Below are 113113 nucleotides of genomic sequence, written 5' to 3'. Positions count from 1 at the left end.
TCCGGGTCAGTTCAAGCGACCGGTCCAGCAACGCGACGATATGGCGCGCCACCGCCAGCCGCGCGGCGGTGGAGGCGGCATCGGCATAGGCGCGGGTGGTGTCTGCCACCACGGCAACGCGCACTGCCTCCGCATCCGCCTGCGCAGCGCCGACATCGCCCTTTGCCGCTTCCACGTCGCGGCGGACGCGGCCGAACAGATCGACCTCATAGGACACGCTGAGGCCGGTATCGATCGTCCAGTCCTCCCGCTTTGTGCCGGGAACCCGTTGATCGGAAGGAAGCCGGCCATAGGTCGCGCTTGCGCCCAGATCGGTTTGCGGCAGTTCATTGGCCCGCGCGCCCTTCAGACCGGCGCGTGCACGGGCGATCCGGGCGACCGCGACACGGATATCGGTATTGGCGGACAGGGCGTCGTGTACCATGCCGTTCAGGACGGGATCGTCGTAAAGTCGCCACCAGTTGGCATCGATGGATGCTGCCGATACCGCCGCATTGTCGGCGGCGATGAAGGGGCCGGATGTTGCCGCGGGAGGAACGGGTGCAACATAGTCCGGCCCCACCGCACAGGCGGCGAGCGCCAGTGCGGAAAGGGTCGTGGTCAGGGGACGAATCATTTTCATGGCTTGCATGTCCTATTCGGCCGGCTGCAGCGCAGGATCAGCGTCCGGGCGCGGCCTGCGCCGGGAAAGCCGGTCGCCCAGCGCGCGGCAAACGACATAGAAGGTTGGCGTGAAGATCAGGCCGAAGCCGGTGACGCCGATCATTCCGAAGAACACCGCCGTGCCCAGTGCCTGACGCAGTTCCGCGCCTGCACCTTTTGCGATCAGCAGCGGCACCGCACCCAGGATGAAGGCAAAGCTGGTCATCAGGATCGGACGCAGCCGGGTGCGCGCCGCCTGTACCGCTGCCTCGACCGGGGACAGACCGTCTTCATCCTCCGCCTGCTTGGCGAATTCCACGACCAGAATGGCGTTCTTTGCGGCCAGTGCGATCAGGACGATCAGCCCGATCTGTGTCAGGACGTTATTGTCCATGCCGCGCAGGTTGACGCCGATCATCGCCGCCAGCAGGCACATCGGCACGATCAGGATGATCGACAGCGGCAACACGATGCTTTCATATTGCGCCGCGAGCACCAGGAAGACAAACACCACCGCCAGTGCGAACACTGCACCCGCTGTATTGCCCGCTATCTTCTGCTGATAGGCGATGCCGGTCCATTCATGGCCATAGCCCTTGGGCAGCGTGTTGTCGGCGAGCTTTTCCATCGTCACCAGCGACTGGCCGGAGGAATAGCCCGGTGCCGTATCGCCATCGACCGCGACCGCGGGATGCAGGTTGTAGCGTACCACGCGATAGGGGCCGGTCTTGCTCTGGAAGGTGGCGACCGATCCGATCGGTACCATCGAACCGGAATCGGACCGCGTCTTCAGATTGGCGATATCGGCTTCGGTCTTGCGATAGGGCGAATCCGCCTGCGCCGTGACGTGATAGGTCCGGCCCAGCAGGTTGAAGTCATTGACATAAGCCGACCCCAGATAGACCTGCAGCGCTTCGAAAACCCGCTGCGGCGGCACCCCCAGCATATCGGCCTTGTCGCGGTCGATATCGGCGAAGATGCGCGGCGTGGCGGTGTTGAAGAAGGTATAGACCTGCTTCAGACCCTTGGTCTGATTGGCCTTGCCGATCAGGCCAAAGGCCTGTTTGCCGAGATCGTCATAGCCGTGATCGCCCAGATCCTCGACCATCATGCGATAGCCGCCGGCCGAACCGATTCCCTGAATCAGGGGCGGCGGTACGATCATCAGGCGCGCCTCATTGATGTCGGCAGTGCGCTTCTGCGCTTCGGCCATGATGCTTTGCAACGTGACACCCAGCTTTTCGCGCTTTTCGAAGGATTCGAGGGGGACATAGGCGGCAGCGGCATTAGGGGCGAGCGTCTGAGACGGCCCGTCGAACCCGGCCAGCATCACCGACCCCTTCACGCCCGGAATGGGCAGGATACGCTTGGCGACCTTCTGCATCACCGCGTCGGTGCGTTCGAGCGAGGAGCCGGGCGGCAGCTGGATGACGGTCAGGAAATAGCCCTGATCCTGCGCGGGAATGAACCCGGTCGGCGTGACCCAGAATACCGCGACGGTGGCTGCGATAAGCCCGCCATAGGTCAGCATCATCCGCACCGGGCGCAGCACCAGATAGCGGGTGAGGCGTCCATAGCCCTCGCTCAGCCGTTCGAACCCGCGATTGAAACGGTCCCCGGCATGATGGACGAAACGGATGATCGCATGACGCTCGCCGCGATGGTCGTGCGCGCGCAGCAGCAGGGCCGCAAGCGCAGGCGACAGGGTAAGCGACAGCACCAGCGAGATGACCGTCGCACTCGCGATGGTTACCGCGAACTGCTGGTAAAAGGCGCCCGACAGGCCGGTGAGGAACAGCGTGGGCACGAACACCGCGCACAGCACCAGTACGATTGCCACCAGCGCCGCCGAGACTTCGTCCATTGACGTCTTGGCCGCTTCGATGGGGCTCAGTCCGTGTTGCAGGTTGCGCTCGACATTTTCGACCACGACGATCGCGTCATCGACGACGATCCCGATGGCCAGCACCATGCCGAACAGCGACAATGTATTGAGCGAATAGCCGAAGGCGGCAAGCACCAGACAGCTACCGATCAGCGACACGGGGATCGCCACCACCGGAATAATTGCGGCGCGCCATTTCTGCAGGAAGACGAGGATCACCAGCACCACCAGCAGCACCGCCTCGAACAGCGTGTGCATCACGGCGTCAACGGATTGGGAGATGAACTCGGTCGGGTTGTAGATGACCTTGTACGCCAGCCCCTTGGGGAAGGATTTGGATACGGTCTCCATTTCCTTGTTCACGGCCTGTGCCGCGGCAAGGGCGTTGGTGCCGGGGCGCTGGAACACCGCCATGATGACGGTCGGCTTGCCCGACAGATAGGTGTTGGAGGAATAATCCGCCGCGCCCAGTTCGACACGCGCGACATCCGATACCTTCACCTGATGCCCGTCGGCATCCGTGCGGATGACGATATTGGAAAACTGCTTCGGGTCGGTGAACCGCCCCTGCGCCTCCACATTCACCTGAAAGGCGTCGCCCTTGCCATAGGGCGGCTGGCCCAGCGTACCGGCGGCAACCTGCACATTCTGCGCGCGCAGGGCATTGACGATATCGCCCGCCGTGAGGCCGAGCGCTGCGGCGCGGCCGGGATCGATCCACACCCGCATCGCGTAATCGCGGCTGCCGAACAGGCGCACGTCGCCGACACCGTCGATGCGGGTCAGCTTGTCGCGGATCTGCGTCAGCGCATAGTTGGAGATATAGCTGCGATCGAGCGAATTGTCGGGTGAGATCAGGTTGACGACCATCAGGAAGTCGGGGGACGTCTTCTGCGTCACCACGCCCAGCCGCTGCACCTCTTCGGGCAGCGTCGGTACGGCAATGGCGACGCGGTTCTGCACCAGCACCTGCGCGGCATCGAGATCGGTGCCGATCTTGAAGGTGACGGTAATGGTCAGCTTGCCGTCGCCGGTCGATTGCGACGACATGTAGAGCATGTTGTCGACGCCGTTGATCTGCTGCTCGATGGGGGCCGCTACCGTCTTCGCGACGGTCTGTGCGGTCGCACCGGGATAGTCCGCCGTCACCGTCACCGTGGGCGGCACGATGTCCGGATATTGCGATACCGGCAGCCCCAGATAGGCGATGGCGCCGACGATCGTGATGACGACCGCGATCACCGCGGCGAAGATCGGCCGCGTGATGAAAAAACGTGAGAGGCGCATGTGCCTGCTCCTGAAAAAAGAGGGGTTAGCTCGTGGCGAAGGTGGCCTGGCCGGGAACCGGGGCCTCAATCGCCTCTTGCGGTTGGCCGCTGTCGTCGGGCCGGATCTTGCCGGGCTTGGTCAGCACCTTGCTGCCGGGCATGGCGAGTTCGGGATCGCTGATGACGACACGATCCTGCGGGGTCAGCCCGCTGCGGATCACGCGCAACCCATGAACGACGGGACCGAGTTCGACCGGCTTTGCCGTTGCGGTGCCGTCCTTGCCGATGACGACCACCAGCTTGCGGGCCTGATCGGTTTCGATCGAGGCATCGGGGACTAGCAACGCGGTGGTCGTGCCACCGGTCGCCAGCCGCGCATTGCCGAACATGCCCGGTGTCAGGAACATCTTCGGATTGTCGAGGATCGCGCGACCGCGAATGGTGCCCGAACGCGGATCCAGCCCGTTGTCGGTGAAATCCAGCCGCCCGTGCCAGCGATAGCCGGTTTCGTCCTGCAGCTTGATTTCGATGGGGGAGGGGGCGTCGCCTTGTTCCTTTGCCCGCTTTGACTTCAGAAACAGGGCTTCGGAGGCATCGAAGCTGAAATAAATGGGATCGAGCTTGTTGATCGTGGTGAGCAGCGTCGCCGCACTGCCGTCGCCGCCCGCGACCAGGTTGCCCGCATCGACGCGGCGGTCGGAAATCCGGCCGCTGATCGGTGCGCGTACCTGCGTGAAGTTGAGGTCCAGTGCGCGGGCACGTACGGCAGCTTGCGCCCCGGCAAGGGCGGCCTGCGCCGCCTGCTGCTTCGCCTGCAACTGATCGACATCGCTTTGCGACACGGCGTCGACGTCAATCAGCTTGCGTGCGCGAGCGAGGTTGGCGCGTGCCAGTACCAGATCGCTTTGCGCGCTTGCCACACGTGCTTTCGCTTCGGCCAGTGCCGCAGCGAAGGGACGCGGGTCGATGGTGAACAGCAACTGTCCCTTATGAACGATCGCGCCGTCCTGAAAATGGATCGCGGTCACTTCGCCGGAGACGCGCGGACGCACATCAACGGTCTTACTGGCTTCGAAGCGACCGACATAGTCGTCCCATTCGCGAATGGGACGCTGAAGCGGAGTGGCAATGGTAACCGTGGGCGGCGGCGGAGCCGCGGCCGCAGGCGTGCCGCGATGGGCGATTTCATACCCGCCCCACAGGACGAGCGCCAGCGGGGCGGCAGTGATTGCCGCGCGCTTCCATCGGGCAGAGCGGGGGCGTGGCGCGGAAACGACTTCACCGCCGCGCGCGATACGACTGATCATGTTCATTAGTGAACTCGCTGATTAAGGGCGTTGCGGCCACGGCTGATGCTGCCGAGCACCAGCTCATACTGCTCGATAGTGAAACCTGCGGCCTTGAACGCATGAATTTCGGAAGGATGGATCGCATAGCCACGATGCCACGCAATCACTGACAGGCGGCGCAGCGCTTCCAGCCGGGGATCGGCCAGAACCGGGCTGGGGCGCTTGCCGAACAATACGCCCATTGCGATGGACACGCGGCCCGGCTGATGGATGCTCGATAGTCGGTCCTTTTGTGCCAGAGCGACTACCGACCATTCGAGCGGCGACAGCCGGGCCTTTGTTCCCGCGAGCGGTTTCGAAGCAACGGCCGGGGTGGAGGTTTCAAAAGCCTGCGCAAAATCGAAATAGGCCATCACACGTCTCCCTGATGGTGCCGGGTTCGCACACGGCTCCCCCGTTCCGAAAAAGCCGTAACGGCTTATCCGGTGATAAATTTGGACATACCGGCTGCGTTGCTGAAACACGGCAGCGGTGCGGGTATTCGAATGTCGACGAACCGTCCGGACGGCGATGCCGGACCGGATCAGTTTAGCGGATAGTCACTCGCGCTTAGGCGAAAGCGAAACCATCAGCCGATATTGTGGGACAGGTTGGAGCGAATGCACATCGCGCTTCCCCTTTATTGTTTAGTACTGATCGGTATATAAATCAGAGATGAACAACGTCAAGGGTGATTTATATACCGGTCGATATTTTTTGCGAGTGCGAAATTCAGCGGCCCGGCCACATCGCCAATGTTGTTTCGACAACCTGCTCCAAATCCTCGCGTTTTGCGCCGGCACCAGCCTGAATAGCCATGCCCTGCAACACCGCCATTAAATAGCTGGTCAGCGCGCCGGGATCGGTTTCCGGCGGCAAATCGCCCTCCGCCTTGCCCTTTTCGAAGCGATCGATAATCGCCTGTCGCGAGGACTGGCGCCGTGCGATGACTTCTTCGCGGATCGCTTCCGCTTCGGCGCCACAGGCTACCGACGTAATGACGCCCAGACAGCCATGCGGTTCATATTCGCTGCATTGGGCTGCCATTGCGCCATAGAGGAAACGCTCGGCGACGCCCTTTGCCGTCGGCGCATCCAGCGCACCGCGCGTATAGGCCAGCTTTTCGCGTTCGTAGAGGTCGAGCGCCTTGCGGAACAGTTCCTCCTTATTGCCATAGGCAGCGTAGAGGCTGGGACGGGTGATTCCCATCGCCTTGGTCAGTTCCGTGAGCGATGCACCTTCATAGCCTTTGCTCCAGAATACGCGGAGCGCGGCGGTAAGCGCTTCATCGAGATCGAATTCGCGCGGACGCCCCTTTGCCGGAGTACAGACATTCAGTTTCATAATGACTGGTATATAAGTATGTTTTGCCTCTCGTCCAGTGATCCTCAGGCGGCGCAATGTTCCTGAATGAATTGCGCCTGATCCGGCATGTGCTGTTCCGATGCGAGCACCGCGGAACGAATATGCGCCAGCCTGGCGCGCGTTTCCTCAAATGACAGCAGGTCGGCAACCGGGTCGTATCGCCGGGCTTGCAGCCCTTGCCCGACCATGACGGCAAACCAGCTTGTGTCATTGAATAATTCATCGTTTTCGCGGAAACAGCGCCCGGAATTTTCAAAGACCCGGATTTTCTCTGCCAGCCGGTCTGGCACCGGCATCGTCCGGCAATAATTCCAGAACGGTGTGTCGTCGCGTCGTGTCGCCTTGTAATGCAGCACGAGGAAATCGCGAATATACTCGCTCTCCTCAACCATCAGCCGATTGTAGCGATCACGATCGACGCTGGCGAAACTTCGGTCGGGGAAGTTGGACAGCAGCCGGGCGATGCCGGTCTGGATCATCCAGATGCTGGTCGATTCAAGCGGTTCCATGAACCCCGATGCCAGCCCTATCGATACGCAGTTCGCTTCCCAGAAGCGCTCCCGATGCCCGGTGGTGAAACGGATGAGACGCGGATCGCCCAATGCGGGTGTTTCCAGATTGTCGAGAAGCGTCTGCGTCGCCTCGTCATCGCTCATATAGTCGCTGCAATAGACCAAGCCGTTTCCGGTGCGGTGCTGTAACGGAATGCGCCATTGCCATCCCGCCTTGCGGGCGGTCGAACGTGTATAGGAGGGCAGGGCGTTGCCGCGCTCGCTCGGCGCGGTGACGGCGCGATTGCAGGGCAGATGCGCCGACCAGTCGCGATACGGCACCCCCAGCGTTTCGCCGATCAGCAATCCGCGAAAACCGGAACAGTCGATAAACAGGTCGGCTTCCAGCGCCTCACCGTTTTCGAGGCGGACCTGCCGGATATGACCCCCGTTGCCGTCGCGTTCGACGTTCGTGATTTTTCCTTCTACCCGGCGCACGCCGTTCGCTTCGGCCAGTTCGCGCAGATAAAGCGCATACAGGCCAGCGTCGAAATGAAACGCATAGGTGATATTCGAAAGCGGCGAATTTCCGGCATTGACCGGTCGCATGAACCGGTTGGACGCGGCCGCCCGGGCCATCAGCGAAAATTCCTCGATGTCGGGGAATATCCCTGCCTTCGCCATGCGCATCCAGTAAGCGTGGAACGATACCCCCTCCATATCGAGGCCGAAATTGCCGAAAGGATGGAAATAGCGTTCGCCCACCTGTCCCCAGTCGACAAATTCGATGCCGAGTTTGAAACTTCCCTTCGTGCGGCGGACGAATTCATTTTCGTCGATGCCCAGCATGCGATTGAAAGTTCCAAGTTGGGGTATGGTCGCTTCGCCGACACCGACGGTACCGATAGTATCGGATTCCACCAGGGTGATCTGGCAATAGTCCTGCCCCAGTACGCGTGACAGGGCAGCGGCGGTCATCCATCCGGCGGTCCCGCCACCGACGATAAGAATAGATCGAATGCGTTGGCTTTCCAAGGCAATCCCTTCCCATGGACACATAGTGTAGTCTGTTTGCAACAGATGCTACCAACTTTGTTCGCGATAACGCAATCCCGCTTGCGAACGGGAGCAATTCGACATAGACATAATGTTGTTAGCGTTATCTTTTTGTATGAGTTTAGAAAACAAGGCTCGTTTTAAGGCCTGTGTGTAAAACGGGGAGGATTTTTATATGTCGAATGGTGTTTTGTTGCGTTCGCTTGGCGCGCGCGCATATTTATACGGCGCCTCCATGGTGGCGTTGGGCGCTTCTCTTGGAATTTCTCCCGTTTATGCAAAGCCGTTGCAGCAACAGGAGGCTGGCGCACAATCGTCGCAGTCCGGAAAGGCCAAGGGCAAGAGGAAGCAGACCTCGACTGTTGGCACGACGCAACAGGCCGGAACGTCCGGGCAGGCGGCTGCGGATCAGGCGGCGGCAAGTGTCCCTCAATCGGGCGATATCGTCGTTACGGGGTTTCTTGAATCGTTGCGCAGCGCCCAGTCGATCAAGAAAAACAGTGCGGTTATCGTCGATTCGATTACGGCCGAAGATATCGGCGCGCTGCCCGACCGCTCGGTTACGGAAGCGCTGCAGCGTATTCCCGGTGTTTCGATCAACCGCTTTGCGGCAGGTGTCGACCCCGACCACTTCTCGGTCGAAGGATCGGGCGTTACCATTCGCGGCCTGACCTACACGCGCTCCGAAATCAACGGCAACGATGCCTTCAGCGCCGGCAATGGCAGCGGTATCAATTTTCAGGATATTCCGTCCGAGTTGCTGGCCGGTGTCGATGTGTTCAAGACGCCCACTGCGTCGATGATCGAAGGCGGTATCGGCGGCACGGTGAATTTGCGTACGCGTCTGCCGTTCGATCAGAAAAAGGCACTGCTCGCCGGATCGTTGCAGATGAATTACGGCGACTTTGCCAAAAAGGGATCGCCGGTCGTCTCCATGCTGGCGAGCAATCGCTGGGACACGCCGATCGGTGAAATCGGGATCCTGGGCAGTTTTTCCTATTCGCAGCTTTATTCGCGTGCCGACCGGCTGGGGATCAGCAGTTTCCGCCCGCGCACGGTCTATTCCGACGGCACCCGCAATGACGTAATTCCGTTCGACGGTGCTACCGAGGTCGGGTCGATCCTGTTCCCGCGCGGCGCCGTGGTGGGCAGTCAGAATTTCGATCGGCAGCGTTATGGCTTTTCGGGAGCCCTGCAATGGCGCAGCAATGACGGTTCGATGGAGGCGACCTTTCGCTTCCTGCGTTCAGACGCGCGTCAGGCCTGGAACGAGAACACGATCGAGATCGCGACGGATAACGTTGCAGCGAATTCGGATGCGAACGGCGTTCCCGACAGTCGTGCCCGCGCGGGCACGTCGATCAACTATGACGATAGCGGCATGTTCGAAAGCGGGTATATCACCGGGCCGACCGGTTGGCGTGCTGACCAGAACTCGGGCAATGCACGCACGCCCGCAGAAGGGCTGCAGTCCAACAATATCGCCCGTCAGCATACCGAGCGCAATGTCGTTAACGATTATACGGCGAATTTCCGCTGGGACATGACCGATCGTCTGAGCATGAAACTCGACTATCAGCATGTCGATTCCTTTGCGCAGGCAATGGACAATGGTTTGTGGATATCGAGCTATCAGGACGCCTATATCAAATTGAACGGCAACAGTCTGCCCGACGTCCAGTTCCTGCCGCCGCAGAATTGCGAGTCAGCCAATTTCAATACAGCGACCAATTCCTGCATGGGAACCCCGGGAACCGCAAACTATCCATCCTATTATACGGGGTCTCACCAGAGTTTTCTTGATCCGTATAACAGCTTCTATCGTTCAGCGATGGATCATTACGAATATTCGGACGGGAATGAGGACTCGATTCGGGCCGATTTCAACTACCGGTTCCCAGATAATGGCTTCCTGAAATCTGTACAGGTCGGTGGACGCTATGCGGATCGCGATCAGACTGCGCGTTACTCCGTCTATAACTGGGGCCGGTTGAGCGAGCAGTGGGGGAATAACGGTCCGGTATGGCTGGACGACCCCGTCAATGGTGCGCAACTAAACGGCTATGTGCCCAACCTGTTCGGGGACTATTTCAAGGGACAGGCCGCCTTCCCGGGTAGTCCGGGTCGCCTTTATTATTCGGGAAATCCGGCGACGGATTATCAGGATTATATCAACTACGCCACGGCGATTAACCGTCAATGGGAACCAACGACTACCTGTTCGGACGGTCGGGTAATCAACGGCGGCTGGAATCCGATCATCAGCCGTTGCGGCAACCTGCCTAATTCGCCGTTCCAGCCGGGTGAGGTCAATCCGCAGCACTGGCGCAACTGGGCGACCTATGTGATGGCAAACATCGATTCCACCTTCAGCAACGGGTGGGAACTGACCGGCAATGTCGGTGTTCGCTACACAAACACCCGGCGTAGTTCATTCGGTTATCAGCAGTTTGCCAACAATGCGAATTCGCTGCCGACGGAAGCGCAGTGTAACGAACCGATTGATCCGGGCCAACAGGCTTCACCCTTCTGTACTTTCTCGCCGGAAGTCAGGGCTCAGGCGCGCGCATTCTTGAACGGTGCGTTGAATGGTAACGACAAAATCGTCAATTACGATTATTGGCTTCCAAGCGCCAATTTCAAGCTGGCGGTTACTGACAAGCTCCAGTTTCGCTTAGGCTATTTCAAAGGAGTGTATGCGCCGCAATTCGGGTATACGCGGAATTACTTCAACATCACTGGTCTTTCGACTGTGGCGAATTACGATTCGAGCGGGAATGCTATTCCTAACAGCTATTCGATTCAGACCACGACAACGGCCGGCAATCCTTTGCTGCTTCCGACCAAATCGGACAATTATGACTTTACGGTCGGATGGTATTTCTCGAATGTGGGGCATTTGACGGGAGCGCTTTTCTATAAGCGTCTGACCGATGTGGTGACCAATTCGACTCAGCGGATTGATCTTACTAACAACGGTGCAACGTTCCCCGCCGTGGTCACGCAGCCGGTCAATTCGCCGGACGTAGGCCATGTGAAGGGGTTCGAACTTTCCTATTCACAGGTTTACTCCTTCCTGCCGGGCTTCCTGAAAGGGCTGGGGCTTCAAGCCACCTATACCTATGTTGACTCGTCCGGTGTGCCGCAAAGCACGCTGTCGGCAACCGATCCCGATGTTGCGGCAGGTCGTACCTCGTCGATCACCGGCACGGATTTCCCGCTTCAGGGGCTGTCCAAGCATACGATCAACGTCACGCCGTTCATCAATATCGGGCCGCTGGAACTGCGCGCAGCCTATAACTGGCGTTCGCGGTATCTGTTGACGATCCGCGATGTGATCACGCCGTTCGACCCGATTTTCCAGGAGGCTTATGGCCAGTTGGATGCGTCCGCGACCTTTACCGTCACGCCGCACTTCAAGATCGGAGTACAGGCGGTCAACCTGACCAACTCGATCACCAAGACACAGGCTGCGGTGCTCGATTCAGCCGGCAAGATCCAATATGTTCCGCGTCAATGGTACACGGCGGACAGCCGTTTCACGATCCTGACCCGCTTTACGTTCTAAAAGCGGGCTTCCTCCCTCAAGGGCCGTCTGCGCAATTGCGCGGACGGCCTTTTTTTGAAGGGTAGCGTCGGCATGGCGACGGACAGGGGGCCGACAGGTCAGGGAGACGTCGGCCGGTATCCGATAAAGATATTGGCGGTCAAACGTCCCCGCAGCGGGTCGGCAACCAGGGGCATATCTGTCGGGATCACCCCGCTGTGCAGCAGGTTGCTGCGATAGATCAGCATTCGATTGCGCCTCGCGCCGACGGTTGCGATCCGTTCGAAGTCGGGATCGTCATCGGCAATGTATCGCACGGGCAGCGCGGCCCGGCGTGGCTTTTCCTTTTCCAGAGCGGCATTCCAGATCGCCTCCCGATCGGGTGTGATCGTTTCGAATCCCGTTGTCCGATGCCGAAAGAACGCGGTGCCGCCGAAATGCGCATCGCACAGGAAATGCAGCACGGCGAAATGCCATGGACTGCTGGTGTCGATATGCGGATGCCGCTGCATCGGAAGAAGTTGTTTCGGCGCTTTGGTCACGATTGAATAAACGCAATCGACATGGGCCGGGCGAATGGGCCCCAGCTTCCAGCTCTGCGCGATCAGGGGCGTAGCGCGTGCCACCACCGCTTCGGCATAATCAAGCGGCAAGGGCGCGCGGGGGCCGGGGTACAGGCCGTTCAGCGTCTCATCGAACCGTTGTGTCGTGGCGAAACGGATCAATTCATCAGGGTGCTGCAGGGCGTCGTCGATGACGATGATCTGTTCCCCCTCGACGCCCACCGGCATGATTTGGATGCGTGCCTTCGAAGATAAGGCGAAGGCGGTTGCTCCGGACCGGGAACGGGAAGAGGGATCCTCGGAATTCATGCCTTGCGCATTGCAGTCCTTTTAAAACCATCGGTCAGGGTAAGCACCATGTCCTTCGGGCCGAACGAGGCATCATAGGGGCAGCCGCGCACCATCGTTCCGTCCTTGCGCGGGGCGAACCCCTGTAGCCAGCTATATTTATCGCACATTCCCCATGTCAGGACATCCTTCAACCGGGGGTATGACAGCATCAGGTCCATATAGCCCCCCAGATAGCCGGCAATCGCACGGTCGCGCACTACCGGGTTGGTGGGCAAGGCACCGTCGCGCACATCCATTTCGGTGATGACGAGATCGTAACCCATGCCGGTCACTTCATCGAGGAAATGGCGCCATTCGGGGCTGTAGCGCTTGACCAGTTGTTCAGGCGGTACGTCGTCGGTGTAGATCAGGTGCGACTGTACGCCCAGCGCGTTGACGGGAACGCCGCGTTTGCGAAATCCTTCGAGCAGTTTCAGCACGCCTTTGCGATGGGGAATGTTCTCGCCGCCTTCCCAGCTCATATAGTCGTTATAAACCAACTGCGTATCGGGCAGTTCTTCGCGCGCGGTATGAAAGGCGAGGTCGATGATCGAGGTGTCGTTACCGGTCGCGTTCGCCAGCGAGTTGCGGCGCAGCTCGCCGGTTTTCGGTTCGATTGCCTCATTCACGACGTCATAACTGATGATACGCCCGCGATATCGCCGGGTGATGGTGCGGATATGTTGTTCGACCAGTTCCGCAGCCTTTCGTGCGGGATGCGGGCCGAAATCGAAATCGGTCAGCCATTTGGGGAAATATTTCGGATCGTACCACAACAGCGTATGGCCGCGCATCGCAAAGCCGTGCGCTTCGGCAAAGGCAAGGATGGCGTCGAATTTGCGAAAGTCGAAATGCGTGGCGTCGGGACGGGTCGCCTGCCACTTCAGTTCGTTTTCGGGGACGAGGATGCTGCATTGCCCTTTTAACAGCGAGGCATAAGCGGGGTTGTTGCCGCTGGCCCGGTCGGCACCGGGCGGCCCCCAGGCGATATTCGAGCCGAAGCGCATTCCCTTGATCGCGGCATGCGCCCCGATTGCCAGCGCTTCGGGCGGAACAGGGCCGGGCGGCATCAGCGAGGTTGACCCGGTCGCGGCGGCAGCGGCACCCGGTACGTTCGCGGCCAGACCAAGCGCCAGTCCTGCCCCCATGGTTTCCCGGCGGCTCAGGCGCAATTTCCCGGTTGTTTCACTCATTCGATTCCTCTCCGTCGCAAAGGCGGTGGTTTATTTATGCTAGCGCTAACTTTCGGGTATAGGAGGCAAGTGTCAATGGGCTTCGACGGCCTGCTCCGGAAAATCGAGGCGCACTTTCCGGACGCGTTGTTGGAAATCCGGCATGTTTAATGCTCAAAGGGACGCATGACAGATATTTCCTCTCTGCAAGCCGTTCAGGAGATCAGCGGTGACACCGCGGGTGAAGAACTGCGCGCCAGTATAGAAAATTATCGACCGTTGGTGTTGCGCAAGCTGGTGCCGGACTGGCCGCTGGTCCGCGCGGCCGGGCAGGGAGAGGCGGCGGTGCAACGCTTGCTTGCGCCGCTCGATACCGGAATGCCGGTCGATACGATGGTGGCGAAGCTCGGTACCAGGAAACGGTTTTTCTATTCCGACGATATGCGCGGTTTCAATTATACCATTGAAAAACTGCCGTTGCGCGCCGTGCTGAACCGGATTGCGGCTACTGCGGCCGACGCCGATATGCCCGCGCTCTATGCCGGAGCGGCTCCGGTCGAGCGTCACGCGCCCGAATTTGCCGCTGCGCATCGCCTGCCTCTCGATACGCCGGGTGCGGTGCCGCGATTGTGGGTGGGAAGTGCGTCGCAGGTATCGACGCATTACGACCTCTCGGAAAACATTGCCGTCGTCGGCGCCGGACGCCGACGCTTTCTGCTGTTTCCGCCTGAGGCGACGCCGGACCTTTATGTCGGGCCGCTCAACTTCACGCCCGCGGGGCAGCCGGTGAGTATGGTCGATCCATTGCACCCCGATCCGGATCGCTATCCCCGGTTTGCAACCGCTATGGAAAAAGCACTGATCGCCGAACTGGAGCCCGGCGACGCCATCTATATTCCCACGCTCTGGTGGCATCATGTCGAGGCGCTTTCGCCCTTCAACGTGCTCGTCAATTACTGGTATAATGACCCTGTCCGGGGCGGCGCCTTCATCACCTTTATCCATGCGCTTCAGACTTTACGCGACCTGCCCGCGCCGCAGCGCGCCGCCTGGGCGGGCTGGTTCGACCATTTCGTATTTGCCGACGATGCGGATCGCGCCGCGGACCATCTGCCGCCCCATGCGCGCGGCATACAGGGAGCAGCCTCACCGCAACGCGATGAAGCGATCCGCAGCTTCGTGCTCAGGGCATTGTCCCAGCCTTAGGGGCCGGTGCAGCACAATGAGCTGCGATATAGTCGGCATGCGACGGAATGCGCGCGGCAGTGGCGGTAAGCGTGGCGCGCATGCGCTGCATCGTCTGTTGCACGCGCGCCGGGTCCATGGAGTCGACCAGCGGGTCATGGCCGTGGGGCAGGACATGCTGGCCCAGCATCACCGCGACCCAGCTCGGCACCCCGAAAAGGTCGTGATCGTAGCGTAGCACGCGCCCTTTTTCGCGGAACAGGTCGATCTTGTGCGCCAGGCTGTCGGGCACGTCCATGGTGCGCACATGGTTCCAGAATGGTGTGTCGTCGCGTGCCGTCGCCTTGTAATGCAGGACGATAAAGTCGCGGATATATTCATATTGCTCGGTCATCAGCCGGTTATATTCGCGCCGTTCGACCGCACTTGGCCGGCGGTCGGGAAACAGCCAGAACAGCTTGGAAATGCCCGTCTGTATCAGGTGAATGCTGGTCGATTCGAGCGGTTCGATGAACCCGCCCGACAGCCCCAGCGCGATCACATTCTTTTCCCAGAATCGTTCGCGAACCCCGGTCGTGAAGCCCAGGTGCCGGGCCTCCCCGGCGGGGGGTGTTTCCAGCCCGTCGCGCAGTGCCTGTTCGGCCATATTGGCATCCATATAGGCAGAGCTGTAGACATGGCCGTTGCCGGTGCGATGCTGCAACGGGATGCGCCAGCGCCAGCCTGCGCTGTCGGCGGTTGCACGGGTATAGGGCGGCAACGGCGACAGCCGCTCGCCGGGAAGCGCCACCGCCCGGTCGCACGGCAGCCAGCGCGACCAGTCGCGATAGGCAACGTCCAGCGTTTTGCCGAGCAACAGGCTGCGAAAGCCGGAGCAATCGAGGAACAGGTCGCCTTCGACACGGCGTCCATCCTCCAGCAGCAATGCGGTAACGAAGCCGCTTTCGCCATCCTGCTCGACATCGACGATGCGACCTTCGACGCGGGTGACACCCTGTACCTCCGACCGACGACGCAGATAGGCGGCGTACAGCGTGGCGTCGAAATGATAGGCGTGGGTCATCTGCCGCAGCGGCGAACGCGGGTCGCGCTCTGCAGGCGCATAGGCATTGGCGTAACAGGCGGCGGCCGTTATCGAATAGTCGGTGATTGCTCCGACATCCGCCTGATCGCGATAGGCCGACCAGAACTGGTGAAAGGCAACCCCTTCGAAATCATGCCCCAGTTCGCCGAAGGGGTGCAGATAGCGTTTGCCGCGCCGATACCAGTCGACGAACTCGATGCCCAGCTTGAATGTCGCCTGGGTGGCGCGCATGAAGTCGTTTTCCTCGATGCCGAGCATGCGGTTGAAATTAACGATCGGCGGGATAGTCGCCTCACCGACGCCGATCGTGCCGATGGTGTCGGATTCGACCAGCGTGAACTGGCGCTGTCCGTTATTCAGGAACCGCGACACTGCGGCCGCCGCCATCCACCCGGCGGTGCCCCCGCCGACGATGACGATGGAACGCACGGGATCATGCGGACTTGTCACGGCGATTCCAGCATGTGTTTCAGTGCTGCCGAATAGGGGTGACCGGCGGCGAGGGCCGCCGCGATACGCTGTTCGGCGGCATGGGCATTCTGTGCACGAACGGCGGGATCAATCGCGCGCACCCGTGCCGACAGGCCGGGACCGATGCCAAGCCCGGACAGCAATTGCACCCACATGTCTCGCGGAATGCTGTCCTCCTCGACCGGGGGCAGGCGTCCACGGCGGGCATAGTCGTTCAGCGTGCGGGCGAGTTGCGGGGAACGCTCCATGTCGTGCTTGCCGACATGATGCGCAGCCACAAAATCCCGTACCCGATCGGCGGCAAGCGCAAACCGCCGGTTGAATTCCTTCGCTTCCGCCGTGCCGTCGCCATGGCCCGGCAACAGATCGAGCATCAGCAGAATGCTGTGCCGGGCCAGATGCAGGTTCAGCCATTGCAGCGGCTCAAACGCGGCCGCCGCATCGCCGATGGCGATGCTGTTGTCCGACCAGGGGGATGCCAGCCTGCCGGGCGTCAATGCTGCGATCGGCCCGGCCGGAATTTCGAGCATGTGCCGCGCGGTTTCGGCATCCGGCAATGCGGTGGAGCTAGACGACCAGCAGGCAAAGACATGCGTGCGATCCCGGCTGGGTGCGACGATTCGATAGCCCCTGTCGAGTGCCTGTACCTCGTCCCGCGGCGATATGCTGGGGGGCAGCGGACGGTCCGGCCATGCCACGCGATTGACGGGCAGCATGGCGCTCCAGTCCTGCCATTCTTCGCCATCGTGCAGCATCCGTTCCGGGCCGGTGCAGTCGATATAGAGGTCCGCCGTCAACGGCGTGCCGTCCGCCAGTGTCAGCCGCGAAATCCTCCCTGTATCATCGCGCGATGCCGTCAGCGTCGGACTGGCGAGCAGGGTGACATTCAGGTGTCGGGCAAGCCCTGCCAGCAGGTTGGCATGCGCCGCCGGATCGAAGCGCAGCGCATAATCGAGATCGGCAAGCGGTGAACCGGGCGTGTCTTCGGGAAGCGCAAATTTTCCTTCGGCGGCCAGCGCAGCGGCGGGGCCGGCATGGGGTGTCGCCCCGGCATCGTTGAGTGCCTTGCCGGTCCAGCTTTCGGCGCCATCGTCGGCGGCGCCATAACCGATCAGGAACTGTCCCCCGTCCGGCCGCCAGCCATTGAATGATGTCGCCAGCCGGTGCGTGGCGCCCGCACGATGGAGCAACATGGCTTCATCGATCCCGATACGCTGATGCAGGCGGCGCAGCACGGGCAGTGCGCCGGGACTGAGATCAGCAAGCGCAGCGGGTGACAAGGTAGTGCGAACCAGCGTGATCTGCGCATTGGGCAGGGCACGGGCAAGCGCCGTCGCGGCCAGCAGCGCGACCTGCCCGCCGCCGACCACGGCGATGCGAGAGAGTGTGGAGGCCGTCATCAGCTGGCTACCGGTTGGGGCGATCGTGCGTTCAGAAATGCGCCATGACGGGGCAGAACCGCGACGCGGCGGTCGATTTCCTCTTTCAGGCTGGTCATGGCATCCGCCAGCCGGTCTTGCGGCACTGCATCGGCGCGCGGGTCATAGCTTGCGGGGATAAGCCCCTGTCCCAGACACACCGATATCCAGCTTGCATCGAGAAACAACCCGTACTGATGGTGATGAACACGCGCTCCATCGCGCCAAAGCCGCAATTTCTCCTTCAGGCTGTCGGGGACTTCCATGGTGCGGACATGGTTCCAGAATGGCGTATCGTCGCGCCGGGTGGCGTTGTAGTGGAGGATCAGAAAGTCTCGGATCAGGTCATATTCCATATCGACCTGTTCGTTGAAGGATGCGCGATCATCCTCGGTAATCGCACCCACCGGGAACAGCTCGACCAGCCGCGCGATTGCCATTTGCACCAGATAGATGCTGGTCGATTCCAGCGGCTCCAGAAACCCGCTGGAAAGGCCGATGCCGATGACATTTCGCTCCCAGCTTCGGGCACGGCGCCCGGCGCGGAAGCGCAGCACGCGCGGATCGGCCAGCGGCTCCCCCTCTACGGCTTCAAGGATTGTCGCGCAGGCCTCATCCTCCGACACATATGCGCTGGAGAAAACATAGCCGTTGCCGATGCGATGGCGCAGCGGAATGCGCCACCGCCATCCGGCAGGCATCGCAAGCGCTTGCGTAAACGGTTCGATTTCATCGTCCGCTGCGGCGCAGGGCAGGGCGGCGGCACCGTCGCAGGGCAGCCATTGCGACCAGTCTTCCCAGTCGACGGCCATTGTCTTGCCCAGCAACAGGCTGCGGAATCCTGAACAGTCGATAAACAGGTCGCCCTCGATCCGCCTTCCGTCGGCCAGATGCAGCGCCGCGACATCCCCCCCGGCGGTTCGCTCGACATCTTCTACCCGGCCTTCGATGCGGGTCACGCCGCGCCGGGTTGCATAGTCGCGCAGATAGGGGCCGAAACGCGTGGCATCGAACTGATAGGCATAGCCATAGGTGGTGCCGATGGTGCCGTCGTCATAAGGAATGGCGAAACGGCCCGCCCGCGCCAGTGCAACCGCCATCGAATAGGGCTCGATCGCGGTGCCGTCGACTGCGCCTGCTGCCGGTTGTTGTCGCAACCAATAGTGATGGAAGGGGACTCCGGCGACCTCCGTCCCATAAGCGCCGAACGGATGGATATAGCGTTCGCCGACGGCCCCGAAATCGCGAAAATCGATGCCGAGTTTGAAGGTCGCATGGGTGCGTTCCATGAACTCGACCTCATCCAGCCCAAGCTGCTCGACGAAGTTGCGGATATGCGGCAGGGTTGCTTCGCCCACGCCGACAATGCCGATTTCCTCTGATTCGACCAGCGTGACCTGCGCCACGCCGGGGAGGTGGCGTGCCAGCGCGGCAGCCGTCATCCAGCCGGCCGTGCCGCCACCCAGAATAACAACCCGGCACGGCGCAGCAGGTCCGTTCCCGAACGGGTCGGGGGTAATCATGGCGTGATGTCCGGGCAGATTGACGGAGGATCGAAGGGGGCAGGTGTCGACAGCGGCGTTATCCTCTCCTTTTTCGCCCGGACGATGCCGGGCAAATCGATCTTCGTCGGCGTAGCGCTACCATGCCGCAGGAACAGTGTCGCTTCAAGCTGGGACGCGGGCAGACTGTCCGGTACGCGGCACCCGATGTCAGCCAAGCGGATCGTTCAGTACCAGCATCGAATCGTTTCGCGCCAGCGCAACCAGTCCCAGACCGTGGGTACGGGCATGGTCGACAGCCATGCTCGTCGGGGCAGAGATACCCACCAGCAGCCCCATGCGCGCGACCAGCGCCTTGTCCGCCATTTCAAAGCTGATCCGCGAGGTGATGAGGCAGAAACCGTCTTTAGGCGCCATGCCGCCGATCATGCCGATCAGCTTGTCCAGCGCGTTGTGGCGTCCCACGTCTTCAGCGGAATGTTGAACGTCGCCGTTTGAATTGCACCAGAAGGCGGCATGTGTGGCCCCCGTCTCCTGATTGAGAGGCTGATATGCCCGTGTCTTTTCCAGTGCCGCGAAAATGGCATCACGGTCGATGGCTGTCGGTTCAGGCGGCGGGGGCAGGGGGCGAGTAAGGCTTTCCAGACTGGCGATGCCGCACAGACCGCAGCCCGTATCACTGGTGCGATGCCGCACGCGTTCGCCGATCCGCTTCGCCGCTTCGGGGGCGAGCTGAATGCGCAGGATCGTTCCTGCGGTGACTTTCGCGATGTCGATGTCGAGAATATCGGCGGCGTCGCGGGCGATCCGTTCGGTCAGTGCAAAGCCCAGCGCAAAGTTGTGTAAATGTGCGGGCGTCATCATCATCACGGCATAGCCGATGCCGTTAAATTCGATTGCCACGGGCGTTTCCACGGCAATGGAACGCGTTTCGTGGAGGCTATCGTCACGGGTCAGACGGACAAGCTGCTCTTCGCGACTGCCGGTCACTGCATCCGCTCCAGATCTTCGGGCGTGTCGACGTCCATCACCGGAACGCCGATGTGCACGGGAATCGCACCCATGGCTCGGGCAAAGCCGCGCACTGACCGTTCCCGGCCTTCGCGCAACCATTCTTCCAATTCCGGTAAAAGCGAGGTCGGCCAGTGGCCGAATACAGGATGATCCGCACACCAGCTTGGTGCGCGGTCAAGGGCGGTGAACAGGGCATCAGGCGGGGATGGCACATCGCAGGGTACGGTCAGCACGCTATCCGCACCGATTGCTGCGGCATGGCGCAAGGCACCTCCGATTCCGCCCAGAGGCCCCAGATCCGGCTGGGGATAGTCTGGCCTGTCGTCAAAACCCGGATAGTGGCCCCCGATTACCACCAGCGTATCGACATGATGACGAAGGGCCGCCGCAGCATGGTCGATCAGCGTCTCGCCCGACAACCGTGCAAGCGCCTTGTCGGTACCGAAGCGGCTGGAGCGGCCCCCCGCCAATATCGCCCCCAATCTAATCGTCACGCGGGCTTGCGTATCTTTACCGGAACGGACTTGCCCGCCGGTACATTGCTTTCCAGCGCATGGTGTTCGAGCGGGATGAGGATGTTCAACTCCGGGAAATAGCCGCCGATACAGCCTTTCGGGATATTGTAGGGCACGACGCGCAGCCCGTCCACGACACGCTCCACACCATCCTCGGCATCGCTTTCCAGCCCGACAATATCGCCGTCCTTCAGACCCAGCCGGGCGATATCGTCATGGTTCATCATCACGACCTCCCGCGTGCCGATAATCCCGCGAAAACGGTCGCGATAGCCATATACGGTGGTGTTGAACTGATCATTCGAACGTAGCGTAATCAGCGCGAAGCGATCCGGTTTGTCTTCGAACCCGCTAGCATTGAGCGCGCGCGGTACGTTGAATTCAGCCTTGCCGCTCTTGGTCTTCCATTGGCGATGCGCCGCCGGATTGCCCTTCCAGAATCCGCCCGGCTGAAACATGCGTTCGTTGAAATTGGTGAACATGTCGGGATAGGTGTTTTCGATCGCATCGCGAACCAGACCGTAATCGCCGACCCATTTGTCCCATGGCACATTGGGATTGGGTTCCAGCGTCGCCTTTGCGATGCCTGCGACGATTGCCGGTTCGGACAGCAGGTGGGGACTGGCCGGTTCCGCTTTTCCGACCGAACCATAGATATGGCTGAACGAATCCTCCATCGTCACGGCCTGTCGCCCGGTCGCCTGCATATCGCGCTCCATCCGGCCGAGGCAGGGAAGAAGATAGCTTTCTTCGCCGGGGTACAGATGCGACTTGTTGAGCTTGGTCGCGATATGCACCGCGATTGGCAGCTTCGCCCAGCCTTCGCACATCTTTTCGTGCTCGGGCGTGGCGCGCAGGAAGTTGCCGCCAAGCTGGATAAAGCCCTGTGCTTCACCCGAAATGATCGCGCGGCAGCTTTCAACCGTATCCCAGCCTTTCTCCATCGGCGGCTCGAACTCATAAAGCTGCCGCAGACGGTCATTGGGGGCCAGTTCGGGCTTTTCGGTGATGCCGACGGTGCGCTGTCCCTGCACATTGGAATGGCCGCGCACCGGCCCCGGACCCGCGCCGGGACGGCCGATATGGCCGCGCATCAGCAACAGGTTCAGGATCATGTAGAGCGCATCCATGCCATAGCGATGCTGGGTAATGCCCATGCCATAGACGGCGATCATCGCCCTGGATTTCAGATAGACGCGTGCGGCGTCCTCAATGGCTTCGCGAGTCAGGCCGCTTTCGCGAACGATATCGTCCCAGTCGGCGTCACGCGCGAACTGCGCCACCTCGTCAAAGCGGACCGTATGCTGTTCGATGAAATGATGGTCGAGAACCGCCGGTTCGCCCGCTGACTTTGCCTTGTCATCGGCTTCAACCGCGATCTTGATGATGCCGAGAATGGCCGAAATGTCGCCGCCTGCACGGACCTGATGATATTGAGTGGCGATCTGCGTCGAACTGTCGGTGGCCATCTGCACCGGGTTCTGCGGATCGGTAAAGCGCTCCCAGCCGCGTTCGCGCAAGGGGTTGAACACGACGATCTCCACCCCGCGCTTGCGCGCCGCTTTCAGCGTGTGGAGCATCCGCGGCGAATTGACGCCGACATTCTGGCCCCAGCAGAAGATCGCATCGCATTTTTCATAATCTTCCATCTGGATCGTCGCGACGGGCGATCCGGTGGCGTTTTTCATACCGACCGATGTGGTTTCATGGCACATGTTCGAGCTGTCGGGCAGGTTGTGACACCCCCACAGCCGCGCAAACAGCGAATACATATAGGAGGTTTCGAGGCTCGCCCGCCCGGACGCGTAACAAACGACCTTGGTGGGATCGAGCGTGCGCAGTTTCTTGCCGATGCCGTCAAACGCTTCGGCCCAGCTCACGGCCACATATTTGTCGGTCGCGGCATCATATTTCATCGGGTGAGTCAGGCGGCCCGCCTGTTCAAGATCGTGGTCGGGCCAGTCTTTCAGTTCGCTGACGGTATGTTCCTGAAAGAATTCAGGCGTGTTGCGCAGGCCGGTCAGCTCCCATGCGGTCGCCTTGACGCCGTTTTCACAGAATTCGGCCAGGTGAGGTTTTTCCGGTTTGCTCCACGCACAGCTTACGCACATCGCGCCTTCGGGCTTGTTCAGTCGCCGCAGCGTATCCAACGTGTCGGTTCCGGCCTTTTCTTCCGGGAGAATCCGGGCGACGCTTTTCATCGACCCCCAGCCACCGGCGGCACCTTCATATTCCTTGATCTTGATATCGCCGTGGTCCGCCATGTCCGTATCTCCCGAGCTTACCCTCGGAACAACTCTGCATCGTGACTATCGTTGCATCAAGAAAAGCTGTCATCTCACCCGGATTGGCATTGTCGCGGACGTCCCCATGTTGATGGCGACAGCGCGAGTGCGTATCGCAGTCGCCAGATCAAAAGAATCATCGAAGAGACGAGCATGAGCACCACCCATTCCACGCCGATGCTGATCCTGGGCTCCGGCCCGGCCGGTTTGTCCGCCGCCATTTATGGCGCACGCGCAGGCATGAAGCCGATCCTTGTGCAGGGCATCCAGCCCGGTGGCCAGTTGATGACGACCACCGATGTCGAAAATTACCCCGGTTTCGCGGACGTCATTCAGGGGCCTTGGCTGATGGAGCAGATGCAGAAACAGGCCGAGCATGTCGGTACGACGCTGATGTACGACACGATTGTCGAGGTCGATCTGTCGAAGCGTCCGTTCCGTCTGACCGGCGACAGCGGCGACGTATATGAAGGGCAGGTGCTGGTGATCGCGACCGGTGCGCAGGCGAAATGGCTGGGCCTCGACAGCGAAGAGGCGATGAAGGGCAAGGGCGTGTCCGCCTGTGCCACCTGCGACGGTTTTTTCTATCGCGGCAAGAAGGTGGCGGTGATCGGCGGCGGCAACACTGCGGTCGAAGAGGCGCTGTACCTGACCAACCACTCGCCCGACGTAACGCTGATCCATCGTCGCGATGAACTGCGCGCGGAAAAGATCCTTCAGGAACGCCTGTTCAAGAATGAACGCATCAGCGTGTTGTGGAACAAGACCATCGAACGCTTTGTCGGCGGCGGTGAGCCGGAAGGGCTTGTGGCGCTGGAACTGCGGGACACCGAAACCGGCGAAGTGTCGACGCTGGAGGTTGAGGGCGGGTTCGTCGCGATCGGCCATCACCCGGCAACCGAGCTGTTTCGCGGACATCTCGAACTGGACGACGACAGCTATATCAAGGTCGAAACCGGAAGCACGCGGACCAGTGTGCCGGGCGTCTTCGCGTGCGGTGACGTCATGGACAAGGTCTATCGCCAGGCCGTGACGGCGGCAGGCACCGGTTGCATGGCAGCACTGGATGCCGAACGCTTTCTTGCCGAAGCCGAGTTTGAAAACATCGTCGAAGCGGCGGAATAATACGCTTATTGCCGCTCTGGCGTCACGACGTCAGGGCGGCGAGAACCTGTTCGGTCAGCCAGTTCTTGTCGGCTTCGCGCGCAAAACTGTGGCTGGCGGTGGGGCAGCGATGGAGCGGAACCGCAGTGTGAAGCGGTTCCGGTGCGCGTTTCCACGTATCGGTAAAGGCGATGGCTGTATTGTCCTGCTCGGCGAGCAGCAGCCTAATGCGCTCCGGTTGCTGGCCAATGGCCTCGACCACCCGACCGGCCAGTCCGCCGACAACTTCATTCTGTTTCGAAGATGCCTTGCGTAACCCACTGACAAGTTTTTTGATATTAACACCGCCGCGCAGCAGGCGAAGCCACTCGCGCGGGTCTTTCAGCTTGGCGGCATAGCGCGCACGGATTGCCGATGCCGGGGGCAGGGGATCGTCGCCGTCCTGCTCGACCACCCAGGGATTGGCGAGAAGCAGCGCGTCGAAGGCGGGTTCGACAGGATGCAGTAGCAGCGCGCTGGCGGCATCGCAGTTTCCGAACGCCACCAGGCGGGTCATGTGGGGGGCTGCCGCGCGAAAGGTCGCCGCTGCCGCCGCAATGTCCGGTCCACGTGCTTCGAACCCATGGTTCTCGCCGGTGGAATCCCCGATCCCGCGAGCATCGAAGCGAAACACCGGATAGCCTGCATTCGCAACCGCCTGCGCCAGCAGCGCCATGCCGCGATGCGCGCCCATGCGAAGTTCATTGCCGCCCGAAACGATCAGCAGACCGGTTTTGCCGTCCGCTTTGTCGAGCGAGCCCATCAGCGTTTCACCCGCGCAGGGAAATTCGATCAGCCTTCGCACGACCGTACCCAATCCGCGATGTCGTCGGCCAGTACCGCCGCGAGCATCGGATCGTCACCGGGTTCCGAACGCCGCCACAGCGGTGCGCCCGCGACATGCCGGTCAGCGGTCTTTGTGTCGCTTTCCAGCCGAACGGTGCGTAACGGAATATCGGGAGACATTGAGTAATCCCAAGGGTGTTTGACGCTCAGGTCCGTCAGCAGGTCGGGAGCAATCCGGTTTCCGGCGATTTCGACAGGAGAACTTCCGACATTGTTAGAGGAATCCTCGTCAAAGTACCAATATTCCGAAAGATTCTTTCCGGTTTCGGCCTGTTTGATCCGGGTCAGTTCCCGCAGTAACGTCGCGCCCCCCTGTGGTGCGAAGTGCCAGCGACCGTCGAGCAGTGAATAGGTGTCGAGCAGCGCGCCGCTGCGAATCCCGACCGCATAGGCAGGCCGTTCACTATGTTCCATTGTCGCGGCAAAGGCCTGCTGCATGGTCAGGATTGTAACGCTTTCCAGCGGAACCACGCTCTCCCCCTGACCGGGCAGGTCGGGTAGGATGCTGCCGATTCCCCTGTCGGCCAGCAGCCGCAGGATGCGGACCATGAAGGTGCGCGTGCGGTTGGCCTCTTCGAACAGCGGCAGCGCCGCAACCACGACCGGTCCGTCAGCGGGGCCGAAGCGCAACATCGCCTCCCGCCCGCCGGACCAGTCGTAATGATCGATCATTGTAACGCCTTGGCGTTCGCAAAGCGGGTCAGGGCGCCGAAGGTTTCCAGCGTTTCGCCGTCGATATCGTCATCTTCGATCAGGATGCCCAGCCGGTCTTCCAGTTCGGTCAGCAGCCCTGCGACGGCCATCGAATCGAGTTCGGGCAGCGCGCCGAACAGCGGCGTTTGTTCATCGAATGCAGCCACACGCGCTTCGGAAAGGCCAAGCACGTCCCGTAAGGTCGCGCGGACCGTATCTTCTACCTGCACAGCACCATCGGCACGCAATGATTTTCCCTTCCATCTGGGCTTTGACTTGGCGCTGGTTAGTCGTTGCGGCGCACAAAGCCAAGACTTTGCCTTGTTCATATCGATAACGACAGTATCAAGACGGACATGATCGCGCCTGATCCAACGCCTTTTCCTGTCGACCATTTGCCCTTGCGCGGCGCGGAGGAGGCAATTGCGCTGGAGGACCGCCAGGGCACGCTCGACTATGCCGCTCTGGAAGTGGCGGTGGGGCAGCTTGCGGCGGCGCTGACGGCCTATGGTTTCGCACCCGGAAGCCGGGTCGCAAGCTGGCTTCCAAAGACGCGCGCCGCATGTCTGCTGCCGCTGGCGGCGCCGCGTGCGGGCCTGATCTACGTTCCCGTCAACCCGATGCTCAAACATGCGCAGGTGGCGCATATCCTGGCGAACAGCGGTGCGTCGTTGCTGGTGACGCAGGCTGCGCGTGCCGCGACGCTGGAGGATGGGGACGTGCTCGGCGACTGTTCTGTTGTGGAACAGGACGCGCTGACGTCGGACACTGTCCTGCCGCCCTCCGATGCCGATCCGCAGGCGCTTGCCGCCATCCTCTATACCTCCGGTTCGACCGGGCGGCCCAAGGGGGTGATGCTCAGCCACGCCAATCTGTCTCTCGGCGCGATCAGCGTCGCCCATTATCTGAAGATCGCGCCCGAAGATCGGGTGCTGGGCGTGCTCCCGCTCAGCTTCGACTATGGACAGAACCAGCTTTTTTCGACCTGGGCGGCGGGTGCGCGGGTGATTCCGCTCGATTATCTGACCGCGCGCGACGTGGTGAAGGCGGTGGACCGGCATGACGCCACCACGATTGCCGGGGTGCCGCCGCTCTGGGTGCAGTTGCTGGAGGCGGAATGGCCTGACGCAGCGGCGGTGAAGGTGCGGCGGCTGACCAATTCGGGCGGTGCACTGACGCCGCGCATGGTCCGCGCGCTGCGTGCCCGGTTTCCGCAGGCCGATCTCTATCCGATGTACGGCCTGACCGAGGCGTTTCGCTCGACCTATCTCGATCCGTCGCTGGTCGATGCACATCCCGACTCGATGGGGCGTGCGGTGCCTTTTGCCGAGATACTGGTACTGAAACCGGACGGCAGCCGCGCCGCAGCGGGGGAGGCGGGCGAACTGGTCCATGCCGGTCCGCTGGTCGCGCAGGGCTATTGGCAGGATGCGGAACGTACCGCGCAGCGCTTTCGTCCTGCGCCGGATTTCGCCAAACATGACGGCATGGCGGTCTGGTCGGGCGATACCGTGATGGAGGACGCCGAAGGGCTTCTCCATTTTGTCGGGCGCGATGACGAGATGATCAAGAGCGCGGGCAACCGTATCAGCCCGCAGGAAGTCGAAGAAGCCGTGCTTGCGGGCGGTGAAGCGGTGGAGGCGGCGGCGTTCGGCATGCCTGACGAGCGGCTGGGGCAGGCAGTCGTCGTGGTCGCGCGCGCTGCTGCCGGACAATTGCCGGACGTCGCGGAAACCGCGCTGCGGGCACGGTTGCGCCGCGATCTGCCCAATTTCATGCAGCCCGCCCGCTATGTCTGGCGCGACGCCATGCCCCGCAACGCCAATGGAAAGCTTGACCGCGCCGGGCTGAAGCGTGAACTGACGGCATGAAACCGACCGGCCCGATTCCGTCCGCCTTTGCCGGACAAAGCATGCTGACGCTTGGCGGGCAGCCCTATGACGTGTGGATCAAGCAGGCGGGGGACACGCCGCTGTTTGTTTATGACATGGGGCTGGTGGCGGATCGCATCGCCCGGCTGCGCACAGCGTTGCCCGCATCGGTGGCGGTGCATTACGCCTTGAAGGCAAACCCTTTTCCGCCGCTGGTGCATGCAATAGCGCCGCTGGTGGACGGTATCGACGTTGCATCCTCGGGCGAATTGGTGTTGGCGCTGGAGGGCAAGCTGGGCCGCGACATCAGCTTCGCCGGTCCCGGTAAGCGCGACGACGAACTTGAAGCCGCCATTCTGGCCGGTGCGACAATCAATCTTGAGTCAGAGGGCGAGGCGGAACGCGCGCTGGCGATTGGTAAAGACAGCGCTATCCGTCCGAAACTGGCGGTGCGCGTCAATCCCGACTTCGAACTGCGCGGATCGGGAATGAAGATGGGCGGCCGGGCATCGCCCTTCGGTGTCGATGCCGCCCGCGCGCCGACGCTGGTGCGACACTTGTTGGAATCGGGCGCTGATTGGCGTGGGTTTCACATTTTTGCGGGATCGCAGGCGCTGGACAGCGATGCGATCATCGAAACGCAGGCGGCGACTCTGACGCTGGCCGCGCGGCTCGCGAACGAAGCCGGAGCGACTCCGCCGCTGGTCAATCTGGGTGGCGGGTTCGGCATCCCTTATTTCGCGAATGATAGCGAAGTGGATGTTGAGCGCATTGGGGAATCGCTCAGCAAAGCATTGGAAACACGTGACGAAATCCTGAAAAATTCCACCTTTGCGATTGAACTGGGTCGCTGGCTGGTGGGAGAGGCAGGCGTCTATCTGACCCGGATCGTCGATCGTAAGGAAAGCCAGGGTGAGACGTTTCTGATCACCGATGGCGGCCTGCACCACCAGCTTGCAGCGAGCGGCAATTTCGGAACGGTCGTGCGCCGCAATTATCCCGTTGCCGTCGCGGGCCGTATGGACGTGGAGCCTGAGGAAACGGTTTCCGTGGTCGGATGCCTGTGCACGCCGCTCGACCGGCTGGCAGACAAGGTGGCGTTGCCACACGTCGAAATCGGTGACGTCATCGCGATATTCCTGGCCGGGGCCTATGGGTTGACGGCCAGCCCGACCGCCTTTCTGGGGCACCCCGTGCCGCGAGAAATACTTACGCGATCGCGGCAAACCTAACGCTAATTTAACCTCCGCATAGCATAGCACGCCTGATCCCATGTGTGTGCCGGAAGGACGTCCCCGGCACGGTCGCATGGGCGAAGGAGGTTGCTTTGATGCGTTTGACGGGTCTGGTCAGGACAATGGGAGCGTTGGGTACGACCACGCTGCTGCTCACCGGCTGTGCGGGTGGAAACCGGCCGCAACTGCCGCCGGCGAGCTTTGTCTCCAGTCAGGAAAAGCCCAGCGAGCAATATATTATCGGTCCGCTCGACAAGCTTCAGATCTTCGTATGGCGCAATCCCGAACTGTCGGCGACGGTGCAGGTGCGCCCCGACGGACGCATTACGACGCCGCTGGTCAGCGATATGCCCGCGGTCGGAAAGACGCCCGCGATGCTGGCCGAGGACATGAAGCTGGCGCTGAGCGAATATATCAAGGATCCGATCGTATCGGTCATTGTCGAGAATTTCGCGGGCACCTTCTCCCAGCAGATTCGCATCGTCGGCGCGACCGAGAAGCCCGCGTCCATTCCCTATCGCGCGGACATGACGCTGCTTGACGCCATGATCGCGGTCGGTGGGCTGAACCAGTATGCGGCGGGCAACCGCGCACGGCTGGTCCGGTACGACCCCAAAACCGGCAAGCAGAAAGAATATAAGCTGCGCATCAACAGCCTGATGAAGGACGGCGATGTGTCCGCCAATGTTCGGCTGGAGCCGGGTGACGTCATCATCATCCCGGAAAGCATGTTCTGATATGGGCAATCTGTACGAAGAAATCCGTGCTGCCCTGCACGCAATCTGGATCCGGCGCTGGATCGCGCTCGCTGTCGCCTGGGCCTTGTGTCTGGGGGGCTGGCTGGTCGTATCGCAGATTCCGAACAAATATGAATCGAGCGCGCGCGTATTCGTGCAGCTTCGTGACATTTTGCCCGGCCAGCAATCGAACCAGATGCAGCAGCAGGATATCGACCAGATTCGCCAGACACTGACCTCTTCGGTCAATCTGGCGAAAGTCGTGCGCGGAACCGATCTCGCCAACACCGTGTCGAATGACAAGGATGTCACGGCGCGCGCCGCCTCTCTCGCCAATATGATCGAGGTGACGGCGCAGCAGAATAACCTGTTCAAGATTACCGCGACCGTATCCGGCGGTTCCGATGCCGAAAGTGCCAAGTTGTCGCATCAGATCGTGCAGAAGCTGATCGATATTTTCGTCAACGACAATCTGGCCGACGATCGCGATGCGACCAACCAGTCGCTGCAATTCCTCAATCAGCAACTGATCCAGCGTCAAAAACAGCTTCAGGACGCAGAGGCCAAGCAGGCGGCGTTTCAGCAGCAATATCTGGGGTCGCTGCCCGGTACCGGCTCGCTGTCGGATCGCGTTGCCGATGCCCAGTCGCAACTGGCAACCGTGCAACAGAATCTGGCTGCGGCGCAAAGCAGCCTCAGCACCGTCAACGCGCAACTCGCCTCCACGCCGCCGACGGTGGCGGGGCCGGGGGGAAGCACGGCCGGGCCAGCCCATGCGCGGCTTGCAACGCTGGAGGGCCAGCTTGCCGATGCGCGCGCCCGCGGCTGGACCGACCAGTATCCGGACGTCATCGCACTCAAACGCCAGATCGCGGAGGCGAAAAAGGCCGCCGCCGCCGAACCGGCGACCGCGACCGGCGGATCGCCTAACCCGCTCTATATGCAATTGCAGTCGATGCAGACCGATCGCAAGGCGACGGTGGCGGAACTGACCCAGCGCCGCGACCAGTTGCAGAGCGACCTTCAGCAGATTCAGGCGAAGATGGATCTCGACCCCGGCGCGGCTGCGCAACAGGCGCAGATCGACCGCGACCTGACCGTGTTGAAACAGCAATATAGCTCGCTGCTTGCCGACCGGGAAAAGGTCAAGTTGCAGGCACAGGCGCAGGATCAGACCGATGCGGTCAAGTTCAGCGTCATCGATCCGCCGACCACCCCGCATACGCCGACCTCCCCCAATCGCCCGCTGTTGCTGACGGCGGTGCTGATCCTGGGACTGGGCGGCGGTGTCGCCGCTGCCTTCGGCCTCAGCAAGCTGCAAACCAGCTATGCCACCGGCGGTCAGCTTGAACGCGCCAGCGGAATGCCGGTGATCGGGTCGATCAGCGAAGTCGTGACCAGCGCGCAGGCCGCACTGCGCCGACGCAAGCTGCGTTTCTTCTATGGCGGCGCGGGCGCGCTTGGCGTGGCCTGGCTGGCATTGATCGCGGTCGAATTCATTCAGCGCAGTCTGGTGGCGTGAGGGGGAAATGGCCATGAACGACGCGACACCCCGCAAATATACCGGCTCGCTGCTGGAGCGGTTTGCCGAACTGCATCCGCAAAAGCCGCCGCGCGTGCCACCCGTCGAGGATGCTCCGGCTCCGGCAAACGATCCTGTGGCCGCACCGGTCGGGCCGCGCCTGCGCACGGGCGAGGAACTGGCGCGCATCGCCACACCCCGGACGGGTGCGCACCGCAAGGGTGAAGTCGATCGGGTCGCGCTTGCCGAACAGGGGATGCTGATTCCCGGCGCGCAGGTAACGGCGCTTGCCGAGGAATTCCGGCTGGTCAAACGCCAGCTATTGCTGACCAAGAAAAAGGTGGCGGCGCGCAACGAAGAACAGTCGCGCATGATCCTGGTCTGTTCGGCCAAGCCCAATGACGGCAAGACCTTCTGTGCGGTCAATCTGGCGATGTCGATGGCGGCGGAAAAGGATGTCGAAATCCTGCTTGTCGATGCGGATTTCGCCAAGCCCGGCATCGTGTCGACGCTGGGACTGGAAGACGGGCGCGGGCTGCTGGACGCGCTGGCCGATCCGACGCTGGACGTCGAAAGCTGCATCATCGACACCGATGTGCCGCAACTGTCGGTCCTGCCGGCGGGGACGCCCGGCAATGACGATACCGAATTGCTGGCCAGCGATCATGCCCGCAGGCTGCTTGCCTCCCTTGCGGCAGCCAATCCGCGCCGCATCGTGATTTTCGATTCACCGCCTGCGCTGGTCGCGTCGCCTGCGGCGGTGCTGGCCGATCTGGTCGGGCAGGTGATGCTGGTGGTGCGCGCCGACCGCACGAGTGAGGGCGAACTGCGCGAAACCGTTCAGCTCCTCGATGCCTGCGAAGAGATTCAACTCGTTCTGAACGCCGTGTCCTTTGCGCCGGATGGTCCGCGCTTCGGCACCTATTATGGCGGGGAGTCCCACGCATGATGCGCTTATTCCTCCTGACTGCGGGTGCCGTACTGTGCACCACGGGCGCGGCCCGTGCGCAGCAGGCTATGCCGCAGCTTCCCTCGACGCCACAGGGGCAGGACGGCGGGCAGGGACCACAACAGGTCCGCAGGGTGATCTCGCCCCATATCGAGGTGGGACAAATTCTGACCGCCGATCTGCAAAACGGCGATGTGCTGACCTATACCACGGTCGGCGCCGGGGTGGACGTCGCCATCCAGACGCGTCGCGTGCAGGTGCAGCTCAACTATCAGTATCAACACGCCTTTTCCTATGATCGCAATGTCGGGGATCAGGATATCCATAGCGGACTTGCCCGCGCGGCGGTCACGCTGGCGCCGGGGCTGAGCCTGGAGGGCGGGGCGCTCGCCACCCGCGCGCGGTCCGACAATCGCGGTGCCGACCCGGTACTGCTGACGCCCAATGCCGCGAATGTCAGCCAGGTCTATTCGGCCTATATCCAGCCGACGCTCGCGAAGCGGGTCGGTCCGGCCTATGTCAACGCACTCTATCGCTTCGGCTATACGAAGGTGGAGTCGCCCAGTTACAGTGGGGTTTCGGCGAACCAGCCGGTGCTCGACAATTACGATGACTCCACCAGCCATTTGCTGATGGGCAGTGTCGGCTTTCCGTCGGGCAGCGTGCTGCCGGTCGGAGTGACGTGGAGCGGCGCCTATCAGCTCGAAAATGCCGGGCAGCTCGATCAGCGTTATGAAGGGCTGTATCTGCGCGAGGATCTGGTCCTGCCGGTATCGCGGACCGTCGCCGCGCTGGGCGGTATCGGCTATGAGCATATCAAGATCACGCAGCGTGACGCGCTGCTCGATACGAACGGCAATCCGGTGCTGGACGGCAATGGCCGTTATGTCACTGATCCCGCGTCGCCGAGGCGGATCGCCTATGACACCAAAACCCCGGTTTTCTGGGATGTCGGCGTGCTGTGGCGGCCCAGCCCGCGTACCACGCTCGAAGCGCGGGTGGGCCGCCGCTATGACTCGTGGAGCTATACCGGGTCGTTCAGCCATCAGATCGGTCCCGGTTCAGGGCTTCAGATCGGCGTGTACGATTCGATGCAGAGCTTCGGGCGCCAGTTGAACGGCGCGCTGTCCTCGCTCCCGACCAGCTATTCGACGACCGACGATCCGTTGAACGATAATTATAACGGCTGCGTGTTCGGAACACAGGGCAATACGCCCGGGGGGTGCCTGACCGGTGTGCTGCAATCGATCGCGACCGCCAATTATCGTGCCCGCGGCGTCGATGCGGTGATCGCCTTCAATCGCGGCCTGAACCGGGTCGGGGCAGGGGTCGGATATACAAACCGACGCTTCTATGCGCCGGATAGCGGCACCGGCTTTTCGATCGATGGCACCACGGATGAAGGCTATTACGGACAGGTGTTCGCGGCCCACGCCCTGACGGCGGAATCCAGCGTCAATGCCAATGCCTATATCAACTATTTCCGCAGCGGCATTGTCGGCGCGAACGGCGTTTTGGGGGCCGGGGCCACCGGTTCCTATAACCGCAGCTTCGGCCGTCTGGGCGCGTCGGTGTCAGCGGGTATCTATGCTTTCGATCAGAAAGACAGCAATCTGGACGATGTGACGGCGCAGGCGCTGCTCGCCCTTGGCTATCGGTTCTAGGACGGGGAACACCCCGACGAGGTGATGACGATGTACGACGAATATTACGGACTGACGGGCAGACCCTTTCAGCTCACGCCGGACGCGAAGTTCTGGTTCGATACCACCAGCCATAAAAAGGCGATGGCGTATCTGGGCTATGGGTTGAGCCAGGGCGAAGGCTTTATCGTCATTACCGGCGATCCCGGCACCGGCAAGACGACGCTGGTCGGGCATCTGATGGAACAGATCGACCCCGAACAGCTGAACGTCATCCGCATCGTCACGACGCAGATTGAGACACAGGATCTGCTGCACATGATCGCGGCGGGGCTGGGCGTCGATACGTCGGGGCTTGCCAAGGCGCAGCAGCTTGCCGCGATTGAACGCGGACTGCACGGCGTCGCGCGGACCGGACGGCGCACATTGCTGATCGTCGATGAGGCGCAGTCGCTGCCCGCTTCCTCGCTGGAGGAGTTGCGGATGCTCTCCAACTTTCAGCTTGGCGGTCATGCGCTGTTGCAGATTTTCCTGCTCGGCCAGCCGGAGTTCCGCGCCGCGCTGCATGGGGGCGACCGGCTGGAACAGCTTCGCCAGCGGGTGATCGCCATCCATCATCTCGAACCCATGGATGAGCATGAGCTGGAGGCCTATCTCGCCCATCGTCTGACGGTGGTCGGCTGGCAGGGCAATCCCGATTTCTCCGCCGATGCGCTGGAGGCGATGTATCGCTGGTCGGGCGGCATTCCGCGCCGGGTCAACCAGCTTGCCAGCCGGTTGATGCTGTTCGGTGCGCTGGAGGAAATTCAGACCTTTACCGGCGAGGACGTGATGCACGTCACCGCCGATTTTGACAGCGACATGCCCGACCGTGCCGAAGAACCAACGCAGCCGATGCCGATGTCGATGCGTAGCGATTCCGGACAGGGTGAGGCGAAGCTGCCCGAGGACGTCGAGCGCCAGCTTGCCGACATGGCCGCGCGTCTGGATGAACAGGACAAGGCGCTGCGCCGTGTGCTGACACTGCTGGTCGACTGGGTCGAGGGCGATGCCGCGCAGCCCGATCTGTCCATGCTCAGGGATGCGGGCTGAAGGGGGAACGGCCCATGCAGAACGCCATGTCCGTCGATATTGAGGACTGGTTTCAGGTCGGCGCGTTCGAGACCGTGATCGACAGGAACGGCTGGGATGGCCTCGAACATCGTGTCGAAGCGAATAGCGACGCGGTGCTGTCGCTGTTCGACGACGCGGGCGTCAAGGCGACCTTCTTCACGCTGGGCTGGGTAGCCGAGCGCTATCCCGCGCTGATGCGGCGCATCGCCGATGCAGGGCATGAAGTGGCGAGCCACGGCTGGGACCATGCCCGCGTGTTTACGATGACGCCGGAACAGTTTCGCGCTGACATTGCCAGAGCACGCAAGGTGCTGGAGGATGCCAGCGGTACCGCCGTTACCGGTTATCGCGCGCCCAGCTTCTCCATCGACAAGCGCACGCCCTGGGCGCACGAAATTCTGGCGGAGGAGGGTTATGCCTATTCCTCCAGCGTCGCTCCGGTGAAGCACGACCATTATGGCTGGCCGGAGGCATCGCGCTTCGCCTTTCGCCCGGTTGCCGGTGCGCCGCTGATCGAACTGCCGGTGACCGTGGCGGAAGTTGCAGGACGCAAGCTGGCGACCGGCGGTGGCTTTTTTCGCCTGTTCCCCGGCGCGCTCACCCATTGGGCGGTGAAGCAGGTGAACGGACAGGACCGCCCTGCCATCTTCTATTTCCATCCCTGGGAAATCGACGCAGCGCAGCCGCGTGTGGTCCATGCGCCGCTGAAATCGCGTCTGCGCCATTACAGCCGGATTCCGGCGATGGCGGGCAAGCTGCGCACGCTGATGCGTCGCCATTACTGGGGTCGCGTCGATGCGGTTGCCGCACGCGAAGCGGAGCGGATGCAGTGAATGCACCCAGCCGCCTGCCGATCGCGATCCTGACCGCCGATCTGTCAGATTCCACGGAAGCGGCACGGATCACCGCCTATGTCGAGGGGTATGCAGACGCAACGCCGTTCCATCTGCCGCGCTGGTTGACAGCGGTCGCGAAGGGCAGCGGGCAGCGGGCACACTGCCTGATCGCCAAACGCGGCGGGAGCATTGTCGGCATGGTGCCGCTGACGGAAGTGCGCTCGATGCTGTTCGGCCGCGCGCTGGTGTCGAGCGGGTTCGGCGTCGATGGCGGGGTGCTTGCCGATGACGAAGCGGTTGCCGAACAGCTCGCCGCGGCGATGTGGGAACTGGCGCAGGCGCTGAATTGCCCCACCGCCGAATTGCGCGGCGGCATGGCACCGGGCGAGGGCTGGTCGGTGGACGACACCACCTATGTCGGCTTTGCGCGCGATCTGGCAGGCGATGACGAGGCGGAGCTGAAAGCAATTCCGCGCAAACAGCGTGCGGAGGTGCGCAAGGCGCTGAAGAACGAGCTGACCGTCACCACCGGGCGTGACGCCGGACATCGCGCCGCGCACTATCGCGTTTATGCGGAATCGGTGCGCAATCTGGGCACGCCGGTATTTCCCAAACGCCTGTTCGACGCGGTGCTGGATGGGTTCGGCAAGGATGCCGATATCCTGCTGGTGCGGCATGGTGAAACGCCTGTCGCGGCGGTGCTGAGCCTTTACTGGCGGGGTTGCGTCTATCCCTATTGGGGTGGTGGAACGCATGCCGCACGGGGACTGCGCGCCAATGACCGGATGTATTATGCGCTGATGCTCCACGCCCGCGAACGGGGATGTACGCGGTTCGATTTCGGGCGTTCCAAGGCAGGAACCGGCCCGGCGGCGTTCAAGAAGAACTGGGGATTCGAACCGGAGCAGCGCCGCTATTTCAAGCGCGCGGCGGACGGCAAGGCACCGCGCGAAATCAACCCCCTCAATCCCAAATACCGGCTTCAGGTCGCGCTCTGGCAGAAACTGCCGCTATGGATCGCCAATCGCGCCGGACCCGTTATCGCGCGCGGACTGGGATAATGGGCGACATCCTGTTCCTGGCGCATCGCGCGCCGTTTCCGCCCGATCGCGGCGACCGCATCCGCGCTTTTCACATTCTGCGGCATCTGACGGCGAGAGCGCGGGTGCATCTGGTTGCCTTTGCTGATGACGCGGCGGAGGCGGAAACCGCTCGCGCACGCGCGTCCGATCTTGCGTCGATCATCATCGTGCCGCGCCGCAAATCGAAAGTGATGGCCGGAATCCAGTCGGTTTTCACCGGTAGACCCGCTTCGGTCGAAGCCTTTGCCGATAGTCGGCTGTCCAATGCGGTGAAGACCGTTTTGACGCGCGAAACCATCGACACCCTCTATGTCTATTCCGGGCAGATGGCGCAGTATCTGCCGTCCGATCACCGCGCGCAGGTGGTGATGGATTTCGTTGATATGGATTCGCAGAAATTCGCGGCCTATGCCGAAAGCGCGTCCGGACCCTCGGCATGGGTGAACCGGCGCGAGGCGCATCTGCTTCAGGCGTTCGAGCAGGATGTCGCGGGTCGTGCGGATGCCAGCCTGTTTGTCAGCGAGGCTGAAGCGGCGTTGTTCCGTCGCCTGACCGGGGCATCACGTATCATCGCGGTCGAAAACGGTATCGATACCGACTTCTACGATCCCGCGACTGTCACGCCGGTCGGGGAGGCGGGGCCGCTGCTCGTCTTTACCGGCCAGATGGACTATCGCCCCAATGTCGAGGGCTGTCTGTGGTTCGCCGACGCCATCCTGCCTAAAATTCGCTCGCGGCATCCGCAGGCGCGCTTTGCAATCGTCGGGCGTAATCCCGATGCCGCCATTCGTGCATTGGCAGCACGACCGGAGGTGATCGTCACCGGCGAAGTGCCCGATGTGCGTACCTGGCTTGCAGCTGCGTCTGTCGCGGTGGCGCCGTTGAAGCTTGCGCGCGGTATCCAGAACAAGGTGCTGGAGGCGATGGCGATGGCTCGTCCGGTTGTCGCCAGCGCCGCGGCCGCCGAAGGGATCGACCACGCCGAGACGATTTTGGTGGGACGCGACGAAGCAGACTTCGCTGCTGCGGTAAACGAACTGCTGACCAATGCCGACCGAAGCATGGCGCTGGGACAGGCGGCGCGGGCGCGCGTCGTCTCCCGCTATGGCTGGGCGGCACGGCTGGCGGCGCTGGACGCGCTGCTCGGTTCCCATCCCGAACTGCAAAGGGCTGCCGAATGACGATGGTCTGGTCGAAAACGGCATTCGCCCGGACGCGCGGCGGGTTCGATGCCCGCTGGCAGGGGCATGGTGCCATGCTGGGCGCGGTATGGCTGGCGCTGCTGGCGCTGTTCCACCGCACGGTGGGCGACATGGCCTATATCTACTGGAACTCGACCACCTTCGGCCATTGCCTGTTCATCCTGCCGGTCGTCGGCTGGCTGGTGTGGCAGCGGCGTACCGAACTGGCGCAGCTTGTTCCGACGTCCTGGTGGCCGGGTCTGGCGCTGGTCGCAGCCGGCGGCTTCACCTGGCTGATGGGCTCGGCTGCGGGCGTGTCGCTGTTCCGTCATCTCGGCCTTGTCCTGATGCTGCAAGGGTCGGTGGTGACGCTGCTCGGCCCGCATATCTCGCGCGCGCTGCTGTTCCCCATCGCCTATATGCTGTTCCTCGTGCCCTTTGGCGACGGGATGGAACCGGCGTTGCAGGTCGTCACGGTGAAGATGGTGATGAGCCTGCTCCATGCGGTCGGCGTACCCGCCGGAGTGGACGGCGTCCTGATCACCATTCCCAACGGCTATTTCGAAGTGGCGGAGGCGTGTTCAGGCGCGAAGTTCGTCATTGCGATGATGGCGTTCGGCACGCTGGTCGCCAATGTCTGCTACGTGTCCCGGCGACGACGCGCGGTCTTCCTGATCGCCGCGCTGATCGTGCCGGTATTCGCCAACGGACTGCGTGCTTTCGGCACCATCTATGCCGCGCACCTGACCTCGGTCGCGGCGGCGACAGGGTTCGATCATATCGTTTATGGCTGGCTTTTCTTCGCACTGGTGATGGCGGCGGTGCTGGCGATCGGCTGGCGCTGGTTCGACCGCGATCCCGATGCGCGCTGGTTCGATCCCGCAGACTTTCCGCCGCCTGCCCGTTTTCGCCTCGACCTTGCCACCGCATCGGGTCTGGTGCTGGGCGTAGCGGTGCTGTTCGTCGCGTGGAGCAGCGCCATCGCCCATCGCCACGACACATTGCCCGCACACGTCACGATGCCGGACGTGCCCGGCTGGCACCGCGTCGCCATGCCGCAACAGGCGCCCTGGGTGCCCAACTATCCCAACGCCGATCATTTCGTCATCGGCCGTTATCAGGACGCATCGGGGGCAAGGGTCGAACTGGCGGTGGCGCTCTATGACAGCCAGCGTGACGGGAAAGAGGTGGTCGGCTTCGGCATCGGCCCGATCCGTGAAAACGGCAAATGGGTGCGGGTGGAAGACGAACCCGATCTCGACGGCGGCAGCGTCATGCGCATGACCTGGCCCGGCCCGGTCTATCGACAGGTTGCGACGTGGTTTCGCGTCGGCAATGTCTTGACCTCCGACCCGCGCACGGTGAAGTTGGCCACGTTAAAGGCAAAGCTGCTGGGCGGGCGCCAGCGCGCGGTCGCAATCCTCGTGTCAGCGCAGGAGGAAAAGGGCCGGAATACCCGCGCCGATATGGCGCGGTTCGTAAAGGTGCTCGGTCCGCTCGACCGGCTTGCCGACCGGATGGCGGGAGCGAATGACTGATGTGCGGCATTGCCGGTTTATATTATCCCGCCACACCCAAACCCATCGAACCCGGTCGCATCACCGCAATGACTCAGGCGCTTGCGCATCGCGGGCCGGACGGATCGGGACTGTGGACCGTGCCGGGCGTCGGGCTGGGCCATCGCCGTCTGTCGATCATCGATCTGGCCGGTGGCGCGCAGCCGATGGCGATGCCCGACGAATCGCTTGTCGTCAGCTTCAACGGCGAAATCTACAACTTCGCCGACATCCGCACTGAGCTGGAGCAAAAGGGCGCGCGTTTCGTCAGCCATAGCGATACCGAGGTGCTGCTCCATGGCTGGCGGGCATGGGGACCGGATCTGCTGTCCCGGCTGAACGGCATGTTCGCCTTCGCGCTGTACGATGCGAAGGAGCGCAGCCTGTTTCTCGCCCGCGACCGGATGGGGGTGAAGCCGCTGCTCTATGCCGAATTGTCGGATGGCGCGGTCGCTTTTGCCTCCGAGCTGAAAGGGCTGCTCGCCCATCCGCTGTTGCGGCGGGAGGCCGATGTTCGCGCGGTCGAGGATTTTATGGGGCTTGGCTATATCCCCGACGATGCCTCGATGCTGAAGGGCGTGCGCAAGCTGCCCGCCGGGCATTTCCTGTGGCTCAAGCGCGGGCGTCCGGTGCCCGAACCGGTGCGCTGGTGGGATCTGGATTTTTCGAAGCGCGCCAAGGGGTCGGTAAAGGATCTTCAGGCCGAACTGACCGAGCATCTGCGCGCGGGCGTGCGATCGCGCATGGTTTCCGATGTGCCGCTGGGCGCGTTCCTGTCGGGCGGGGTGGACAGTTCGGCGGTGGTCGCGCTGATGGCCGAAACCAGTCGGCAACCGGTCGAAACCTGCACCATCGGCTTCGACGTCGCCAGCCATGACGAAACCGCCTATGCGCAGCAAATCGCCGAACGCTTCGCCACCAACCATCGCACCGCGACCGTCGCCGCCGATGACTTTGCGCTGATCGACACGCTGGTCGATGCGTTCGACGAACCCTTTGCCGATGCCTCCGCGCTTGCCACCTATCAGGTCTGCGCGCTCGCCCGCCAGTCGGTGACGGTGGCGTTGTCCGGCGATGGCGCGGACGAGGCGCTGGCCGGATATCGGCGCTACAAGTTTCAAGCCGCCGAGGAACGGGTGCGCGGATTGCTGCCCGACGGGATGCGGCGCACCATGTTCGGAACGATGGGCAACCTCTATCCGAAAGCCGACTGGGCACCGCGTCCGTTGCGCGCCAAGACGACGCTGCTGGCGCTCGCCGAGGATGGGGCGGAAGCCTATGCGCGCTCCGTCGGGGTCACGTCGCCTGCGCTGCGCCATCGGCTCTACACCGACGCCATGCGCACCCGGCTGGCAGGGCATCGTGCCGAAGCACGCTATGTGAAGACAATGCAGAACGCGCCCGCGCGCGATCCGCTCGACCGGGCGCAATATGCCGATTTTCAGCACTGGTTGCCCGGCGATATCCTGACCAAGATCGACCGTACCAGCATGGCGGTCAGCCTGGAGGCGCGCGAGCCGTTGCTCGACCATCGCCTGATCGAATTTGCCGCGACGCTGCCGGTGTCGATGCGCCTGCATCGCGGTGAGGGCAAATGGCTGATGAAAAAGGCGATGGAACCGTGGCTGCCCAACAACATCCTCTATCGCCCGAAAATGGGGTTCGTAACGCCGGTCAGCGCATGGTTTCGCAAGCCGCTGGCAGATGAAGCGGCAGCGCTTGCCCGGTCGCCGATGCTCAGCGCGTGGTTTGACCGCAAAGCGATCGAGGCGCTGGCCAATGAACATCGCATTGGCATGGCCGATCATGGGCGCACGCTGTGGCAGCTTCTGATGCTCGATCGTTCGGCCCGACGCCTGTTCGCCTGACGCGCAGCCTGCGCCTTCCAATCCGCGTACGCCATCGCTATGTGCGACCTCGTTTCAGAGATTTGAATTGGAGGTCAGGCGCGTGAAGGATGTTCTCGTAATTGGAGCCGGTGGCGTTTCCAGCGTTGCGGTGCACAAGATGGCGAAAAATCCCGACCTGTTCGGCAAGATCACGCTTGCCAGCCGCCGCGAATTCAAATGTGAGGCAATCGCGAAGTCGGTGCAGGAGCGTTTCGGCGCGACCATCGAAACCGCGCAGGTCGATGCCGACAATGTCGACGCCACCGCCGCGCTGATCGACACAGTGAAGCCAGACCTCGTCGTCAATCTGGCGCTGCCCTATCAGGACCTGCCGATCATGGACGCCTGTCTGAAGGCGGGTGCCAACTATCTCGACACCGCCAATTACGAACCGCGCGACGAAGCCAAGTTCGAATATAAATGGCAATGGGAATATCAGGAGCGGTTCAAACAGGCGGGTCTGATGGCGCTGCTCGGTTCCGGGTTCGATCCCGGCGTGACCAGCGTTTTCACCATGTATCTGAAGAAGCATTATCTCGACCGGATCGACACGCTCGACATTCTCGATTGCAACGGTGGCGATCACGGCCAGCATTTCGCTACCAACTTCAATCCCGAAATCAACATCCGCGAAATCACTGCCGCCGCACGGCATTATGAGGAAGGCAAGTGGATTGAGACGCCTGCGCTCTCCACGCGGCAGGTCTATAATTTCGAAGAGGTCGGCACCAAGAACATGTACCTCATGTATCATGAGGAACTGGAAAGCCTGGCCACCCACCTGCCCGAACTGAAGCGCATCCGTTTCTGGATGACCTTTGGCGACCAGTATCTGCGCTATCTCGACGTGTTGCAGAATGTCGGCATGACCTCGATCGAGCCGGTGATGTATGAAGGGCATGAGGTCATTCCGCTTCAGTTCCTGAAGGCGGTACTGCCCGAACCCAGCGATCTGGGGCAGACGACCAAGGGCAAGACCAATATCGGCAATATCGCGACCGGCGAGAAGGACGGGCAGGCAAAGACCGTGCGCATCTATAACGTCTGCGACCATGAAGAAGCGTTCGCCGAAACCGGTAATCAGGCGGTCAGCTACACCACCGGCGTGCCCGCGATGATCGGCTCCGCGCTGATGCTGAACGGCACCTGGAAGGGGGAGGGCGTGTTCAACATGGAGCAGATGGACCCCGATCCGTTCATGGACATGCTGAACAATCACGGCCTGCCATGGCAGGTTCGCGAACTGGCCGAACCGCTGAAATTCTAAGGCTGAAACGATGAACGACAGCCGCGCCGAATCGCCCGCCATGTCCACCAAGGCGGGCGGGCCGGGGGCGTTTGCCCGGTTCGATCTGGCGCGCGTGCCGTCGCCCTGCTTCGTCGTCGACAAGGCGGCGGTGGAGGCAAACCTTGCGACGCTGGCCGATATCCGTGACCGGGCGGGTGTGAAAATCCTGCTTGCGCTCAAGGCCTTTTCGATGTGGTCGCTGGGCGATCTGGTGACACGCTATCTCGACGGGGTGGCGACATCGGGCCTGTGGGAAGCGCGGCTGGGGCGGCAGTATTTCGGCGGTGAGGTCGCGACCTATTGCGCGGGCTACAAGGCAGAGGACATGGAGGAAGTCTTCGCCCTGTCGCAGCATGTCATCTTCAACTCGCCGATGCAGATCGAGCGGTTTCGCGATGCGGCCTATGAAGCGCTGGCCGGTGGACAGGCGTTCGATATAGGTCTGCGCCTCAATCCGATGCATTCGGAAGGGGAAGTGCCGAAATACGACCCCGCGCGCCCGCATTCGCGGCTGGGCTTTCCGGCGGATCAGTTGCGGCCCGAACATCTGAACGGTGTCGACGGCATCCACCTCCACACGCTGTGCGAACAGGATTTTCCGCCGCTGCGACGGACCTGGGAAGCGCTTAAGCCACGGCTTGCGCCCTATTTCGACCGGCTGAAATGGATCAATTTCGGTGGCGGCCACCACATCACCCGCGCCGATTATCAGCGCGACGATCTGGTCGAGTTTCTGAAACAGGTGCGCGCAGAAACCGGCTGCGAAGTCTATCTCGAACCCGGTGAAGCGATCGCGCTCGATAGCGGGATATTGGTGGGAGAAGTGGTCGATATTTTCGACAACGGCATGCCCGTCGCGATTGTCGACATTTCCGCCACCTGTCACATGCCTGACGTAATTGAGGCCCCTTATCGCCCCGCCATGCTGAACGAGCAGGCGGAAGGGGAGGGCGTCACTGTGCGGCTGGGCGGGCCATCCTGCCTGGCGGGTGATGAGATCGGCGATTATCGTTTTGCGGCGCGTCCCGAACCGGGCGCGCGATTCGCGTTTCTGGATCAGGCGCATTATTCGATGGTGAAGACGACCACCTTCAACGGCGTGCCGCTGCCCTCCATCGCGATCTGGGACAGCCGCGACGATTCGCTGGAAGTCGTCAAACGCTTCGGCTGGGAAACCTTCCGCGACCGCCTGTCCTGAGCCGGAAGCAAAAAAGCCGGAGCATTGCTGCCCCGGCTTTTTCCTTGATTATTGTCCGGCCTGACGGCGATGCTCGTCGAGCGATACCACCTTGCGTTCTTCCGGCGCGGTCGGCTCGGCTTCCTCGATATAGAGCGACTGCATCGGCTCGTCCTCGACGATATGAGTCTCGTCTGACCCAAAGCCGTTGAAGCCGGTGCGCATCGCCGAACCGTAGGCCCCCAGCATCCCGATTTCGATATAATCGCCGGTCTGAATATCGGCCGGAAGCAGGAACGGCCCCGCCATATGATCGATATCGTCGCAGGTCGGGCCATAGAAGCTGAACGCTTCGAACGGCGCGACCGTCGGCACTTCGCGCAGCCGTTTCACCGGAAAGCGCCAGCCGATATGTGCCGCATCGAACAGCGCGCCATAGGCACCGTCATTGATATAGAGTTCGGTACCGCGACGCTTTTCGACACGCACGATCAGCGAACTGTATTCCGCGCACAATGCCCGGCCGGGTTCTGCCCAAAGCTCTGCCGAATAGGAAATCGGCAGGCTTTCGAACGCCCGGTGAATTGTGTCGAAATAGCGTTCCAGCGCCGGCGGCTCCATGTCCGGATACCAGGACGGAAAGCCGCCGCCGACATCGACGACATCGACCGTGACCGACGCATCGACAATCGCCGCGCGCACCACTTCGATGGCATTGGCATAGGCGTCGGGCGACATTGCCTGACTGCCCACATGGAAACAGATGCCGAGCGCATCCGCCGCCTGACGCGCGGCGAACAGCAGGTCACGCGTTTCCTCCGGTTCCGCGCCGAACTTCGCCGCCAGGCTCAGCTTCGACAGGTCGGACGATACGCGCAGGCGCACGCACAGCGTGAGGTCTTCCGCATTGCGGGTCGCGCGCAGAATCTTTTGCAGCTCCTCCATCGTGTCGAGGGAGAAGGTGCGCACGCCATGGGTGAAATAGGCTTCCTCGATCGCTTCCTCTGCCTTGACCGGGTGCATGAAGCACATGGTCGCATCGGGCAGCGTGCGCGACACCAGCCGGACTTCGCCGATCGAGGCAACGTCGTAATGCGTGATCCCGCTATCCCACAGTATCTGCAAGAGGTCGGGAGAGGGATTCGCCTTCACCGCATAGATCGACCGCCCCGGAAACTTCTCTACGAAGAATCGGGCGGCACGATGTGCTGCGTGCGGACGGACCAGCGTAACCGGCTGGACGGGACGAAGGGCTGTCGCTAGCCCCAGCGCGCTATTATGCTCGGCCAATTCAAGGGACCTCCACGGGGTAGTTCAACACAAGAGCTGCCTTGCGGTAGGAAGTCCCATGGGGCAGCGGACGGCTCACATAGGGACCACCTTCGGCTATGTAAAGCGTTTCGATGCCACACCGTTCCAAAGCGAGGAGGATTTGTGACAATTGTACGACAGCCCACACGGGCAGGAGTGCGCGATGCCGCGGCGAAAATTGCCGCGATTCTGCCGCCTTCACCGCTTTTCGTGCAGGAGGTGGGGGGCATTCCGGTCGCCTTCAAGGCGGAATGTCTGCAACCCATCGGCGCGTTCAAGCTGCGCGGTGCCTGGCATCGGCTGACGGCAATCGATTCGAAAGACCGCGCACGCGGCGTCGTCGCCTTTTCCTCCGGCAATCACGCGCAGGGCGTCGCCTGGGCGGCGAAGCGCCTGAATATGCCTGCGGTAATCGTCATGCCGTCCGATGCGCCCAGGGCGAAGCGGGAGGGTACGCTGGCGCTGGGCGCTGAAATCGTCAGCTACGACCGCGCGACCGAGAGTCGTGAGAAGATCGCTGCCCATCTTGCCCATGCGCGTGGCGCCGTGCTGGTGCCCAGTTTCGACGATCCATGGATTATCGAAGGGCAGGGGAGCGCAGCTATCGAGGCGATGACTCAATCGGTTGAACGCAATCTGCCCGACCCCGATCATATCGTCGTGCCGTGCGGCGGCGGCGGACTGGCGGCGGGTATGGCGCTGGCGTTACCCGATGCGACGATTACGGTAGTCGAGCCGGAAGGCTGGGACGATATGCGCCGCAGCCTTGAGGCCGGATGGATCGAGCCGGTAGGCGACAATCCTCCTCCGACTGCCTGCGATGCGCTGCAAACCATGCGGGTCAGCGAACGCACCTTCGAGGTGCTGGCGCGCAGTGATGCACACGGCGTGGCGGTCAGCGAGTCGGAGATCCGCGATGCGCAACGCTGGGCTGCGGTGAAACTGCGGCTGGTGGTCGAGCCGGGGGGCGCGGTGGCGCTTGCCGCGTTGCTGGCGGGCAAGGTCGAGCCGAAGCCGGGGATGCTGGTGATTTTGTCCGGGGGTAATGTCGATATGGATGCGTATGCGGCCGCCCTTGCCGATGCGGAAGTGCCGGAGGCCGTGCCGGCATGAACCCGGCGTTCAGCTCCCTGGAAAGGGCCGCGCCGGCAATTGCGATGATCGCGGTGTTTGCGCTGCTGTGGGGCGGGATAGTGCTGATCCGCCGTGGCAGAGAAATGCGACAAAAGGGCGTGCTGATGATTGTCTGCGCCATCGTCCTGCTGGCCAATGTGGCGATCTGGACATTGTAATCTCGCGAAATTTTATAACACGGACTGGACCTGTTATACGAGTTAGGGGTTATATCGTTACACTAATCCAGATCGGGGAGGGGATATGCGCTCGGCAATATTTTGCGGATTGATGGCCAGTGCAGCGCTGGCGTTAAGTGGATGCAACGGAGGTTCGGCGCAATCTTCCCAGGCCGATATCGGCAATGACATTGCCGCCAATGCCGAAGCTGCGCCCTCCATGCCCGCTTCGAATTCCGGTGTCGAGCAGCCTGATGTTCCTGATGGTGCCGCCACCAATGCACTGCTGCCGAAATTGTCGAGCGCGCAATCCAGCCCGACCGATGGCGCGGCGGACATCGTTCGTAACTATTACGCCGATATCGATCAGGGCGATTTCAAGGCGGCTTATGCGCTATGGGGCAATGACGGCAAAAACAGCCATCAGAGCTTCAATGCGTTCCGGCAGGGATTTGCGAAAACCGAATCGACCAGCGTTACCACCGGCTCGCCGTCTTCTCCGGAAGGCGCGGCAGGGTCGCTGTATATCCGCGTTCCGGTGAAGGTGAAGGCGCGGCTGAAAGACGGCACAAACCAGCGTTTCAGCGGCGAATACACGCTGCGCCGCGCCAATGACGTCCCCGGCGCAACTGCGGAACAGGAACGCTGGCACCTTTATTCGGCGGACCTGAAACAGGCCTGATCGTTATATTGAGGAGCGCCGGTCCCGCGCCCGACCTCACTTGATCGGGCAGGCGGGGTCCAGCCGGAAATCGAGATAGTTGTTCACGCTGGCCATCAGGTCATCCATCTCATTTTCAAAGAAATGGTTCGCACCCGGTATCGTCTCATGGTGGATGGTGATGTGCTTTTGCGTGCGCAGCTTGTCGACCAGCTTCTGAACACCCGACGGGGTCACGACCTCATCCTCGGCACCGTTGATGATGATGCCCGAGGCGGGGCACGGTGCCAGAAAGCTGAAATCGTACAGGTTGGCGGGCGGTGCGATCGAGATGAAACCGCGAATCTCCGGCCGCCGCATCAGCAACTGCATGCCGATCCACGCACCGAAGCTGGGTGCCGCCACCCATGTCGTCGATGCTTCGGGATGGAAGCTCTGCACCCAATCGAGCGCGCTTGCCGCATCGGACAGTTCGCCGATGCCGTTGTCGAACGTGCCCTGGCTTTTCCCAACGCCGCGAAAATTGAACCGCAGGGTGGCAAATCCACGCCGCTGAAAGGTCTTGTAGAGTTCCTGCACGATTCGGTTGTTCATCGTGCCGCCCGATGCCGGGTGGGGATGCAGGATCATCGCGACGGGTGCGCGCGGATTGGGGGCGGGTGCGAAACGGCCTTCCAGGCGGCCTTCGGGACCGGGGAAAATGACTTCGGGCATGGGCCTCTTCAATAACTGTGCGCGCGCGGTGGCACGGCGGAAAGGTGCAGGCTATATAGGGGGCGTGACGGTGTGCGCAATCTTCCCGACAAGGCTCCTGCATGGCTGATCGTATCTATCTGGATCATGCCGCGACCACGCCGATGCGTCCCGAGGCCATGGAAGCGGTTGCCGAAGCGATGCGAGACTGGGCCAACCCCTCCTCTCCGCACAGCGAAGGCCGTGCGGCGCGGGCCATGATCGAGGATGCGCGGCGTCGGATAAAGGCGGCGCTGGGCTGGGACGGGGAACTGATCTTCACCAGCGGCGCGAGCGAGGCGATTGCCATTGCCCTGAACCGGGCGAAAGGCGGCGAACGGCTGGTCAGCGCCATTGAACATGATTCGGTTCTGCGTGCCGCCGGAATGGCAGAACGAATCCCGGTGCGGCCGGGCGGGAGCATCGACCTGGAAATTCTGAACGCGATGATCGCGCGCAGCGAACGACCGCTGGTTGCCGTACAGTTCGTCAATTCGGAACTGGGTAAATTTCAGCGGCTGCATGACATTCACGCACTGGTGAGGGAGCATGGCGGCATGACCTTTTCCGATGCGACTCAGGCGGCGGGCAAGCATCCGCTTCCCGATGCCGACCTGATCGCGCTGTCGGCGCATAAATTCGGTGGTCCACCGGGGATCGGCGCGCTGCTGGTGCGCGATTTCGCGATGCTGGAACCGTCGGGCGGGCAGGAATTCGGCTATCGCGGCGGTACGGAAAACCTTCCCGGCGCGCTGGGGATGGCGGCCGCACTGGAAGCGACGGTGCGTAATGAGGATGGCATCGCGCAATGGCTGATCGATCTGCTGCCCGCGCTGCTCGACCTTGAAATGCGGCTGGCGGATGCGGGCGCGGTTTTCGTGGGTGCCGCCGACCCGCATTTTCCGGCCATTCGCGCAATCGCGATGCCTGGCCTGAAGGCGGCGGCCCAGCTCATCCAGTTCGATCTTGCGGGAATCGCGGTATCGGCGGGCAGTGCCTGTTCGTCAGGCTCGCTCAAGACCAGCCATGTGCTGGAGGCGATCCGTATGCCGCCCGACATTGCCGAAAGCACCATTCGCCTAAGTGTCGGCTGGACCACGACCGCAGACGATATACGCCGCTTCGGTGACGAATGGCTGCGCATTGCCGAACGCGCGCGGAGCAGGGCGGCATGATCTATCTCGATTATCAGGCGACGACGCCGCTCGCGCCCGAAGCATTGGCGGCGATGCTGCCCTGGCTTGAAACGCAGCACGCCAATCCGCACTCTCCCCATGCGCCGGGGCGTGCGGCAAAGGCGGCGGTCGAGGTCGCACGCAAGCAGGTGGCGGCGCTGTTGCCGTCGGATGGTGCGGTCAGCTTCACCAGCGGCGCAACCGAAGCGCTCAACTGGGCGATCAAGGGCGTGGGCAAGGGGCGTATCGTCACCCTTGCCACCGAACATGCCGCGGTTCTCGACACGGTTGCTGCATTGAAGGCGCAGGGGCGCGATGTGGTGGTGCTGCCGGTTCAGCCGGACGGGCTGGTCGATATGGATGCGGCGCGTGCGGCGATCACCCCCGGCACCGCGCTGGTGGAGGCGATGCTGGTCAATAATGAGATCGGGGTGATTCAGCCGGTTGCGGAACTGGCGAAGCTGGCCCATGCGGCGGGCGCGCTGATGCTTTGCGATGCGGTACAGGGCTATGGCCGGGTGCCGATGCCCGACGGTTGCGACCTGATCGCGCTGTCGGGGCACAAGATTCACGGACCCAAAGGGATCGGTGCGCTGTGGATTCGCGACGGCGTGAGGCTTTCCCCGTTGCTGCATGGCGGCGGACAGGAGGCGGGAGGACGTTCGGGTACCCTGTCGCCTGCTTTATGCGCGGGCTTCGGCGTGGCTGCGAAGCTGGCGAGGGAGCGTCAGGAAGCCGATGCGGCCCATGTCGCCCGCCTGTTCGATCTGGCGTGCGAAACGCTGGGCAAGGGCTGGGTCATCAACGGTTCAACCGCGCGTCGGTATCGCGGCAACCTGAATATTCGGCGCGAGGGACTGGATGTGAACCGGTTGATGAGCGAAGTACGCGACATTGCCTTTTCGGCCGGATCGGCATGCGCCAGCGGATCTGGCCGGTCGAGCCATGTGCTGCGCGCCATCGGCCTTTCGGACGCACAGGCGCGTTCGAGTATCCGCATCGGCTTTGGCCGCTATACCAGTGAGGATGATTTGAAGACTGCCCTGACCCGCATCGACACCGCCGCCCGCGCGCAACGGGTTGCCGCATGATCCGGGTGCGCTTCATCAATGCCGATGGCGAAACCGTGCAGGACGTCGAGGCGGAAGCAGGCGACAGCTTGTTGCGCGTCGGGCAGGCCAATGGTCAGCCGCTGGAAGGGACGTGCGAAGGACAGATGGCGTGTTCCACCTGTCATGTCATCGTCGCGGAAGAGGATTTCGACAGGCTGCCGCCCGCCAGCGAGGAGGAAGAGGATATGCTCGACCTGGCCGCAGGGGTCACGCGCACCAGCCGCCTTTCATGCCAGATCGACCTGACCGACGCGCTGGACGGGCTGACCGTTCGCATCCCGGCACAGGTCCGCAATATGCAGGGACGATAACCATGCTCGATCGCAGAACCCTTCTCGGCCGTGCCGCATTGCTCGGCGCCGCAACCGTCGCTGCTGGCCCCGCCAGTGCGTTTCAGGCGCACCGCGTCTCCATTTTCGATGTCCTGCAAAAGGATGTGGGCGGGCGTCTTGGCGTGGCTGCGCTCGACACCGGCAACGGGCAGCGGCTGGTTTATAATGCCATGGAGCGGTTTGCGCTGTGCTCGACCGCGAAACTGCCGCTGGCGGCGGCGGTGCTGGCGGCATCGGAACGCGGCAGCGTCTCGCTCGATAAGGAAGTCGCCTATAGCGAGGGCGATCTGCTCACCCACTCGCCGGTGACGAAGGCGCATCTGGCGCAAGGCAAAATGACCGTCGGTGCGCTGATCGAGGCGATGCTGGTTGAAAGCGATAACGCGGCCTTCAACCTGTTGTTGCCGCAGATCGGTGGCCCGCGCGGCGCGACCCGTTTCCTGCAACAGACGGGCGACCGGACGACGCGTATCGACCGCCCTGAACCCGCGCTCAACGAGGTGAAGGGCGACGATCCGCGCGATACCACCACGCCGCTGGCGATGGTCGAACTGATGCAGAAGGTGCTGCTGGGCAGTGCGCTTGACCCGGCGGATCAGCATAAGCTGATCGGCTGGATGGTCGAATGCAAAACCGGGCTGAACCGGCTGCGCGCCGGATTGCCGAAAGGCTGGAAGGTGGGCGACAAGACCGGAACCGGTCCGAACGGTGAAGTGAACGATGTCGCGATTGCCATTCCACCAGGACGCAAGCCGATCCTGATCGCCTGCTATATCGACGCGCCAAACCTGCCGCCGGCAAAGGCCGATGCGGTGCAGTCGCAGGTCGGGACGCTGGTTGGTTCGCTGTTCGCCAACGGCTGATTGCATGGGCCTGACCCTAATAAGGGGCAACCCCCTCTTGCGTGACCGGGGACGCTTCGGCCATGGGGTGTCGCATGACCGTTCTCGTCGACCTGGGGAATGACGGCACGGGCAAGTCCGTGCCCATGGATCTCGAAGAATTGCTGGCTACCCGATTGCTCGTGCAGGGCAATTCCGGGTCGGGAAAGTCGCATCTGCTGCGCCGCCTGCTCGAAAAGAGCGCCGGGCAGGTGCAGCAGGTGATTCTCGATCCCGAAGGCGATTTCGTTACGCTTTCCGAACCCTATGGCCATGTGGTGATCGAGGCGATCGACCATTCGGAACGCGAAATCATCCGCTTTGCCCAGCGTATTCGCGAACATCGCGCCTCGGTGGTGCTCAATCTGGAAGGACTGGAGGCGGAAGGGCAGATGCGTTGTGCCGCCGCCTTCCTGATGGGGCTGTTCGATGCGCCGCGCGACTATTGGTATCCGGCCCTCGTCATCGTCGATGAGGCGCAGTTGTTCGCGCCTGCGGCAGGCGGTGAAGTGCCCGAAGACGCACGCCGCGCCTCGCTGTCGGCGATGACCAACCTGATGTGTCGCGGACGCAAGCGCGGGCTGGCGGGGGTGATCGCTACACAGCGGCTGGCTAAGCTTGCCAAGAATGTTGCGGCGGAGGCATCGAACTTCCTGATGGGGCGCACCTTTCTCGACATCGACATGGCGCGTGCTGCCGACCTGCTGGGTATGGAGCGGCGACAGGCGGAGCAGATTCGCGACCTGCAACGCGGGCACTTCCTTGCCCTTGGCCCGGCGCTGTCGCGACGTCCGATATCGGTAAAGATCGGCAGCGTCGAAACTGCGGCACGCAGCGGCAGCCCGAAGCTGACGCCGCTTCCCGATGCGCCGCCCGCCGATATGAAGGAACTGCTGTTCGCGCAGGTTGAGGAAGCACCGCCTCCACCGCCGCCGCCCGCACCGCGTCCGGTGCCGTCCGAGGTGCTGATGGAAAAACTTGCGGCGTCCGCGCCTGTGCCGGTGGCGGAACTCCCCGACAAGTCAGCGGAGGAAGTCGATACGATCATCGCCGATGTGCTGCGCGCGATCGTTGCCGACGGCGATTCGGCCTTTCGCTCGCCGTCGGTACTGTTTCAGGATTTTCAGGTGCGGTGCCGGATGGCGGGGCTGTCGCGCCCGCCGCTCGACCTTGCCGGGTTCACGCGCCGTTTGTCCTGCGCGCGCGCCGGAATTTTTGAAAAGCCGGACGGCGAATGGGCGCAGGCGCTGGAACTGGCGGCGAGCCTGCCCGACGATATGCTCGGCACCTTCCTGCTTGTCGCACGGGCGGCGAAAGAGGGCACACCTTGCCCAAGCGATCAGGAGATTGCCGCGACCTATGGCACCAGCTCGCTGGGCCGTGTCCGCCGTCTGCTCGGCTATATCGAGGAACGCGACCTGTTCGTCACTCGCATCGACCTGGCGGGCAAGCGGTCGATCACCATTCCCCATCTCGGCTGGACTACGCAAGCCGCCGACGTCGCCTGAACCTTAGGGCCAATCGACATTCAGCCCTGATGGCCTGCAAATGGCGTCTTTGCGTGCTTCCAGTGCTCACGTACTGAAAGTACGCTGCGCGCCGGGTCACGAAAATCCACCATTTTCGTCACATCATCTTCTGAATGTCGATCGGCCCTAGGCCGATACCGGCTCGACTGGCGCGTCGGGGTCTGCTTTCGGTTCCGCTTCGTGCATCAGGCGTCTGGCGAGGAACAGCTTGAACAGCAGGAACACCACGCCCGCCGCCGCCGCACAGGCGCCGTGGATCAGCCAGAACTCGGTCGTCGGCATCTTTACATAAAAGCCGCCCAGCCAGCCGATCAGCGAATTGGCGGCGGTGAAGGCGAGATAATAGAAACCGATCACCGTCGCGTTCAACGCTTTCGGTGCCAGCCGTGCAAACAGCGCCAGACTGACCGGCAGCATATGGGCAAAGCCGACCGAGTTCATCACCTCGAACATCATCGGCCAGAACATGCTGATGCTATGCCCGGCGGGCGTCGTCGCAGCGGCCATGAACAGGCACAGCATTCCGCCGATCGAAAACAGCGATCCGATGATGATCTTGGTCAGCTCGTCCGGTTCCTGCCAGTGCTTGCCGTACCAGCGATAGAAGAGCGAGACGAGGAACAGGAAGGTCACCGAAACGATCGAATCGATGGTGATGAGGTAGGATGAGAGGAAGTGGAAATCGAGCGCGGGTATGTTGAACTGATTCAGCGCAAAATGCTGATCGCCCCAGATCAGGTAGATGTTGAAAATCTGCATGTTCGGGATCAGCGCCACCGCCATCACCGGGATCAGCAAAAGTACCGCGATCAGCGCGGGCATGTCATTGCGCGTCAGCTTCGCGCGCGGTGCGGCGTCATCCCGCTTGCCCTGCGCCCTGAAATGCTCGCGCGGCAGATATTTCTGACCGGAGATATAAATGGCGAGCGATACCAGCATCCCGACGCCCGCCGCGCCGAAGCCCCAGTGCCAGCCGACATCCTGTCCCAGTGTGCCGACGATGATCGGTGACAGGATCACGCCCGCATTGATGCCGAGGTAGAAAATCTGAAACGCGTCCGCACGGCGTAGATCCTCCGGCTTGTAAAGCGCGCCGACCTGGCTGGCGATATTGCCCTTCATCAGCCCGCTGCCGATGACGAGCGCCAGCAGCGCGAAGAGGAAGCTCGCTTCGAATGCCATCAGGAAATGGCCCAGCGCCATGGTGATCGCGCCGATCAGCACCGCCAGCCGCTTGCCGATCCAGCGGTCGGCGATAAATCCGCCCGCAATCGGCGTCAGATAGACGAGCGAGGCATAGGTGCCGAAAATCGCCGATGCCAGTGCCTCGCCATGCAGGCCGCGATACATGGGCAGTGCATGAAACGCGCTGAACGCCGCAACATGGTCGATATGCTCCGGCTTCAGCAGATAGTGCGTCATGTAGAGCACCAGCAGCGTCTGCATCCCGTAATAGGAAAACCGCTCCCACGCCTCGGTAAAGGCCAGATAGGCCAGCCCCTTGGGATGTCCGAAAAACGCCTTGTCGCCATGTTCGACAATGTCGAGTTCGGGCGTCACTTCGGCTGTCGTCATGCGGATCGGTGCCTCGTCCGGTTAGTATCTTGTGAAACCACATAGCCATAAAGGATGGGAATGAACACGGGCTGGCTATGGATGTGCGCAGCCTTGCAGATTGACCTTGGCAGCGCAACTGCGCATGAGACGACATATCATGCATGACTCGCCCTACGGCATTCGCCGACCCGCTTCCCGTACCCTGATCGTTCGCGCACTGCTGACGCTGTTTGCGCTGCTGCTGCCGACTCCGGTGCTTGCCCAGTTCACCATTCCGGGGTTTGAGCTGGTGCATAATGCCCCCGCCGACACGGTGTTGGAGACCCCGCATATCCGCGACGCAGGGACGGTGTGGGTTGATATGATCGACCATGCGCAGCACAGCATCGACCTCGAACAATTTTACGTGTCGGGGAAAAAGGGCAGCGCGCTCGACCGGGTGATCGGCGCGCTGGAGGCAGCGGGGAAACGCGGCGTCCACATCCGCTTCCTGATGGAGCGCAAGGGGCTGTCCATGTCCGACACCGCGACGCTCGACCGGCTGAAGGCCATTCCCAATCTGACTTTCCGTACCATCGCCTGGTCGGATATCGCGGGCAGCGGCATCATTCATGCGAAGTTCTTCATCGTCGACGGCCATGCCGCCTATATCGGCAGTCAGAATTTCGACTGGCGCTCGCTGAGCCAGATTGATGAGACCGGCCTGCGGATCACCGACCGCCGGATCGCCGCACAGGTACAGCAGATTTTCAATATCGACTGGCGGATGCAGGCCCGGATTGCAGCCGGAAAGCCGGTGCCGCCGTTGCGCACCATCGACTATGCGCCGATTACGGGTAACGCATTTCTGGTCGCCAGTCCCAACGCCTATGACCCGCCCGGCGTCGGCGATTCACAGGCGACGCTGGTGAAACTGATCGGGTCTGCCCATCGGGCTATAGATATCGAGGTGATGGAATATTCGACCACGGCCTTTGGCGGCGGCGAATATCACGTCATCGACGACGCCCTGCGTGCGGCGGCGAAGCGCGGGGTGAAGGTCCGGCTGCTGATTTCGGACTGGGATCTCACCGAGAAACGCCTGCCGGGTCTGATCGCGCTGTCGCACGTCCCCAACATCGACATCCGCGTATCGCGCATCCCGCAGGCTGCATCCGGCTTCATTCCCTATGCGCGCACCGTGCATACCAAGGCGATGACGATCGACGGCACCCTTGCATGGATCGGCACGAGCAACTGGGAAGGCGGCTATCTCGACACCTCGCGCAATCTGGAGGTCGTGCTGCGCAACGAGAAAATGGCGAACGAGGTGGAGGCGATGCACCAGCGTTTGTGGAACGCCTCCTATACCGCACCGCTTGCCGAAGCGTTGAAATGGCCGCGGGCACATCCCGGCGGCAACGCCGAATAGGAGAGCGGGCCATATGATCTATGCCGATGCCGTAAAAACGCGCTGCACCCATTTTCTGCCGATGCATGTGCCGGAAAGCCCCGCCGACACGCTGCGGCGACTGGCGGAGCATCCGGCGGCGGGCGCAGAAGCCGATGTCTATGGCGCAGGCGGCGCGGTGGAGATGCTCGAACGGCGCTGTGCCGAGTTGCTGGGCAAGCCTGCCACGCGTTTTTTCATCAAGGGCATGACTGCGCAGCAATGCGTGCTTGCCGCCTGTGCCGATGCGCGCGGTATCCGCAATGTCGCAATCCCGCGCATGAGCCATCTCAATCTCGATGAGGGCGATGCGATCGAACGGGTCGGTGGACTGCGACCGATCCGGCTGGGCGGCACCGGGCCGTTCGATCTGGCGGCGCTGGAGGCGGTGAAGGAGCCGCTGGCAGCGGTGGTCGTCGAACTGCCGCTGCGGCGTGCGGGGTTCCTGCTGCCGCCGCTCGAAATGTTGCGAGGGATTTCCGGCTGGTGCCGCGATCGCGGCGTTCCGCTGCATTTCGACGGCGCGCGGCTATGGGAGGCGGCGGCCGGATATGGCGTGACGCTCACCGATCTGACCCGGCTTGCCGACAGTGTCTATGTGTCCTTCTACAAGGGGCTGGGCGGTCTTGGCGGCGCGCTGGTCGCGGGCGAACCGGCGCTGATCGACGCGATGGCGGTTTGGAAACAGCGCCATTCGGGCAATCTCTACACGACCTATCCCTATGCGATCTCGGCGCTTGACGGGCTGGAGCGTCAGCTTCCCCGAATGCAGGAATATGTGGCGCGGGCGCGTGCGCTGGCGGCGGCGTTGCGCGACCTGCCGAGGGTGATCGTCAATCCAGCCGAACCGCACGCCCATGCGTTTCAACTGATGGCCCGCGGCGATCCGGTGACCTTTGCCAGGCGCCACCAGGATTTTGCGGAAAGGCATCAGGTCTGGCTGTTCAACGGTTTTCAACCCGCACCGCTGGCGGATCACGTGCTGATGGAAATCAATATTGGCGATGCCAGCGATCTCTGGAGCATTGAACAGGCGAAGGGCTGGATCGCCGACTTTCTGAAGGACGGGGGCGGGTAACCGCGTCAGCGCGCATCCCCTTGCGCCCCGATGACAAATCGACCATATGCCCGCACGGGAGTCGGGCGGACGATGCCGTCGCCAACCCGGTCAGGTCCGGAAGGAAGCAGCCGCAACGATTTCGTATCGGGTCGTTCCGGCTCCCACCTACCCCAAATTGTCTGTCCGCATGACGGTTTCCCAATGCCGTCCGCATGGTCTAAACCTGTTGCGATGACTGATTCCTCGCTTGGCCTCGACGAACCGCCCCAGCCCAAAACGGCAGAGGCTTATCGCGTGCTCGCCCGCAAATATCGCCCACAGACGTTCAGCCAGCTGATCGGCCAGGATGCGATGGTGCAGACGCTGGGCAACGCTATTCGCCGCGACCGGCTGGCCCATGCCTTTCTGCTCACCGGCGTGCGCGGGGTGGGCAAGACCTCGACCGCGCGGCTGATCGCAAAGGCGCTCAATTGCGTCGGCCCGGACGGGCAGGGCGGCCCTACCATCGACCCGTGCGGGGTGTGCGAGCCGTGCCGCGCGATTGCCGAGGGGCGGCATATCGACGTTATCGAGATGGACGCCGCAAGCCATACCGGCGTCGATGACGTGCGCGAGATTATTGAGGCATCACGCTATGCGGCGGTGTCGGCGCGCTACAAGATCTACATCATCGACGAAGTCCACATGCTGTCGAAAAGTGCCTTCAACGCACTGCTCAAGACGCTGGAAGAACCGCCCGAACATGTAAAATTCCTGTTCGCCACCACCGAAGTGAACAAGGTGCCGATCACGGTGCTGTCGCGCTGTCAGCGTTTCGACCTGCGCCGTATTCCCGCCGACCTTCTTGCCGAACATTTTGCGAAGGTCGTGACGGCAGAAGGCGTTGAGGCGGAACCGGAGGCACTGGCGCTGGTCGCGCGGGCGGCGGAAGGGTCTGCGCGCGATGGTCTGTCGATCCTCGATCAGGCCATTGCCCATGCCGGGACCGATGGTGGCGGGGTGCGGGCCGATGCAGTGCGCGCGATGCTGGGACTGTCGGACCGCAACGCCATTCGCGACCTGTTCGGACTGTTGCTGGCGGGGGATGCCCCGGCGGTGCTGGCGGCGTTGCGCGGACAGTACGATCTGGGCGTCGACCCGCTCTCGGTACTGCGGATGTTGCTGGAAACGGTGCATGGCGTGACGCTGGTCAAGGTGGGAGCCGCTCCCGATCCTGCCCATTCGGCAGAGGAGCGCGAGGCGCTCAACGAATGGGCGAGCGGTTTGTCTTTCCCGCTGCTGCACCGGCTTTGGCAGTTGCTGTTGCGCGGTCATGCGGAGGTCGGCAGCGCTGCGCTGCCCATCGAGGCGTGCGAGATGGCGCTGCTGCGGATCGTGCATGCCGCGACGTTGCCCGATCCGGGGGAACTGGCGCGCAGGCTGGCCGAAGGCAGCGGGCCGCCTGTCGCTCTGTCGGCAGGGCAGGGCGCATCGTCAGCCCCGACATCTGCGCCAACGGTGCAGGAAATTGCGCCTCCGCCACCGGCAGAGTCGCAGCAAACGCCATTGCCGTCCGACCTGTCGGGGCTGGCGGAAATGCTGGGCCATGATGGTGCGCATGAACTGGAGGCGCTGGTCCGCAATCATCTGCGTCCCATCCGCTTTGCGCCGCCCGATCTGACGATCAGTGCGGCCCGGCCGCTTCCGGCCGATTTCGTGCGTGATCTCTCGCTCAAACTAAAGGAAATTACCGGGCAGGCATGGCGGATCGACACCGAAAATGCGCCCGGTGAACCCTCCTTGCGGGAACGGAAACAGGCCGACGCCGTTGCCGAACGCGAAGCGGTACTTGCTTCACCGCTGGTAAAGGCCGCATTGGAAACCTTTCCGGGGGCCGAACTGACCGGCTGGACCCGACAGCAGAATGGATAAGGCGATGAACAACCTCGAAGACATTATGGCGATGGCGCAGAATGTGCAGAACGAACTGCAAAAGGCGCAGGACAGTCTCGATACGATAGAGGTCGAGGGCGTTTCCGGCGGCGGGCTCGTCAAGGTGAAGGCATCGGCCAAGGGCCGGATCGTCAGCATGGATATCGATGAATCGCTGCTCAAGCCCGAAGAAAAAGGCATGGTCGAGGATCTGGTGATCGCAGCATTCAACGATGCGCGGGCAAAGGCGGACGCGGCTTCGCAAGAACAAATGTCGAAGATGACGAGCGGAATGCAGTTGCCGCCGGGATTCAAGCTGCCTTTCTGAACCTCTCGTCCATGGAACAACTTTCCTGAGTGCCGGTTGTCAGCACATCAAGTGCAAGGGAGAGTTTTATGACCGAGCGAGTTACAGAGCGAAATGACGGCGTCACCAATGAACGAGTTACCGAGCGTGATGGCGGCGGTACCACGACCGTAATCGAACGCCGCGGCGGTGGCGGCGGTCTGCTGATCGGGCTGGCAGTGCTGATTCTGGTAGTGGTCGGTGCATATTTCCTGCTCAACCAGTCGCATAACGACAATATGAAGACGCAGGCCGTGACCAGCGCGGCGAAGAGCGTCGGCGATACCGCCAAAAAGGCCGGTGATGCGATTGATCCGTCAAGCAACTGATTGCTTTTTTGATATCTGAAAATGCGGTGGGAACGATGTTTCCGCCGCATTTTTTATGGGAATGGCATCGGGATGCTCCACTCCCCGTCATTACGAATCCCATGCATGCCGGGCGAAGCAATCCGGATATCGACGTTCTGCACGGGCAGCGGCGTTGCTTTGCCCCTCGCAGGGGCGAAGTCACGCTTTTCAGCGCAGGCAGCTATCCAGCCCGTCGCGTCTCACGACCCCCATGCGCCGTGCAATGATATTGCCGTAGCGCCGGGTGAAGCCGGTGGGGTCGATCGCCGCGCGTTTTTTGGGGAGCGGCAGGACCGCCGCGATCCGCGCCGCCTCCTGCGGGGTCAGATGGTCGGCGCCGTGATGGAAATACCGTTCGGCCCCGGCCTCGACGCCATAGGTGCCGATTCCCGTCTCCGCGACGTTCAGATAAACCTCCATGATGCGTTTCTTGCCCCACAGCGCTTCGATCAGCACCGTGAACCACGCTTCCAGTCCTTTGCGGAAATAACCGCCGCCCTGCCACAGAAAGACGTTCTTGGCGGTCTGCTGGCTGATCGTCGATCCGCCGCGGATGATATGGTCGCCCTGTTCGTTGCTTTTCCATGCCTTTTTCATCGACGCGAAGTCGAAGCCGTGATGGCTGCAGAATTTCGAATCCTCACCCGCCATCGCGGCGCGCGCCATATCGGGATCGATTTGCGACAGGGGTAGCCAGGTCTTGTGAATGCCGCGCCCGTCCAGCGCGTTGATCAGCATCGTTGCCGTTACCGGCGGCGGCACGAAGCGATAGATGCCCACCCATAACAGGGAGAGTAGGACGAACCAGATCACCACTTTGACGATCAGGCCGATGATACGGCGGGGAAGGGATTTGCGTGCAGCGCGTCTTGCCATGGCACCATGTCCTAACGCCAGGCAGCGGGCGCGTCATTACGGAGACCGTGCGCTGCTCAAAAAAAAGCCCCGCGCGATGGCGGGGCTTTGACGATATTTTGAGGGCCTGAAATCAGGCGTCGGCGACCAGCCGCTTTTCCCCTGCCAGCCGCATCATCGCTTTTTGCAGCTTTTCGAACGCGCGTACCTCGATCTGGCGGACGCGCTCGCGGCTGACGCCGTACACCTGAGAGAGTTCCTCAAGCGTTTTCGGATCGTCGGTCAGGCGCCGTTCGGTCAGGATATGCTTTTCGCGATCGTTAAGGTCGTCCATCGCCTCGACCAGCATATCGTGCCGGACATCGGCTTCCTGGGCGTCGGCAACGATCTTGTCCTGTAACGGTGCGTCGTCCTGAAGCCAGTCCTGCCACTGGCCGTCGCCATCTTCGCGCATCGGCACGTTGAGCGAGGTGTCGCCGCCCATCGCCATGCGACGGTTCATGCTGGTGACTTCGTCCTCGGTCACACCAAGGTCGTGAGCGATCTTGGCGACATCTTCGGGCTTCAGGTCGCCGTCCTCGAACGCGTCGAGTTTGGCCTTCATCCGGCGCAGGTTGAAGAACAGCTTCTTCTGTGCCGCGGTGGTGCCCATCTTTACGAGGCTCCACGAGCGCAGGATGAATTCCTGAATCGATGCCCTGATCCACCACATCGCATAGGTGGCGAGGCGGAAACCGCGATCCGGCTCGAATTTCTTCACGCCCTGCATCAGGCCGATATTGCCTTCGCTGATCAACTCGCTGACCGGCAGACCATAGCCGCGATAGCCCATCGCGATCTTCGCGACGAGACGCAGATGCGAGGTTACGAGCTGTGCCGCAGCCTCGGTATCGCCATGCTCCTGAAAGCGCTTGGCGAGCATATATTCCTGCTCCGGCGTCAGAATCGGAAATTTCTTGATCTCGGCCAGATAGCGGTTGAGGCTGACCTCTCCGCCGAGCGCGGGGATCGTCGCAGGGACGTTGCTGCCGCTTGCCATGACCGTTTCTCCCTTACCATTGGGCGTTACTGAACGCATACGCCCACAAATGCTATACGTGAAGATGCTTGAACAGTTCCCCCATGTCTGCGGGAATTTCGCTATCAAACGCTAAATTACGGCTATCAATGGGATGCGTGAAGCCCAAATGCGCCGCATGCAAGGCCTGACGCCGGAAACTCAGCGTTTCCAGCGTTGACCGGTGTACCGTTCGCGGTCGACCATAGACGGGATCGCCGAGCAGCGGGTGACCGATCGAGGCCATATGTACCCGAACCTGATGCGTTCGGCCAGTCTCCAGACGACATTCGATCAGCGCGGCTTCCTTCAACGGCTGAATCAGCCGATAGCGCGTCGTCGCATGTTTCCCGCCGGGAACGATCGCCATTTTCTTCCGGTTGGCGGGCGAACGGCCGAGCGGGGCTTCGATCACACCTTCGGATTGCATCGGCACGCCCGCGACGATTGCACGATAGCGCCGGTCGATGGAGTGTGCCTTGAACTGACGTGCCAGTCCCTCATGCGCGCGATCGTGCTTGGCGGCGACGATCAGGCCCGATGTATCCTTGTCGATACGATGCACGATACCCGGCCTTGCCACCCCGCCAATGCCCGACAACTGACCGGCGCAATGATGCAGCAAGGCGTTCACCAGCGTACCGTCGGGATTGCCCGCTGCCGGATGGACGACCAGCCCGGCGGGCTTGTCGATGACCAGCAGATGCTCATCCTCATACACCACGTTCAGAGCAATGGCCTGTGCCGCGTTATGTGCCGGTTCCGGTTCGGGAATGGATACGCTGAATATCGTGCCTGCGCTGGCCTTTTGGGAAGGGTTGCGCACCGGCACTCCACGGGGATCCACTACGTTCCCCGCTGCGATCAGAACCTTCAGGCGTTCGCGCGACAAGGTCGGCACAGCCTGCGCCAGCGCGCGGTCGAGCCGCCAGCCATGTGCCGCCTCGCCAATCTGCGCTTCTATGGTAGATGCCCCCGGACCCATTCCTGTAGGAAGATGGGAATGAAGCCCGAAATTTCAAGCGCGATTCTTCGCCAGGTGATGGACAGAGCCGACCGGGCAGGGGGGCAGGAAGTCTGCGGTCTGTTGCGGGGGCGCGGGCCGGTGATTCGTCAGGCGCTCGCCACCGCCAATATTGCCGCAGATCCGCAACGCGCGTTCGAGATCGAACCGGCGGCGTTGCTGCGTGCCCATCGCCTTGCCAGACGGACGGGCGGGCTGGAGATACTGGGCTGCTATCATTCGCACCCCAATGGCCGCACCGACCCTTCGCCACGCGATGCGCAAGCAGCGGCGGCCGATGAGAAATTGTGGCTGATCGTAACGCCGGATTCAGCGCGTTTATGGCGCGCCCGACCCCATGGCATGCTGCACGGCCGGTTCGATCCGGTTGCTTTCGGCATCCGGACTGGTAAGCGGGATATACGAGCGGTGACAGGGGTTTGCCGACACCGCACGGTACAGGGCTGGAGCTTCGAACTTGACTATCTCACCGACTGAATTCGCAAGTCTGTTGTGTTCACGGCTGTGTCACGACCTGCTCAGTCCGGTTGGCGCTCTCAACAATGGGCTGGAACTGCTTGCGGACGAGCATGATCCGGAAATGCGCGCCCGCTGTCTGGAACTGCTGTCCGACAGTGCGAAGGCGTCGGCCAACAAGCTTAAATTCTTCCGGCTTGCTTTCGGAGCCGCCGGCGGGTTCGGCGAAACCGTCGATACGCGTGAGGCGAAAGCCGCAATTGAGGGGCTGTTCGGCGACAATCAGCGGCTGAATGTCGGCTGGCTGGTCGAAGCGCCCGAACTGCCCAAACATGCGATCAAGATTTTGCTCAACCTTGCGCTGCTGGGGGGCGATGCGCTGGTGCGCGGCGGACAGCTTGATATCGGTGCCGAAAACACAGGCACAGCGACGGAAATCGGCGTTCGCGCCGATGGGCCGCGGATTATTCTCGATGACGAACTGCGTGGCGCGCTGGCCGATCAGGGTAATGCAATGCAGGTGACCCCGCGCGTTGCCGCCGCTTTTCTGGTGCGGCAACTGGTCGAACAGGCGGGCGGTACGCTGATGGTTTCGCCGCCCGATGCCGAAGTGCTTGTATTCGGTGCGAGTTTGCCTGCCGGGTAAACCAGCTTTTAACCAGTGGTTGTCATGGTGCCCTTTGCCGAGTGCGGGGGATGCATGGACGATCTGCTTCAGGAATTCATTGCTGAAACACGCGAGACGCTGGATGCGCTGTCCGGTGAGATCGTCGCGTGGGAAGCCGCACCGCAGGATCGCGAGCGGCTGGATGCGATTTTCCGTTTTGTCCACACCGTAAAGGGAAGCTGCGGCTTTCTCGATCTGCCGCGTCTGGCACGGCTCAGCCATGCGGCAGAAGATGTGCTGTCCGACGTACGCTCGGGGAAACGCACGCCGGATCAGGCGCTGGTCAATGCGGTTCTTGCCGTGGTCGACCGGATCGGTGAACTGGTAGAAGCGATCGATGCGGGCAATTCTCTCGACGATTCGAGCGAGGACCGGTTGATTGCCGCGCTTGAGGAAGGCTCAAGCGAAATCGCTCAGCCGGTATCGCCGACCTTGCGCGCGGGCGGACGCAGTGTGCGCCTGCATGTCGATCTGCTCGACCGGATGATGAGCGGCATGTCGGACATGGTGCTGGCGCGCAACGAACTGACGCGCCGTTTGCGCGATAGGGAAATCGACCCCGGTCTGGAGGCGGCGCTGGACCGGCTTACCAACACCGTGGCGGATATGCGTGATGCGGTAACGCGCACCCGTATGCAGAAGGTGGACGCACTCTTTTCGGCATTGCCGCGACTGGTTCGCGATACGGCTGCCGGCCTCGGCAAATCGGTATCGCTCGCCATTGAAGGCGCCGATGTCGAACTGGATCGTGAAATGATCGAGGCGATGCGCGATCCGCTTTTGCATCTGGTCCGCAATGCCATCGACCATGGTATCGAGGCGGTGGATTCCCGTCGCTCCGCCGGTAAGTCCGAAAAGGGACGTCTAACAGTTTCGGCGCGCCAGTCGGGCAATCAGATCGTCATTGAAATTGCTGATGACGGTCGCGGTATCGACACCGACAAGCTCATCAGGAAGCTCGTTTCCACCGGCGCTTATGATGAGAAACGACTGCGTTCGTTGTCCGATCGGGCAAAGCTCGATCTGATTTTCGAACCCGGACTGTCGACCAAGGACGAGGTGACCGAAATTTCCGGTCGCGGCGTCGGTATGGATGTGGTGCGCGACAGTGTCGCCCAGATCGGCGGTCGTATCGAACTGGATAATTCACCGGGTAAGGGGTTGCGCATCAGCGTGTTTGTACCGCTGACCCTGTCCATATTGTCCACAGTCGTCGTCGGGGCGGGGGATCAGACCTTTGCGATACCGCGCCAGGCCATCGAGGAAATCGTGTCGGCGCGTGCGCAGAATATCCGCGTAGACCGGCTGGGCAGCGCTATGGTGGCCACTGTGCGCAACCGGAAATTTCCGCTGGTGTCGCTTTCGGCATTGCTCGGTCTGAAGAGTGAGGTTGCGATTACGCAGGCGATGCTGGTGATCGTCAATATGGGGATCAACCAATATACCATCGCCGTCGATGCGGTACTCGACAATGAGGAACTGGTCGTCAAACCTGCTGCTCCGGCAGTCATGGCCGCAGGGGTATATGGAGGGCAGACATTACCCGATAGCGGTCTGCCGATGCTGCTGCTCGACTGCACCGGCATTGCTGCCGTCGCGGGCCTGCGATTTGGGATGGGCGGGCTGCTTGCGCAGGAGGAGGTTGCCGAGGAGAATTCGACAGAACGATCTGCCTCCATTCCCATCCTGTTCTTCAGGGATCTTGACGGAGTACGCCGCGGTGTGCCGATGGATGTGGTCGACCGGATCGAAAAGGTCGATGCACGCCAGTTGGCCTATTCGTCCGGCAGGCTGCGCGCCACGATTGAGGGCAGGATGGTGCCCGTTGCCGCGCTTGGCGACATACAGGGGCATGAGCGTTTTGACCTGATCCGGCTGAACGGTGACGGGACCAGCGTCGCCTATGCGGTTGAACAGGCGTTCGATATCGCGTCGGTGAGCGAGGAAGTCATCCCCAATCAGGACAGTGGTCCGATTGCAGGCGTTATCCTGTATGAAGGAGAGCAGGTTGAACTGATCGATCCTGCCTGGGTGTATCAGGAACATCATGACGCCCCGTCGTCCGACACGATGGCGCCTTTATGCCTGGTGCAGGGCAATGAAGACGGCTGGATGCGAAACTTCATCCGTCCCTTGCTCGAACGGTCGGGATATCGCGTCGTCGCCGAATTGCCCAAAGGACGGCGCCCTGCGATCATCCTTACCGAAGAGGAAATCGACTCAGCGACGCCCTATCCGGATACGCCGGTCGTCCGCCTGAGTGCCCGGCAGGGCAATTCCGGCAACCGGATCTATCGCTATGACCGGACGGCGTTGATGAATGCCCTCTCCGCGCAAATGAATGGAGATGCGGCATGAGCGCACTGTTCCTGATCGCAAACATGGCCGGAAGAACGGTCGCCATTCCTTCCGAGCAGGTGGAATCGGTCGTCAATCTCGGTCCGTTGACACCGGTCCCGCTCGCATCGGCACAGGTGCGCGGGCTGGCGACGCTGCGCAGCCGGGTGGTGACGGTGATCGATGGCGGTTCGATCCTCGGGATGCCGCATGAGGCCCCTGCCGCGCGGGGGGTCATTACGGTCGTCGACGGCCATCCCTATGCGATGATCGTCGAAGATCTGGATGATGTCGTGTCATTCGATGAAAAACCGTTGGCGGATGGAATGACGCTGGAAGGCGGCTGGGAAAAGATCGCACGTGGATATGTCGAGCGGGATGGAGAGCCTGTTCTGATCGTTAATCTGTCTTCGCTGGTCCCGGTGCCGGAAATGGCTGCGGCATGAAGTGCATTAACGCGACGCTTACGAAGCATATGGCAGATACGGAATAAGTGGCGAGTAACAGGGTGCAATTCATGAAAAGCTGTCTGGTTGTTGATGATTCGAAGGTGATCCGAAAGGTCGCGCGGCATATTCTCGAAACCATGAATTTCGAGGTGCGTGAGGCGGGGGACGGTCGTGAAGCGCTGGACAGTTGTCTTGCCAGTCCGCCCGATGTCGTACTGCTTGACTGGAATATGCCCGTGATGAGCGGCATGGATTTTCTGCGCGCTCTGGGCGATAGCGGTGTGACGCAGCGACCGAAGGTCGTTTTCTGCACGACCGAGAATGGCATGGCACATATCCGCGCCGCGATCGAAGCGGGGGCGGACGAATATGTCATGAAACCGTTTGATCGCGAAACGCTGGAAAGCAAATTGCAGATCGTCGGTATTGCCTGATCCTTACTAAGGGCAATGAACGCGCACACTTCTCTTGAGAAACTGCCCCGAACGGAGGTCAGGACTTCCAACAGGGTGCTGATCGTCGATGATTCGGCGGTCGCTCGCGCGGTTATCGCCCGTATCGTGAACGACATTCCGGGCTTTACGGTGGTCGAGTCGCTGACCAGCGCCAGGCAGGCGCTGGAATATCTGTGCCACCATCGCGTCGATATTGTTCTGCTGGACATCATTATGCCCGGCGTGGATGGGCTGACGGCGCTCCCTGACCTGATTACAGCCGGGGAAAATGCCCGCATCCTGATCGTGTCTTCCTCTTGCGAAGACGGTTGCGCTGCGACGGTGCAGGCATTGGCGCTGGGGGCCGCGGACACCCTGGTAAAACCGGGACCAGGTAGCTATGCAGGCTCCTTCGCGACCAGATTGCAGGAGCGGCTGATCAGGCTTGCCGGCGACAGCTATGGCAGCCAGCCGATGGTTCCGACGAAAAACGTCAAGGTGGAGCGGCATTTCGACATCGTTGCGGTGGGTGCCTCGACGGGGGGCATCCATGCGCTGACGCAATTGCTCCGTCAGATACCGGCGTCGTTCGAACCACCGATACTGGTGACGCAACATCTGCCCGAATCTTTCATGCCCTATTTCGCCGCTCAATTGGCGCTGATCGCAAATCGTCCATGTGAGGTTGCACGAAACGGCATGGCCATCACGCCGGGCCGCATCCTTGTGGCACCGGGAACCGCGCATCTGTGCTGCGTGCGCACCAACCATGGATATGCCGTTCGCCTCAGCGACACACCGGTTGCCAATGGCTGCATGCCGTCCGTCGATCCGATGTTCAGTTCCCTGGGAGAGGCATATGGCGATCGCGTGTTTGCCGTGGTGTTGAGCGGCATGGGGAGAGATGGGGCAACCGGTGCGGCGCGCCTGCATGAGACGGGAAGCACCGTCGTGGTTCAGGATCGTAACAGCTCGGTTGTGTGGGGAATGCCGGGGGCTATTGCCACCGCCGGTCATGCTTCCGCAGTCCTGAAACCCGAAGAAATCGGTGCGTTGATCGCAGGGAGTGACAAACGGTGAATATGGAAAATATCACTCCGGATCCATCGATGCAGGTCATGGGTGCGTTAAGCGTGCTGAGTGCATTGCTGGAGCAGGAAACCGGTCAGCAGATTTCTCCGATGCGTACCGGTCGGATAGAGGCGGCGTTAAAGCCGTTGATGCGCGATCGCCGAATTGCATCGCTCGACGATCTGGCGACGGTGATTGTGACAGGCGCAGACCGGGAACTGGAAACGCTCGCCGTGGAGGCGATGCTCAATCAGGAAACGTCTTTTTTCCGTGATGCCGCGGTGATGGATCAGGCGATCGATGTTCTGCTGACATTGATGGCGGATGCCGGTGAACGCCGCCTTCGCGTCTGGTGCGCGGGCTGTTCGACCGGGCAGGAGCCCTATTCGCTGGCGATCCTGCTTTCCGAGCGATTGGCGAACAGCGACAAGCCCTTTCCGGATATCATCGCAACCGATGTTTCTGCCTGTGCTTTGAATCGCGCCAGGCAGGGGCGGTACAGCAGTTTCGAAATTCAGCGAGGAATGCCCGTCCGGCGCATGGTGAGCTGGTTCGATACCGAAGGGGAAAGCTGGGTCGCGCGTCCGGAATTGAGAAAGCGTATCCGCTATCTCCACTGCAATCTGGTGGCCGACATGCCGCCTGCCGGTCCATTCGACCTGATCCTATGCCGCAATGTACTGTTCTATTTCGCGCTGCCGATTCGCCGGCGTATTTTCGAGATGATCGCGGGCAATATGCGTCCGGAAGCGCTCTTGCTGCTGGGCGCGGGCGAAACGGTGATCGGCCAGACCCAGCGGTTGCAACCCAGCCCCCGGTTCAGAGGATTTTACAGCCTGATGGCGAACGCCTGAAGACGGGTTGCCTTTCGGCCTGCTTCGTCCCATCCACGGAGGGACGGTTTCAGGCGGGTTTGAATGAAGATCATCGACAGACCATCACCGAATTTTGACGAGCGCACTTTGCCGGTAACGATGCTGGTATTGCACTATACCGGTATGGAAGATGCGCAGTCGGCGATTGACCGGCTGTGCGATCCCGAAGCCAAAGTGTCCGCACATTATGTGGTGAAGGAGGACGGCGAAATTCTTCGTCTGGTCGATGAGGAAAAGCGCGCCTGGCACGCAGGGCGCTCACACTGGCGCGGCATCAAGGACGTCAACAGCGCGTCGATCGGCATCGAGATCGTCAATCCGGGGCATGAATTCGGTTATCGTCCCTTTCCCGATGCGCAGATCAGCACCCTGATCCCGCTGATTGCGGACATTGAAAAGCGGCACGGCATTACGCGCGGAAATGTCGTCGGGCATTCCGATATTGCACCCGCGCGCAAACAGGATCCGGGCGAGTTGTTTCCCTGGGGAAAGCTGGCGCGTCTGCGGCTCGCATTGCCGCGCCCGACCAGAAACCTGATGGACCCGTGCTGGACGGATGGCGGCTTCCTGCTTGCGCTCGAACGCTTCGGCTATGACGTCAAAGACCCGGAAGCGGCGGTCATAGCGTTTCAGCGACGGTTTCGTCCCGAAATGATCGACGGGGAAATCGATGCCGAATGCCGCATGCTGCTGCTTGCATTGCTGCTTCCCAAACCGCAAGGCGACGATTAAGGACGCTGTCTGCCAGAGGGCCGGGCGGCCGCGTCGCATCTTTTGGATGTGCCGAGGAAAGTCCGGGCTCCACGGAAACGACGGTGCCGGGTAATGCCCGGCGGGGGTGACCCCAGGGAAAGTGCCACAGAGAGCAAACGGCCACGGCTTCGGCCCGGCCACGGTGAAAGGGTGCGGTAAGAGCGCACCGCGCGGCTGGTAACAGCAGCGGCATGGCAAACCCCACCGGGAGCAAGACCGAATAGGGACGGCACATGCGCCTCGTTCCGGCGCGTCGTCCGGGTTGGTTGCTTGAGGGCGCGTGCAAACGTGCCCCTAGAGGAATGGTCGCCTATCCCCATCGGGGTGGACAGAACCCGGCTTACAGGCCCTCTGGCATTTTTGCGAACGCACGGCACCGCCTTTCAGCCCCTTTCGGGCGATGCCGCACATGAAAAAGGGCGCCGAACCCGCTGGTCCGACGCCCTTTTTTCAGGTGTCGATTACGATCAGCCCTGATCGGCGCGGCTGACGCCTTCACCGTCGAGATTTGTCGCCACGAATTCCCAGTTGATCAGGTTCGCGGTCACCGCATCCAGATAGGCCGGACGGGCATTCTGATAATCGAGATAATAGGCATGCTCCCACACGTCGATGGTGAGCAGCGGCTTCATGCCGTCATGGGCAACCGGGCTGTCGCCATCGTGCAGCGAGGTGACTTTCAGCGCACCGCCGTCAAGTACCAGCCAGCCCCAGCCGCTGCCGAAATGGCCGGCCGCCTCGGCTTTGATCTTGTCGATCAGAGCGTCGGTTGAACCGAAGCTTTCGGAAATCATTTCGGCCAGCTTGCCGGTCGGCGCCTGTTTCTCCGGCGACAGGCACTGCCAGAAGAAGCTGTGGTTCCAGATTTGCGAGGAGTTGTTGAACAGGCCGGTTGCGCCCTTTTCCTTCGCGGTGGTGATGACCTTGGACAGGCTCGCGCCCTCAAGGCCGTGATCACCCAGCATGCCGTTGGTCTTGTCGACATAGGCCTTGTGATGCTTGCCATGGTGATAGCTCAGCGTCTCGGCCGACATATGCGGTGCCAGGGCATCCTGGGCGAAGGGCAGGTCGGGAAGTTCGAAAGCCATGAGAGGTTCCTCCGGTTTTGGGGTTATGCGTACAGTCGCCTAACGCATCCGAAGGCCAGATGGTCCAAAAAATTTCTTGTGCGTAACGATTAATCGCTTCGATCAGTTGGTGCCGAGCAGATCGTGCCGTTTCAACGCATGACGCAACTGGTCATAACTCAGGCCCAGCGCTTCTGCGGTTGCGCGCTGATTATAGCGGTTTTCGGATAGTGCGCGGGTCAGCAATTTGCGTTCGAATTGCGTGACGCGGGTTTTGAAATCAGCCGGTTCCTCTGCGCTTTCCGGGCTTTCTTCAGACGGTCGCTCGACCGGTCCTGCGGTGTCAGTGCTGACCTTCGCTACCGACGCTTTGGGCCGGTAGGGAGATGCGAACGGATCGATTTCAATCTTGTCGACCGGGTCGGTATGGCCCCAGCGATAGACGGCGCGTTCGACGACGTTGCGCAATTCACGGACATTGCCGGGCCAGCTATATTCCTCCAGCGTCTCGGTCGCGAGCGGGCCGAAGCCGGGCCAGTCCTCCCAGCCGATCTCGGCAGCCATGCGTCGCCCGAAAAAATCTGCCAGCACCATGATGTCGCCGGTACGCGCGCGCAGCGGGGGGAGGGTGACGACCTCGAACGACAGCCGGTCGAGCAGATCGGCGCGAAAATTGCCCTGCTCCACCCGGGCGGGCAGATGCTCGTTGGTGGCGCCGACGATCCGGACATCCACCTGTACGGGCCGCGAAGCGCCGATGCGCGTCACCTCGCCATATTCGACCGCGCGCAACAGGCGCTCCTGTGCAGCCATTGAAAGGGTGCCCAGTTCGTCGAGGAACAGCGTCCCGCCATCGGCTTCCTCAAACCGTCCGGCACGCGCACGCGTTGCGCCGGTAAAGGCACCCGCTTCATGCCCGAACAGTTCGGCTTCGATCAGGGTTTCGGGTAGCGCGGCGCAGTTCATCACCACCAGCGGCTGATCCCAGCGCGGGCTGAGGCGATGCAGGCGTTCGGCCACCAGTTCCTTGCCGGTGCCGCGCTCGCCGATGACTAATACCGGCCGGTCCAATGCGGCGGCGCGGCTGGCGCTTTCCAATGCGTCCAGAAAGGCCCCCGACTGGCCGACAACCTGTGTTGTTCTTTCCATACCAAAACATTGGCGTAATCTGCCAACTGTTGGCAAGTGCTATTTGTTGGGGACGGTGTGAATCTATATTAAGCCATTGAATATAATGAACATATCAATTCTGGCACGCAATCTGCTTAGATCAAAGTGCTTAGTAACAATGTCCGAGGCCGCTTTCCCGCTGCGCCGGATTACAAAGGTACACGAAGGAGTATTCAACGATGGGCATTTTCTCGCGAACCCGCGACATTATCGCCGCCAATGTTACCGATCTGCTCGACAAGGCGGAAGATCCCGCAAAGATGATCCGCATGATCATCCTCGAAATGGAGGAAACGCTGGTCGAGGTCCGCGCATCCGCAGCACGCACGATCGCCGATCAGAAGGAAATGCGTCGCCATATCGCCAAGCTGGAAAAGCTTCAGGAAAGCTGGACCGAAAAGGCCGAGCTGGCGCTTTCCAAGGATCGCGAGGATCTGGCCAAGGCTGCGCTGGTCGAAAAGCAGAAGGCAGCCGACATGGCCGGCCAGCTTCGTGAGGAAATCACGGTGCTCGACGATGCGCTGAAAAACTCGGAAGAGGATATCACCAAGCTTCAGAACAAGCTGCGTGAAGCGCGTGCGCGCCAGAACTCGATCGTCACCCGGTTGCAATCGGCGAACAACCGCACCCGGATGCGCGAAGCCTATGCCGGGGAGCGCACCAATGACGCCTTTGCCCGCTTCGATATGCTCGAACGCCGGGTCGATATGGCCGAAGGCCGTGCCGATGCCGCCGGAATGGGCGGACAGTCGCCCAAGACGCTGGAAGAGGAAATCGCCGAGCTGAAATCCTCTGAAAAGGTCGAAGCGGAGCTTGAAGCGCTGAAGGCGCGTATCGCTAAGGAGGGTTGAAATGCTGGATGACTTCATCCCTTTTCTGGCGATCACCTGCATCTTTATCGGGATGCCGTGGATCATTCTCCACTACGTTACGAAGTGGAAGCAGCAGACACCCGGCCTGACCGGCGAGGACGAAAACCTGCTTGATGATCTCCACATGACCGCACGTCGCCTTGAAGAACGGCTTCAGACGATCGAACGCATCGTTGCCGCCGACAACCCCGATTTCCGGCCGCGCCCGACCGAACCGTCCAGCGCATCCGATATCGATTATTCCCGGAGAAACTGACATGTCCGCCAGCCGCACCAAATTCTATCTCGATAAGCAGAATGCGAAATGGTCGGGCGTCTGTGCAGGCATTGCCGACTATGCCGGGGTCGATGTCATGTGGGTCCGTATCGGGGCCATCATCCTGACGCTCGCCGGAGGCTTTCCCTGGACCGTGATCGCTTATTTCCTGATTGCCTGGATGGCGCAGAAAAAGCCGATCGGTCTCTATCAGACACCGGAAGATGCGAAGTTCTGGCAGGGCGTGCGATCGAACCCGAAACGGTCGACCAGCGAGGTCCGCTCGAAATTCCGCGACATCGATCGCCGACTGGCGGATATCGAGATGTTCTATACCAGCCGCAACACCCGGCTCGCCAATGAGATCGACAGCCTGCGCTGATTGATCCGATCCAAGGAGAGTTGAAATGCAGTATAGTTGGTTGGTTCCGGTACTGATCGTCGCGGTGGTCATGGCCAGCAAGGCGTTCTCCACCTGGGTTCGCGTCAAGCACGGGTATGACCCGAATGATTGCCGCAGCGGCCGTAACAGCCGCGGTTCTCTGGAAAGCGAACGCAAGGTCGAATTGCTGTCGGCGGAAAATGAACGCCTGACCGGGCAGGTCCATCGGCTGGAGGAGCGGATCGCGGTGCTGGAGCGCATCGCCACCGATCCGGCCGAACGCACCGCCCGAGAGATTGAGGCACTGCGCGAACCGCGTACCTACAGGGAGAGCTATCATGGCTGAAGTCTATATCCTTCCCAACCTGCCATGGATCATCGGTGCGGGGCTCGCGATCGGCGCGCTCGGGATTATCGGCTGGATCTTCACTACCTGGCTGCGCGTCAAGAACGGCTATCCGCTCGATGGCGCCTGGGGGCAGGCGATCTATCCGAAGCGCAATGACGAGGCGATGGAGCGCATCAAGCTGCTGAGTCAGGAAAATGCGCAACTGCGTGCCGAGGTCGGCTCGGTCAAGGACCGGCTTGCCAATATCGAACGCATCGTGACCGACAGCAGCCATATGCTCGATCAGGAGATCGAGAAGCTGCGCGGCCGCACGAATTGAGGGAGACGTTGCGATGAGTCAGGGCTTCATACTGGGCTTTTTCATGATCGTGGTTGGAATTCCCGTGATTGCGGGCATCGCGTCGGGAATGTTCAACCGCTGGCTGAAGCACAAGGAACGCATGGCCGAGGCACTGAACGCCCAGACGGCGGAAAAGTCGGCGCAATATGCCGCCCAGACCGAACGGCTGGAACAGCGCGTTCGCGTTCTTGAACGCATCGTCACCAACAAGGGCATCGACGTTGCGGATGAAATCGAACGGCTGCGCGATCAGCCGCTGAACTGAATAAAAACCTGCCAAGGGGAGTACGATAATAATGGGCCTGTTCGACAATCCTTTCAGTATGGTGGTCGCCATCGTTCTGATCGTGACGATCGGTCGCGTGATGCGGTCCCGCAACGGAGAATATCGTGGACGCCGTGATCGCGCCGATGAGTTCGATCCCGCCGATCAACAAGCCGCTGCCGAGGCCGCCCGCCTTCGTGACGAGGTGCGCACGCTTAAAGAGCGCGTACAGGTGCTGGAGCGCGTAATTACCGACAACCACCGCAGTTCCGATCTCGAAGCCGAGATTGAACGCCTGCGGAACAAGAACAACGTTTGAACGAGGGAACCGAGACCATGAACGATCCCGAATTCTATATGCTGGCCGTTTTCGCTGCACTGACCGGGCTTGCCATGATCACCATGGCGGCCCTGACCGGATGGCGGGGCTGGCTGAACCTGAAACAGCAGGAACTGGAACTGACGGGTGAGCGCCGGCATCAGCCGGAACCCAATTCGGCCGGTGCACGGATCGAGATTGCCGATCTGAAAGAACGCATCCGCAAGCTGGAAGCGATCGCCGCCGGGGTGGACCTTTGAGGTTCACCCCTGTAGCGGGCGGTGCATGCCGACACTTGCCGATATTCAGGACGAATATGAATTTCTCGATGGCGACGATCGCTATCGCCTGCTGATCGACCTGGGACGCGATCTGGAGCCGATGCCCGACGCGCTGAAGACCGATGCGACGCTGGTGCGGGGATGTTCGGCATCCGTCTGGGTCTATCCCACCCATCCCGATAACGGCACGCTGCATTTTCTGGCCGACAGCAATGCCGCGATCACCAAGGGGATTATCGCGCTGGTGCTACTGAGCGTGCAGGACAAGACCGCCGATGAAATTCTGGAAACCGATATCGAAGGGGCGCTGGCGCCGTTCGACCTGAAAAACCAGCTCAGTTCGAACCGGACCCAGGGAATTCCCAACATGATCGCACTGATCCGCGAAACCGCGAAGCGCTACGCCGGAGGCTGATCGTCAGCCCCGATGCGGTTCGATCAGGCCGAGTTCGCGGGCTACTTCATCCACATCGGCGCCTTTGGGCACCAGGTTCCACATGCCGCTGTCGGTGCCGTTGACCACCGTCACCGCATTTTTGGGACAAACGCCCAGGCACTTCACCTCGACAATACCGAGCGGGCTCTTGCGGCCCTTTTTGATGCCGAGTTGCTTGCGCAGCGCCTTTGCCAGCGGAGTCTTGCCCTTCGGCCCGAACCCGCCGCCCAGTTTTTTCGAGCATTTGGCGCAGACCAGAACCGCATGGGACCAGTCGGAGCGGACGTGGCGTTTCAATCGGGCTTCCACTGGCGGCGATCTTCGGCCGCTTTCAGCACGTCATAGGCGGCCTGGATCGCGTGGAAGCGCTTGGCAGCCTCGGCATCGTCGGGTTTGACGTCCGGGTGATTTTCCTTCGCCAGCCGTCGCCACGCCACGCGAACCGTTTCGAAATCGGCATCCGCTTCCAGTTCGAGCACGTCGAGCGCGCGCATTTCATCGCTTGAGCGGCTGCCGTCACCCGGCCCGGCCCAGCCATAATGGGCGGAATCGGCATAGCCATTGGCTTCGCGTCGTTCCTGCGCTTCGCGGCGCTTGGCCTCTTCCTCGTCCAGTCCTTCGAAATAATTCCAGTTGCGGTTGTATTCGGCCGCGTGTTTCTCGCAGAAATACCAGCGTTCCGGGCTGTTGGGCGATTTCGGTGCGGGGCAGTTTCCCGGTTCTTCACAGCCATGCCGGTCGCACAGGCGCACCTTCTGCGCCTCACGCCCCGCCTCATAGCCGCGCCAGCGGGGAAAACCCCAGTCATTGGATCGGGAAGCTCGTACCATCAGGCTTGCGAAATAGGACGAATGCGCGCTGTGGCCAAGGGACGGGCGGCAATAATTTCGCAAATGCAGCAGATTGCCGGGATCACGATGCGACAGGCACCCCGAACAGATCGTGTTCGTCCGCATCTTCTATCGTGACGCGCACAATATCGCCCTCGGTGAGATGACTTGCATCGCGCAGCAAAACTTGTCCGTCGATTTCCGGCGCATCTGCGGAGGAGCGGCCGTTGGCGCCGCCTTCCTGATCCACCTCGTCGATAATGACGTCGAGCGTGCGGCCGATCCTGGCCTGTAACTTGGCGGCCGAGATGGCGGCGGTGCGCTCCATCAGGCGCGCATAGCGTTCTTCCTTGACCGCTTCCGGCACCGCACCCGGCAGATCGTTGGCGGCAGCCCCCTCGACAGGTTCGAAACGGAACGCGCCGACACGGTCGAGCTGCGCTTCTTCCAGCCAGTCCATCAGATATTCGAAATCGTCTTCCGTCTCGCCGGGGAACCCGACGACGAAGGTCGAGCGGATGGCGATGTCAGGGCAGATTTCGCGCCAGTTTTTCAGGCGCTCCAGCACCTTTGCTTCGTTCGCGGGGCGTTTCATTGCCTTCAGCACATTGCGGCTGGCATGTTGAAACGGAATGTCGAGATAGGGCAGCACCAGTCCTTCGGCCATCAGCGGAATGACCTGATCGACATGGGGATAGGGGTAGACATAGTGGAGCCGCACCCATGGCGCGATTTTGCCCAGCTCGCGGGCCAGATCGGTCATGTGCGGCACGACCTCTTCGCCCTTCCACATCCGCGGTTCCTTGCGAATGTCGATGCCATAGGCGCTGGTATCCTGACTGATGACCAGCAATTCCTTCGTGCCTGCCGCGACCAGCTTTTCCGCCTCGCGCAGGATCGCGTCGGGGCGGCGGCTGACGAGATCGCCGCGTAAGGACGGGATGATGCAGAAAGCGCAGCGGTGGTTGCAGCCTTCGGAAATCTTCAGATAGCTATAGTGGCGCGGCGTCAGTTTCAGCCCGCTGTCGGGGACGAGGTTCAGATAGGCGCTGGGCGGCATCGGCGCGGCGGTGTGTACGGCGCCGACCACCTCTTCATATTGATGTGCGCCGGTGATCGCGAGCACGTCCGGGAAACGCGCGCGGATCATCTCGGCTTCCTTGCCCATGCAGCCGGTGACGATGACGCGGCCGTTTTCGGAAATCGCCTCGCCGATCGCCTCCAGACTTTCCTCCTTGGCGCTGTCGAGGAAGCCGCAGGTATTGACCAGCACGACATCCGCACCGGCATAATCGCCCGAAAGCTGATAGCCGTCGGAACGCAATTTGGTCAGGATACGCTCGCTATCGACCAGATTCTTGGGACAGCCGAGCGAGACCATGCCCACTTTGGGGCTTTCGGGAAGTTTGGTTGCCATGCGTGGGCGCGCTCATAGCGATTTTCCATGAAAATGCCAGAGCGAAGGGAAGGCGGCCCTGTTGCCTGTTGCCGGATTGCGGCTATGTCCGGGCGCATGGATGTATGGACAGGCTTGATGGGGAGCGCTCGATGATGGCTTTGGCGGTGATTTCCAAATCATGAGAAAAGCCTGGCTGGCCTTTGCCATCGCATCCGGCTTTTTCCTGTTCGAATTCGTCACGCGCGTTGAGCCGAGTCTGGATGCGCAGGCGATCGGTAGTTTCTTTCACCTGTCGAATTCGGGCTTCGGGACATTGTCCAGCCTGTTCTTCTGGGTCTATGCGCCGATGCAGATCATCGTCGGCCTGTTGCTGGACCGCTTTGGCGCGCGTCGCTTCCTGTTGCTGGGCAGCTTTTGCTGCGCCGCCGGCACGCTGATGTTCGCGGCAACGAACCTTGTCGGGGTAGCAGGCGCGGGCAGGATGCTGACGGGTTTCGGCGCGTCCTTTGCTTTTGTCGGCGCGCTCTGGCTGGTCAACCACTGGTTCGCGCCGGAGCGGTTCGCACTGCTTTCCGGCGGGGTCAACGCGGTCGGCATGATCGGCGTGGCCGCAGGCGCCGTGGGCCTGTCCGATGCAGTGACCGACTTCGGCTGGCGGCCGGTCTTTCTTGTCACCGGCGCAGCGGGGCTGCTGCTGGTGCTGCTCATTTATTTCTTCCTGCACGAACCCGCGTCACCGGCGGCGGCAGCGCAGACCGGTCCTGTCGAGCATGTGCGGGACAGTTTGAAGACAGTGCTGGGCGACGGGCGCGTCTGGGCGCTCTCGTTGGTCGGGCTGCTCTATTACATGCCGGTCAACGTCTATGGAGGACTGTGGGGGACGACCGAGCTGGTCAGGAACCATCATTTTACAACCGTTGCGGCCGAAACCGATGTTTCGATGATCTTCTGGGGCATGGCTTTGGGCAGCGTTGCGGGGGGATGGTTTTCCGACCGGATCGGGCATCGCAAATATCTGGTGCTGGGCGGAGCGGTGCTGACGACATGCGCCTATGGAGCGGCGCTCTATCTGCCCGCTTCGGCACTGGGGGAGGGTGTTTTACTGCTCGCCGCGGGATTTTTCGGCGGGTTCCAGATGCTGACCTTCGCCATGGCCAAGGAAGGGCAGGACAACCGGGTGGTCGGTACCGTCGTCGCCTTCGTCAACATGGTCGGTATTGCCGGTGCGCTGATCTTCCAGCCGCTGGTCGGATATCTTGCCGACCGGCTGGGCGGCAATTTCGAACTGGCGCTGATGACCGTTCCCGCCTGCACGGCCGCGGCTGCATTGATTGTGTTGTTCGTGCCCAAATATCGCCATCCGCATCATATGCCGGGCGCAAGGAGAGGAAGCCCGGCCGTCTGAAACGCGGCGAGGGAGGATAAAGGGCTGGCCAAACCCGTCCTGCATTCCCTATCTGCGATTCATGCTTGCACTTGGGTGTATCTTTCCGGTGGCCTTCTTCATCGGCGGCGCGCTGCTGGGTGCGGCGCTGGGCGGCAATAGCGGGTCGATCTGGGGGGCAATCGCCGGACTCGTGCTGGGGCTTGCCGTTCCGGCGGTAATGTTCCGGGCGCTGATTGCGGCGCGTAAAAAGCGTTAAGGCTTGTCGCCGTTCCGCCGGACGATTTCGACGATCGTGTCCTCTGCTTTCAGCGCTGCGCATTCCGGATCGCAAAAGGCATAGGGGTTGCCGTCGCGATAGATTCGAACACCAAGCCCGGTGGTGATCGCGCTCAGCGGCCTGCCGATTTCATCCGCATGAACCTGTCGTTCGGTCAGGGAGATGCGGCCTCGTACGGAGGCAAGGTCCATCATATAGTCGGTGAGATGCTGGTTGCCGGATGACCCCGCAAGCAGCAGCCCGGCAAAGCTGACCGGATTGATGACGGTGGTGGCGCCTGCCGCGCGTGCGGGCAGTTCATTGTCCTCCGCCCGCACGATCACGCTGATCGGCAGGTTGGCCGACAGGTGCCGTGCGGTCAGCGTGATGAGGATCGAGGTGTCGTCGCGTCCCGCCGCGACGATCATCGAGGCTGCCCGGTCGAGCTTCACATCCTCCAGCGTCGCATCGCGGGTCGCGTCGCCCTGAAGCACGTTGCAGCCCAGCGCTTCGGCCCGCGCCAGCGCTTCGGCGTTGTTTTCGATGACGACGATATCGCGCGGGCGGGTGCCGCGCGCGATCAGCTCGTCGACGGCTTCCGATCCGGTCGTGCCGAACCCGGCGACGACGATATGATCGTGCAGATTACGCTGGATGAGCGCCATGCGCCACTTCTCCCAGGTGCGTTTTAGAACGAAATTATAGGCGGTGCCAAGGAACAGCAGCACCACGAAAATGCGGATCGGCGTGACCACCAGCGCGTCGAACATGCGTGCCCGTTCGCTGACCGGCGCGATGTCGCCATAGCCGGTCGTGGTGATCGAGATCATCGTGAAATAGATGACGTCGAGAAAGCTGACATTGCCGTCATAGCTGTCGCGCAGCCCGGCGCGGTCGAACCAGTGGACGCCGATGGCAATGCCCAGCAGTGCCATCACTCCCGCCACGCGCCAGCCGATTGCCAGCCAAAGCGGCAGGCCCGACTTGCGCTTGAGCGCGGAGGACAGGCGTGGTTGCGGCATCAGCCCTGCGGCAATTTGCTGACCGGATTGACCGGATCGCGGCCCTTGCGGATTTCGAAATGCAGTTCCGGGTTGTCGGCAAGTCCGGTGTCGCCGGAGCGCGCAATCACCTGGCCCTGTTTCACCGACTGGCCGCGCTGCACCAGAATCCGGCTGACATGGCCGTAAACCGTTGCGTAATTATCGCCGTGCTTCAGGATCACCACCCCGCCCAGCGACGGCACCTGATCGCCGACATAGACGACGACGCCGCTGGCCGATGCTTCGACCGGCGTGTTGAGCGGTACGCCGATGGTGATCCCGTCATTGCGATTGCCCGGCTTACCCGGTCCATAGCCTTGCAGAATCTTCCCGCGTACCGGCCAGATAAAGTCGCCGCGCATATGGGCGGGTGGTCGCACCGGCGTGGTGGCCGGCAGAACGCGCGTTGGCGAGGCGGTGGGCTTCGCTGGTTTTTCATGCGGGGCCGCAGCCGGTTCGCCCCCGGTCACGATGTCTTCGATGTCGAGGTTGAAGGCCGCTGCTCGCTCGGCCACCGTCATCGGTTTGTTGCCGGGGATCAGGATGCGCTGCCCGGTACGCAGCGTATAGGGCGGCTCCAGATCGTTGGCCGCGATGATCTGATCCCAGGGCACGCCATAGGCACGCGCAATGGCGATGCCGGTTTCGCCCGCATGGACGCGGTGATAGCGTCCGCCGGGAATGGTCAGATGCTGTCCGACATAGATGGTGTAGGGCGCATGCAGGTTGTTCGCCCGCGCAATTGCTTCAGACCCTGCACCGGTCTTGTTGGCGATACGGCGCAGGCTGTCGCCGCTTTCTACGGTATAGATGGAGCTTGGTACCTGTACCGCATCGGCAGTTACGGGCCGCGCTTCCCATGCGGGCGGCGGCGCGGGCAGGGTGGAAACCCGATCGCTGGCCGGTGCAGGCTGCCGCGAAGGTTGGGGTGCCGGTCGTGAATAGGGGGCATAGCGCGGCGCACCCGCCGGAATGCATCCGCTCAGCAGTATTGACGCCATGACGCCAATGGCGCTGACACTCCCCGATTTCCTCATCATGCCCCCTTCATGCCCCCCGGCAGATTTCAGCGATAGATTTCCGACAGCATAGCGAGCGATTTCCGATGCGTCAGGTCAAGATGCAACGGGGTCACCGAAATATATCCGGCGTCGATCGCTTCCAGGTCGGTGGCGTGCGCGGGCGTGTGGGGAACCCGGCCGATTGCCATCCAGTAATAGTTGAAACCGCGCGGATCGGTGCGCTTGTCGATTTTCAACCGCCCGTAATCGCGCATCCCCTGCGACACGACACGCACTCCCTTTACGGCATCGGGCGCGATCGGCGGAAAGTTGATATTGACCAGCATGTGCGGTTCGAACGGCTGATCGAGCAGTGGTGCGACGACCTTTGCCCCCCATGCTTCCGCTGCGTCGAAGGGCACGCGTTCGCCCATGCCCTGTTCGGCGTAGCACTGGCTGAGTGCGATCGAGCGGATGCCTGCGAACGCACCTTCCATCGCGCCTGCGACGGTGCCCGAATAGCTTACATCTTCCCCAAGATTGGCACCGCGATTGACGCCGGAGAGGATCAGGTCGGGCGGATTGTCCTTCATCAGATTGGCGAGCGCCATCATCACCGCATCGGTGGGGGTGCCGCTGACCGCAAAACGCTGCTCGCCCAGTTTGCGCAGCCGTACCGGTTGCGACAGCGTCAGCGAGCGGCTCTTGCCCGACTGCTCGTCGGCAGGCGCGACGATGGTGACATCATCGGAGAACTGCCGCGCGATGCGTTCGAGCACCTCCATCCCGCGCGCACGGATACCGTCGTCATTGGTCAGCAATATCCGCATTACGCAGGCTCCAGCACGTCCATGCCGCGCAGATAGGGGCGCAGTGCTTCCGGCACCACGACCGACCCGTCCGCGCGCTGGTAATTCTCCAGTACGGCAACCAGCGTCCGCCCGACCGCGAGGCCGGAGCCGTTGAGTGTATGGACAAAGCTGGTCGATTTTTCGCCCTCGGGACGGAAGCGGGTGTTCATCCGGCGTGCCTGAAAATCGGTGCAGGTGGAACAGCTCGAAATCTCGCGATAGCGGTCCTGCCCGGGCAGCCAGACCTCCAGGTCATAGGTGCGCGCGGCGGAGAAACCCATATCGCCGGTGCACAGCTTCATCCGGCGAAAGGGCAGGCCCAGCTTCGTCAGAATCGCCTCGGCACAGCCGGTCATGCGTTCATGTTCGTCGTCGGACGCCTCTGGCGTCGTGATCGACACCATTTCGACCTTTTCGAACTGATGCTGGCGGATATAACCGCGCGTATCGCGTCCGGCAGCCCCCGCTTCGGAGCGAAAGCACGGCGTCAGTGCGGTAAAACGCAGCGGCAGCGCATCGGCGGGCAGGATCTGCTTCGCGACGATATTGGTCAGGCTGACCTCTGCGGTCGGGATCAGCCAGCGGTCGTCGGTGGTGCGGAACAGATCTTCAGCGAATTTGGGAAGCTGACCGGTGCCGAACAGCGCCTCATCACGCACCAGCAGCGGCGGTACCACTTCCTCATAGCCGAATTCTTCCGTCAGCGTGTCGAGCATGAACTGGCCGAGCGCGCGGTGCAGCTTCGCCACCGGACCGCGTACCAGCGTGAAGCGCGCACCCGACATCGCCGCACCGGTGTCGAAGTCGAGGCCGAGGGCCGGGCCGATGGCGTCATGCGCTTTCGCCTCAAAATCGAATACGGGCGGCTCGCCATGTGTTGCGACCAGTGCGTTTTCGTCCTCGTCCGCGCCCTCCGGCACGTCTGCGGCGGGGAGGTTGGGGATGCCCGCCAGTTCGGCATTCAGCGCTCCGGAAATCTCGCGCTCCTGCGCTTCCATCGCGGGCAGCTTTTCCTTCAGCGCAGCGACTTCCGCCATCAGCGCGCCGGCGGTTTCTTCATCCCTTTGCGCTTTGGCGGCGCCGATCGCTTTCGACGCTTCGTTGCGGCGCGCCTGTCCCGTCTGCAACTCGGTGACGAGCGCGCGACGCTTTTCGTCAAGCGCGATCAGGTCGGCGGCGCGCGGCTCCAGCCCGCGACGGGCGAGGGCGGCGTCAAACTGGTCGGGATTGTCCCGGATGGTGCGGATATCGTGCATGGGCGAAGGCTATGGCCGTACGCGCCGCGCGGCGCAACCCGGCGCGTGGTGAGACGTTGGTGGGTCAGCAACTGCAACGATAAGGAGATACAGGATGCAGGTTCCTCACGACGCCTTTGTGGTGGTGGCCGATGGTCGCAAGATGCTGTTCTTTCGCAACGATGGCGATACGGAACATCTCAACCTGATCGTCGAACGCGTGCGCGAACAGGATAATCCGGCCGACCGCGAACAATCGACGGATGCGCCGGGAACGACCTTTTCCAGCGTCGGCAATGGTCGCAGCAGTTATGAGGAGACCGATTTTCATCAACTGGAAGAGGACAGGTTCGCGGCGGAAACCGCCGACCTGCTGAAGAAGCGGGCTCTGCGCAACGATTTCGACTCACTGATCGTGGTTGCGCCACCCCGGACGCTGGGCGAATTGCGCAAACATTATCACAAGGAAGTCGCATCGCGACTGCGTGGGGAAATCGACAAGGATCTGACCGGCCATCCGATCGTCGATATCGAAAAGGCGCTGGTCGCCGCCAACTGACTGACGCGTTGACAAAAAAACCGCCGCCCGATCGTTCGGACGGCGGTTTTCCCGTTTTTGCATCGGGAAGGTTCAGGTCGTTGCTTCGGTCTTTTTCTTGCGGGTAAAGCGTTTGCGTCCGACCAGCGCTGCCGCCGCTGCACCGAACAGCAGAACCATCGGCGGGGCAGGAACCGGCTGCGGCGGGCCGCCGCTCGACCCGCTGGGCGGCGGGCGGTGATGATGACCGCCGCTGCTCGAATGCCAGCCGCCGCTCGATCCCCAGCCGTTGCTCGACGAAGACGTGCTGGACGAGGTCGATGAGGACACGTTGCCGCTCGACGAAGATGAGGTGGACGAAGACGTCGAAGATGAGGTGGAACTCGAACTCGAACTGGACACATTACCGCTCGAGCTTGAGGTCGAGGATACGTTACCGCTCGACGATGATGTAGATGAGCCGCCTGACGAAGACGTTGAAGAGACGTTGCCGCTCGACGAGGAGGTGGAGGAGCCGCCGCTGGATGTGGAAGTCGATCCGCCGCTGCTGCTCGATGTCGAGGAAATCACTACGCTGCCGGAACTGCCGCCGCCGCCGAAAAAGCCGCCTGCGAAGAATCCGCCGCCAAAGCCGCCGAATCCGCCCGAACCGCCTACCAGCAGCGGTGCGCTGCCGCCGCCCGAGCTGGATACGACGGGCATGGGTGCTGGCGGCAGGGGAACCGGTGTGCCCTGGCTGGTGACGGTGATAACCGTGGGTTTGCACGCAGTCTTGGTTTCAACCTGGCGCACGACGTTCTTGGCCATCAGCTTCTTGCGCATAAGCTTGCGCTTATATGCATATTTCTCAGGATATTTGGTTGGATAGATACCCGGCGAATCGACATCGGCGCTGTGTGTGATGCCAACCTTCTTCACCGCTACGGGGCGCCCGCCATTTTCGATGGCGTGAACTGCGCCCCCTCCGATGATGGCACCGCCGCAAGCGCAGGCAGCAAGTTTTGCCACAGCCATTCGTACCGACATGTCCAACACTTTCCTGTTTATGTATTCATCGGATCATCTGACCGATCGTTGATCTGATGCCTCTTATGCAGAAGGGCAAAAGAAACTATTAAGCGCAAGCGGGTTAACCAACTCTTCAGCATTATTTCACTGGTATTCGGCCAAGGCAAAAGGCGAGTTATGGTTAATGTCCATTAATGGGACATGTTTCAGGTAATATAGTTAATGACTTTGCCTTTGCTGCTACACGAATTGCGAATCCCGTATCGTGAGTCATTCGCTGAAATCCCTCTGATCCAGTAGGAATTACGCAGCGGGTTAGGGTATTTCCCAGCTTGTTTAAGTGTATCGGCGGCCCTATAGGGCGCGTTGGGCAGAAGGCGATCCCGACCGGATGTCTCCGGTAGGGTTCGGAGTGGAGAGTGGGATGGCGACCGTATTGCAATCGCAGGAATTAAACGGGAAACCTGGTTTGAGCGCTGCTAATGACGCGGTGTCGGACGGTTATCGGCCCAGCGCCGAAGAGCCGTTCATGAATGAACGCCAACTGGAGTATTTTCGCAAGAAGCTGCTCGACTGGAAAGAAGCGATCCACCGTGAGGCGAAGGGTACGCTTTCCCAACTTCAGTCGGAGCCGTTGCGCGAAGCCGATCTGACCGATCGTGCGTCCAGCGAAACCGACTGGTCGATCGAATTGCGCACACGAGATCGTCAACGCAAGCTGATTTCCAAGATCGACGCCGCTTTGCGTCGGATCGAGGAGGGGGAATATGGCTATTGCGAAGTGACGGGCGATCCGATTTCGCTTGAGCGTCTGGAAGCGCGCCCGATCGCAACCATGACGGTCGAAGCGCAGGAACGCCATGAGCGCAACGAAAAGGTTTCGCGCGACGATTGAGCGTTTTTTAACGTTTTGGATAGGGGATTTTGATCTATCGGTTGAAACAGTATTTCGTACGGATTTCGGCTGATGGGTCAATTTAGCGCAGATGATGGGAAGGGCGATGCCGGTGCCCGGCATGAAGGCCGGGACAGCCTGTTTCTGTCGGCGACCTTCCGTTGCGATGACCTGAAGCAAAGGGGCGGCGATAGCGGCGGTGCGCAGGTACGTGTGCGCAACCTGTCGGCCGGTGGCGTCATGGTTGAGCTGGGACGCGCGCTCGATCGCGGCACGGCCGTCGAGATCGATATACGGGGAATTGGCTGGGTATCGGGTACGGTCGCATGGTCGACCGATGGCCGGATCGGAATAGCCTTTGCTCGCGAGATCGATCCGAGAAAGGCGCGAAAACCGGTCGGTCAAGGCACGCACACACCCAGCTATGCCAAGGCGATTATCAGACCAAGATAGTCGATGAGAACCCGATAGAGGGCTTAAAAATTACGAAATTACGGCGCATTGGCGCACCATATTGTGCCGATATGAAGCCCGGGGCCGACGAAAGGCCGTCCCCCGGGCGAATGTCATCGAACCTCGCTACAAGGTCGCAAGCTCTTCTTTCAGACGCAGCTTTCGGCGCTTGAGTTCAGCGATAAGCAAATGATCGGGACGGGGGCGATGCGCCTCGTCAGCGATCCGCCGGTCAAGACCGGCGTGCTTATGCTCAAGGGACGAACGATGCGTGTTCTGCATGAAGAGTCCTCCTTCTGCGCTTGAGTCGGACAGAGAGTAAATCATGCTTCGCGCGGCTTGTCGCGGGCATAAAAGGATGCAAACGATAATCCGTGCAGTTTTTTCGTTGATGCCGGTTCGCCATCCGGTGTCGGAGGATCGGGGGGCGGATGGACGAAGCGGTAATCAGGGCGAATATCGAACAATTGCGCGTCGCCCATCGCGATCTGGACGCGGCGATTGATGCGCTGTTGCTTCAAGGGGGAGCCGATCAGCTTCGGCTGGCGCGGATGAAGCGCCAGAAACTGCGGATTCGCGATGAAATCGTGATATTGGAGGATCAGCTCTTTCCGGACATCATCGCCTGACCGACCCGGAATGAAACAGCGCGACGAGCCGTTGAAATTTCCGGTTCCCGACGCCTCCCGCTTCTGGCATCCAGTATCGATGAACCACGTTATGCCCGCCCGGATCCATCACCATCTCATCGATACGCTATATGTCGAGGCGATGCTGCTCGCCGATGAGGCGCGGGGGTATTTCGATGCGGTCGGCAAGTCGGAACGCGATGGTCTGGACGCATTGCGCCGTGTTTCCTTTTCCTGCGAGTCGCTGAAGGTAACGACGCGGCTGATGCATATCATCGCCTGGTTGCTGACCCAGCGCGCGGTGATGACCGGCGAACTGGAGCCGCGCGACGCGCTCGATCCGTCGCGACGTCTGGGCACGGCACCCGAAAGCGATATGGAAGTGGTGCATGCGATGCCGGAGACCGCGCAGCAGCTCATTCATTCAAGCATGGATCTGCACCGCCGCGTTGCACGGCTCGATCAGGCGCAGGCGGGCGAGGTTGCGGTGGAAAGCCCCGCGCGCACCATGCTCGCGCGGCTCAACCACGCGCTGTAAGCTATAGCGAAAGACGCTTGCGGGCTTCGGCATATTCCCTGGCCAGTCGGTCGACACGCGCCGTGACGGGTTCGACAGCGTGTACCGCGCCGATCCCCTGACCCGATCCCCAGATATCGCGCCACGCCTTTGCCTTCTGGTCGCCGCCGGAACCGAAATTCATCTTGCTGGGATCGCTTTCGGGCAGATGATCGGGGTCCAGCCCCGCTGCCTCGATCGACTGGCGCAGATAATTGCCGTGAATGCCGGTAAACAGGTTGGTATAGACGATGTCGGAGGCATGGCCCGCCACAATCCCCTGTTTATAGGCGTCGGAGGCGTTCGCTTCGGTCGTCGCGATAAACGGTGATCCGATATAAGCGAGGTCGGCCCCCATCGCCTGCGCCGCCAGTACCGCCCCACCATTGGCAATCGAGCCGCTCAGCACGATCGGGCCGTCGAACCAGGCGCGTACCTCCTGCGTCAGCGCAAAGGGGCTTAACCGTCCGGCATGGCCGCCCGCGCCGGCACAAACGAGGATCAGGCCGTCGGCACCTTTTTCTACCGCCTTGTGCGCGAACCGGTCGTCGATGACGTCATGCAGGGTGATGCCGCCCCAGCCTTGCACCGCGCCGTTTACCTCCTCACGCGCGCCAAGCGAGGTGATGACGATGGGCACCTTCCATTTGGCGCAGGTCGCCATATCCTCCTCCAGCCGCGCGTTCGATCGATGGACGATCTGATTGACGGCAAAAGGCGCGGAAGGGCGGTCGGGATTTTCACGATCCCAAGCCGCCAGCGCTTCGGTGATCTGATGCAGCCATTCGTCGAGCTGGCTTTGCGGGCGCGCGTTGAGCGCTGGAAAGCTGCCGACAATACCTGCCTTGCACTGGGCGATGACCAGTTCGGGCACCGAGATGATGAACAGGGGCGAGCCGATGACGGGAAGCCGCAGACGATCGAAAAGCGCAGGTAAAGCCATGCCTGTTTTCTACTCGGTCCGTGCTGCTTGTCGAATCCCTTACGGCATGGCGGCGCATCCGGTGCGTTTCAATCGATTCGTATCAGGCCGGTCGCAAATTTCGCCGCTTTCTCCACATAATGTGCCGCGGACCAGCGCAACCCGGCAAGACTGGCATCGTCAAGCTTTCGGATTGCACGCGCCGGGCTGCCGAGGATCAGGCTGCCCGGTTCGAATGTCTTGCCCTCCGTCACCAGTGCGCCTGCACCGACGATACAGTCATCGGGAATGACGGCATGGTTCAGGATGGTTGCACCCATGCCGACCAGCACCCGGTTGCCCAGCGTGCAGCCGTGCAGGATCGCCTTGTGCCCGATGGTGCAGTCCTCTCCGATGGTCAGCGGTGCATCGGCATCCGAATGGCCGACGGCACCGTCCTGAAAATTCGACCGCGCACCGATCCGCATCGGCGTGTTGTCGCCGCGGATGATTGCGCCGAACCACACACTGGCCTGCTCTGCCAGCCGCACATCGCCGATCAGATCGGCGGTGGGTGCCGCCCACGCTCCCTCGGCCAGACTGGGTCGTTTCCCGTCGATTTCATACCGCGCCATGATAGTCCTCCCGCGCGTCCTTGTTGCGCAGGCGGCACCACCGGGCAAGTGCGGACTGGACAGCACCGCTACCCGTCATGCTAGGCTTGCCGTCATGCAGCATATTTTCCGATCGTTTTACCTGCGCCTGTGGCTTGTCCTGCTGGCGGTACTTGCCCTGTTTCCCGCCGTTGCCATGGCACAGCAAGTACAGCCTCAGCCGGGTAAACAGCAGGATCTGGCCATCGCCACCCATGCCGCACCGCCCTTTGCGATGAAAGATGCCGACGGCAAATGGCACGGCCTTGCCGTCGATCTGTGGCGCGGCATCGCCTCCGACATGGGACTGCACTATCACTTCGTCGATACCGACCTGAAGGGCATGGTGCAGGGTGTGGCCGACGGTCAATACGCTGCCAGTGTCGGTGCGCTGACGGTGACGCCGTCGCGGGAGGCGCTGGTCGATTTCACCCATCCCTATTATACGACCGGCTTCGGCATTGCGGTGCCGAAAGCGCCGCCCAACTGGCTGTTGCTGATCCGCAATTTCTTCACCTGGAATTTCCTGCAGGCTGTGCTGCTGCTGGCTGCGATTCTGTTGCTCGTCGGCTTCCTGTTCTGGCTGGCGGAGCGCAAGGCGAATACCGATCAGTTCGGGGGCAAGACGTCGAGCGGGATCGGCTCAGGTTTCTGGTTTTCTGCAGTCACCATGACCACGGTCGGCTATGGCGACAAAGCGCCGGTAACCTGGCTGGGCAAGGCGATCGCGCTGGTATGGATGTTTGCTGCGATCATCATCATTTCGACCTTTACCGGCATGATCGCCTCGTCGCTGACGGAGGGGCGGCTGACCGGCCAGATCCAGGGTGTTTCTGACCTGAATTCCGCTAGCGTCGGTTCGATCGACGGATCGGCAGCACAGGACTGGCTGGATGAAGAGGGCATTGCCTTTCATGCCTATCCCAGCATCGAGGCGGGACTGGCAGCGGTGCGTGCGCATCAGATCGATGCCTTTGTCTATGATCGTCCCTTGCTGGTGTATCGGATGCGTGACGGGGGTGAGGGCAAAGGGCTGCGGCTGGTGCCGGGAACCTTCGGGCGGCAGGACTATGCCTTTGCCTTGCCGCAGCATAGCGCGATGCGCGAACCGATGAACCGCGACCTTCTCACCCGCATTGAAAGCCGTGCCTGGGCAGCGCGGCTGAAACAGGTGCTTGGGCGCGAATAAGCGCTTATAGCGCGGATTGAAGTTCCGGTGCCGGGAACCGCGTCAGTCGGTGGCGGATTCTCGCGACGATACTCAACGCTGCGAAGGCGACCAGCGCTCCCAGCAGCATATCGCTAAGATAGTGAGTTCCTTCCACCGGCGTGGACAACAGCATCGCGATATTCACCGCAATCAGCGGGCCGCGCAACAGCGGCTGGCGCTGGGCAAAGGCAATCAGCAGCACCGCCGCGGCGGTATGAAAACTCGGCGCCGAAACCAGCCCGACCAGATGTGCCGGATCGATCGGCGCGGCCGTGTGCTGACGCAGATGCGGAATGAGTTGCGGCTGCCACAATTCACTGATCGGCATATAGGGGATGGGCCCATGCCAGAGATAGGCGAATGGCCCGACCGCCGGCATGAAGCGAAATGCGATCAGCGTGATGGTGGCTGCGATGCCGATGGCAAAGAGAAATTCATGCGCCTCCCGCCGTTGCTTCGTCCATGCCAGATGCAGCAGCAGGATGGCAGGCGAGATATAGATCATCGAATAGGCGGCACGCCCAGCAATTTGCAGCACAGGATGGGCAGCGACGAGTTCGTACCAGAACAGCCAGCGGAAATGCAGTATCAGATCGACCTGGTGCAGCGCCGCGTCGGCAAAACCGTGACTGAATGCCGCCACGGGATAGCTGGCCAGCGCTCCGACCAGTGAAATGGCAGTGAACAGCCCGAAATATTCCGCCGTATCGCCGAGTATTCGCGCCGCTTCGCCCGATGGATTGCGACATGCCCAGCGGATCAGCGCGAGCGCGGCAAAGGCGATCGCAAAGCCTGCCGCGCCGCTACCGTACAGATCGACCGACAGGTGGGCCATCCGCATCATCAGCGCGAGTGAAGGCATGCCGCCCAGCAGCATCAGCACGATCCATGCGCGTGGGATCATGCCGGGAACAGGCGTGCGCGGTGCTGAATTCAGGGAAATGTCGAGGGATTCGGAATCCAGGGCAAGCACAAACGGTCTTTCCATCGATGAATGACGGGCGCCGGGATGCGTCGGACGCATTGCCTTCCCTGATTTTTGCTTAGGCCGATTTTTCTGAACCGAAAATGGCCAAAATGCAGCGTGACTGATCGGTTGCTTTTTTGTGTATTGGTGTATTATTTCGATAATACATATAAAGCTGCGTCAACATGCGTTGGCATATGGCTTTACCAAAAGGAGATTGCCGATGTTGAAACCAAGCTTTCTGGCGCTGGCGATGGTTCTGGGGGTGGCAGCGGCACCGACGCAGCCCGTACAATTCGACCCTGGCCACCTGAAAGGGCCGCAACACGGCATGCCCAATCAGCTTCTGGTTCTGGGAACAACGCATTTGTCGCAAATGCCCAAACCCGTTCCGGCGGCTGCGCTGGTACCGCTCATGGCACACCTGAAGGCGTGGCGGCCACAGGCGATAGGCATCGAACAGGTTTCCGGCGTCGAGTGCGATTTCATGCGGCGCTATCCGACCCGCTATTCGGAATCGATTCCCGATTATTGCGGCGACACGTCCGCCGCGCGCCTTGCCACCGGCCTCGACGTGCCGAGCGCAACCGCACAGGCGAAGACCCTGCTGGATAACTGGCCCGATCACCCGACCGCGGCACAACGCAGGCATCTTGCCGCCCTATTTCTGGCCGGTGGCAATCCCGTTTCCGCGCTGGTCCAGTGGCTGCGACTGCCAACAGCCGAACGGCATGCAGGCGACGGGTTGAACGATGCTCTGGTCAAGCGGCTGGAAAAGCTGCGAACCGATCAGAATGAGGACACGCGGATCGCCGCGCCGCTTGCCGCCGAACTCGGGCTTGAACAGGTTTATCCGGTCGACGATCATCTTGCCGATTCCCCGACGCCTGATCGCAAGGCCTATGGCGCCGCGCTGGTCAAGGCATGGAACAATCCCGCGACAGAAAAGCGCAAGGTCAGGGACGGAAGGCTGGAAACGAACGCCACGAGCGGTGCAGGAATTATGGCGCTGTATCGGACTCTAAATGCGCCATCAGAGGGTATGCTGACCTTCCACAGCGACTTCGGCGCCGCGTTGGAGGAACCCTCTCCGCAGCAGTTCGGGCGCCAATATGTCGGCTATTGGGAGACCCGTAATCTCCAGATCGCGGCCAACATCCGCTCGGTCTTCAGCAACCGTCCCGGTATCCGGATGCTCGTCATCATCGGCGCGTCGCACAAGCCCTATCTCGACGCCTATCTGAACGAAATGCATGATATGCAGATCGTTTCGGCGGAGAAGGTTCTGCGCTGACCGGATGCCGATGCTTCCATTGTGCTTGCGCGGTCGCCTTCCCATAAAGACAGGGCAAGACGAAAGCCGGAGGCGTTCATGATGACGAACGAACTATATATGCTGGTACGGGACGCAATCCGGCGTGCCGAGGAGCAGAAGGGGCGCCTGTATGAAGACGGCCATCAAAGCCATTATATGGCGCTTGCCGCCCTTCTTGCCCTGAAAAAGGCCGGGTACAGGATCGAAAAGCGCGGCGATTAAGCGTGGCTGCTGAAATTCAGTCGTCATTGCGAGCACCGAAGGCGCACGACGGTCCATGGCTTGCTCTATCTCAGAGATAATCCGGTAGGGCCGCACGTAACTCTTCCACCCACGCACGAGCGGTGCCGTCGGAAGGTGCGCGCCAGTCACCACGCGGGCTGAGCGCGCCGCCGGGGGAGACTTTCGGCCCGTTCGGGATCGCCGAGCGTTTGAACTGGCTGGTCTGGAAGAAGCGCCAGAGAAATTTTTCCAGCCATTGCGCAATGGTCGGCAGGGTATAGGCATGGCGCCCTTCCTCCGGGAAGTCGATCGGCCATAGTCCCGCATTCGCATCCCGCCATGCGTGCCACGCGAGGAACGCCACCTTCGACGGACGCTGGCCATAGCGAATGATATGGTGTGCGAAGAAATCGTTCAGTTCATAGGGTCCGATCCGCTGCTCGGTGCTCTGGATCGCACCGTCCGCACCGGCAGGCACCAGCTCGGGCGAAATCTCGGTGTGCAGGATCGCATCCAGAATGGCATCGGTTTCGGGATCGAACTGGCCGGTCGCGATGCTCCAGCGGATCAGATACTGGATCAGAGTCTTGGGCACGCCTGCATTGATTGCATAATGACTCATCTGATCGCCGACGCCATAGGTGCACCAGCCGAGCGCCAGTTCCGACAGATCGCCGGTGCCCAGCACGAAGCCCTCATGCTGATTGGCGAGGCGGAAGAGGTAATCGGTACGTAACCCCGCCTGCACATTCTCAAACGTCACATCGTGCACCGGCTCACCCTCTGCAAAGGGGTGGCCGATATCGTGCAGCATCTGTGTCGCGGCCGGACGGATATCCAGTTCATCGCCGCTGACGCCAAGCGCCTTCATCAGCGCCCAGGCATTGTCCCTGGTCGCGTCGCTGGTCGCGAAACCCGGCATGGTATAGGCCAGAATTTCGCTGCGGGGCCGGTTCATCCGGTCGAATGCCTTGGCAGCGACGATCAGCGCATGGGTTGAATCCAGCCCGCCCGAAACGCCGATCACCAGCCGTTTGACGCCACTCGCCACAATCCGCTTGCGCAGCCCCTCCACCTGAATATTGAAGGCTTCGTAGCAATCGTCGTTCAGACGCTCGGCGTCGTTGGGGACGAAGGGGAAGCGGCGGATCGGGCGGATCAGGCCCTTGTCGGCGAAATCGGGCTGGTGCTCGAACGCGATCCGACGAAATCGTTGCTCCGGATGCCCGGCGGCGGCGGCGTTTTCGTTGAACGTGCCCATCCGCATGCGTTCCAGCCGGATACGGTCGCAATCGACATCGGTCAGCACGATTTCATTGGCAAGGTCGAACCGTTCGGACTGGACCATCAGGTCACCCAGTTCGTGGACCATGCCCTGACCGTCCCAGCTCAGGTCGGTGGTGCTTTCCCCCGGCCCGGCGGCGGAATAGACATAGGCCGCAACCGCACGCGCCGATTGCGATCGGCACAGCATCTCACGCTCGCGTGCCTTGCCGATGGTCACGTTGGAGGCCGACAGGTTGCACAGGATCAGCGCGCCCGCCAGCGCTCCCATGGTGGAGGGTGGTGCCGGTGCCCAGAAATCCTCGCAGATTTCGGCATGAAAGACGAAATGCGGCAAATCGGATGCCGCGAAAATCAGGTCGGTGCCGAACGCTGCGGTCTGCCCCGCGATCTCGATCGTCAGCCCGGTCAGGCCAATGCCGGGCGCGAACCAGCGCTTTTCATAATATTCGCGGTAATTGGGCAGATAGCTTTTGGGAACGACGCCCAGAATGCACCCCCGTGCCACCGCGACCGCGCAATTATAAAGCCTGCCGTTACGCCGCAGTGCGGCACCGACCAGCAATACCGGCGTCAGGCTGATGCTGGCACGTACGACGTCGGCAAGCGCGGCTTCGGTCGTATCGCACAGCGCGTCCTGAAGGTGGAGGTCGTCGATCGCATAGGAGGACAGGCACAATTCGGGATAGACCAGCAGGTCGGCCCCGGCATCATGCCCCTGTTCGGCCAGCGCGATGATCGCCTGCGCATTGGCCGCCGGATCGCCCGCCGTTGCATGCGGCGTGCAGGCACCGACGCGAACAAAGCCGTGGCGGTGGAGGGCATTAAAGGAAGCCGCTTTATCGTTCACATCGTCTCCGCTGACCGGTGTCAGTGCGTACCGTTCGCACCGCTCTAGTCCCGTTTTTGTACGGGAGCCAGAATTTCCGGGCTTATAATCCGGTTAAGCGGCTTTGCTTAACAGACTGTTCACTTTATACTTCGGGCCATGTCGAGCCTTGGGAAGACTCGAATCGTCGAAGGGCGGTGGATAGGAAAGGCGGTGAGCGGTCTGCTTGCCGTCGTGACGTTGTTCGTCGCCGCTGCCGCGGTCGCGGGGGACAGGCCGGAAATCCTTCAGCCGGCGTCGGTCAGGATCAGCAACGGCGATTATATCTGGGCCAGAGATGCTGCCGAAAAGGGCCCGGTTCAGATCGTCATCTCCTTGCCCAATCAGAAAATGTACGTTTATCGCGACGGCAAACTGATTGGTATTTCGAGCGTTTCGACCGGAAAACCCAGCAAACGTACGCCGACCGGTGAATTCACGATTTTGCAGAAAAACGTCTATCACCGCTCCAATATCTACAGCAACGCTCCGATGCCCTATATGCAGCGGCTTACCTGGTCGGGCATTGCAATCCACGCAGGCCATCTGCCTGGTTATGCGGCGTCGCACGGATGCATTCGCCTGCCCAAAGCTTTTGCCAAACAGCTTTATTCGATGACGAAACTGGGGGCGACGGTGCTGGTGACGGACCAGAAAATGCCGGATGGGTCAGAGCCTCAGGACACAGCGCCGTTGCTGGTGGCGAAAGCTTCGGATTATCAAAGCGCTCGATTCAACGTAGTGACGATGGACGATACTGCATATGCTGCTCCGGGGGAGACTGTATTCGGTCCCACGCGCGCAGTCGTACAGGCCACTTTTTCGCAATAGCAGCATTTTACTGTGCGCCGCACAATTATCTCAAAAAGAGATTTTATTCCGATTTGCACAATGTTTTTAGGACTTTGATCATAATCTACATTCACAATTAGGTATAATTACGTATACCGGTGGATTATGGATCGGCTCCTTGGGGAACAGGCATATGCTCAGGCTGGCGCTACGGCGCTGGACCCTTGGCTTGAGCTTGCAGCCGAAGCGAATGAAATCGGCTTTTTCAACTGGGATATTGTCAATGATCGCCTGCGCTGGAACACCGGAGCCGAAGAAAGGCTTGGATTAAAGCCCGGCACGATCAACAGATTTGCCGACTGGCGCAGCTATGTGCATCCTGAAGACGCTCAACGCATCGAGCAGGATGTCGCAAGTCTTTCGGCCCTGCAGCCGCCGCGCCTTTCCTACCAGTATCGTTTCTATCCTCCGGGTGGCGACGAGCGCCTGATCAATGGCGTCGCGCATTGCGTCTATGGCGATTCCGGTAATCTGATTCAGTTGATGGGCCTGAACATCGACGTCACCGAGCAGGAGGCAAATCGTCTGGCGCTGGAGCGTAGCGAGGCACAGCTTCGCATGCTCGTCGAAACCGTGCCGGATGCTATGGTGGTGATTGACGGAGAAGGAACCGTCCATGGGTTCAATGCCGCTGCCGAGCGGATGTTCGGATATACCGCAAAAACGATGCTGGGCGGCAATGTTGCCCGTCTGATGCCGGATGAGTTGGCGCACCGGCATGATGCTTCGATCGCCGCGTATCTGAATGGTGGTCAAAAACAGATCATCGGCCGTACCCGTACGCTGACTGCGCGTCGCGCAGACGGCAGCGCTTTTCCGGTGGAGCTCAATCTCGGTGAAGCTCTGGACGGTAAGCGGCGCCTGTTCACGGCATTTATTCGCGACGTCAGTGAGCGCGTCAATGCCACTAACCGGCTGGAAGAATTGCGCGCACAGTTTTTTCGTAGCGCCCGGCTGAATACGATGGGTGAAGTAGCAGCGGGCCTCGCGCATGAGATTAACCAGCCTCTTTCGGCGGCGACCAACTATCTGGCCGCCGCCGCGATCCATTGCGAAGCGATGCAGGATGGCGAGCAGTTGCGCGAGACCGTCATGCTGGCGAGCGCGCAATTATCGCGCGCCGGAGAAATCATTCGCCGGTTGCGGGGGTTCCTGTCCGACGAGGAGCGGACGGCGCAACACGTATCGGTTGCGAATGTCATACAGGAATCGATCATGCTCTCCTTACCCAGTCGCCAGCGGGATATGATTGAAATCAAGGTTGAGTTTCAGGAAGATGGTCTGTCGGCTTTCGTCGATCAGATTCAGTTCCAGCAGGTCTTGGTGAATCTGATCCGAAACGCCAACGAAGCCATGACGCAGGCCGACGTTACCGACAAAAGGATCGAGTTGCGGGCTGTGCGCAAGGGGCATGAACTGGAGATATCCGTCACGGATAATGGTGGCGGATTCACTGAGGCGATGCTGTCAAAGGCAGATCGCCCTTTCGTCACGAGCGGAAGAGCGGACGGCATGGGGCTGGGGCTCGCCATCTGCCGGAGAATCGTCGAATCGCAGGGGGGCTCTTTGCGTATCGGTAATGCTGAGCAGGGAGGTGCCGAAGTGCGATTTACCCTGCCGATAGAAGGGGAAACTGTATGAGCCGGTTTGTTTATATCGTTGATGATGAGGCCCCGGTTCGCGACTCATTGCGCGCTTTGTTGTCCACCCGCAACAATCTGCATCTGGTGCCGTGCGTTTCCGGCGACGCCTTTCTTGCCGATATCAAGGAGCGTGAACCCGGCGTGGTGCTTCTTGACATTCACATGCCGGGGCGTTCGGGTATCGATGTGTTGCGGGAGATACAGGATTTATCAGACCGGTTCTGCACCGTGATGCTCACAGGGCAGGGGGACATTCAGCTTGCCGTGCAGGCCATGAAGCTGGGGGCGGTCGATTTCCTTGAAAAACCCTATGATCACCGGCGGTTATTTGGTGCAATTGATGCAGCATTTGAACAACTGGATCAGTCTGCGGAAGCCAATCAACGCTCTATCGAGGCGCGACAACGGCTGGAATTGTTGAGCGGTCGCGAACGAGAAGTGCTCGACCTGATGGTGGATGGCGAACCCAATAAGCGCATTGCAGCCGAGCTGGGAATCAGCATCCGCACCGTGGAGGTGCATCGTTCGAATGCGATGTCGAAATTATCGGCAAGTTCATTGGCGGAGGCGGTTCGCACCGTGTTTACTGCGAGGCCCGGCCGTATTCTCACATGACCCAAGCGGCGTGGATGCATTCGGTGTGAGTCGCGGTGGCGTCATGCAGAATGTATCCACGCCGCCTAAGGTAAATACGTAGGTAGCTTCCAACCGAATTCTAACAGCCCATCCCCGATAGCAGCCTGCAAGTCTCTCGATGAGGGAGGCGTGGAGGCAGAAAGAGCCTGTCGAAGGCTCGCAGGGGAAAAGGCTGACACATGTTGAACTGGTTCATTCAAGACGCGCCGATTCGCAAGAAGTTCAGGACGCTGGTCTATCTGTAGGCAGTGCTTGGTGCCGCCGGGCTGGCAATGATGGTCCTGGCGGAAGCCGACCTCGGCGTCTCGTTCGAAACGCTGATTGCCGTTGCAGGTATCATCATCACCTCAATGGTGGCGTTCCTTGCATATGCCGGAAAAGTCATCACCAAACCTTATGTCGATACGGTTGTCCGTATGGAGGGTCTGGCGGCGGGTGATCTCGACAGCGAGATTCAATATACCGATTATCCGGACTGCGTCGGCCGCATGACCAAGGCAATGACGACGTTCCGCAACAATGCCATTGAAGTTCAGAAAGCGCGGGAGGCTCAGGAAAAGATTGTTACCAATCTTTCAACCGGGCTTCAGAAGCTTGCCGAAAACGATCTTTCGTTCAAAATCAAGCAGCCCTTCCCGGAAGGCTATGACGAACTGCGTCAGGATTATAACCGCGCAATCGAGTCCGTCTCCGGCACCATCGTTGCTGTGCGTAATGCTGCGGGCAGCGTGCATACCGGCGGATCTGAAATCAATGCGGCGTCGGACGATCTGGCTCAGCGTACCGAGCAGCAGGCTGCGAGCCTGGAAGAAACGGCCGCGGCGATGAATCAGGTGACCGAGATGGTCCGTGAAACGGCGCAGAGTGCCGCTGAAGTCAATCGTTCGATTTCCGAAACGCACCATGAAGCCACAGAAGGCGGCAAGGTCGTGCAGCGTGCCGTGTCGGCAATGGGCGCGATCGAGAAGTCGTCGCAGGAAATCACGCAGATCATCAACGTGATCGACGGCATCGCCTTCCAGACCAATTTGCTGGCGCTGAATGCCGGGGTTGAAGCGGCACGTGCCGGCGATGCGGGCAAAGGGTTTGCCGTCGTCGCCAATGAGGTGCGTGCACTGGCGCAGCGTTCCGCCGATGCGGCAAAGGACATCAAAACCCTCATCACCACCAGCGGTGAACAGGTCAGCAGCGGCGTTACGCTGGTGGGGCAAACGGGCGATCTGCTTGAAAAGATTGTCGGACGCGTGGGTGAGATCAGCAGCCTGATCACCACGATCGCGGATTCGGCCGAGACGCAGGCAACCAACCTGCAGCAGGTGAACACCGCTGTCGGCGATATGGACAAAATGACTCAGCAGAACGCTGCGATGGTCGAGGAATCGACGGCAGCCGCTCGCAGCCTTGCCAATGAGGCGGACGAACTGTCCAGTCTGGTATCGCGGTTCCGTACCGGTGATGAAGGAACGGCGCCTGTAGCAGTTGCCGCCGCGCCCAAGCGCAGTGCGCGCAAGGCTCCGCAGGTGGTGGGCAACCTTGCCCTGAAAACGGTCGAGGAAGACGAGGACTGGACCGAGTTCTGATCACCGCGAACGGGAACGGGGATAGTCATGCAGATCATCACTCTACCGGCGCGTTGCGATCGCGCTGCGGCCGAAACCCTGCTGCCCGAGATTACCGAGGCAGCAGGGAGCGGGCCGCTGACCATCGATGCCTGCCAGACCGAACAGTTCAGCCAAGCAATGCTGCAACTGCTGGTCAGTGCCCGGCGGTCGGATGAAGGCACCATTATCCTTGCCTCGGAAGCGTTACGCGAGACTGCCCGTGTGACGGGACTGGAAAGCATTCTGTTCGGGGGAGCGGTTGCATGAACGCCGAAGAAATTCAGGGAATTTTCTTCATCGAATGCGAAGAAGCGCTGGCCGCGGCCGAAGCCGGTCTGGAAGCATGCAGTGCCGGTACGCAGGACAATGAAACCGTCAACGCGATCTTTCGCGCGGTCCATTCGATCAAGGGAGGTGCGGGCGCGTTTGGTTTTACCGCACTTCAGGCCTTCACGCACGGATTTGAAACTCTGTTGTCCGACGTTCGTGACGGCACGGTAATGGTCAGCGAGCCGCTCGTATCATTGATGCTGCGCGCACTAGACACGCTGAGCGACCATGTCGAAGCAGCACGCAGCGGCAGTGATGCGCCTGCGGACGAAGCATTGCTGGCCGAACTGGCCGCGGCACAGGCCGATGGCGCGGGCGGCAGCGATGCCGAAACGCAGCCTGCTGCGGAAGCGAGCGTCGTTGAACAGGATGCCGCGCCGGTCGACGGACTCGATTTCGACCTCGACGCGATGCTCAGCGATATTGAGCATGATGCCGAGCCGGAAGGAACGCCATGGCGGGTTCGTGTGCGTCCCCATGCCGGTGCGATGGCCAATGGCAGCGAGCCGCTGCTGCTGCTGCGAGAGCTGGATCGGCTGGGAGGTAGCTGTATCGCCTGCGACGTTGCGGCTGTTCCCGTGCTGGAACGACTTGAGGCAGGTCAGGCCTATCTGAGCTGGCTGTTCGAACTGCCTGCCAGCGTCAGTGAAGATGCAGTGCAGGAAATTTTCGACTTTATCGGTGACGATTGCGAGGTCGTGTTCAATCCGGCGCCAGAAGAAGAAGGAGCGCACGACGCGGAGGAAACGCCGACGGTTGAGAAAACCGCCCAGGCGCCAGCCAATGACACAGACACGCCTGAACCGAAGGAAGTCGACACCGCCGCAAAGGCTGGCCCGGAAAAAGCCGCACCGGCCGCTCGGGCCGGACAGTCGATCCGTATCGATCTGGGTAAGCTGGACCGGTTGATCGACACGGTGGGCGAGCTGGTGATCGCACAGGCGATGATGGCGCAGCGTTTCGCCGGACAGGATCTTGCCGCGGTCGAGGAACTGTCGATGCTCGATGGCCTGACCCGCGAGCTTCAGGAAAGCGCGATGTCCATCCGTGCTCAGCCGATCGGTTCGGTTTTCAGCCGGGTGCCTCGCATCCTGCGTGAACTGGAAAGCTCGACCGGCAAAGCAGTCAATCTGGAAGTGTCGGGTGAAGCGACCGAACTCGACAAGACGGTGATCGAGCGACTGAGCGAACCGCTGACGCACCTTATCCGCAATGCCGTCGATCATGGAATCGAAGGTGCGGAGGCGCGTATCGCGGCCGGGAAACCCGCAAAAGGTACGCTTTGTGTTTCGGCGGAGCATCGTTCGGGCCGTATCGTCATCAAGATCGCCGATGACGGTGCCGGGATCAATCGTGAACGCGTGTTCGGCAAGGCGGTTGAAAACGGCCTGATTGCCGCCGATGCGCAACTGTCGAATGAAGAGATCGACAACCTGATCTTTGCACCCGGTTTTTCCACCGCGCAAACGGTATCGAACGTCTCCGGACGCGGCGTCGGCATGGATGTCGTGCGCCAGAATGTGAAGGAACTGGGCGGCCGGATCACCATCGATTCGACGCCGGGTGAGGGGACGGTCTTTACGCTTGCCCTGCCGTTGACGCTGGCGATTTCCGACGGCATGATCGTGACGGTCGGGGATCAGACGCTGGTCGTGCCGCTGGCGCATGTGGTCGAAAGCCTGCGTCCTGACGCGAAGGACGTGCAGGGCCTTGGTACGGCTCGTCAGATGCTGAACGTGCGGGGAAATTTCCTTCCCGTACTCTCGCTGGAAGAGTCGGTCGGCGCACGCAATGCTGTGGCCTCTCCGACCGAGGGCGTGCTGATCGTCGTCGATACCGAATCCGCGGGGCAGGCGGCCCTGCTGGTCGATGGCATTACCGATCAGCGTCAGTTCGTGATCAAGAGCCTCGATACGCATTACCGCTCTGTGGACGGTGTTGCCGGGGCGACGATCCTGGGCGACGGTCGGGTGGCGCTGATCCTCGATATCGACGGACTGGTCACGAATGCAGTGCATGTACGGCGAAAGGAAGCCGCATGAACGCCGCGGTGCAGTTCGATACCATGCCGGGCGTAAGCCCCGGCGTGTACAGCGCTGCGGATTTTGCCGCAGTACGCGACATCGTGCACTCGGAAGCAGGGATCGTCCTGCCGCCGGGCAAGGCGATGCTGGTCTATTCGCGTCTGTCGCCGCTGGTTCGCAAGACCGGCAGCCAGACGTTCGCCAACTATATCGCACATATCAGGGCAGATGACGTTGAGCGCCGCAGGGCGATCTGCGCACTGACCACCAACCACACCTTCTTTTATCGCGAAGCCCATCATTTCGAGCATTTCGCAAAGGTGGTGCGCCCGGAACTGCTGAAAAAGCTGGGACGGCGCGAAGCGGTGCGTATGTGGTCTGCCGGATGTTCAACCGGTGAGGAAACCTGGTCGCTGGTGATGACCCTGCTGGGGACGGATCGTGCGGACGGAATGCGCATTGCGGGACAGGATATGCTGGTTCTGGCGACCGACATCGCCACCCATGCTCTGCAGCCCGCCGAAGCAGCAACCTATCCGCTCGAAGCGCTGAAGCCGGTTCCTGCGGGACTGCGGCATGCATGGACGGAGGAAAAGGACGGACAGGCAATGTTGCGCGACAAGGCGCGGCAGATGGTGCGCTTCCGGCATCTGAACCTGCTTGGCGGCTGGCCGATGAAGGCAAAGTTCGACGTCATCTTTTGCCGCAACGTGATGATCTATTTCGATCAGCCGACCAAGGAACGTCTGGTTGCACGCTTTGTCGATCAGCTTCTTCCCGGCGGCCATCTGTACATCGGGCACAGCGAACGGGTGACTGGACCGGCGATGCAGAAACTGAAAATCGTTGGACCGACCATCTATCAAAAGGTGGCGGCATGACTATTCGCGTTCTGATCGTCGACGATTCCAAAACCATGCAGGCAGTGTTGAGGGCACGGCTGAGCAGGGAAGCGGATATTGAGGTCGTGGCAACGGCGGGCAACGCTGCCGAGGCGCGACAGTTGATGCGCGAACTCGATCCAGACGTGGTGACACTGGACATCGAAATGCCCGGCATGAACGGACTCGATTTTCTGGAAAAGATCATGCGGCTGCGCCCGACACCGGTAATCGTGGTGTCCAGCGCTGCGCAGGCCGGGACGGAATCGGCGGCACGGGCTTTGGCTTTGGGCGCGGTCGATTGTTACGCCAAGGCCGACCGGTTCGGTGCCATGGGTACCGAGGATAACGGCAAGCTGGCGTCGCTTATCCGTCAGGCTGCGCAAATCCGCTTTGATCAGCGCGCACCCTCCATACCGAAAGTAAGCGTGAAAACACAAAAATCCATCGGCGGAGACACCCGGTTGATTGCCATCGGCTCATCCACCGGAGGGGTGGAGGCCCTGCAGATATTGTTGCGTGACTTTCCCGCCGATTGTCCGCCGACGATGATTGTTCAGCATATCAACGTCAATTTTGCCGCCGCCGTCGCCAGAAGGCTGGATTCGATCTGCAAGGCGAAGGTGCTGCTGGCAGAACCGGACATGCCGATCCGTCGCGGGCAGGTATATTTTGCACCTGGTGGTGACCGGCATATGATGCTGGGCGGGACAGAAAACTGGTTCGTTAAATTACGGCAGGGCGACCTGGTATCCGGCCATCGACCCAGCGTCGATGCGCTGTTCCGCTCCATCGCCCCTAAAATTCGGGGGCATGTCGTCGGCGTGCTGATGACCGGGATGGGAAGCGACGGCGCACGCGGATTGCTGGAAATGGCGCAGGCAGGGGCCACCACCATCGCTCAGAATGAAGCGAGCTGCACAGTGTTCGGAATGCCGCGCGCGGCAATCGAACTGGGGGCTGCCGGTGTCGTCGCGCCGCTGGACCGGATTGCGGAACATGCGCTTTCGAGGGCTGCATAATGATACATGTTCCCAGCCATATTCAGACACCCGCCACCATGTCCCGCGCGACCGTGATGCAGGGGCAGGCACAGGTAAGCGCCGACCCGAACCGGGTACTGACCACGATACTCGGCAGTTGCATCGCCACCTGCCTTTACGATCCCAGGATGCGGGTCGGCGGCATGAACCATTTTCTGCTCGCAGAACCGCAGAACGCCGGAAAAACCACGGTGGATGAAAATTACGGGGTCTATCTTATGGAGGTGCTGGTCAACGGCATGCTGGCACATGGCGCTCGCAAGTCGCGGATGCGTGCGCATCTGTACGGTGGTGCGAACCTGCATTCGGGAATGAGCCGGATCGGCACCGCCAATGCCGGTTTCGCCAGGCAATTCCTTCAAAATGAGGGGATTCCGATCGTGCATATGGATGTTGGCGGCGTGCAGGCGCGTCGCGTCGATTTTCGTCCCGCACACGGTCAGGCGCGTTGTCGGGCCGTAGAGGACAATTTCATTCCCAATCAGAAACCCATGCCACGTCCGCAGAAGGCGGCGGGCGATGTCGAACTCTTTTAACAAATGGGCAGTAGCATGAGCAGAGCGACACGAATTTTGACCGTTGACGACAGTGCAAGCATGCGCGCCTTGTTGCGCCATGCGCTTACCGAACAGGGGTTTGCGGTGGAGCAGGCGGATGACGGCGTTTCGGCGCTGGAATGGCTGGAAGGCAATGATGTCGATGTGGTCATCACCGACATCAACATGCCGCGGCTCGACGGGTTCGGTCTGATCGAGCGCCTGCGTGCCGGTGGGCGCCATCGCGACCGGCCGATCCTGGTGCTGACGACCGAAAGTTCGGACGAGAAAAAGGCGCGTGCGCGCTCGGCCGGGGCGACTGGCTGGATCGTCAAGCCGTTTGATGCGGAAAAACTGAGCGCCGCCGTTCGGCGGGTCGCACACTGATTGAAGAGGGGAAAGTGATCATGCATCGTCAGCTCATCACCTTTGAGGTCGAAAATCAGGTTTTCGGCATCGACATCATGGCCATTCGCGAAATTCGCGCATGGACGCCCACGACGCGGCTGCCGCACGTTCCCTCCTATGTGGCGGGCGTCGTCAACCTGCGCGGCACAGTATTGCCGGTGGTCGACCTCGCAGCCCGACTGGGCTGGCGCGCGACGGAGCCTACGTCCCGCCATGTGATTATCGTGACGGAAGTCGAATCCCAGTTTCGCGGTCTGATCGTCGATTCGGTCAGCGATATCGTCACCATTCCTGTCGATGCATTGCAGCCGCCGCCCGCGACGGCCGGCGACAGCGTCGTTCCGTTCCTGGAAGGCCTTGCCGCCATCGAGGATCGCATGGTGATGGTGATCGACCTGCCGAAACTGACCGACAATGCGGCGATCGCAGCCGCTGCCTGATTGTATTTGCGTATTAAGGAAACCGGACCCATGGCCAAGAAAGTTCTCGTCGTCGATGACTCGATCACGATGCGCGCGCTGTTCACCAGCGCATTGGAGAAAAGCAAGGATCTGGTCGTAGTCGGCGCTGCCGATGGGGCCGATGAAGCGCGCGAGATGATTGCCGACCTGCGCCCCGATGTACTGACGCTCGATGTCGAAATGCCGGGCAAGAACGGGATCGAATTTCTGGAAGAGCTCATGGAAACGCGCCCGATTCCGGTGGTGATGCTTTCCACCCTGACGCAAAAGGGGGCGGACATATCGCTGAAGGCGATTGAGATCGGCGCGGTCGATTGCTTCCCGAAGCCTGCCCGTGCAACGCCGGATGAGTTCGAGAAGATCTCGGGCAAGCTGTGCAAGACTGTATTGACGGCGGCAAAGACCAATCTGGCGGCACGCAACGCCGGCAAAGGCAAACCTGCTAAAGCGGCGGACTATAGCGATGACGGCCGTGTGGTGGCGATTGCCGGTGGCATGGGCGGGATGGAAGCTGCGGCCGATATGCTGGCGGCCTATCCGGCCAACTGCCCGCCCACGCTGCTGGTGCTGACGATGGAGGAAGGGCTGGCCGTGCCGTTCGCATCGCGGCTGAGCAAGTCGATCCAGCCAAAGGTAAAGGTTGCAGGAGACGGTGAGGCGCTGGAAGCCGGGACGGTGTATGTAGCCGTCGATCCCGAACGGCATGTGGTCATCGACCGCTGGCCGCAAGGATCGGTGCGGCTGATCGACCGACCCGCGGTCAATGGCAACCGACCCTCGGCCGACCTGCTGTTCGGTGCGCTGGCCAAGATTGCCGGTGCATCGGCGCGTGGCGTATTGTTGTCAGGTGGCGGTCAGGACGGAGCGGCTGGCCTCGCTGCGCTAAAGGGCGCAGGAGGGCAGGTGTTCGGACAATCGCCTGACAGCGCGCTGGTCGATGAATGTATTCTGGCGGCCAGGGAGCGAGGTCTTTCGGCATTCGCGGCACCGGGCAACCTCGCCGAAATGGTGTTGCAGGCGGATGTTGCCCATGCAGCATGATCCCAATTGCCCGGAACGCGCGACCATCAACGGAGCGGCGGAAATACTGCGCACGCTGAGTCATGAGATCGAACTGGTCGGTGCTGCTTTGTGCGAAGACCCCGAGTTGATGGGGCGGCATATGACTGCGTTGCAATCGATCGACCTGATTGCACAGAAACAGCGTGCACTGGCGGATGTCTTCGTGGCGACTTCGCCCTCTACCGCGATCGCCGATATTCCGGTGGAGGTGCTGCGTGACGAACTGAGGGCGCGGTTCGCGGCCTGAACTCCTGTTTAGCGGTGCTCCGCCGTGGCGGAGCAGTGCCGATCAATATAGCTTTGATGGCTGGGGAGTGTGGCCGCCGTTTTCGCAATGGCGTTTTTCAGCAGGCGCATATTGCGGATGAGCGCGTCCGCTGGAACGCGGTCGACCAGTGCATCATAATTCTTCGGTTCGATTCCCTGACCCAGCATCACCGCCAGCCAGCTATGCGCCGTGAAAAGATCCTCCGGGCTGGGAACGATCCGTCCGCTGAAACGGAACATGTCCAGCTTCGCCGCAAGCGTATCCGGGATCGCCATATTACGGACATAGCGCCAGAACGCGGTATCGTCGCGTTCCGTCGCATTGTAATGCAGAACGATGAAGTCGCGGGTTCGCTCGTAATCCGCCGTCATCAACCGGTTGTAGTGCGCGATTTCTGAAACATTCAGACCCCTGCCGGGCCACAGATTGACCAGCCGCTGTACCCCCATCTGTGCGAGATGGATGCTCGTCGATTCCAGTGGTTCGATAAAGCCCCCGGCAAGGCCGATGGCGATGCAGTTCTTTTTCCAGAAGGCGCGGCGATGGCCGGTACGGAAGCGCAGCGGCAGGCAGTCGGCAAGTGGTTCACCTTCGACACCTTCGATCAGGTTTCGATGGGCAGTGTCCCGATCCATGAAGGCACTTGAATATACATGACCGTTGCCCGTGCGGTGTTGAAGCGGAATACGCCAGCGCCAGCCCGCAGCGTCTGCCGTCGCCTGCGTGAACGGGGGCGGAGAACCGGTTCCGGCAGTCGGCACCGCCAGCGCACGATCACAGGGCAGATACTGGCTCCAGTCGATGAAATCGCTTTCCATCGCGCCTTCGATCAGCAGTGATTTGAAGCCGCTGCAGTCAATAAACAGGTCGCCTTCGAGCACATGATCGTCGCGCAACGTTACTGAGCGGATCCGACCATCCTCCGTATCCTGCTCGACGCTGATGACCATGCCCTCAATCCGGCGCACGCCCTTTTGCTCGGCATATCGGCGCAGCACCTGACTATAGAGCCTGGAATCAATATGATAGGCGTGGCGCATGGTTGCCAGAATGGCATCCGAGCCGCCTTGCGGGGGCGAGAAACGGTCATCAAGTGCCGCGATCGTACACAGGTTATAATCGCTGATAGTGCCCGCGGCATCCGGTGGCGCTTGGCCTTTTGCTGAGAGGACTTTCAGTCGAAGCCATAGCTGGTGAAAGGCGAATTCCGGTGTGTCGCGTCCATAGGAACCAAAAGGATGAAAATAGCTTTCGCCCTTTCGCAGCCAGTCGACAAAGTCGATTCCCAGCTTGAACGTTCCCTGGGATTGCCGAAGGACATCATCCTCTTTCAGCCCAAGAAAATCGTTGAATTCCATTAGGGTCGGAATGGTCGCCTCGCCAACGCCGATCGTGCCGATATCCTCTGACTCCACCAGTGTGACAGACACGCTCGGCGGCACGATACGGGCGATAGCGGCAGCGCACATCCATCCGGATGTACCGCCGCCGACGATGATTACCTTTTCCACGGGCGAGAAGGCGTCTCCTGCGGTCTCGGAACCGGCTTTCCGATCCACCTGCATCGCTATCGTTTCGCGGGGCGGAAGCCGTTTGCCACCACCTCGCTTACCAGCGCACGGTGGGACGGCACGGCAGTCATCGCATTGGCACTTTGCTGGCGGATATTCTCAAACTCCTGCCGAGCGCCGTCATAATAGCGCAGCGCTCCGGCCCGAGCACTGATGTCCGTTTTGAACCCCATGCCGTAGAGGATGTATTGCCAGCTATTCTCGTCGAAAATGTCATGGCTGGTATCGACATCGAGAAAGGATGGGGGGCGATACCGCCATTGCTCCAATTTGCCCTTCAGCTTGTCGGAGATCGACGAGGGTGCACGATTGTCGTGCCAGAAGTCAGTGTCGGTCCGCTCGCTCAGGCAATAATGGAGTTTGATGAAATCGACGACATGGTTGTAGCGCGTCGTCATGTGCATGTTGAACTGTTCCGCCGAGCGTTCGTAATCGCCCGACCAGGGGAACAGGTTGCACAGGATCAGCACGGCGATTTCGACAAAGCTGATACCGGTTGCTTCAAGCGGTTCGATGAACCCCGATGACAGGCCCATGGCGACGCAATTCTTGCGCCATTGCACCTTGCGAAACCCGGCTTCGAAAGAAAGCAGGCGGTGCGGCAAATCCCTGGCGGCGGGGCCGATATAACGCTGCAATGTTTCCAGTGCCGCATCGTCACTGCAATGGTCGGATGAATAGACATAGCCCAACCCGCGGCGCGATTGCAGGCCGATATCCCAGATCCAGCCATTCTCCTGCGCAGTGGAATAGGTGCAAGAAGGAATCGGTGCGTCGGGCAGGTCATAGGGGACACGGATCGCCACGGCGCGGTTGCAGAATAGCTGGTCGCGATAGGAGGTGAATTCCGATCCCAGTGCCTGACCAATCAGGCGCGCGCGAAAACCGGTACAGTCGATATAGAGGTCGGCGGTCATCGTGCCGCTCGCTCTTCCCTGCACGGAAGCGATGGCGCCTTGTTCGTCGAGCCGGACGTCGTCGACCGTATCGATCACCCGCTTGACGCCCAGTTCCATCGCCCGGTGCCGCACGACTTCGGCCAGCTTCACCGCGTCGAAATGATAGGCGTAGTTGAGCGGCGCGGCATAGTTGGGGTGAGTGATCAGCTTTGGTGCAAGTTTCGCGTCGACCACGCGTTCCTGCACCGTGTTGACGGTCGCCCAGGGGATGTCTCCGGCGACGCCGAGCAGCCAATAGGGCAGCAGGTCCATATCGGTATGCTGGGAACCGACCTGGAAGGGGTGGAAATACCAGTCTTCGTTTTCCGGGTTCGGGTTGTCTTTCCAGCCCTGAAAGCGGATGCCCTGTTTGAAGGTGGCATCCGCGCCCCGGATCAGGTCGGTTTCATCGAGTCCGATGCGTTCGAGCGTCCTGCGAATGATGGGGAAAGTGCCTTCGCCCACACCGAGGATGCCAATCTCATCGGATTCAACAACCGTAATCGAAACGCCGCCGGGAAGGTCGCACGCCAGCATCTGGGCCATATAGGCGGCACAGATCCAGCCCGCGGTTCCGCCCCCGACGATCAGGACGCTCTTGCTCATTCACGCACTCTAAGCATTGGAGCCTGTTCGGGAAAGAGCGTCCTTTCGTCCGATCAGAAGGAGAAGCCAAGGCTCACGCCGAGACGACGATCGGTCACGAAGACGCCGCGCTGGACGTATCGTCCGGGCAGAATCTCCATTTCGGTCTTCTGATGCGAATTGGTGATATTCGCCAGATTGATCCGAACGTTCAGATGCTTGCTGTACTGATAGCCGATACTGGCATCAAGGCGGCCGGATGCGGCTGCATAAACCGGCAAACCGAAGGAAGTCTGAGTGGTTGCTGTACTCGGGTAGGTATAGGTACCGCTCGTACTCGAATCCGATGTGGTGGCGAGATAGCGACTACGCCACGACCACGACACACGCGCACTGATCTTGTTCAGATCGTACAACAGGGTGGTGGAATAGGACCATTTGGAAAGCCCGATCAACGGAACATTCAGAGGCGAACCGTTCATATCCAAGGCCAGCGCATCGGGTGATTTGCCGTCGACATAGGTCACATTGGCGTCGATACCGAACCCTTTCAGGAAGCCCGGCAACATATCGAAATAGGTGCGACCGCCCAGTTCGAAGCCCTTGATATACGAATTGTTGGTCGCGTTGACGTTCAGATTACCCGTAACCGGCCCGTCGATGAACACGGCGCTGCCGCCGTCAGTCGGGGTCGATGTCGGCTGATCAGCAGTCGCAAAGAAACTGCTCGCCTGCTGGGCAAATTTGTTGAAGATGATCGCGTGCTTGATCGTCTTGTGGAACAACGCCAGATGCAGTGTAGTCCCCTTGTGCGGATACCACTCGATCGAAATATCGTTGTTCAACGACGTTTCAGGCTGAAGCTGTGGGTTCCCTGACGTGAACGTATAGCCTGCGAAAATAGCAGGCAGCCCTGAGGTGCCGTCCGCATCATTCGCATAGGGATTGCTGATTGTCGAAACAGAGGCAGATCCCTGTGCACGAATGTCGGAATAATAAGGCGGGGTCATCGTCTCCGTCAGTGCATAGCGCAGGACGACACTCTTGCTCGGTTGGAATTTGATGTTGAAAGCCGGGAGGAAGTAATCCTTGGCAAAACGCCCTGCACGATTGGTTGAATAATTGTTGCTGGTGTAGGAGAGCGGCGGGTTTTCTCCCGGATGAGCGTCAACCCAGGCCTGATACCCTGCAGCGCCGCCCATCATCGCAAGCGAAGCTGCCGCGTCCGCCGTGTTCTTATAGAACAGGGTAGTGCCGTTGAAGATGTAGTTTCCTTCGCTCTCGGTTTCATACCGTACCCAGCGTGCGCCGATATTACCCGAGAAGTTCAGGAGCGGAGAAGCGCTGTCATTCTTGAAACCGACCATGGCATAAGCGGCCGTGGTTTTCGGCTTTGTCGTTACATAAGAGGGCTGCAGACCGAAACTCGGGTCCGCCGGATTGCCGTAGAGATAGGTGCTCGCGGTGGGGTCGCTGCACTGGTAATAGAGGTCGGGGGCACATGCCGCATAGGTGTTGACCACCCGATTGAACTGATCGCCGCGTAGCACCTGACTGGTTGGCACATAGAAAGAACCCACCGCCTGCGCCTGACCATTGAAGAAGTTGGAGAAGTTGTTGAGCTCGAAATCTCCTTCAGGCGCGGTAGCAACATTAGGCTGAGGCACGCCGTTCCAGCCGCGCGCAGTCGCCGACCACCAGGTTCCCACGAAGGTATCTGTTTCCTGACGGGTGGCATAGCGCGCGCCGACCGCAGCTTTCCTGAAAAAACCGTCCCCAAGATCGTATGTGGCATCAAGCTGATAGGAGTCCTGATGTCCTCTGCTGGCCATCGTCAGCCAGTTGAAATTCGAAAGCGTCGTATTGGCAGCGTTCGGCGTATAGGTGCCGTCGAACATCACGGAGGGTACTGAGCCGGTAAGGTCCAGGTTTGCCTGCTCGACTGTCGGGTTGTTTACGCTGAGACCCCATTTGGAGGTGCCCGACTTCGCCGTGGTATGCTGATAGCTGCCGGTGAGCTGGAAGCGACCCGGCGACCATTTGAAGCCCTGACTGAAATCGCTCGTCTGGCTGTAGGATGGGGTATAGCTGGCATTGCTGCTGGGCGTGAGGCCGCTGGCGAGCGATGTGCCATTGACGATGCCGCCGCTGGTGAACACGCCATTGTCGAACGTGCTGTCCTGCGTCACGCCGATCGCTGGCTGCGATATGATCACATATTGCGTGTTGCGGTTACTGTCCCACCGCGAAATGAAGGTGGTGTGATAGAATTCGAGGTTCGATGCAGGCCGCCACTGGACCGCGAGATACAGGCCCTTGCGAGTCCGTTCGAACTGATCGTTGGATTCATAGAAACCACCCGGCGCATATACCTGCTCACCGTTATAGGTGGTCGGATAATAGGGCTGGACGAGCAGGCTACTGTCATAGGACTTGATCTTTGAATAGGCGACATCGGCCAGAAGTCCGATCTCACCAAGTCCGGTATGGAACCGGGTCGACGCCCTGAGAGATGCGCTGGGTTCATCGCTCTTGGAGAAATCGCCGTAGCTGGTCGACACCGAGCCCGAGATTTGCGTCCCCTGAACGTCGAACGGCATAAAGGTTTGCAGGTTGACGGTGCCGGCGATCCCGCCCGCAATCAAATCCGCGCGGCTGGCCTTATACACCGTAACCGCCCGCAACAATTCGGGGCCGATATCGGCATAGTTGAGACCGGACCCGCCGTTTGCGGAGAAAATCTCTCGCCCGTTGAGCAGCGTCTTCGTTCCGGTCAGGCCGCGGATCTGGATACCCGACCCTTCGAACGTAAACCCGTCGGGCGAACCCTGATTGCCCGAGCGCACGCGGTTCATGGTAAGGCCGGGCACGCGCTGAAGGATTTCAAGCAGCGAGGTGCTGGGTACTTTGCCTGCTTCGTCCAGAACCACCGAGTCGCTGATCGTACTGGAGTTGCGCTTCATCTGTGTAGCGTTTTCCAGCGCCTGACGCTGGGCGGTGACGACAATGTCGCTGACCGCCTGCCCGTTAATCGCCGACCCATTCGATTCCGTGACACTGCCGTTCTGTGCAGAAGTATTGCTTTGCGTGGAGCTTGCGGCCTTTTTTTTCTTGTCCGATTTTTTGTCGATGTCGGTCGAATTCTGAGTCGTCGTTATCGACGATGCGGCGACCTGAGGCTGCACAATACGGGCCTGAGCCACACCTGCGCCACAGCAAATCAACGCCCCGACACTGGAGCCGGTGCAAAGAGCACGCGCAATTTTCCAACGGGTGGCCGTCATTTTCCCTCCAAATTTCGTTTCGCCATCACTCGTGGCGAGAAACGTTGTTGTTATCGCTATCACCTCCTATTGAATATGAGTTGGTGTGGTCAAGCTGAAATTCTATTGTCCAACAAAAAGAGAGGTGGCCTGGGAAATTTGGACAGGGGGATAAGTGGATTTTCTGCCTTGCGGCGGCCATGAAGGCGGCCTGACAGGAGTAGAGATGAGCAGA

General features: G+C 61.1%; 112 protein-coding genes and 2 other RNA genes (1 of these 114 cut by a window edge). 73 read left to right on the top strand and 41 right to left on the bottom strand.

Translation table 11 applies throughout. From position 1 onward, the window contains the following. From FHR23_RS00565 to FHR23_RS00540, 6 genes are all read right to left on the bottom strand, one after another. Positions 1 to 622 carry the 5' end (the start) of an efflux transporter outer membrane subunit gene (locus FHR23_RS00565; protein WP_184001006.1) on the bottom strand. Its footprint begins 797 nt before the window's first position, so 622 of the gene's 1419 nt are visible here — the first part of the coding sequence; it begins with the start codon at positions 620 to 622; its stop codon lies beyond the left edge, outside the window. A 12-nt stretch (positions 623 to 634) separates the two neighbouring features. Further along, positions 635 to 3814, bottom strand: a complete 3180-nt coding sequence (locus FHR23_RS00560; protein ID WP_184001005.1) for an efflux RND transporter permease subunit — start codon at positions 3812 to 3814, stop codon at positions 635 to 637. A gap of 25 nt (positions 3815 to 3839) precedes the next feature. Continuing rightward, positions 3840 to 5108, bottom strand: coding sequence for an efflux RND transporter periplasmic adaptor subunit (locus tag FHR23_RS00555; RefSeq protein WP_184001004.1), 1269 nt, complete (start codon positions 5106 to 5108; stop codon positions 3840 to 3842). Next, a complete protein-coding gene (locus tag FHR23_RS00550) occupies positions 5108 to 5497 on the bottom strand; it encodes a hypothetical protein (RefSeq protein ID WP_184001003.1) in 390 nt (129 codons plus the stop codon). The genes FHR23_RS00555 and FHR23_RS00550 overlap by 1 nt, the downstream gene beginning before the upstream one ends. 358 nt (positions 5498 to 5855) lie before the next feature. After that, positions 5856 to 6467, bottom strand: a complete 612-nt coding sequence (locus tag FHR23_RS00545; RefSeq protein ID WP_184001002.1) for a TetR/AcrR family transcriptional regulator — start codon at positions 6465 to 6467, stop codon at positions 5856 to 5858. Between the two features lie 44 nt (positions 6468 to 6511). After that, positions 6512 to 8038 carry a tryptophan halogenase family protein gene (locus tag FHR23_RS00540; protein ID WP_184001001.1) on the bottom strand — a complete coding sequence of 509 codons (1527 nt, stop codon included), beginning with the start codon at positions 8036 to 8038 and terminating at the stop codon, positions 6512 to 6514. Between the two features lie 283 nt (positions 8039 to 8321). Between FHR23_RS00540 and FHR23_RS00535 the strand changes: the two genes are divergently transcribed. Beyond that, positions 8322 to 11603, top strand: coding sequence for a TonB-dependent receptor (locus FHR23_RS00535; RefSeq protein ID WP_221227309.1), 3282 nt, complete (start codon positions 8322 to 8324; stop codon positions 11601 to 11603). A gap of 98 nt (positions 11604 to 11701) precedes the next feature. Here the strand turns inward: FHR23_RS00535 and FHR23_RS00530 are convergent, their stop codons facing one another. After that, on the bottom strand, positions 11702 to 12454 hold the full coding sequence (locus tag FHR23_RS00530; protein WP_281377170.1) for a DUF6445 family protein: 753 nt from the start codon (positions 12452 to 12454) through the stop codon (positions 11702 to 11704). Then, entirely contained in the window at positions 12451 to 13668 is a 1218-nt protein-coding gene (locus FHR23_RS00525; RefSeq protein WP_184000998.1) for an endo-1,4-beta-xylanase, read from the bottom strand. Before FHR23_RS00525 ends, FHR23_RS00530 begins: the two co-directional genes overlap by 4 nt. A 165-nt stretch (positions 13669 to 13833) precedes the next feature. On the opposite strand from FHR23_RS00525, the gene FHR23_RS00520 reads away from it, so the two are divergent. Then, positions 13834 to 14853, top strand: coding sequence for a cupin-like domain-containing protein (locus FHR23_RS00520; RefSeq protein ID WP_184000997.1), 1020 nt, complete (start codon positions 13834 to 13836; stop codon positions 14851 to 14853). Here FHR23_RS00520 and FHR23_RS00515 read toward each other — a convergent pair. The 6 genes from FHR23_RS00515 to FHR23_RS00490 all read right to left on the bottom strand — a co-directional run bounded on the left by FHR23_RS00515 (position 14831) and on the right by FHR23_RS00490 (position 23100). Further along, the gene (locus tag FHR23_RS00515; RefSeq protein ID WP_343042915.1) at positions 14831 to 16366 is read right to left on the bottom strand and encodes a tryptophan halogenase family protein; all 1536 of its coding nucleotides are present in this window, start codon (positions 16364 to 16366) and stop codon (positions 14831 to 14833) included. The two genes, FHR23_RS00520 and FHR23_RS00515, sit on opposite strands and share 23 nt — an antisense overlap. After that, positions 16363 to 17787, bottom strand: a complete 1425-nt coding sequence (locus FHR23_RS00510; protein WP_184000996.1) for a tryptophan 7-halogenase — start codon at positions 17785 to 17787, stop codon at positions 16363 to 16365. Before FHR23_RS00510 ends, FHR23_RS00515 begins: the two co-directional genes overlap by 4 nt. Continuing rightward, on the bottom strand, positions 17787 to 19328 hold the full coding sequence (locus FHR23_RS00505; protein WP_184000995.1) for a tryptophan halogenase family protein: 1542 nt from the start codon (positions 19326 to 19328) through the stop codon (positions 17787 to 17789). The genes FHR23_RS00510 and FHR23_RS00505 overlap by 1 nt, the downstream gene beginning before the upstream one ends. Positions 19329 to 19517: 189 nt before the next feature. Further along, positions 19518 to 20297 (bottom strand): formate dehydrogenase accessory sulfurtransferase FdhD, encoded by a 780-nt coding sequence (gene fdhD / locus FHR23_RS00500; protein ID WP_184002235.1) that lies wholly within the window; start codon positions 20295 to 20297, stop codon positions 19518 to 19520. Then, complete coding sequence (mobA, locus tag FHR23_RS00495) at positions 20294 to 20815, bottom strand: NTP transferase domain-containing protein (RefSeq protein WP_184000994.1); 522 nt, start codon at positions 20813 to 20815, stop codon at positions 20294 to 20296. Before mobA ends, fdhD begins: the two co-directional genes overlap by 4 nt. Next, a complete protein-coding gene (locus FHR23_RS00490) occupies positions 20812 to 23100 on the bottom strand; it encodes an FdhF/YdeP family oxidoreductase (protein ID WP_184000993.1) in 2289 nt (762 codons plus the stop codon). Before FHR23_RS00490 ends, mobA begins: the two co-directional genes overlap by 4 nt. 174 nt (positions 23101 to 23274) lie before the next feature. On the opposite strand from FHR23_RS00490, the gene trxB reads away from it, so the two are divergent. Beyond that, positions 23275 to 24246, top strand: coding sequence for a thioredoxin-disulfide reductase (gene trxB, locus FHR23_RS00485; RefSeq protein WP_246359638.1), 972 nt, complete (start codon positions 23275 to 23277; stop codon positions 24244 to 24246). 22 nt (positions 24247 to 24268) lie between these two features. Here trxB and FHR23_RS00480 read toward each other — a convergent pair whose 3' ends face one another. From FHR23_RS00480 to FHR23_RS00470, 3 genes are read right to left on the bottom strand one after another with little or no spacing between them, the layout of a single operon-like run. After that, complete coding sequence (locus FHR23_RS00480) at positions 24269 to 25069, bottom strand: hydrolase 1, exosortase A system-associated (protein WP_184000992.1); 801 nt, start codon at positions 25067 to 25069, stop codon at positions 24269 to 24271. Beyond that, positions 25057 to 25782, bottom strand: a complete 726-nt coding sequence (locus FHR23_RS00475) for a hypothetical protein (protein ID WP_184000991.1) — start codon at positions 25780 to 25782, stop codon at positions 25057 to 25059. Before FHR23_RS00475 ends, FHR23_RS00480 begins: the two co-directional genes overlap by 13 nt. Continuing rightward, positions 25779 to 26051: an acyl carrier protein gene (locus tag FHR23_RS00470; protein WP_246359637.1), complete on the bottom strand. Its 273-nt coding sequence runs from the start codon at positions 26049 to 26051 to the stop codon at positions 25779 to 25781. Before FHR23_RS00470 ends, FHR23_RS00475 begins: the two co-directional genes overlap by 4 nt. Before the next feature lie 108 nt (positions 26052 to 26159). Between FHR23_RS00470 and FHR23_RS00465 the strand changes: the two genes are divergently transcribed. The 14 genes from FHR23_RS00465 to FHR23_RS00400 all read left to right on the top strand — a co-directional run bounded on the left by FHR23_RS00465 (position 26160) and on the right by FHR23_RS00400 (position 43903). After that, positions 26160 to 27674: an acyl-CoA ligase (AMP-forming), exosortase A system-associated gene (locus tag FHR23_RS00465; RefSeq protein WP_184000989.1), complete on the top strand. Its 1515-nt coding sequence runs from the start codon at positions 26160 to 26162 to the stop codon at positions 27672 to 27674. Then, positions 27671 to 28906 carry a pyridoxal-dependent decarboxylase, exosortase A system-associated gene (locus FHR23_RS00460; RefSeq protein ID WP_184000988.1) on the top strand — a complete coding sequence of 412 codons (1236 nt, stop codon included), beginning with the start codon at positions 27671 to 27673 and terminating at the stop codon, positions 28904 to 28906. Before FHR23_RS00465 ends, FHR23_RS00460 begins: the two co-directional genes overlap by 4 nt. Before the next feature lie 125 nt (positions 28907 to 29031). After that, a complete protein-coding gene (locus FHR23_RS00455) occupies positions 29032 to 29646 on the top strand; it encodes an XrtA/PEP-CTERM system exopolysaccharide export protein (protein WP_425506346.1) in 615 nt (204 codons plus the stop codon). Position 29647: 1 nt separating this feature from the next. Further along, complete coding sequence (locus FHR23_RS00450; RefSeq protein ID WP_184000986.1) at positions 29648 to 31168, top strand: XrtA system polysaccharide chain length determinant; 1521 nt, start codon at positions 29648 to 29650, stop codon at positions 31166 to 31168. A gap of 13 nt (positions 31169 to 31181) precedes the next feature. Continuing rightward, positions 31182 to 32117 (top strand): AAA family ATPase, encoded by a 936-nt coding sequence (locus tag FHR23_RS00445; RefSeq protein ID WP_184000985.1) that lies wholly within the window; start codon positions 31182 to 31184, stop codon positions 32115 to 32117. Next, the gene (locus FHR23_RS00440) at positions 32114 to 33781 is read left to right on the top strand and encodes a hypothetical protein (RefSeq protein WP_184000984.1); all 1668 of its coding nucleotides are present in this window, start codon (positions 32114 to 32116) and stop codon (positions 33779 to 33781) included. Before FHR23_RS00445 ends, FHR23_RS00440 begins: the two co-directional genes overlap by 4 nt. A 30-nt stretch (positions 33782 to 33811) precedes the next feature. Continuing rightward, positions 33812 to 34852, top strand: a complete 1041-nt coding sequence (locus FHR23_RS00435; protein ID WP_184002089.1) for an XrtA/PEP-CTERM system-associated ATPase — start codon at positions 33812 to 33814, stop codon at positions 34850 to 34852. A 14-nt stretch (positions 34853 to 34866) separates the two neighbouring features. Continuing rightward, complete coding sequence (locus FHR23_RS00430; RefSeq protein ID WP_184000983.1) at positions 34867 to 35706, top strand: XrtA system polysaccharide deacetylase; 840 nt, start codon at positions 34867 to 34869, stop codon at positions 35704 to 35706. Continuing rightward, complete coding sequence (locus FHR23_RS00425) at positions 35703 to 36770, top strand: FemAB family XrtA/PEP-CTERM system-associated protein (RefSeq protein WP_425506336.1); 1068 nt, start codon at positions 35703 to 35705, stop codon at positions 36768 to 36770. The genes FHR23_RS00430 and FHR23_RS00425 overlap by 4 nt, the downstream gene beginning before the upstream one ends. Beyond that, a complete protein-coding gene (locus FHR23_RS00420; protein WP_184000982.1) occupies positions 36770 to 37972 on the top strand; it encodes a TIGR03087 family PEP-CTERM/XrtA system glycosyltransferase in 1203 nt (400 codons plus the stop codon). The genes FHR23_RS00425 and FHR23_RS00420 overlap by 1 nt, the downstream gene beginning before the upstream one ends. Then, positions 37969 to 39510, top strand: coding sequence for an exosortase A (gene xrtA / locus FHR23_RS00415; protein ID WP_184000981.1), 1542 nt, complete (start codon positions 37969 to 37971; stop codon positions 39508 to 39510). The genes FHR23_RS00420 and xrtA overlap by 4 nt, the downstream gene beginning before the upstream one ends. Continuing rightward, positions 39510 to 41396 carry an XrtA/PEP-CTERM system amidotransferase gene (locus tag FHR23_RS00410; RefSeq protein ID WP_184000980.1) on the top strand — a complete coding sequence of 629 codons (1887 nt, stop codon included), beginning with the start codon at positions 39510 to 39512 and terminating at the stop codon, positions 41394 to 41396. The genes xrtA and FHR23_RS00410 overlap by 1 nt, the downstream gene beginning before the upstream one ends. A gap of 82 nt (positions 41397 to 41478) precedes the next feature. After that, positions 41479 to 42684, top strand: a complete 1206-nt coding sequence (locus tag FHR23_RS00405) for a saccharopine dehydrogenase C-terminal domain-containing protein (protein ID WP_184000979.1) — start codon at positions 41479 to 41481, stop codon at positions 42682 to 42684. 40 nt (positions 42685 to 42724) lie between these two features. Continuing rightward, positions 42725 to 43903, top strand: coding sequence for a carboxynorspermidine decarboxylase (locus tag FHR23_RS00400; RefSeq protein ID WP_184002087.1), 1179 nt, complete (start codon positions 42725 to 42727; stop codon positions 43901 to 43903). A 48-nt stretch (positions 43904 to 43951) separates the two neighbouring features. Here the strand turns inward: FHR23_RS00400 and FHR23_RS00395 are convergent, their stop codons facing one another. Next, complete coding sequence (locus tag FHR23_RS00395; RefSeq protein WP_184000978.1) at positions 43952 to 45172, bottom strand: type III PLP-dependent enzyme; 1221 nt, start codon at positions 45170 to 45172, stop codon at positions 43952 to 43954. Between the two features lie 144 nt (positions 45173 to 45316). Here FHR23_RS00395 and FHR23_RS00390 point away from each other — a divergent pair, with 144 nt between their 5' ends. From FHR23_RS00390 to FHR23_RS00380, 3 genes are all read left to right on the top strand, one after another. Next, complete coding sequence (locus FHR23_RS00390) at positions 45317 to 46306, top strand: threonine ammonia-lyase (protein WP_343042913.1); 990 nt, start codon at positions 45317 to 45319, stop codon at positions 46304 to 46306. Then, on the top strand, positions 46303 to 46485 hold the full coding sequence (locus tag FHR23_RS00385) for a hypothetical protein (RefSeq protein ID WP_184000976.1): 183 nt from the start codon (positions 46303 to 46305) through the stop codon (positions 46483 to 46485). The genes FHR23_RS00390 and FHR23_RS00385 overlap by 4 nt, the downstream gene beginning before the upstream one ends. 85 nt (positions 46486 to 46570) lie before the next feature. Further along, a complete protein-coding gene (locus FHR23_RS00380; RefSeq protein WP_184000975.1) occupies positions 46571 to 47167 on the top strand; it encodes a hypothetical protein in 597 nt (198 codons plus the stop codon). A 36-nt stretch (positions 47168 to 47203) separates the two neighbouring features. Here the strand turns inward: FHR23_RS00380 and FHR23_RS00375 are convergent, their stop codons facing one another. Further along, entirely contained in the window at positions 47204 to 47860 is a 657-nt protein-coding gene (locus FHR23_RS00375; protein ID WP_184000974.1) for an alpha/beta hydrolase, read from the bottom strand. 101 nt (positions 47861 to 47961) lie between these two features. Here FHR23_RS00375 and FHR23_RS00370 point away from each other — a divergent pair, with 101 nt between their 5' ends. The 5 genes from FHR23_RS00370 (at position 47962) to FHR23_RS00350 (ending at position 52886) form a co-directional block, all read left to right on the top strand. Continuing rightward, positions 47962 to 49053 (top strand): cysteine desulfurase family protein, encoded by a 1092-nt coding sequence (locus FHR23_RS00370; RefSeq protein ID WP_184000973.1) that lies wholly within the window; start codon positions 47962 to 47964, stop codon positions 49051 to 49053. Continuing rightward, the gene (locus FHR23_RS00365) at positions 49050 to 50144 is read left to right on the top strand and encodes a cysteine desulfurase family protein (RefSeq protein WP_184000972.1); all 1095 of its coding nucleotides are present in this window, start codon (positions 49050 to 49052) and stop codon (positions 50142 to 50144) included. Before FHR23_RS00370 ends, FHR23_RS00365 begins: the two co-directional genes overlap by 4 nt. Continuing rightward, positions 50141 to 50476, top strand: coding sequence for a 2Fe-2S iron-sulfur cluster-binding protein (locus tag FHR23_RS00360; protein WP_184000971.1), 336 nt, complete (start codon positions 50141 to 50143; stop codon positions 50474 to 50476). Before FHR23_RS00365 ends, FHR23_RS00360 begins: the two co-directional genes overlap by 4 nt. A 2-nt stretch (positions 50477 to 50478) precedes the next feature. After that, the gene (bla, locus tag FHR23_RS00355) at positions 50479 to 51360 is read left to right on the top strand and encodes a class A beta-lactamase (RefSeq protein ID WP_184000970.1); all 882 of its coding nucleotides are present in this window, start codon (positions 50479 to 50481) and stop codon (positions 51358 to 51360) included. Between the two features lie 74 nt (positions 51361 to 51434). After that, complete coding sequence (locus FHR23_RS00350) at positions 51435 to 52886, top strand: helicase HerA domain-containing protein (RefSeq protein ID WP_184000969.1); 1452 nt, start codon at positions 51435 to 51437, stop codon at positions 52884 to 52886. Positions 52887 to 53033: 147 nt separating this feature from the next. Here FHR23_RS00350 and FHR23_RS00345 read toward each other — a convergent pair whose 3' ends face one another. Further along, the gene (locus tag FHR23_RS00345) at positions 53034 to 54482 is read right to left on the bottom strand and encodes a peptide MFS transporter (protein WP_184000968.1); all 1449 of its coding nucleotides are present in this window, start codon (positions 54480 to 54482) and stop codon (positions 53034 to 53036) included. Between the two features lie 139 nt (positions 54483 to 54621). Here FHR23_RS00345 and FHR23_RS00340 point away from each other — a divergent pair, with 139 nt between their 5' ends. The 6 genes from FHR23_RS00340 to FHR23_RS00315 all read left to right on the top strand — a co-directional run bounded on the left by FHR23_RS00340 (position 54622) and on the right by FHR23_RS00315 (position 59539). Further along, positions 54622 to 55875, top strand: coding sequence for a phospholipase D-like domain-containing protein (locus FHR23_RS00340; protein ID WP_184000967.1), 1254 nt, complete (start codon positions 54622 to 54624; stop codon positions 55873 to 55875). A 13-nt stretch (positions 55876 to 55888) separates the two neighbouring features. Next, positions 55889 to 56971 (top strand): threonine aldolase family protein, encoded by a 1083-nt coding sequence (locus FHR23_RS00335; RefSeq protein WP_221227308.1) that lies wholly within the window; start codon positions 55889 to 55891, stop codon positions 56969 to 56971. Between the two features lie 53 nt (positions 56972 to 57024). Next, an RNA gene (gene ffs / locus FHR23_RS00330) (signal recognition particle sRNA small type) lies at positions 57025 to 57122 on the top strand. A gap of 62 nt (positions 57123 to 57184) precedes the next feature. Beyond that, entirely contained in the window at positions 57185 to 58864 is a 1680-nt protein-coding gene (locus FHR23_RS00325; RefSeq protein WP_184000966.1) for a DNA polymerase III subunit gamma/tau, read from the top strand. A 4-nt stretch (positions 58865 to 58868) separates the two neighbouring features. After that, positions 58869 to 59192, top strand: a complete 324-nt coding sequence (locus FHR23_RS00320) for a YbaB/EbfC family nucleoid-associated protein (RefSeq protein ID WP_184000965.1) — start codon at positions 58869 to 58871, stop codon at positions 59190 to 59192. A gap of 68 nt (positions 59193 to 59260) precedes the next feature. Next, positions 59261 to 59539, top strand: a complete 279-nt coding sequence (locus FHR23_RS00315) for a hypothetical protein (RefSeq protein WP_184000964.1) — start codon at positions 59261 to 59263, stop codon at positions 59537 to 59539. Between the two features lie 189 nt (positions 59540 to 59728). On the opposite strand, the gene mtgA is transcribed toward FHR23_RS00315, so the two are convergent. From mtgA to FHR23_RS00300, 3 genes are all read right to left on the bottom strand, one after another. Then, positions 59729 to 60436: a monofunctional biosynthetic peptidoglycan transglycosylase gene (gene mtgA / locus FHR23_RS00310; RefSeq protein WP_184000963.1), complete on the bottom strand. Its 708-nt coding sequence runs from the start codon at positions 60434 to 60436 to the stop codon at positions 59729 to 59731. Between the two features lie 112 nt (positions 60437 to 60548). Then, positions 60549 to 61454 (bottom strand): RNA polymerase sigma factor RpoH, encoded by a 906-nt coding sequence (rpoH, locus tag FHR23_RS00305; protein WP_184000962.1) that lies wholly within the window; start codon positions 61452 to 61454, stop codon positions 60549 to 60551. A gap of 52 nt (positions 61455 to 61506) precedes the next feature. Next, a complete protein-coding gene (locus FHR23_RS00300; protein WP_184000961.1) occupies positions 61507 to 62457 on the bottom strand; it encodes an RluA family pseudouridine synthase in 951 nt (316 codons plus the stop codon). A gap of 18 nt (positions 62458 to 62475) precedes the next feature. On the opposite strand from FHR23_RS00300, the gene FHR23_RS00295 reads away from it, so the two are divergent. The 9 genes from FHR23_RS00295 to rnpB all read left to right on the top strand — a co-directional run bounded on the left by FHR23_RS00295 (position 62476) and on the right by rnpB (position 69897). Continuing rightward, on the top strand, positions 62476 to 62973 hold the full coding sequence (locus FHR23_RS00295) for a M67 family metallopeptidase (protein WP_184000960.1): 498 nt from the start codon (positions 62476 to 62478) through the stop codon (positions 62971 to 62973). After that, positions 62954 to 63598 carry a histidine phosphotransferase family protein gene (locus FHR23_RS00290; RefSeq protein WP_184000959.1) on the top strand — a complete coding sequence of 215 codons (645 nt, stop codon included), beginning with the start codon at positions 62954 to 62956 and terminating at the stop codon, positions 63596 to 63598. Before FHR23_RS00295 ends, FHR23_RS00290 begins: the two co-directional genes overlap by 20 nt. A gap of 54 nt (positions 63599 to 63652) precedes the next feature. After that, positions 63653 to 65977 carry a chemotaxis protein CheA gene (locus FHR23_RS00285; protein ID WP_184000958.1) on the top strand — a complete coding sequence of 775 codons (2325 nt, stop codon included), beginning with the start codon at positions 63653 to 63655 and terminating at the stop codon, positions 65975 to 65977. After that, the gene (locus FHR23_RS00280; protein WP_184000957.1) at positions 65974 to 66402 is read left to right on the top strand and encodes a chemotaxis protein CheW; all 429 of its coding nucleotides are present in this window, start codon (positions 65974 to 65976) and stop codon (positions 66400 to 66402) included. Before FHR23_RS00285 ends, FHR23_RS00280 begins: the two co-directional genes overlap by 4 nt. A 71-nt stretch (positions 66403 to 66473) precedes the next feature. Continuing rightward, the gene (locus tag FHR23_RS00275; protein ID WP_184000956.1) at positions 66474 to 66839 is read left to right on the top strand and encodes a response regulator; all 366 of its coding nucleotides are present in this window, start codon (positions 66474 to 66476) and stop codon (positions 66837 to 66839) included. A 75-nt stretch (positions 66840 to 66914) separates the two neighbouring features. Then, positions 66915 to 67919, top strand: coding sequence for a chemotaxis protein CheB (locus FHR23_RS00270; protein ID WP_343042911.1), 1005 nt, complete (start codon positions 66915 to 66917; stop codon positions 67917 to 67919). Between the two features lie 2 nt (positions 67920 to 67921). Next, entirely contained in the window at positions 67922 to 68764 is an 843-nt protein-coding gene (locus FHR23_RS00265; RefSeq protein ID WP_246359636.1) for a CheR family methyltransferase, read from the top strand. A 63-nt stretch (positions 68765 to 68827) separates the two neighbouring features. Next, on the top strand, positions 68828 to 69517 hold the full coding sequence (locus tag FHR23_RS00260) for an N-acetylmuramoyl-L-alanine amidase (RefSeq protein WP_184000954.1): 690 nt from the start codon (positions 68828 to 68830) through the stop codon (positions 69515 to 69517). Positions 69518 to 69529: 12 nt separating this feature from the next. After that, positions 69530 to 69897: RNase P RNA component class A (rnpB, locus tag FHR23_RS00255), an RNA gene on the top strand. 108 nt (positions 69898 to 70005) lie between these two features. Here rnpB and FHR23_RS00250 read toward each other — a convergent pair. Both FHR23_RS00250 and pspF read right to left on the bottom strand, forming a co-directional pair. Further along, positions 70006 to 70626: a superoxide dismutase gene (locus FHR23_RS00250; RefSeq protein WP_184000953.1), complete on the bottom strand. Its 621-nt coding sequence runs from the start codon at positions 70624 to 70626 to the stop codon at positions 70006 to 70008. Positions 70627 to 70728: 102 nt separating this feature from the next. Beyond that, a complete protein-coding gene (pspF, locus tag FHR23_RS00245) occupies positions 70729 to 71754 on the bottom strand; it encodes a phage shock protein operon transcriptional activator (RefSeq protein WP_184000952.1) in 1026 nt (341 codons plus the stop codon). Positions 71755 to 71954: 200 nt separating this feature from the next. On the opposite strand from pspF, the gene pspA reads away from it, so the two are divergent. The 9 genes from pspA to FHR23_RS00200 are packed head-to-tail and all read left to right on the top strand — an operon-like array spanning position 71955 to position 75254. Beyond that, on the top strand, positions 71955 to 72626 hold the full coding sequence (gene pspA, locus FHR23_RS00240) for a phage shock protein PspA (RefSeq protein WP_184000951.1): 672 nt from the start codon (positions 71955 to 71957) through the stop codon (positions 72624 to 72626). Between the two features lies 1 nt (position 72627). After that, positions 72628 to 72903 (top strand): envelope stress response membrane protein PspB, encoded by a 276-nt coding sequence (gene pspB, locus FHR23_RS00235; RefSeq protein WP_184000950.1) that lies wholly within the window; start codon positions 72628 to 72630, stop codon positions 72901 to 72903. 1 nt (position 72904) lies between these two features. Next, positions 72905 to 73285 (top strand): envelope stress response membrane protein PspC, encoded by a 381-nt coding sequence (gene pspC / locus FHR23_RS00230; RefSeq protein WP_184000949.1) that lies wholly within the window; start codon positions 72905 to 72907, stop codon positions 73283 to 73285. Between the two features lie 25 nt (positions 73286 to 73310). Then, complete coding sequence (locus FHR23_RS00225; protein ID WP_184000948.1) at positions 73311 to 73631, top strand: hypothetical protein; 321 nt, start codon at positions 73311 to 73313, stop codon at positions 73629 to 73631. Next, a complete protein-coding gene (locus tag FHR23_RS00220) occupies positions 73624 to 73953 on the top strand; it encodes a hypothetical protein (protein WP_184000947.1) in 330 nt (109 codons plus the stop codon). The genes FHR23_RS00225 and FHR23_RS00220 overlap by 8 nt, the downstream gene beginning before the upstream one ends. Positions 73954 to 73966: 13 nt before the next feature. Next, the gene (locus FHR23_RS00215; protein WP_184000946.1) at positions 73967 to 74239 is read left to right on the top strand and encodes a hypothetical protein; all 273 of its coding nucleotides are present in this window, start codon (positions 73967 to 73969) and stop codon (positions 74237 to 74239) included. A 31-nt stretch (positions 74240 to 74270) separates the two neighbouring features. Further along, the gene (locus FHR23_RS00210) at positions 74271 to 74558 is read left to right on the top strand and encodes a hypothetical protein (protein ID WP_246359635.1); all 288 of its coding nucleotides are present in this window, start codon (positions 74271 to 74273) and stop codon (positions 74556 to 74558) included. 17 nt (positions 74559 to 74575) lie between these two features. Then, the gene (locus FHR23_RS00205) at positions 74576 to 74818 is read left to right on the top strand and encodes a hypothetical protein (RefSeq protein WP_184000944.1); all 243 of its coding nucleotides are present in this window, start codon (positions 74576 to 74578) and stop codon (positions 74816 to 74818) included. Between the two features lie 25 nt (positions 74819 to 74843). Then, positions 74844 to 75254, top strand: coding sequence for a SufE family protein (locus FHR23_RS00200; protein ID WP_184000943.1), 411 nt, complete (start codon positions 74844 to 74846; stop codon positions 75252 to 75254). A 3-nt stretch (positions 75255 to 75257) separates the two neighbouring features. Here the strand turns inward: FHR23_RS00200 and FHR23_RS00195 are convergent, their stop codons facing one another. From FHR23_RS00195 to rimO, 3 genes are all read right to left on the bottom strand, one after another. Next, positions 75258 to 75572 (bottom strand): NADH-quinone oxidoreductase subunit NuoE family protein, encoded by a 315-nt coding sequence (locus FHR23_RS00195; protein WP_184000941.1) that lies wholly within the window; start codon positions 75570 to 75572, stop codon positions 75258 to 75260. Continuing rightward, positions 75569 to 76105: a J domain-containing protein gene (locus tag FHR23_RS00190; protein WP_184002083.1), complete on the bottom strand. Its 537-nt coding sequence runs from the start codon at positions 76103 to 76105 to the stop codon at positions 75569 to 75571. The genes FHR23_RS00195 and FHR23_RS00190 overlap by 4 nt, the downstream gene beginning before the upstream one ends. Before the next feature lie 82 nt (positions 76106 to 76187). Continuing rightward, on the bottom strand, positions 76188 to 77522 hold the full coding sequence (gene rimO / locus FHR23_RS00185; RefSeq protein WP_184000939.1) for a 30S ribosomal protein S12 methylthiotransferase RimO: 1335 nt from the start codon (positions 77520 to 77522) through the stop codon (positions 76188 to 76190). 160 nt (positions 77523 to 77682) lie between these two features. Here rimO and FHR23_RS00180 point away from each other — a divergent pair, with 160 nt between their 5' ends. Further along, positions 77683 to 78909: an MFS transporter gene (locus tag FHR23_RS00180; RefSeq protein ID WP_184000937.1), complete on the top strand. Its 1227-nt coding sequence runs from the start codon at positions 77683 to 77685 to the stop codon at positions 78907 to 78909. A gap of 61 nt (positions 78910 to 78970) precedes the next feature. Next, positions 78971 to 79147 carry a hypothetical protein gene (locus tag FHR23_RS00175; protein WP_184000935.1) on the top strand — a complete coding sequence of 59 codons (177 nt, stop codon included), beginning with the start codon at positions 78971 to 78973 and terminating at the stop codon, positions 79145 to 79147. On the opposite strand, the gene FHR23_RS00170 is transcribed toward FHR23_RS00175, so the two are convergent. From FHR23_RS00170 to serS, 4 genes are read right to left on the bottom strand one after another with little or no spacing between them, the layout of a single operon-like run. Next, positions 79144 to 80169 carry a potassium channel family protein gene (locus FHR23_RS00170; protein ID WP_184000933.1) on the bottom strand — a complete coding sequence of 342 codons (1026 nt, stop codon included), beginning with the start codon at positions 80167 to 80169 and terminating at the stop codon, positions 79144 to 79146. The two genes, FHR23_RS00175 and FHR23_RS00170, sit on opposite strands and share 4 nt — an antisense overlap. Next, positions 80169 to 81227 (bottom strand): peptidoglycan DD-metalloendopeptidase family protein, encoded by a 1059-nt coding sequence (locus FHR23_RS00165; RefSeq protein WP_184002082.1) that lies wholly within the window; start codon positions 81225 to 81227, stop codon positions 80169 to 80171. The genes FHR23_RS00170 and FHR23_RS00165 overlap by 1 nt, the downstream gene beginning before the upstream one ends. Before the next feature lie 29 nt (positions 81228 to 81256). Next, positions 81257 to 82021: a 5'/3'-nucleotidase SurE gene (gene surE / locus FHR23_RS00160; RefSeq protein ID WP_184000932.1), complete on the bottom strand. Its 765-nt coding sequence runs from the start codon at positions 82019 to 82021 to the stop codon at positions 81257 to 81259. Then, positions 82021 to 83298: a serine--tRNA ligase gene (serS, locus tag FHR23_RS00155; RefSeq protein WP_184000930.1), complete on the bottom strand. Its 1278-nt coding sequence runs from the start codon at positions 83296 to 83298 to the stop codon at positions 82021 to 82023. Before serS ends, surE begins: the two co-directional genes overlap by 1 nt. Before the next feature lie 94 nt (positions 83299 to 83392). Here serS and FHR23_RS00150 point away from each other — a divergent pair, with 94 nt between their 5' ends. Next, a complete protein-coding gene (locus FHR23_RS00150) occupies positions 83393 to 83836 on the top strand; it encodes a host attachment family protein (RefSeq protein WP_184000929.1) in 444 nt (147 codons plus the stop codon). 72 nt (positions 83837 to 83908) lie between these two features. Here FHR23_RS00150 and FHR23_RS16515 read toward each other — a convergent pair whose 3' ends face one another. Continuing rightward, on the bottom strand, positions 83909 to 84145 hold the full coding sequence (locus FHR23_RS16515; protein WP_246359634.1) for a hypothetical protein: 237 nt from the start codon (positions 84143 to 84145) through the stop codon (positions 83909 to 83911). A gap of 1 nt (position 84146) precedes the next feature. Here FHR23_RS16515 and FHR23_RS16510 point away from each other — a divergent pair, with 1 nt between their 5' ends. The 3 genes from FHR23_RS16510 (at position 84147) to FHR23_RS00135 (ending at position 86171) form a co-directional block, all read left to right on the top strand. Then, on the top strand, positions 84147 to 84683 hold the full coding sequence (locus tag FHR23_RS16510) for a hypothetical protein (protein WP_246359633.1): 537 nt from the start codon (positions 84147 to 84149) through the stop codon (positions 84681 to 84683). 564 nt (positions 84684 to 85247) lie between these two features. Continuing rightward, positions 85248 to 85718, top strand: coding sequence for an RNA polymerase-binding protein DksA (gene dksA, locus FHR23_RS00140; protein ID WP_184000926.1), 471 nt, complete (start codon positions 85248 to 85250; stop codon positions 85716 to 85718). A gap of 72 nt (positions 85719 to 85790) precedes the next feature. After that, positions 85791 to 86171 carry a PilZ domain-containing protein gene (locus tag FHR23_RS00135; protein WP_184000923.1) on the top strand — a complete coding sequence of 127 codons (381 nt, stop codon included), beginning with the start codon at positions 85791 to 85793 and terminating at the stop codon, positions 86169 to 86171. A gap of 126 nt (positions 86172 to 86297) precedes the next feature. On the opposite strand, the gene FHR23_RS00130 is transcribed toward FHR23_RS00135, so the two are convergent. Then, positions 86298 to 86453, bottom strand: coding sequence for a YdcH family protein (locus FHR23_RS00130; protein ID WP_184000922.1), 156 nt, complete (start codon positions 86451 to 86453; stop codon positions 86298 to 86300). 149 nt (positions 86454 to 86602) lie between these two features. Between FHR23_RS00130 and FHR23_RS00125 the strand changes: the two genes are divergently transcribed. Together FHR23_RS00125 and FHR23_RS00120 are read left to right on the top strand one after the other, a co-directional pair. Next, entirely contained in the window at positions 86603 to 86800 is a 198-nt protein-coding gene (locus FHR23_RS00125; protein WP_184000921.1) for a YdcH family protein, read from the top strand. Between the two features lie 91 nt (positions 86801 to 86891). After that, positions 86892 to 87338: a DUF1465 family protein gene (locus FHR23_RS00120; RefSeq protein ID WP_246359632.1), complete on the top strand. Its 447-nt coding sequence runs from the start codon at positions 86892 to 86894 to the stop codon at positions 87336 to 87338. A 1-nt stretch (position 87339) separates the two neighbouring features. Here FHR23_RS00120 and FHR23_RS00115 read toward each other — a convergent pair whose 3' ends face one another. After that, positions 87340 to 88299, bottom strand: a complete 960-nt coding sequence (locus FHR23_RS00115) for an NAD(P)H-dependent flavin oxidoreductase (RefSeq protein ID WP_184000919.1) — start codon at positions 88297 to 88299, stop codon at positions 87340 to 87342. A 68-nt stretch (positions 88300 to 88367) separates the two neighbouring features. Continuing rightward, the gene (locus FHR23_RS00110; protein ID WP_184000918.1) at positions 88368 to 88892 is read right to left on the bottom strand and encodes a gamma carbonic anhydrase family protein; all 525 of its coding nucleotides are present in this window, start codon (positions 88890 to 88892) and stop codon (positions 88368 to 88370) included. A 94-nt stretch (positions 88893 to 88986) separates the two neighbouring features. Here FHR23_RS00110 and FHR23_RS00105 point away from each other — a divergent pair, with 94 nt between their 5' ends. Further along, positions 88987 to 90099 (top strand): transporter substrate-binding domain-containing protein, encoded by a 1113-nt coding sequence (locus FHR23_RS00105; RefSeq protein ID WP_246359631.1) that lies wholly within the window; start codon positions 88987 to 88989, stop codon positions 90097 to 90099. Positions 90100 to 90103: 4 nt separating this feature from the next. Here FHR23_RS00105 and FHR23_RS00100 read toward each other — a convergent pair whose 3' ends face one another. Beyond that, positions 90104 to 91108, bottom strand: a complete 1005-nt coding sequence (locus tag FHR23_RS00100; RefSeq protein WP_184000917.1) for a phosphatase PAP2 family protein — start codon at positions 91106 to 91108, stop codon at positions 90104 to 90106. A gap of 202 nt (positions 91109 to 91310) precedes the next feature. Between FHR23_RS00100 and FHR23_RS00095 the strand changes: the two genes are divergently transcribed. Both FHR23_RS00095 and FHR23_RS00090 read left to right on the top strand, forming a co-directional pair. Next, the gene (locus FHR23_RS00095; protein WP_184000916.1) at positions 91311 to 92381 is read left to right on the top strand and encodes a DUF5694 domain-containing protein; all 1071 of its coding nucleotides are present in this window, start codon (positions 91311 to 91313) and stop codon (positions 92379 to 92381) included. A 78-nt stretch (positions 92382 to 92459) separates the two neighbouring features. Further along, positions 92460 to 92624, top strand: coding sequence for a hypothetical protein (locus tag FHR23_RS00090; RefSeq protein WP_184000915.1), 165 nt, complete (start codon positions 92460 to 92462; stop codon positions 92622 to 92624). A gap of 70 nt (positions 92625 to 92694) precedes the next feature. Here the strand turns inward: FHR23_RS00090 and FHR23_RS00085 are convergent, their stop codons facing one another. Next, the gene (locus FHR23_RS00085) at positions 92695 to 94758 is read right to left on the bottom strand and encodes an NAD(+) synthase (protein WP_184000914.1); all 2064 of its coding nucleotides are present in this window, start codon (positions 94756 to 94758) and stop codon (positions 92695 to 92697) included. Positions 94759 to 94950: 192 nt separating this feature from the next. Here FHR23_RS00085 and FHR23_RS00080 point away from each other — a divergent pair, with 192 nt between their 5' ends. From FHR23_RS00080 to FHR23_RS00020, 13 genes are all read left to right on the top strand, one after another. Beyond that, positions 94951 to 95607: a L,D-transpeptidase family protein gene (locus tag FHR23_RS00080; protein ID WP_343042907.1), complete on the top strand. Its 657-nt coding sequence runs from the start codon at positions 94951 to 94953 to the stop codon at positions 95605 to 95607. Positions 95608 to 95733: 126 nt separating this feature from the next. Next, positions 95734 to 97269 (top strand): sensor histidine kinase, encoded by a 1536-nt coding sequence (locus FHR23_RS00075; RefSeq protein ID WP_184000912.1) that lies wholly within the window; start codon positions 95734 to 95736, stop codon positions 97267 to 97269. After that, complete coding sequence (locus tag FHR23_RS00070) at positions 97266 to 97886, top strand: response regulator transcription factor (protein ID WP_184000911.1); 621 nt, start codon at positions 97266 to 97268, stop codon at positions 97884 to 97886. Before FHR23_RS00075 ends, FHR23_RS00070 begins: the two co-directional genes overlap by 4 nt. Positions 97887 to 98179: 293 nt before the next feature. Further along, positions 98180 to 99487 carry a methyl-accepting chemotaxis protein gene (locus tag FHR23_RS00065; protein ID WP_246359630.1) on the top strand — a complete coding sequence of 436 codons (1308 nt, stop codon included), beginning with the start codon at positions 98180 to 98182 and terminating at the stop codon, positions 99485 to 99487. 27 nt (positions 99488 to 99514) lie between these two features. Next, positions 99515 to 99775 (top strand): STAS domain-containing protein, encoded by a 261-nt coding sequence (locus FHR23_RS00060; protein WP_184000910.1) that lies wholly within the window; start codon positions 99515 to 99517, stop codon positions 99773 to 99775. Further along, positions 99772 to 101880 (top strand): chemotaxis protein CheA, encoded by a 2109-nt coding sequence (locus tag FHR23_RS00055; RefSeq protein ID WP_184000909.1) that lies wholly within the window; start codon positions 99772 to 99774, stop codon positions 101878 to 101880. Before FHR23_RS00060 ends, FHR23_RS00055 begins: the two co-directional genes overlap by 4 nt. After that, positions 101877 to 102743: a CheR family methyltransferase gene (locus FHR23_RS00050; protein WP_184000908.1), complete on the top strand. Its 867-nt coding sequence runs from the start codon at positions 101877 to 101879 to the stop codon at positions 102741 to 102743. The genes FHR23_RS00055 and FHR23_RS00050 overlap by 4 nt, the downstream gene beginning before the upstream one ends. Continuing rightward, a complete protein-coding gene (locus tag FHR23_RS00045) occupies positions 102740 to 103765 on the top strand; it encodes a protein-glutamate methylesterase/protein-glutamine glutaminase (RefSeq protein WP_184000907.1) in 1026 nt (341 codons plus the stop codon). The genes FHR23_RS00050 and FHR23_RS00045 overlap by 4 nt, the downstream gene beginning before the upstream one ends. Next, the gene (locus FHR23_RS00040; RefSeq protein WP_246359629.1) at positions 103765 to 104322 is read left to right on the top strand and encodes a chemotaxis protein CheD; all 558 of its coding nucleotides are present in this window, start codon (positions 103765 to 103767) and stop codon (positions 104320 to 104322) included. The genes FHR23_RS00045 and FHR23_RS00040 overlap by 1 nt, the downstream gene beginning before the upstream one ends. A 60-nt stretch (positions 104323 to 104382) precedes the next feature. Then, positions 104383 to 104709: a response regulator gene (locus FHR23_RS00035; RefSeq protein WP_425506335.1), complete on the top strand. Its 327-nt coding sequence runs from the start codon at positions 104383 to 104385 to the stop codon at positions 104707 to 104709. 20 nt (positions 104710 to 104729) lie between these two features. Continuing rightward, positions 104730 to 105170 (top strand): chemotaxis protein CheW, encoded by a 441-nt coding sequence (locus FHR23_RS00030; protein WP_184000905.1) that lies wholly within the window; start codon positions 104730 to 104732, stop codon positions 105168 to 105170. A gap of 30 nt (positions 105171 to 105200) precedes the next feature. Next, on the top strand, positions 105201 to 106232 hold the full coding sequence (locus FHR23_RS00025; RefSeq protein WP_184000904.1) for a chemotaxis protein CheB: 1032 nt from the start codon (positions 105201 to 105203) through the stop codon (positions 106230 to 106232). After that, entirely contained in the window at positions 106222 to 106500 is a 279-nt protein-coding gene (locus FHR23_RS00020; protein ID WP_184000903.1) for a hypothetical protein, read from the top strand. The genes FHR23_RS00025 and FHR23_RS00020 overlap by 11 nt, the downstream gene beginning before the upstream one ends. A gap of 8 nt (positions 106501 to 106508) precedes the next feature. Here FHR23_RS00020 and FHR23_RS00015 read toward each other — a convergent pair whose 3' ends face one another. From FHR23_RS00015 to FHR23_RS00005, 3 genes are read right to left on the bottom strand one after another with little or no spacing between them, the layout of a single operon-like run. Continuing rightward, complete coding sequence (locus FHR23_RS00015) at positions 106509 to 108032, bottom strand: tryptophan halogenase family protein (RefSeq protein WP_221227307.1); 1524 nt, start codon at positions 108030 to 108032, stop codon at positions 106509 to 106511. A gap of 56 nt (positions 108033 to 108088) precedes the next feature. After that, positions 108089 to 109636 (bottom strand): tryptophan halogenase family protein, encoded by a 1548-nt coding sequence (locus FHR23_RS00010; RefSeq protein ID WP_184000901.1) that lies wholly within the window; start codon positions 109634 to 109636, stop codon positions 108089 to 108091. A 53-nt stretch (positions 109637 to 109689) separates the two neighbouring features. Further along, complete coding sequence (locus FHR23_RS00005; RefSeq protein ID WP_184000900.1) at positions 109690 to 112818, bottom strand: TonB-dependent receptor; 3129 nt, start codon at positions 112816 to 112818, stop codon at positions 109690 to 109692. Positions 112819 to 113113: the final 295 nt, after the last annotated feature.

Source organism: Stakelama sediminis, assembly GCF_014199335.1.
Classification (GTDB): domain Bacteria; phylum Pseudomonadota; class Alphaproteobacteria; order Sphingomonadales; family Sphingomonadaceae; genus Sphingomonas; species Sphingomonas sediminis.
Note: the sequence above shows the minus strand (reverse complement) of the source record. Positions and strands in the feature narration are given on the sequence as shown.

What these genes read in the sequence shown, in the direction of transcription:
- FHR23_RS00375 (WP_184000974.1), bottom strand. Translation starts at nt 47,860, where the DNA reads ATGCCCGAAGTCATTTTCCCCGGTCCCGAAGGCCGCCTGGAAGGCCGT.
- FHR23_RS00460 (WP_184000988.1), top strand. Translation starts at nt 27,671, where the DNA reads ATGAAACCGACCGGCCCGATTCCGTCCGCCTTTGCCGGACAAAGCATG.
- pspC (WP_184000949.1), top strand. Translation starts at nt 72,905, where the DNA reads ATGTCCGCCAGCCGCACCAAATTCTATCTCGATAAGCAGAATGCGAAA.
- FHR23_RS00555 (WP_184001004.1), bottom strand. Translation starts at nt 5,108, where the DNA reads ATGAACATGATCAGTCGTATCGCGCGCGGCGGTGAAGTCGTTTCCGCG.
- FHR23_RS00360 (WP_184000971.1), top strand. Translation starts at nt 50,141, where the DNA reads ATGATCCGGGTGCGCTTCATCAATGCCGATGGCGAAACCGTGCAGGAC.
- FHR23_RS00135 (WP_184000923.1), top strand. Translation starts at nt 85,791, where the DNA reads ATGGGTCAATTTAGCGCAGATGATGGGAAGGGCGATGCCGGTGCCCGG.
- FHR23_RS00050 (WP_184000908.1), top strand. Translation starts at nt 101,877, where the DNA reads ATGAACGCCGCGGTGCAGTTCGATACCATGCCGGGCGTAAGCCCCGGC.
- FHR23_RS00550 (WP_184001003.1), bottom strand. Translation starts at nt 5,497, where the DNA reads ATGGCCTATTTCGATTTTGCGCAGGCTTTTGAAACCTCCACCCCGGCC.
- FHR23_RS00130 (WP_184000922.1), bottom strand. Translation starts at nt 86,453, where the DNA reads ATGCAGAACACGCATCGTTCGTCCCTTGAGCATAAGCACGCCGGTCTT.
- FHR23_RS00220 (WP_184000947.1), top strand. Translation starts at nt 73,624, where the DNA reads ATGGCTGAAGTCTATATCCTTCCCAACCTGCCATGGATCATCGGTGCG.
- serS (WP_184000930.1), bottom strand. Translation starts at nt 83,298, where the DNA reads ATGCACGATATCCGCACCATCCGGGACAATCCCGACCAGTTTGACGCC.
- FHR23_RS00225 (WP_184000948.1), top strand. Translation starts at nt 73,311, where the DNA reads ATGCAGTATAGTTGGTTGGTTCCGGTACTGATCGTCGCGGTGGTCATG.
- FHR23_RS00035 (WP_425506335.1), top strand. Translation starts at nt 104,383, where the DNA reads ATGCGCGCCTTGTTGCGCCATGCGCTTACCGAACAGGGGTTTGCGGTG.
- FHR23_RS00505 (WP_184000995.1), bottom strand. Translation starts at nt 19,328, where the DNA reads ATGATTACCCCCGACCCGTTCGGGAACGGACCTGCTGCGCCGTGCCGG.
- FHR23_RS00490 (WP_184000993.1), bottom strand. Translation starts at nt 23,100, where the DNA reads ATGGCGGACCACGGCGATATCAAGATCAAGGAATATGAAGGTGCCGCC.
- FHR23_RS00420 (WP_184000982.1), top strand. Translation starts at nt 36,770, where the DNA reads ATGGGCGACATCCTGTTCCTGGCGCATCGCGCGCCGTTTCCGCCCGAT.
- FHR23_RS00350 (WP_184000969.1), top strand. Translation starts at nt 51,435, where the DNA reads ATGACCGTTCTCGTCGACCTGGGGAATGACGGCACGGGCAAGTCCGTG.
- FHR23_RS00365 (WP_184000972.1), top strand. Translation starts at nt 49,050, where the DNA reads ATGATCTATCTCGATTATCAGGCGACGACGCCGCTCGCGCCCGAAGCA.
- mtgA (WP_184000963.1), bottom strand. Translation starts at nt 60,436, where the DNA reads ATGGCAAGACGCGCTGCACGCAAATCCCTTCCCCGCCGTATCATCGGC.
- FHR23_RS00100 (WP_184000917.1), bottom strand. Translation starts at nt 91,108, where the DNA reads ATGGAAAGACCGTTTGTGCTTGCCCTGGATTCCGAATCCCTCGACATT.
- pspA (WP_184000951.1), top strand. Translation starts at nt 71,955, where the DNA reads ATGGGCATTTTCTCGCGAACCCGCGACATTATCGCCGCCAATGTTACC.
- FHR23_RS00475 (WP_184000991.1), bottom strand. Translation starts at nt 25,782, where the DNA reads ATGATCGATCATTACGACTGGTCCGGCGGGCGGGAGGCGATGTTGCGC.
- FHR23_RS00210 (WP_246359635.1), top strand. Translation starts at nt 74,271, where the DNA reads ATGGGCCTGTTCGACAATCCTTTCAGTATGGTGGTCGCCATCGTTCTG.
- FHR23_RS00410 (WP_184000980.1), top strand. Translation starts at nt 39,510, where the DNA reads ATGTGCGGCATTGCCGGTTTATATTATCCCGCCACACCCAAACCCATC.
- FHR23_RS00025 (WP_184000904.1), top strand. Translation starts at nt 105,201, where the DNA reads ATGGCCAAGAAAGTTCTCGTCGTCGATGACTCGATCACGATGCGCGCG.
- FHR23_RS00090 (WP_184000915.1), top strand. Translation starts at nt 92,460, where the DNA reads ATGATGACGAACGAACTATATATGCTGGTACGGGACGCAATCCGGCGT.
- FHR23_RS00115 (WP_184000919.1), bottom strand. Translation starts at nt 88,299, where the DNA reads ATGGCTTTACCTGCGCTTTTCGATCGTCTGCGGCTTCCCGTCATCGGC.
- FHR23_RS00175 (WP_184000935.1), top strand. Translation starts at nt 78,971, where the DNA reads ATGCTTGCACTTGGGTGTATCTTTCCGGTGGCCTTCTTCATCGGCGGC.
- FHR23_RS00170 (WP_184000933.1), bottom strand. Translation starts at nt 80,169, where the DNA reads ATGCCGCAACCACGCCTGTCCTCCGCGCTCAAGCGCAAGTCGGGCCTG.
- FHR23_RS00120 (WP_246359632.1), top strand. Translation starts at nt 86,892, where the DNA reads ATGCCCGCCCGGATCCATCACCATCTCATCGATACGCTATATGTCGAG.
- FHR23_RS00370 (WP_184000973.1), top strand. Translation starts at nt 47,962, where the DNA reads ATGGCTGATCGTATCTATCTGGATCATGCCGCGACCACGCCGATGCGT.
- FHR23_RS00335 (WP_221227308.1), top strand. Translation starts at nt 55,889, where the DNA reads ATGATCTATGCCGATGCCGTAAAAACGCGCTGCACCCATTTTCTGCCG.
- FHR23_RS00380 (WP_184000975.1), top strand. Translation starts at nt 46,571, where the DNA reads ATGCGCTCGGCAATATTTTGCGGATTGATGGCCAGTGCAGCGCTGGCG.
- FHR23_RS00040 (WP_246359629.1), top strand. Translation starts at nt 103,765, where the DNA reads ATGATACATGTTCCCAGCCATATTCAGACACCCGCCACCATGTCCCGC.
- FHR23_RS00045 (WP_184000907.1), top strand. Translation starts at nt 102,740, where the DNA reads ATGACTATTCGCGTTCTGATCGTCGACGATTCCAAAACCATGCAGGCA.
- FHR23_RS00545 (WP_184001002.1), bottom strand. Translation starts at nt 6,467, where the DNA reads ATGAAACTGAATGTCTGTACTCCGGCAAAGGGGCGTCCGCGCGAATTC.
- FHR23_RS00010 (WP_184000901.1), bottom strand. Translation starts at nt 109,636, where the DNA reads ATGAGCAAGAGCGTCCTGATCGTCGGGGGCGGAACCGCGGGCTGGATC.
- FHR23_RS00030 (WP_184000905.1), top strand. Translation starts at nt 104,730, where the DNA reads ATGCATCGTCAGCTCATCACCTTTGAGGTCGAAAATCAGGTTTTCGGC.
- FHR23_RS00445 (WP_184000985.1), top strand. Translation starts at nt 31,182, where the DNA reads ATGAACGACGCGACACCCCGCAAATATACCGGCTCGCTGCTGGAGCGG.
- surE (WP_184000932.1), bottom strand. Translation starts at nt 82,021, where the DNA reads ATGCGGATATTGCTGACCAATGACGACGGTATCCGTGCGCGCGGGATG.
- FHR23_RS00260 (WP_184000954.1), top strand. Translation starts at nt 68,828, where the DNA reads ATGAAGATCATCGACAGACCATCACCGAATTTTGACGAGCGCACTTTG.
- FHR23_RS00150 (WP_184000929.1), top strand. Translation starts at nt 83,393, where the DNA reads ATGCAGGTTCCTCACGACGCCTTTGTGGTGGTGGCCGATGGTCGCAAG.
- FHR23_RS00190 (WP_184002083.1), bottom strand. Translation starts at nt 76,105, where the DNA reads ATGGTACGAGCTTCCCGATCCAATGACTGGGGTTTTCCCCGCTGGCGC.
- FHR23_RS00540 (WP_184001001.1), bottom strand. Translation starts at nt 8,038, where the DNA reads ATGTGTCCATGGGAAGGGATTGCCTTGGAAAGCCAACGCATTCGATCT.
- rpoH (WP_184000962.1), bottom strand. Translation starts at nt 61,454, where the DNA reads ATGGCAAGCGGCAGCAACGTCCCTGCGACGATCCCCGCGCTCGGCGGA.
- FHR23_RS00250 (WP_184000953.1), bottom strand. Translation starts at nt 70,626, where the DNA reads ATGGCTTTCGAACTTCCCGACCTGCCCTTCGCCCAGGATGCCCTGGCA.
- FHR23_RS00280 (WP_184000957.1), top strand. Translation starts at nt 65,974, where the DNA reads ATGAGCGCACTGTTCCTGATCGCAAACATGGCCGGAAGAACGGTCGCC.
- trxB (WP_246359638.1), top strand. Translation starts at nt 23,275, where the DNA reads ATGAGCACCACCCATTCCACGCCGATGCTGATCCTGGGCTCCGGCCCG.
- FHR23_RS00385 (WP_184000976.1), top strand. Translation starts at nt 46,303, where the DNA reads ATGAACCCGGCGTTCAGCTCCCTGGAAAGGGCCGCGCCGGCAATTGCG.
- FHR23_RS00400 (WP_184002087.1), top strand. Translation starts at nt 42,725, where the DNA reads ATGTCCACCAAGGCGGGCGGGCCGGGGGCGTTTGCCCGGTTCGATCTG.
- FHR23_RS00215 (WP_184000946.1), top strand. Translation starts at nt 73,967, where the DNA reads ATGAGTCAGGGCTTCATACTGGGCTTTTTCATGATCGTGGTTGGAATT.
- FHR23_RS00325 (WP_184000966.1), top strand. Translation starts at nt 57,185, where the DNA reads ATGACTGATTCCTCGCTTGGCCTCGACGAACCGCCCCAGCCCAAAACG.
- FHR23_RS00300 (WP_184000961.1), bottom strand. Translation starts at nt 62,457, where the DNA reads ATGGGTCCGGGGGCATCTACCATAGAAGCGCAGATTGGCGAGGCGGCA.
- FHR23_RS00465 (WP_184000989.1), top strand. Translation starts at nt 26,160, where the DNA reads ATGATCGCGCCTGATCCAACGCCTTTTCCTGTCGACCATTTGCCCTTG.
- FHR23_RS00295 (WP_184000960.1), top strand. Translation starts at nt 62,476, where the DNA reads ATGAAGCCCGAAATTTCAAGCGCGATTCTTCGCCAGGTGATGGACAGA.
- FHR23_RS00275 (WP_184000956.1), top strand. Translation starts at nt 66,474, where the DNA reads ATGAAAAGCTGTCTGGTTGTTGATGATTCGAAGGTGATCCGAAAGGTC.
- FHR23_RS00285 (WP_184000958.1), top strand. Translation starts at nt 63,653, where the DNA reads ATGGACGATCTGCTTCAGGAATTCATTGCTGAAACACGCGAGACGCTG.
- rimO (WP_184000939.1), bottom strand. Translation starts at nt 77,522, where the DNA reads ATGGCAACCAAACTTCCCGAAAGCCCCAAAGTGGGCATGGTCTCGCTC.
- FHR23_RS00055 (WP_184000909.1), top strand. Translation starts at nt 99,772, where the DNA reads ATGAACGCCGAAGAAATTCAGGGAATTTTCTTCATCGAATGCGAAGAA.
- FHR23_RS00560 (WP_184001005.1), bottom strand. Translation starts at nt 3,814, where the DNA reads ATGCGCCTCTCACGTTTTTTCATCACGCGGCCGATCTTCGCCGCGGTG.
- xrtA (WP_184000981.1), top strand. Translation starts at nt 37,969, where the DNA reads ATGACGATGGTCTGGTCGAAAACGGCATTCGCCCGGACGCGCGGCGGG.
- FHR23_RS00435 (WP_184002089.1), top strand. Translation starts at nt 33,812, where the DNA reads ATGTACGACGAATATTACGGACTGACGGGCAGACCCTTTCAGCTCACG.
- FHR23_RS00450 (WP_184000986.1), top strand. Translation starts at nt 29,648, where the DNA reads ATGGGCAATCTGTACGAAGAAATCCGTGCTGCCCTGCACGCAATCTGG.
- FHR23_RS00440 (WP_184000984.1), top strand. Translation starts at nt 32,114, where the DNA reads ATGATGCGCTTATTCCTCCTGACTGCGGGTGCCGTACTGTGCACCACG.
- FHR23_RS00345 (WP_184000968.1), bottom strand. Translation starts at nt 54,482, where the DNA reads ATGACGACAGCCGAAGTGACGCCCGAACTCGACATTGTCGAACATGGC.
- FHR23_RS00065 (WP_246359630.1), top strand. Translation starts at nt 98,180, where the DNA reads ATGATGGTCCTGGCGGAAGCCGACCTCGGCGTCTCGTTCGAAACGCTG.
- FHR23_RS00105 (WP_246359631.1), top strand. Translation starts at nt 88,987, where the DNA reads ATGCAGCATATTTTCCGATCGTTTTACCTGCGCCTGTGGCTTGTCCTG.
- FHR23_RS00520 (WP_184000997.1), top strand. Translation starts at nt 13,834, where the DNA reads ATGACAGATATTTCCTCTCTGCAAGCCGTTCAGGAGATCAGCGGTGAC.
- FHR23_RS00320 (WP_184000965.1), top strand. Translation starts at nt 58,869, where the DNA reads ATGAACAACCTCGAAGACATTATGGCGATGGCGCAGAATGTGCAGAAC.
- FHR23_RS00265 (WP_246359636.1), top strand. Translation starts at nt 67,922, where the DNA reads ATGGAAAATATCACTCCGGATCCATCGATGCAGGTCATGGGTGCGTTA.
- FHR23_RS00530 (WP_281377170.1), bottom strand. Translation starts at nt 12,454, where the DNA reads ATGAATTCCGAGGATCCCTCTTCCCGTTCCCGGTCCGGAGCAACCGCC.
- FHR23_RS00180 (WP_184000937.1), top strand. Translation starts at nt 77,683, where the DNA reads ATGAGAAAAGCCTGGCTGGCCTTTGCCATCGCATCCGGCTTTTTCCTG.
- FHR23_RS00060 (WP_184000910.1), top strand. Translation starts at nt 99,515, where the DNA reads ATGCAGATCATCACTCTACCGGCGCGTTGCGATCGCGCTGCGGCCGAA.
- FHR23_RS00165 (WP_184002082.1), bottom strand. Translation starts at nt 81,227, where the DNA reads ATGAGGAAATCGGGGAGTGTCAGCGCCATTGGCGTCATGGCGTCAATA.
- FHR23_RS00315 (WP_184000964.1), top strand. Translation starts at nt 59,261, where the DNA reads ATGACCGAGCGAGTTACAGAGCGAAATGACGGCGTCACCAATGAACGA.
- FHR23_RS00020 (WP_184000903.1), top strand. Translation starts at nt 106,222, where the DNA reads ATGCAGCATGATCCCAATTGCCCGGAACGCGCGACCATCAACGGAGCG.
- FHR23_RS00095 (WP_184000916.1), top strand. Translation starts at nt 91,311, where the DNA reads ATGTTGAAACCAAGCTTTCTGGCGCTGGCGATGGTTCTGGGGGTGGCA.
- FHR23_RS00125 (WP_184000921.1), top strand. Translation starts at nt 86,603, where the DNA reads ATGGACGAAGCGGTAATCAGGGCGAATATCGAACAATTGCGCGTCGCC.
- FHR23_RS00340 (WP_184000967.1), top strand. Translation starts at nt 54,622, where the DNA reads ATGCATGACTCGCCCTACGGCATTCGCCGACCCGCTTCCCGTACCCTG.
- FHR23_RS00110 (WP_184000918.1), bottom strand. Translation starts at nt 88,892, where the DNA reads ATGGCGCGGTATGAAATCGACGGGAAACGACCCAGTCTGGCCGAGGGA.
- FHR23_RS00455 (WP_425506346.1), top strand. Translation starts at nt 29,032, where the DNA reads ATGGGAGCGTTGGGTACGACCACGCTGCTGCTCACCGGCTGTGCGGGT.
- dksA (WP_184000926.1), top strand. Translation starts at nt 85,248, where the DNA reads ATGGCGACCGTATTGCAATCGCAGGAATTAAACGGGAAACCTGGTTTG.
- FHR23_RS00205 (WP_184000944.1), top strand. Translation starts at nt 74,576, where the DNA reads ATGAACGATCCCGAATTCTATATGCTGGCCGTTTTCGCTGCACTGACC.
- FHR23_RS00430 (WP_184000983.1), top strand. Translation starts at nt 34,867, where the DNA reads ATGCAGAACGCCATGTCCGTCGATATTGAGGACTGGTTTCAGGTCGGC.
- pspB (WP_184000950.1), top strand. Translation starts at nt 72,628, where the DNA reads ATGCTGGATGACTTCATCCCTTTTCTGGCGATCACCTGCATCTTTATC.
- FHR23_RS00070 (WP_184000911.1), top strand. Translation starts at nt 97,266, where the DNA reads ATGAGCCGGTTTGTTTATATCGTTGATGATGAGGCCCCGGTTCGCGAC.
- pspF (WP_184000952.1), bottom strand. Translation starts at nt 71,754, where the DNA reads ATGGAAAGAACAACACAGGTTGTCGGCCAGTCGGGGGCCTTTCTGGAC.
- FHR23_RS00510 (WP_184000996.1), bottom strand. Translation starts at nt 17,787, where the DNA reads ATGACGGCCTCCACACTCTCTCGCATCGCCGTGGTCGGCGGCGGGCAG.
- FHR23_RS00525 (WP_184000998.1), bottom strand. Translation starts at nt 13,668, where the DNA reads ATGAGTGAAACAACCGGGAAATTGCGCCTGAGCCGCCGGGAAACCATG.
- FHR23_RS00200 (WP_184000943.1), top strand. Translation starts at nt 74,844, where the DNA reads ATGCCGACACTTGCCGATATTCAGGACGAATATGAATTTCTCGATGGC.
- FHR23_RS00075 (WP_184000912.1), top strand. Translation starts at nt 95,734, where the DNA reads ATGGATCGGCTCCTTGGGGAACAGGCATATGCTCAGGCTGGCGCTACG.
- bla (WP_184000970.1), top strand. Translation starts at nt 50,479, where the DNA reads ATGCTCGATCGCAGAACCCTTCTCGGCCGTGCCGCATTGCTCGGCGCC.